Origin of the sequence: Pseudomonas sp. R1-18 (assembly GCF_051132095.1) — a bacterium.
Lineage (GTDB): Bacteria > Pseudomonadota > Gammaproteobacteria > Pseudomonadales > Pseudomonadaceae > Aquipseudomonas.
Genome location: NZ_CP071658.1, coordinates 229423 through 342070 on the forward strand (window position 1 = coordinate 229423; position 112648 = coordinate 342070).

Annotated in this window: 108 protein-coding genes (2 of these 108 running past the window's edge); 55 read left to right on the top strand and 53 right to left on the bottom strand. The window is 60.3% G+C overall.

Annotated features, from left to right (window positions below):
* The 4 genes in view from J3P77_RS01035 to J3P77_RS01050 are tightly spaced (at most 28 nt apart) and all read left to right on the top strand, a layout consistent with a single transcriptional unit that may run on beyond the window.
* Nucleotides 1-3 carry the 3' end of a sulfonate ABC transporter substrate-binding protein gene (locus J3P77_RS01035; protein WP_434679026.1) on the top strand. 963 nt of this gene lie to the left of the window's left edge, so only the last 3 of its 966 coding nucleotides appear in the window; its start codon lies off the left edge, out of view; it ends in the stop codon at nt 1-3.
* Nucleotides 4-31: 28 nt separating this feature from the next.
* Entirely contained in the window at nt 32-829 is a 798-nt protein-coding gene (gene ssuC, locus J3P77_RS01040; RefSeq protein WP_434679028.1) for an aliphatic sulfonate ABC transporter permease SsuC, read from the top strand.
* A complete protein-coding gene (ssuB, locus tag J3P77_RS01045) occupies nt 826-1638 on the top strand; it encodes an aliphatic sulfonates ABC transporter ATP-binding protein (RefSeq protein WP_434679029.1) in 813 nt (270 codons plus the stop codon). Before ssuC ends, ssuB begins: the two co-directional genes overlap by 4 nt.
* 25 nt (nt 1639-1663) lie before the next feature.
* Nucleotides 1664-1879: a TOBE domain-containing protein gene (locus tag J3P77_RS01050; RefSeq protein WP_056842174.1), complete on the top strand. Its 216-nt coding sequence runs from the start codon at nt 1664-1666 to the stop codon at nt 1877-1879.
* Between the two features lie 123 nt (nt 1880-2002).
* Here J3P77_RS01050 and J3P77_RS01055 read toward each other — a convergent pair whose 3' ends face one another.
* Entirely contained in the window at nt 2003-3379 is a 1377-nt protein-coding gene (locus tag J3P77_RS01055) for a glutamine synthetase family protein (protein WP_434679030.1), read from the bottom strand.
* 527 nt (nt 3380-3906) lie between these two features.
* Here J3P77_RS01055 and J3P77_RS01060 point away from each other — a divergent pair.
* The 7 genes from J3P77_RS01060 to J3P77_RS01090 all read left to right on the top strand — a co-directional run bounded on the left by J3P77_RS01060 (nt 3907) and on the right by J3P77_RS01090 (nt 12210).
* The gene (locus J3P77_RS01060) at nt 3907-5265 is read left to right on the top strand and encodes a glutamine synthetase family protein (protein WP_434679031.1); all 1359 of its coding nucleotides are present in this window, start codon (nt 3907-3909) and stop codon (nt 5263-5265) included.
* 68 nt (nt 5266-5333) lie between these two features.
* Nucleotides 5334-6698 (top strand): aspartate aminotransferase family protein, encoded by a 1365-nt coding sequence (locus tag J3P77_RS01065; protein ID WP_434679032.1) that lies wholly within the window; start codon nt 5334-5336, stop codon nt 6696-6698.
* 158 nt (nt 6699-6856) lie between these two features.
* Nucleotides 6857-7954, top strand: coding sequence for a polyamine ABC transporter substrate-binding protein (locus tag J3P77_RS01070; protein WP_434679033.1), 1098 nt, complete (start codon nt 6857-6859; stop codon nt 7952-7954).
* A 173-nt stretch (nt 7955-8127) separates the two neighbouring features.
* Nucleotides 8128-9222 carry a polyamine ABC transporter substrate-binding protein gene (locus J3P77_RS01075; protein ID WP_434679035.1) on the top strand — a complete coding sequence of 365 codons (1095 nt, stop codon included), beginning with the start codon at nt 8128-8130 and terminating at the stop codon, nt 9220-9222.
* A gap of 56 nt (nt 9223-9278) precedes the next feature.
* On the top strand, nt 9279-10421 hold the full coding sequence (gene potA, locus J3P77_RS01080) for a polyamine ABC transporter ATP-binding protein (protein ID WP_434679037.1): 1143 nt from the start codon (nt 9279-9281) through the stop codon (nt 10419-10421).
* Nucleotides 10418-11338, top strand: a complete 921-nt coding sequence (locus J3P77_RS01085) for an ABC transporter permease subunit (protein WP_434679038.1) — start codon at nt 10418-10420, stop codon at nt 11336-11338. Before potA ends, J3P77_RS01085 begins: the two co-directional genes overlap by 4 nt.
* Nucleotides 11335-12210, top strand: a complete 876-nt coding sequence (locus tag J3P77_RS01090; RefSeq protein WP_434679039.1) for an ABC transporter permease subunit — start codon at nt 11335-11337, stop codon at nt 12208-12210. Before J3P77_RS01085 ends, J3P77_RS01090 begins: the two co-directional genes overlap by 4 nt.
* Before the next feature lie 124 nt (nt 12211-12334).
* Here the strand turns inward: J3P77_RS01090 and J3P77_RS01095 are convergent, their stop codons facing one another.
* Complete coding sequence (locus J3P77_RS01095; protein ID WP_434679040.1) at nt 12335-14716, bottom strand: penicillin acylase family protein; 2382 nt, start codon at nt 14714-14716, stop codon at nt 12335-12337.
* A gap of 203 nt (nt 14717-14919) precedes the next feature.
* Here J3P77_RS01095 and J3P77_RS01100 point away from each other — a divergent pair, with 203 nt between their 5' ends.
* Complete coding sequence (locus tag J3P77_RS01100) at nt 14920-15861, top strand: alpha/beta hydrolase (RefSeq protein ID WP_434679041.1); 942 nt, start codon at nt 14920-14922, stop codon at nt 15859-15861.
* A 39-nt stretch (nt 15862-15900) separates the two neighbouring features.
* Here the strand turns inward: J3P77_RS01100 and J3P77_RS01105 are convergent, their stop codons facing one another.
* On the bottom strand, nt 15901-16653 hold the full coding sequence (locus J3P77_RS01105; protein WP_434679042.1) for a DUF2059 domain-containing protein: 753 nt from the start codon (nt 16651-16653) through the stop codon (nt 15901-15903).
* Nucleotides 16654-16795: 142 nt separating this feature from the next.
* On the opposite strand from J3P77_RS01105, the gene J3P77_RS01110 reads away from it, so the two are divergent.
* On the top strand, nt 16796-17431 hold the full coding sequence (locus J3P77_RS01110; protein ID WP_434681823.1) for a 2OG-Fe(II) oxygenase: 636 nt from the start codon (nt 16796-16798) through the stop codon (nt 17429-17431).
* Nucleotides 17432-17752: 321 nt separating this feature from the next.
* Here J3P77_RS01110 and serA read toward each other — a convergent pair whose 3' ends face one another.
* Nucleotides 17753-18982, bottom strand: coding sequence for a phosphoglycerate dehydrogenase (serA, locus tag J3P77_RS01115; RefSeq protein ID WP_434679043.1), 1230 nt, complete (start codon nt 18980-18982; stop codon nt 17753-17755).
* Nucleotides 18983-19139: 157 nt separating this feature from the next.
* Between serA and J3P77_RS01120 the strand changes: the two genes are divergently transcribed.
* The 4 genes from J3P77_RS01120 to J3P77_RS01135 all read left to right on the top strand — a co-directional run bounded on the left by J3P77_RS01120 (nt 19140) and on the right by J3P77_RS01135 (nt 23356).
* Nucleotides 19140-20534: an FAD-binding oxidoreductase gene (locus tag J3P77_RS01120; protein WP_434679045.1), complete on the top strand. Its 1395-nt coding sequence runs from the start codon at nt 19140-19142 to the stop codon at nt 20532-20534.
* 47 nt (nt 20535-20581) lie between these two features.
* The gene (locus J3P77_RS01125) at nt 20582-21247 is read left to right on the top strand and encodes a fumarylacetoacetate hydrolase family protein (protein ID WP_434679046.1); all 666 of its coding nucleotides are present in this window, start codon (nt 20582-20584) and stop codon (nt 21245-21247) included.
* A 174-nt stretch (nt 21248-21421) separates the two neighbouring features.
* Nucleotides 21422-22354, top strand: coding sequence for an SdiA-regulated domain-containing protein (locus J3P77_RS01130; protein ID WP_434679047.1), 933 nt, complete (start codon nt 21422-21424; stop codon nt 22352-22354).
* A gap of 96 nt (nt 22355-22450) precedes the next feature.
* Nucleotides 22451-23356, top strand: a complete 906-nt coding sequence (locus J3P77_RS01135; RefSeq protein ID WP_434679048.1) for an SdiA-regulated domain-containing protein — start codon at nt 22451-22453, stop codon at nt 23354-23356.
* Between the two features lie 383 nt (nt 23357-23739).
* On the opposite strand, the gene rpiA is transcribed toward J3P77_RS01135, so the two are convergent.
* Nucleotides 23740-24411, bottom strand: a complete 672-nt coding sequence (rpiA, locus tag J3P77_RS01140) for a ribose-5-phosphate isomerase RpiA (RefSeq protein ID WP_434679049.1) — start codon at nt 24409-24411, stop codon at nt 23740-23742.
* A gap of 222 nt (nt 24412-24633) precedes the next feature.
* On the opposite strand from rpiA, the gene ilvA reads away from it, so the two are divergent.
* A complete protein-coding gene (ilvA, locus tag J3P77_RS01145) occupies nt 24634-26148 on the top strand; it encodes a threonine ammonia-lyase, biosynthetic (protein WP_434679050.1) in 1515 nt (504 codons plus the stop codon).
* Nucleotides 26149-26361: 213 nt separating this feature from the next.
* Nucleotides 26362-26790 carry a DUF2269 family protein gene (locus tag J3P77_RS01150; protein WP_434679051.1) on the top strand — a complete coding sequence of 143 codons (429 nt, stop codon included), beginning with the start codon at nt 26362-26364 and terminating at the stop codon, nt 26788-26790.
* A gap of 7 nt (nt 26791-26797) precedes the next feature.
* On the opposite strand, the gene J3P77_RS01155 is transcribed toward J3P77_RS01150, so the two are convergent.
* On the bottom strand, nt 26798-27454 hold the full coding sequence (locus J3P77_RS01155; protein ID WP_434679052.1) for an HAD family hydrolase: 657 nt from the start codon (nt 27452-27454) through the stop codon (nt 26798-26800).
* 142 nt (nt 27455-27596) lie between these two features.
* Here J3P77_RS01155 and J3P77_RS01160 point away from each other — a divergent pair, with 142 nt between their 5' ends.
* Complete coding sequence (locus J3P77_RS01160) at nt 27597-28076, top strand: RNA pyrophosphohydrolase (protein ID WP_434679054.1); 480 nt, start codon at nt 27597-27599, stop codon at nt 28074-28076.
* A gap of 21 nt (nt 28077-28097) precedes the next feature.
* Nucleotides 28098-30377: a phosphoenolpyruvate--protein phosphotransferase gene (gene ptsP / locus J3P77_RS01165; protein WP_434679056.1), complete on the top strand. Its 2280-nt coding sequence runs from the start codon at nt 28098-28100 to the stop codon at nt 30375-30377.
* A gap of 9 nt (nt 30378-30386) precedes the next feature.
* On the opposite strand, the gene J3P77_RS01170 is transcribed toward ptsP, so the two are convergent.
* On the bottom strand, nt 30387-30911 hold the full coding sequence (locus tag J3P77_RS01170; protein ID WP_434679057.1) for a DUF962 domain-containing protein: 525 nt from the start codon (nt 30909-30911) through the stop codon (nt 30387-30389).
* A gap of 85 nt (nt 30912-30996) precedes the next feature.
* Between J3P77_RS01170 and J3P77_RS01175 the strand changes: the two genes are divergently transcribed.
* Entirely contained in the window at nt 30997-31725 is a 729-nt protein-coding gene (locus tag J3P77_RS01175) for a Crp/Fnr family transcriptional regulator (RefSeq protein ID WP_434679058.1), read from the top strand.
* Here the strand turns inward: J3P77_RS01175 and J3P77_RS01180 are convergent, their stop codons facing one another.
* Nucleotides 31726-32706: an AraC family transcriptional regulator gene (locus tag J3P77_RS01180; RefSeq protein ID WP_434679060.1), complete on the bottom strand. Its 981-nt coding sequence runs from the start codon at nt 32704-32706 to the stop codon at nt 31726-31728. It lies immediately after the preceding gene.
* A gap of 379 nt (nt 32707-33085) precedes the next feature.
* Here J3P77_RS01180 and J3P77_RS01185 point away from each other — a divergent pair, with 379 nt between their 5' ends.
* From J3P77_RS01185 to J3P77_RS01205, 5 genes are all read left to right on the top strand, one after another.
* Nucleotides 33086-33667 carry an alpha/beta hydrolase gene (locus J3P77_RS01185; RefSeq protein WP_434679062.1) on the top strand — a complete coding sequence of 194 codons (582 nt, stop codon included), beginning with the start codon at nt 33086-33088 and terminating at the stop codon, nt 33665-33667.
* Nucleotides 33668-33762: 95 nt separating this feature from the next.
* Nucleotides 33763-34701 (top strand): sigma 54-interacting transcriptional regulator, encoded by a 939-nt coding sequence (locus J3P77_RS01190; RefSeq protein WP_434679064.1) that lies wholly within the window; start codon nt 33763-33765, stop codon nt 34699-34701.
* A 176-nt stretch (nt 34702-34877) separates the two neighbouring features.
* Complete coding sequence (locus tag J3P77_RS01195; protein WP_434679065.1) at nt 34878-35660, top strand: MetQ/NlpA family ABC transporter substrate-binding protein; 783 nt, start codon at nt 34878-34880, stop codon at nt 35658-35660.
* A gap of 299 nt (nt 35661-35959) precedes the next feature.
* A complete protein-coding gene (locus tag J3P77_RS01200) occupies nt 35960-36856 on the top strand; it encodes a TauD/TfdA dioxygenase family protein (protein WP_434679066.1) in 897 nt (298 codons plus the stop codon).
* Nucleotides 36857-36871: 15 nt separating this feature from the next.
* Nucleotides 36872-37753: an ABC transporter ATP-binding protein gene (locus J3P77_RS01205; RefSeq protein WP_434679067.1), complete on the top strand. Its 882-nt coding sequence runs from the start codon at nt 36872-36874 to the stop codon at nt 37751-37753.
* Between the two features lie 31 nt (nt 37754-37784).
* Here the strand turns inward: J3P77_RS01205 and J3P77_RS01210 are convergent, their stop codons facing one another.
* Nucleotides 37785-38780, bottom strand: coding sequence for an IS110 family transposase (locus tag J3P77_RS01210; RefSeq protein WP_434677566.1), 996 nt, complete (start codon nt 38778-38780; stop codon nt 37785-37787).
* 383 nt (nt 38781-39163) lie between these two features.
* Here J3P77_RS01210 and J3P77_RS01215 point away from each other — a divergent pair, with 383 nt between their 5' ends.
* Complete coding sequence (locus tag J3P77_RS01215; RefSeq protein ID WP_434679068.1) at nt 39164-40030, top strand: ABC transporter permease; 867 nt, start codon at nt 39164-39166, stop codon at nt 40028-40030.
* Between the two features lie 47 nt (nt 40031-40077).
* Complete coding sequence (locus J3P77_RS01220; RefSeq protein WP_434679070.1) at nt 40078-41094, top strand: ABC transporter substrate-binding protein; 1017 nt, start codon at nt 40078-40080, stop codon at nt 41092-41094.
* Nucleotides 41095-41221: 127 nt separating this feature from the next.
* Here the strand turns inward: J3P77_RS01220 and J3P77_RS01225 are convergent, their stop codons facing one another.
* Nucleotides 41222-42382, bottom strand: a complete 1161-nt coding sequence (locus J3P77_RS01225; RefSeq protein ID WP_434679072.1) for an AAA family ATPase — start codon at nt 42380-42382, stop codon at nt 41222-41224.
* Nucleotides 42383-42522: 140 nt separating this feature from the next.
* On the opposite strand from J3P77_RS01225, the gene J3P77_RS01230 reads away from it, so the two are divergent.
* The 3 genes from J3P77_RS01230 to J3P77_RS01240 are packed head-to-tail and all read left to right on the top strand — an operon-like array spanning nt 42523 to nt 47821.
* Entirely contained in the window at nt 42523-43653 is a 1131-nt protein-coding gene (locus J3P77_RS01230) for an efflux RND transporter periplasmic adaptor subunit (protein ID WP_434679074.1), read from the top strand.
* Nucleotides 43650-44720 (top strand): efflux RND transporter periplasmic adaptor subunit, encoded by a 1071-nt coding sequence (locus tag J3P77_RS01235; protein ID WP_434679076.1) that lies wholly within the window; start codon nt 43650-43652, stop codon nt 44718-44720. Before J3P77_RS01230 ends, J3P77_RS01235 begins: the two co-directional genes overlap by 4 nt.
* A complete protein-coding gene (locus tag J3P77_RS01240) occupies nt 44717-47821 on the top strand; it encodes an efflux RND transporter permease subunit (protein WP_434679077.1) in 3105 nt (1034 codons plus the stop codon). Before J3P77_RS01235 ends, J3P77_RS01240 begins: the two co-directional genes overlap by 4 nt.
* A 20-nt stretch (nt 47822-47841) precedes the next feature.
* Here J3P77_RS01240 and J3P77_RS01245 read toward each other — a convergent pair whose 3' ends face one another.
* The 13 genes from J3P77_RS01245 to J3P77_RS01305 all read right to left on the bottom strand — a co-directional run bounded on the left by J3P77_RS01245 (nt 47842) and on the right by J3P77_RS01305 (nt 61302).
* Nucleotides 47842-48297, bottom strand: coding sequence for a hypothetical protein (locus J3P77_RS01245; RefSeq protein ID WP_434679079.1), 456 nt, complete (start codon nt 48295-48297; stop codon nt 47842-47844).
* Between the two features lie 716 nt (nt 48298-49013).
* Nucleotides 49014-49655, bottom strand: coding sequence for a class I SAM-dependent methyltransferase (locus J3P77_RS01250; protein WP_434679080.1), 642 nt, complete (start codon nt 49653-49655; stop codon nt 49014-49016).
* A gap of 56 nt (nt 49656-49711) precedes the next feature.
* Nucleotides 49712-50356: a methionine ABC transporter permease gene (locus J3P77_RS01255; RefSeq protein WP_434679082.1), complete on the bottom strand. Its 645-nt coding sequence runs from the start codon at nt 50354-50356 to the stop codon at nt 49712-49714.
* A complete protein-coding gene (locus tag J3P77_RS01260; RefSeq protein ID WP_434679083.1) occupies nt 50346-51476 on the bottom strand; it encodes a methionine ABC transporter ATP-binding protein in 1131 nt (376 codons plus the stop codon). Before J3P77_RS01260 ends, J3P77_RS01255 begins: the two co-directional genes overlap by 11 nt.
* Nucleotides 51473-52261, bottom strand: coding sequence for a MetQ/NlpA family ABC transporter substrate-binding protein (locus J3P77_RS01265; protein ID WP_434679084.1), 789 nt, complete (start codon nt 52259-52261; stop codon nt 51473-51475). Before J3P77_RS01265 ends, J3P77_RS01260 begins: the two co-directional genes overlap by 4 nt.
* Before the next feature lie 161 nt (nt 52262-52422).
* On the bottom strand, nt 52423-53787 hold the full coding sequence (locus J3P77_RS01270) for an LLM class flavin-dependent oxidoreductase (protein ID WP_434679085.1): 1365 nt from the start codon (nt 53785-53787) through the stop codon (nt 52423-52425).
* The gene (locus J3P77_RS01275) at nt 53787-54992 is read right to left on the bottom strand and encodes an SfnB family sulfur acquisition oxidoreductase (RefSeq protein ID WP_434679086.1); all 1206 of its coding nucleotides are present in this window, start codon (nt 54990-54992) and stop codon (nt 53787-53789) included. The genes J3P77_RS01270 and J3P77_RS01275 overlap by 1 nt, the downstream gene beginning before the upstream one ends.
* A 24-nt stretch (nt 54993-55016) precedes the next feature.
* Nucleotides 55017-56189: an SfnB family sulfur acquisition oxidoreductase gene (locus J3P77_RS01280; RefSeq protein ID WP_434681825.1), complete on the bottom strand. Its 1173-nt coding sequence runs from the start codon at nt 56187-56189 to the stop codon at nt 55017-55019.
* Between the two features lie 398 nt (nt 56190-56587).
* Nucleotides 56588-57316, bottom strand: a complete 729-nt coding sequence (locus J3P77_RS01285; protein ID WP_434679087.1) for a hypothetical protein — start codon at nt 57314-57316, stop codon at nt 56588-56590.
* Nucleotides 57317-57891: 575 nt separating this feature from the next.
* Nucleotides 57892-58635 (bottom strand): L-cystine ABC transporter ATP-binding protein TcyN, encoded by a 744-nt coding sequence (tcyN, locus tag J3P77_RS01290; RefSeq protein WP_434679088.1) that lies wholly within the window; start codon nt 58633-58635, stop codon nt 57892-57894.
* A gap of 3 nt (nt 58636-58638) precedes the next feature.
* Complete coding sequence (gene tcyL, locus J3P77_RS01295) at nt 58639-59307, bottom strand: cystine ABC transporter permease (RefSeq protein WP_434679089.1); 669 nt, start codon at nt 59305-59307, stop codon at nt 58639-58641.
* On the bottom strand, nt 59304-60101 hold the full coding sequence (gene tcyJ / locus J3P77_RS01300) for a cystine ABC transporter substrate-binding protein (RefSeq protein WP_434679091.1): 798 nt from the start codon (nt 60099-60101) through the stop codon (nt 59304-59306). Before tcyJ ends, tcyL begins: the two co-directional genes overlap by 4 nt.
* A gap of 202 nt (nt 60102-60303) precedes the next feature.
* Entirely contained in the window at nt 60304-61302 is a 999-nt protein-coding gene (locus J3P77_RS01305; RefSeq protein ID WP_434679092.1) for a D-cysteine desulfhydrase, read from the bottom strand.
* A gap of 198 nt (nt 61303-61500) precedes the next feature.
* Between J3P77_RS01305 and epsC the strand changes: the two genes are divergently transcribed.
* On the top strand, nt 61501-62454 hold the full coding sequence (gene epsC / locus J3P77_RS01310; RefSeq protein ID WP_434679093.1) for a serine O-acetyltransferase EpsC: 954 nt from the start codon (nt 61501-61503) through the stop codon (nt 62452-62454).
* Nucleotides 62455-63066: 612 nt separating this feature from the next.
* Nucleotides 63067-65022, top strand: a complete 1956-nt coding sequence (gene betT, locus J3P77_RS01315) for a choline transporter BetT (RefSeq protein WP_434681827.1) — start codon at nt 63067-63069, stop codon at nt 65020-65022.
* Nucleotides 65023-65099: 77 nt separating this feature from the next.
* Here betT and J3P77_RS01320 read toward each other — a convergent pair whose 3' ends face one another.
* Nucleotides 65100-65837, bottom strand: coding sequence for an SDR family oxidoreductase (locus J3P77_RS01320; protein WP_434679094.1), 738 nt, complete (start codon nt 65835-65837; stop codon nt 65100-65102).
* A 35-nt stretch (nt 65838-65872) separates the two neighbouring features.
* Between J3P77_RS01320 and J3P77_RS01325 the strand changes: the two genes are divergently transcribed.
* Together J3P77_RS01325 and mgrA are read left to right on the top strand one after the other, a co-directional pair.
* On the top strand, nt 65873-66109 hold the full coding sequence (locus J3P77_RS01325; protein WP_434679095.1) for a hypothetical protein: 237 nt from the start codon (nt 65873-65875) through the stop codon (nt 66107-66109).
* 54 nt (nt 66110-66163) lie between these two features.
* On the top strand, nt 66164-67201 hold the full coding sequence (gene mgrA / locus J3P77_RS01330; RefSeq protein WP_434679096.1) for an L-glyceraldehyde 3-phosphate reductase: 1038 nt from the start codon (nt 66164-66166) through the stop codon (nt 67199-67201).
* A gap of 212 nt (nt 67202-67413) precedes the next feature.
* Here mgrA and ntrC read toward each other — a convergent pair whose 3' ends face one another.
* The 6 genes from ntrC to glnA all read right to left on the bottom strand — a co-directional run bounded on the left by ntrC (nt 67414) and on the right by glnA (nt 73484).
* Entirely contained in the window at nt 67414-68850 is a 1437-nt protein-coding gene (gene ntrC, locus J3P77_RS01335; protein WP_434679097.1) for a nitrogen regulation protein NR(I), read from the bottom strand.
* Nucleotides 68847-69932 (bottom strand): nitrogen regulation protein NR(II), encoded by a 1086-nt coding sequence (gene glnL / locus J3P77_RS01340; protein WP_434679098.1) that lies wholly within the window; start codon nt 69930-69932, stop codon nt 68847-68849. The genes ntrC and glnL overlap by 4 nt, the downstream gene beginning before the upstream one ends.
* Before the next feature lie 308 nt (nt 69933-70240).
* Nucleotides 70241-70873, bottom strand: coding sequence for a DUF4124 domain-containing protein (locus tag J3P77_RS01345; RefSeq protein ID WP_434679099.1), 633 nt, complete (start codon nt 70871-70873; stop codon nt 70241-70243).
* Entirely contained in the window at nt 70857-71381 is a 525-nt protein-coding gene (locus J3P77_RS01350; protein ID WP_434679100.1) for a DUF4124 domain-containing protein, read from the bottom strand. Before J3P77_RS01350 ends, J3P77_RS01345 begins: the two co-directional genes overlap by 17 nt.
* Before the next feature lie 32 nt (nt 71382-71413).
* Complete coding sequence (locus tag J3P77_RS01355; protein ID WP_434679101.1) at nt 71414-71842, bottom strand: cupin domain-containing protein; 429 nt, start codon at nt 71840-71842, stop codon at nt 71414-71416.
* Between the two features lie 235 nt (nt 71843-72077).
* On the bottom strand, nt 72078-73484 hold the full coding sequence (glnA, locus tag J3P77_RS01360; protein WP_434679102.1) for a glutamate--ammonia ligase: 1407 nt from the start codon (nt 73482-73484) through the stop codon (nt 72078-72080).
* 331 nt (nt 73485-73815) lie between these two features.
* Between glnA and thiI the strand changes: the two genes are divergently transcribed.
* Together thiI and typA are read left to right on the top strand one after the other, a co-directional pair.
* Nucleotides 73816-75270, top strand: a complete 1455-nt coding sequence (thiI, locus tag J3P77_RS01365; protein ID WP_434679103.1) for a tRNA uracil 4-sulfurtransferase ThiI — start codon at nt 73816-73818, stop codon at nt 75268-75270.
* A 142-nt stretch (nt 75271-75412) separates the two neighbouring features.
* Nucleotides 75413-77233: a translational GTPase TypA gene (gene typA, locus J3P77_RS01370; protein WP_434679104.1), complete on the top strand. Its 1821-nt coding sequence runs from the start codon at nt 75413-75415 to the stop codon at nt 77231-77233.
* A gap of 176 nt (nt 77234-77409) precedes the next feature.
* Here the strand turns inward: typA and J3P77_RS01375 are convergent, their stop codons facing one another.
* The 3 genes from J3P77_RS01375 to J3P77_RS01385 all read right to left on the bottom strand — a co-directional run bounded on the left by J3P77_RS01375 (nt 77410) and on the right by J3P77_RS01385 (nt 80826).
* The gene (locus tag J3P77_RS01375) at nt 77410-77865 is read right to left on the bottom strand and encodes a YkgJ family cysteine cluster protein (RefSeq protein ID WP_434679105.1); all 456 of its coding nucleotides are present in this window, start codon (nt 77863-77865) and stop codon (nt 77410-77412) included.
* Nucleotides 77866-78065: 200 nt separating this feature from the next.
* Nucleotides 78066-79454, bottom strand: coding sequence for a GTPase/DUF3482 domain-containing protein (locus J3P77_RS01380; protein ID WP_434679107.1), 1389 nt, complete (start codon nt 79452-79454; stop codon nt 78066-78068).
* A complete protein-coding gene (locus J3P77_RS01385; protein WP_434679109.1) occupies nt 79447-80826 on the bottom strand; it encodes a DUF2868 domain-containing protein in 1380 nt (459 codons plus the stop codon). Before J3P77_RS01385 ends, J3P77_RS01380 begins: the two co-directional genes overlap by 8 nt.
* Before the next feature lie 111 nt (nt 80827-80937).
* On the opposite strand from J3P77_RS01385, the gene J3P77_RS01390 reads away from it, so the two are divergent.
* A complete protein-coding gene (locus tag J3P77_RS01390) occupies nt 80938-81453 on the top strand; it encodes a dihydrofolate reductase (protein ID WP_434679111.1) in 516 nt (171 codons plus the stop codon).
* Nucleotides 81454-81557: 104 nt separating this feature from the next.
* Here the strand turns inward: J3P77_RS01390 and ilvD are convergent, their stop codons facing one another.
* Entirely contained in the window at nt 81558-83405 is a 1848-nt protein-coding gene (ilvD, locus tag J3P77_RS01395) for a dihydroxy-acid dehydratase (protein ID WP_434679113.1), read from the bottom strand.
* Nucleotides 83406-83751: 346 nt separating this feature from the next.
* Between ilvD and J3P77_RS01400 the strand changes: the two genes are divergently transcribed.
* Nucleotides 83752-84228: an REP-associated tyrosine transposase gene (locus tag J3P77_RS01400; protein ID WP_434679115.1), complete on the top strand. Its 477-nt coding sequence runs from the start codon at nt 83752-83754 to the stop codon at nt 84226-84228.
* 35 nt (nt 84229-84263) lie between these two features.
* On the opposite strand, the gene J3P77_RS01405 is transcribed toward J3P77_RS01400, so the two are convergent.
* Both J3P77_RS01405 and J3P77_RS01410 read right to left on the bottom strand, forming a co-directional pair.
* Nucleotides 84264-85460 carry a class I SAM-dependent rRNA methyltransferase gene (locus tag J3P77_RS01405; RefSeq protein ID WP_434679117.1) on the bottom strand — a complete coding sequence of 399 codons (1197 nt, stop codon included), beginning with the start codon at nt 85458-85460 and terminating at the stop codon, nt 84264-84266.
* 85 nt (nt 85461-85545) lie between these two features.
* Nucleotides 85546-86085, bottom strand: a complete 540-nt coding sequence (locus tag J3P77_RS01410) for a type 1 glutamine amidotransferase domain-containing protein (protein WP_434679118.1) — start codon at nt 86083-86085, stop codon at nt 85546-85548.
* Between the two features lie 182 nt (nt 86086-86267).
* Here J3P77_RS01410 and J3P77_RS01415 point away from each other — a divergent pair, with 182 nt between their 5' ends.
* The 3 genes from J3P77_RS01415 to J3P77_RS01425 all read left to right on the top strand — a co-directional run bounded on the left by J3P77_RS01415 (nt 86268) and on the right by J3P77_RS01425 (nt 88428).
* On the top strand, nt 86268-87134 hold the full coding sequence (locus J3P77_RS01415) for an HDOD domain-containing protein (protein ID WP_434679119.1): 867 nt from the start codon (nt 86268-86270) through the stop codon (nt 87132-87134).
* 38 nt (nt 87135-87172) lie between these two features.
* A complete protein-coding gene (gene mutM, locus J3P77_RS01420; RefSeq protein WP_434679120.1) occupies nt 87173-87985 on the top strand; it encodes a bifunctional DNA-formamidopyrimidine glycosylase/DNA-(apurinic or apyrimidinic site) lyase in 813 nt (270 codons plus the stop codon).
* 104 nt (nt 87986-88089) lie between these two features.
* Nucleotides 88090-88428: a multidrug transporter gene (locus J3P77_RS01425; RefSeq protein ID WP_434679121.1), complete on the top strand. Its 339-nt coding sequence runs from the start codon at nt 88090-88092 to the stop codon at nt 88426-88428.
* A 14-nt stretch (nt 88429-88442) separates the two neighbouring features.
* On the opposite strand, the gene J3P77_RS01430 is transcribed toward J3P77_RS01425, so the two are convergent.
* Complete coding sequence (locus tag J3P77_RS01430; protein WP_434679123.1) at nt 88443-88694, bottom strand: YfhL family 4Fe-4S dicluster ferredoxin; 252 nt, start codon at nt 88692-88694, stop codon at nt 88443-88445.
* Between the two features lie 103 nt (nt 88695-88797).
* Nucleotides 88798-89277, bottom strand: a complete 480-nt coding sequence (gene coaD / locus J3P77_RS01435; RefSeq protein ID WP_434679125.1) for a pantetheine-phosphate adenylyltransferase — start codon at nt 89275-89277, stop codon at nt 88798-88800.
* A 253-nt stretch (nt 89278-89530) separates the two neighbouring features.
* Between coaD and J3P77_RS01440 the strand changes: the two genes are divergently transcribed.
* Both J3P77_RS01440 and J3P77_RS01445 read left to right on the top strand, forming a co-directional pair.
* Nucleotides 89531-90193, top strand: a complete 663-nt coding sequence (locus tag J3P77_RS01440) for a TetR/AcrR family transcriptional regulator (RefSeq protein WP_434679127.1) — start codon at nt 89531-89533, stop codon at nt 90191-90193.
* A gap of 70 nt (nt 90194-90263) precedes the next feature.
* Complete coding sequence (locus tag J3P77_RS01445; protein WP_434679129.1) at nt 90264-91118, top strand: sulfurtransferase; 855 nt, start codon at nt 90264-90266, stop codon at nt 91116-91118.
* Nucleotides 91119-91156: 38 nt separating this feature from the next.
* On the opposite strand, the gene J3P77_RS01450 is transcribed toward J3P77_RS01445, so the two are convergent.
* The 4 genes from J3P77_RS01450 to J3P77_RS01465 all read right to left on the bottom strand — a co-directional run bounded on the left by J3P77_RS01450 (nt 91157) and on the right by J3P77_RS01465 (nt 95831).
* Entirely contained in the window at nt 91157-92203 is a 1047-nt protein-coding gene (locus J3P77_RS01450) for a hydrolase (protein WP_434679131.1), read from the bottom strand.
* 135 nt (nt 92204-92338) lie between these two features.
* Nucleotides 92339-92923, bottom strand: coding sequence for a 16S rRNA (guanine(966)-N(2))-methyltransferase RsmD (rsmD, locus tag J3P77_RS01455; protein ID WP_434679132.1), 585 nt, complete (start codon nt 92921-92923; stop codon nt 92339-92341).
* Nucleotides 92923-94482 (bottom strand): M16 family metallopeptidase, encoded by a 1560-nt coding sequence (locus tag J3P77_RS01460; RefSeq protein WP_434679133.1) that lies wholly within the window; start codon nt 94480-94482, stop codon nt 92923-92925. The genes rsmD and J3P77_RS01460 overlap by 1 nt, the downstream gene beginning before the upstream one ends.
* Nucleotides 94479-95831, bottom strand: coding sequence for a M16 family metallopeptidase (locus J3P77_RS01465; RefSeq protein ID WP_434679134.1), 1353 nt, complete (start codon nt 95829-95831; stop codon nt 94479-94481). The genes J3P77_RS01460 and J3P77_RS01465 overlap by 4 nt, the downstream gene beginning before the upstream one ends.
* A 256-nt stretch (nt 95832-96087) precedes the next feature.
* Between J3P77_RS01465 and ftsY the strand changes: the two genes are divergently transcribed.
* The 4 genes from ftsY (at nt 96088) to rpoH (ending at nt 100251) form a co-directional block, all read left to right on the top strand.
* Nucleotides 96088-97593, top strand: coding sequence for a signal recognition particle-docking protein FtsY (gene ftsY, locus J3P77_RS01470; protein WP_434679135.1), 1506 nt, complete (start codon nt 96088-96090; stop codon nt 97591-97593).
* Nucleotides 97590-98261: a cell division ATP-binding protein FtsE gene (gene ftsE / locus J3P77_RS01475; protein ID WP_434679137.1), complete on the top strand. Its 672-nt coding sequence runs from the start codon at nt 97590-97592 to the stop codon at nt 98259-98261. Before ftsY ends, ftsE begins: the two co-directional genes overlap by 4 nt.
* Entirely contained in the window at nt 98258-99289 is a 1032-nt protein-coding gene (gene ftsX / locus J3P77_RS01480; RefSeq protein WP_434679139.1) for a permease-like cell division protein FtsX, read from the top strand. Before ftsE ends, ftsX begins: the two co-directional genes overlap by 4 nt.
* Before the next feature lie 107 nt (nt 99290-99396).
* Nucleotides 99397-100251, top strand: coding sequence for an RNA polymerase sigma factor RpoH (rpoH, locus tag J3P77_RS01485; protein ID WP_434679140.1), 855 nt, complete (start codon nt 99397-99399; stop codon nt 100249-100251).
* A gap of 173 nt (nt 100252-100424) precedes the next feature.
* Here rpoH and mtgA read toward each other — a convergent pair whose 3' ends face one another.
* Complete coding sequence (mtgA, locus tag J3P77_RS01490) at nt 100425-101135, bottom strand: monofunctional biosynthetic peptidoglycan transglycosylase (protein WP_434679142.1); 711 nt, start codon at nt 101133-101135, stop codon at nt 100425-100427.
* Nucleotides 101136-101216: 81 nt separating this feature from the next.
* On the opposite strand from mtgA, the gene J3P77_RS01495 reads away from it, so the two are divergent.
* From J3P77_RS01495 to trmB, 4 genes are all read left to right on the top strand, one after another.
* Nucleotides 101217-101600, top strand: a complete 384-nt coding sequence (locus tag J3P77_RS01495; protein WP_434679143.1) for a DUF423 domain-containing protein — start codon at nt 101217-101219, stop codon at nt 101598-101600.
* A gap of 99 nt (nt 101601-101699) precedes the next feature.
* Nucleotides 101700-101900, top strand: a complete 201-nt coding sequence (gene thiS, locus J3P77_RS01500; RefSeq protein WP_434679144.1) for a sulfur carrier protein ThiS — start codon at nt 101700-101702, stop codon at nt 101898-101900.
* Between the two features lie 49 nt (nt 101901-101949).
* Nucleotides 101950-102744, top strand: a complete 795-nt coding sequence (locus tag J3P77_RS01505) for a thiazole synthase (RefSeq protein WP_434679145.1) — start codon at nt 101950-101952, stop codon at nt 102742-102744.
* A 97-nt stretch (nt 102745-102841) separates the two neighbouring features.
* On the top strand, nt 102842-103489 hold the full coding sequence (gene trmB, locus J3P77_RS01510) for a tRNA (guanosine(46)-N7)-methyltransferase TrmB (protein ID WP_434681830.1): 648 nt from the start codon (nt 102842-102844) through the stop codon (nt 103487-103489).
* A 112-nt stretch (nt 103490-103601) separates the two neighbouring features.
* On the opposite strand, the gene J3P77_RS01515 is transcribed toward trmB, so the two are convergent.
* From J3P77_RS01515 to J3P77_RS01555, 9 genes are all read right to left on the bottom strand, one after another.
* Nucleotides 103602-103925 (bottom strand): DUF3392 domain-containing protein, encoded by a 324-nt coding sequence (locus J3P77_RS01515; RefSeq protein WP_434679146.1) that lies wholly within the window; start codon nt 103923-103925, stop codon nt 103602-103604.
* A gap of 9 nt (nt 103926-103934) precedes the next feature.
* Nucleotides 103935-105149 (bottom strand): radical SAM family heme chaperone HemW, encoded by a 1215-nt coding sequence (hemW, locus tag J3P77_RS01520; RefSeq protein ID WP_434679148.1) that lies wholly within the window; start codon nt 105147-105149, stop codon nt 103935-103937.
* Nucleotides 105146-105742: an RdgB/HAM1 family non-canonical purine NTP pyrophosphatase gene (rdgB, locus tag J3P77_RS01525; protein WP_434679149.1), complete on the bottom strand. Its 597-nt coding sequence runs from the start codon at nt 105740-105742 to the stop codon at nt 105146-105148. The genes hemW and rdgB overlap by 4 nt, the downstream gene beginning before the upstream one ends.
* Nucleotides 105739-106173 carry a DUF4426 domain-containing protein gene (locus J3P77_RS01530; protein ID WP_434679150.1) on the bottom strand — a complete coding sequence of 145 codons (435 nt, stop codon included), beginning with the start codon at nt 106171-106173 and terminating at the stop codon, nt 105739-105741. The genes rdgB and J3P77_RS01530 overlap by 4 nt, the downstream gene beginning before the upstream one ends.
* Before the next feature lie 25 nt (nt 106174-106198).
* A complete protein-coding gene (gene metW / locus J3P77_RS01535; protein WP_434679151.1) occupies nt 106199-106819 on the bottom strand; it encodes a methionine biosynthesis protein MetW in 621 nt (206 codons plus the stop codon).
* A gap of 7 nt (nt 106820-106826) precedes the next feature.
* Nucleotides 106827-107966 (bottom strand): homoserine O-succinyltransferase MetX, encoded by a 1140-nt coding sequence (metX, locus tag J3P77_RS01540; RefSeq protein ID WP_434679152.1) that lies wholly within the window; start codon nt 107964-107966, stop codon nt 106827-106829.
* Nucleotides 107967-108198: 232 nt separating this feature from the next.
* The gene (locus J3P77_RS01545; RefSeq protein WP_434679153.1) at nt 108199-108789 is read right to left on the bottom strand and encodes a YggT family protein; all 591 of its coding nucleotides are present in this window, start codon (nt 108787-108789) and stop codon (nt 108199-108201) included.
* Between the two features lie 28 nt (nt 108790-108817).
* Entirely contained in the window at nt 108818-109636 is an 819-nt protein-coding gene (proC, locus tag J3P77_RS01550; RefSeq protein ID WP_434679155.1) for a pyrroline-5-carboxylate reductase, read from the bottom strand.
* Nucleotides 109637-109660: 24 nt separating this feature from the next.
* Entirely contained in the window at nt 109661-110347 is a 687-nt protein-coding gene (locus J3P77_RS01555) for a YggS family pyridoxal phosphate-dependent enzyme (protein ID WP_434679156.1), read from the bottom strand.
* Nucleotides 110348-110402: 55 nt separating this feature from the next.
* Between J3P77_RS01555 and J3P77_RS01560 the strand changes: the two genes are divergently transcribed.
* Entirely contained in the window at nt 110403-111437 is a 1035-nt protein-coding gene (locus J3P77_RS01560; protein WP_434679157.1) for a type IV pilus twitching motility protein PilT, read from the top strand.
* A 96-nt stretch (nt 111438-111533) separates the two neighbouring features.
* On the opposite strand, the gene J3P77_RS01565 is transcribed toward J3P77_RS01560, so the two are convergent.
* Nucleotides 111534-112217 carry a C40 family peptidase gene (locus J3P77_RS01565; protein ID WP_434679158.1) on the bottom strand — a complete coding sequence of 228 codons (684 nt, stop codon included), beginning with the start codon at nt 112215-112217 and terminating at the stop codon, nt 111534-111536.
* 249 nt (nt 112218-112466) lie between these two features.
* On the opposite strand from J3P77_RS01565, the gene J3P77_RS01570 reads away from it, so the two are divergent.
* A protein-coding gene (locus J3P77_RS01570) for an NINE protein (RefSeq protein WP_434679159.1) crosses the window boundary here: on the top strand, nt 112467-112648 show its start. The gene runs 223 nt beyond the window's last position; 182 of the gene's 405 nt are visible here — the first part of the coding sequence; its start codon is at nt 112467-112469; its stop codon lies beyond the right edge, outside the window.

Consider the following 112648-nt stretch of genomic DNA (forward strand, 5'->3'; position numbering starts at 1 on the left):
TGATCGACCGGCCCCCGAAGGAGACAACTCCATGAGCCTCAGCGCTTCACAACGCGTCATTCACCGGCTGGCACCTTGGGCGCTTCCCGTCTTGCTGTTGGCGTTCTGGCAGCTGTCGGTCAGCGCAGGCTGGTTGTCGACACGTATTCTGCCGGCACCAAGCGCGGTCATAAGCGCAGGCGTCAACCTGGTTGCGAGTGGCGAAATATGGACCCACCTCGCGATCAGCGGCTGGCGGGCGGGAATCGGTTTTGCCGTCGGCGGCGGCATCGGGCTGGCGCTTGGGTTTATCACCGGGCTGACCCGCTGGGGCGAGCGCCTGCTCGACAGCTCGGTACAGATGATCCGTAACGTGCCGCATCTGGCGCTGATTCCACTGGTGATCCTGTGGTTCGGCATTGACGAAACGGCCAAGATATTTCTGGTCGCGCTGGGCACGCTGTTCCCGATTTACCTCAACACTTATCACGGCATCCGCAACATCGATCCAGCGCTGGTGGAAATGTCACGCAGCTACGGTTTGTCCGGCTTCAGCCTGTTCAGGCATGTGATCCTGCCCGGCGCCATGCCTTCGATCCTGGTCGGCGTGCGCTTCGCGCTGGGTTTCATGTGGCTGACGCTGATCGTCGCTGAAACCATTTCGGCGAGCTCCGGGATCGGTTACCTGGCCATGAATGCCCGCGAGTTTCTGCAAACCGATGTCGTCGTCCTGGCCATTCTGCTTTACGCGGTGCTCGGCAAGCTGGCGGATCTCGCCGCGCGAGCTCTGGAACGTGTGTGCCTGCGCTGGCATCCGGCCTATCAAGTGCACAAAGGCGGTGCCGCATGACGAGCCTGAAACAACAACCGCCGCATCTGCTGCGTGGCATTCCGCTGGCGGTTCGCAAGCTGAAGAAAGCATTTGGCAGCCGCGAAGTGCTCAAGAATATCGATCTGCATATTCCGGCCGGGCAGTTCGTGGCCGTGGTCGGGCGCAGTGGTTGCGGCAAAAGTACCTTGTTGCGCCTGCTGGCCGGTCTGGACAAGCCGACCCAGGGCCAGTTGCTGGCCGGTTCCGCGCCGCTGGCCGATGCCCGGGAAGACACCCGCCTGATGTTTCAGGAAGCGCGGCTGCTGCCGTGGAAAAAGGTCATCGACAACGTAGGCCTGGGGCTGACCGGCGACTGGCGTGCCCAGGCGCTTGAAGCGCTGGAAGCGGTGGGCCTTGCCGAGCGCGCCAACGAATGGCCGGCGGCTTTGTCCGGCGGACAGAAGCAGCGGGTGGCGCTGGCTCGCGCCCTAATCCACAGGCCTCGTCTGCTGTTGCTCGACGAGCCGCTGGGCGCGCTGGATGCGCTGACCCGGATCGAGATGCAACAGCTGATCGAAACGCTATGGCGCAAGCATGGTTTTACCGTGCTGCTGGTCACCCACGATGTAAGCGAAGCCGTCGCGGTCGCCGATCGGGTCATCCTGATCGAAGAAGGCCGAATTGGTCTGGACCTGGTTGTCGACCTGCCGCGCCCGCGCGCTCGGGGTTCACACCGCCTGGCGGCGCTGGAAACCGAAGTCCTCAATCGCATGTTGTCTTTCCCCGGTTCACCGCCGGAACCCGAACCCACTTCACCATTGCCCACGCAGCTGCGTTGGGCCAATTAATACGATCCCCAAAGGAAGCCATACCATGACAATCAAAGCCATCAACGTTCGTAACCAGTTCAAAGGCACCATCAAGGAAATCGTTCTGGGCGACGTACTGTCGGAAATCGACGTGCAGACCGCCTCGGGCATTGTCACCTCGGTCATCACCACCCGCTCGGTCAAAGAGCTGGAACTGGGGGTTGGCAGCGAAGTGATTGCGTTCGTGAAATCCACCGAAGTATCGATTGCCAAGCTGTGACCGCAGCGTTGTACAGAACCCCGGACGGTGGAAACCCTCCGGGGTTTTTTGCGACCGTCTTCTGCTTGAACGAAAACGCCGCAAGGCGTTAGCGCTTGCGGCGTTCAGGTTGCCCGGCGTGAATCACACCGTATGCAGATACCAGTTGTACTCAAGGTCGGAGATGGAGTGTTCGAACTCCTCCAGCTCACTTTCCTTGCAGGCCACGAAGATATCGATGTACTTCGGATCGATGTACCTGGCCATGACCTCGCTGTCGTCCAGCTCGCGCAGTGCATCGCGCAGGTTGTTCGGCAGGCTCTGTTCGTGCTGCTCGTAAGAGTTGCCCGAAACCGGCGCGCCAGGCTCGATCTTGTTGGTCAGGCCGTGGTGTACGCCCGCCAGGACCGAAGCCATCAGCAGATACGGGTTGGCATCGGCACCGGCAACGCGGTGTTCGATACGCACCGCATCGGCAGTGCCTGTAGGCACGCGAATGGCAACCGTGCGGTTGTCCAGGCCCCAGGTAGGCGAGTTGGGTACGTAGAACTGAGCACCGAACCGGCGATACGAGTTGACGTTCGGGCACAGGAACGCCATTTGCGCCGGCAGGGTCTCGAGCACACCGCCGATCGCATGACGTAATGCGGCGTTCTGCTCGGGATCCTCGCTGGTGAAGATGTTCTTGCCATCGCGGTCCAGGATCGAGATGTGGACGTGCAGACCATTTCCTGCCTGACCCGGATAGGGCTTGGCCATGAAAGTGGTGTCCATCTCGTGGTCGTAAGCGATGTTCTTGATCAGTCGCTTGAGCAGTACCGCGTAGTCGCACGCCTTGAGCGGGTCGGCAACGTGGTGCAGGTTGACTTCGAACTGCGCCGGGGCGCTTTCCTTGACGATGGCGTCGGCCGGAATGCCTTGCTCCTTCGCGCCTTCAAGGATGTCCTGCAGGCAATCGACATATTCGTCGAGGTCGTCGATCAGGTAGACCTGTGTCGAGTGCGGGCGCTTGCCGGAGATCGGCGAGCGTGGAGGTTGCGGGCGGCCATTCACGTTCTCCTGATCGATCAGGTAGAACTCCAGCTCGAAAGCCGCGCAGATAGTCAGGCCTAGGTCATCGAACTTGGAAACCACCTGACGCAGCACTTCACGCGGGTCGGCAAAGAACGGGGTGCCTTCCAGCTCGTGCATGGTCATCAGCAATTGCGCGGTCGGGCGCTTCTGCCAGGGTTCGTTGCACAGGGTGTCAGGGATTGGATAGCAGATTCGATCGGCGTCGCCGATGTCCAGGCCAAGACCGGTGCTTTCCACCGTCGAGCCATTGATATCCAGGGCAAACAGGGAGGCAGGCAGGTTGATGCCTTTCTCGTAAACCTTGTGGAGGCTGGTGCGCTCGATGCGCTTGCCGCGCACCACACCATTCATATCTGCAATCAGAAGGTCAACGTACAGAACCTCAGGATGTTCCTTAAGGAACGCGTTCGCTTCGTTAAGCTGAACGGCACGCGGGGGTACCGACATGATGCAACACCTTTGTTGTTAAAAATATCAATCATCGAGTATTACGGGTTTCAGTCAATCCGAAAGCCATGATGAAGTCAATAGAGCCACAGGTTGCCCCAAAATTGCCCCGTGACGCCGTTTTTGCCGCTATTTGGGGCGTGGTTTTGACACCGTGGGCTGTGCGGCATATGCGTGTCAGCGATCTGTCTAAAGCCTTTAACGGGAAGTTGTATAAAAAAATGAACAAGGCTAAGCTCGATTGCGACCCATAGAGCAATAATACCGGGGGTTCGATGCCTTGCCTTCCCATGATTGGCTTACGCTTCTGCGACGTGCAGAGCAGTCATCATGTCTGTCACATTAGCGTCCATAATGGCCTGCCGCTGAACGTCTCGACGTCCGGGGTACCATGCTGCCCATGAATTCACACACGCAGGTGCCACCTTACCGCGTATTCGCGCCTGCCGAAACGAGTTGTATACCCTGACGCCAATGCGTCTGGAAACGCCTGATTCCATCAGGACACGACAAACCCTGAGGTATTTATGAGTACCAACCTCGACCAGCTCACCGATTGGTTGAAAGAACACAAGATCACCGAAGTCGAATGCATGATGTCCGACCTCACCGGGATCACCCGCGGCAAGATCTCACCGACCAACAAGTTCATCGCTGAAAAGGGCATGCGTCTGCCCGAAAGCGTGCTGTTGCAAACGGTGACCGGCGACTATGTAGAAGACGAGATCTACTACGAACTGCTGGACCCCGCCGACATCGACATGATCTGTCGCCCTGACCAGAACGCGGTGTATCTGGTCCCTTGGGCCATAGAGCCCACTGCGCAGGTGATTCACGACACCTACGACAAGCAAGGCAACCCCATCGAGCTGTCCCCGCGCAACGTCTTGAAGAAAGTTCTCAAGCTGTACGCTGATCAGGGCTGGCAGCCGATAGTCGCACCGGAGATGGAGTTCTACCTGACCAAGCGCAGCGACGACCCGGATTATCCGTTGCAGCCTCCGGTCGGGCGTTCCGGTCGGCCGGAAACCGGACGTCAGTCGTTCTCCATCGAGGCGGCCAACGAATTCGACCCGCTGTTCGAAGATGTCTACGATTGGTGCGAGTTGCAGAATCTGGATCTGGACACGCTCATCCACGAAGACGGCACGGCGCAGATGGAGATCAACTTCCGTCATGGCGACGCACTGTCGCTGGCTGACCAGATCCTGGTGTTCAAGCGCACCATGCGCGAAGCCGCGCTCAAGCACGATGTGGCGGCGACCTTCATGGCCAAGCCCATGACCGGCGAGCCGGGCAGCGCCATGCACCTGCACCAGAGCATCATCGACATTCACACTGGCAAGAACATCTTCTCCAACGAAGACGGGACGATGAGCCAGCTGTTTCTGAATCACGTTGGTGGCCTGCAGAAATTCATTCCCGAGCTGCTGCCGCTGTTCGCGCCCAACGTCAATTCGTTCCGCCGCTTCCTGCCGGACACCTCCGCGCCGGTCAACGTCGAATGGGGCGAAGAGAACCGGACCGTGGGCCTGCGGGTCCCGGATGCCGTGCCGCAGAACCGCCGCGTGGAAAACCGCCTGCCTGGCGCCGATGCCAACCCCTATCTGGCAATTGCCGCGAGCCTGTTGTGTGGCTTCATCGGCATGGTCGAGGGCATCAACCCGAGTGCGCCGGTGGTTGGCCGGGGTTATGAGCGCCGCAACCTGCGCCTGCCGCTGACCATTGAAGATGCGCTGGAGCGTCTGGAAAACAGCAAGACCATCGAAAAGTATCTGGGCAAGAAATTCATCGTCGGCTACGTCGCGGTCAAGCGCGCCGAGCACGAGAACTTCAAGCGCGTGATCAGTTCCTGGGAGCGCGAATTCCTGCTTTTTGCCGTCTGACCGCTGAACAACGCCGCCGCGCCTGCGCAGGCGGCGTTCTTCAACCGAATTGATAAAGGATGTGCCGCATGACTGCCAAAAACCCGCAAACCCTCGAATGGCAAGCCTTGAGCAGCGAGCATCACCTGGCGCCATTCAGCGACTACAAGCAGCTGAAGGAAAAGGGACCGCGCATCGTCACCCGCGCCGAAGGCGTGTATTTGTGGGACAGCGAAGGCAACCAGATCCTCGACGGCATGTCCGGCCTTTGGTGCGTTGCCATCGGCTACGGTCGGGACGAACTGGCCGACGCTGCCAGCCGCCAGATGCGTGAGCTGCCTTATTACAATCTGTTCTTCCAGACCGCCCACCCGCCTGCGCTCGAACTCGCCAAGGCACTGTCGGAAATCACGCCTGCGGGCATGAACCATGTGTTCTTCACCGGCTCCGGTTCCGAAGGCAACGACACCATGTTGCGCATGGTTCGTCATTACTGGGCGCTCAAGGGCCAGCCGAACAAGAAAACCATCATCAGCCGCGTCAACGGTTACCACGGTTCCACCGTGGCCGGCGCGAGCCTGGGCGGCATGACGTATATGCACGAGCAGGGCGATCTGCCGATCCCCGGCATCGCCCATATTCCCCAGCCGTACTGGTTTGGCGAAGGCGGCGACATGTCTCCAGACGAATTCGGGGTATGGGCCGCCGAGCAGCTGGAGAAGAAGATTCTCGAACTGGGTGTCGACAACGTCGGTGCATTCCTCGCCGAGCCGATTCAGGGTGCCGGTGGCGTCATCGTGCCGCCCGACAGCTACTGGCCGAAGATCAAGGAAATCCTTGAGCGTTACGACATCCTGTTCGTGGCGGACGAAGTCATCTGTGGCTTTGGGCGTACCGGTGAGTGGTTTGGTAGCGATTTCTACGGCCTCAAACCGGACATGATGACCATCGCCAAAGGCCTGACCTCAGGCTATGTTCCAATGGGGGGGCTGGTAGTGCGGGACGACATCGTTGCCGTGCTCAACGAAGGCGGCGATTTCAACCACGGTTTCACGTATTCGGGCCATCCCGTGGCAGCAGCGGTCGCGTTGGAAAACATACGTATCCTGCGCGAAGAAAAGATCGTCGAACGGGTCAGGTCGGAAACGGCACCATACTTGCAAAAGCGTCTGCGTGAGCTGAGCGACCATCCCTTGGTGGGCGAAGTGCGTGGTGTCGGCCTGCTGGGCGCCATCGAACTGGTGAAAGACAAGGCTACGCGCGAGCGTTATAGCGGCAAGGGTGCCGGCATGATTTGCCGAACCTTCTGTTTCGAGAATGGCCTGATCATGCGCGCAGTTGGCGATACCATGATCATCGCGCCACCCTTGGTCATCAGTTTTGCGGAAATCGACGAACTGGTGGAGAAGGCCCGCAAGTGCCTCGACCTGACGCTGGAAGCACTGCAATTGTAGGAGCGAACCGGGCGGCGATCCGCTTGTCCGCGAAGGCGGTTGTGAATGTACCGGCCTCTTCGCGGCGCAATCCGCTCCCCACAGGGACCGGCGCTTCTGAAGGCGGTGGCTTGATACAGAATCCTAACGGTCAGTGATAAAAAACATTGGAGCTGTGCATGAAAACATTTGGCAAGACCCTTCTCGCGTTGTCCCTCATGGGTGTTGTGGCCGCAGCTGCGCAGGCCGATGACAAAGTGCTGCACGTCTACAACTGGTCCGATTACATCGCGCCGGACACCGTTGCCAAGTTCGAAAAAGAGTCGGGCATCAAAGTCGTCTACGACGTTTTCGACAGCAACGAGACGCTTGAAGCCAAACTGCTGGCCGGCAAATCCGGCTACGACATCGTCGTGCCGTCCAACAACTTCCTGGCCAAACAGATCAAGGCGGGCGTTTATCAGGAGCTGGACCGCTCCAAGCTGCCGAACTGGAAGAACCTGAACGAATCGCTGCTCAAGGCCGTTTCCGTCAGCGACCCGGATAACAAGCACGCCTTCCCGTACATGTGGGGCTCGATCGGCATCGGCTACAACGCCGACAAGGTCAAGGCAGCGCTGGGCGCCGATGCGCCGGTCAACTCCTGGGATCTGCTGTTCAAGCCCGAGAACGCTGCCAAGCTGAAAGCCTGCGGCATCAGCTTCCTCGATTCGCCGACCGAGATGCTGCCGATTGCCCTGCATTACCTGGGCTATCCAACCGATTCTCAAGACAAGAAGCAGCTGGCCGAAGCCGAAGCGCTGTTCATGAAAATCCGTCCTTCGATTGGCTATTTCCACTCGTCCAAGTACATCTCCGACCTGGCCAACGGCAACATCTGCGTTGCAGTCGGTTATTCGGGCGACATCTATCAGGCCAAGTCCCGCGCCGAAGAAGCCGGTGGCAAGGTCAAGGTGAGCTACAACATTCCAAAGGAAGGCGCCGGCAGCTTCTATGACATGGTCGCCATCCCCAAGGATGCTGAAAACGTCGAAGGTGCCTACAAGTTCATGACCTTCCTGATGAAGCCGGAAATCATGGCCGAAATCACTGACGCGGTGCGCTTCCCCAACGGCAACGCGGCAGCCACGCCATTGGTCAGCAAAGACATCACCAGCGATCCGGGCGTTTACCCGCCTGCCGATGTGCAGGCCAAACTCTATGCTATCGCTGATCTGCCGGCCGCCACCCAGCGCCTGCTAACCCGCAGCTGGACCAAGATCAAATCGGGTAAATAAACCTGTCATGAAACCTGTGGATGCTGCGTGGCCCTGGCCGCGCAGCATCCAACAGACAGGAATGTTGTCGAAAACTTTGCTGGATGGACCTTTAGAAGGTAAGTTGCGCGCCGGTTTCCGTTGTCCGGATGCGCTCCGGCTTCCAGGCTCCCCCTGTTAAAAGGACCCACTCTTTGTCTACTTCCCTGTTTTCCAAAGCCCTGCTGGCCGGCGTCGGGCTGACTATCGCAGTCAGTGCCCAGGCTGAGTCGACCGTGCACATTTACAACTGGTCCGATTACATCGGCAAAACCACGCTGACCGACTTCGAGAGCGCAACCGGCATCAAGCCGATGTACGACGTTTTCGACTCCAACGAGACGCTGGAAGCCAAACTGCTGGCCGGCCGTACCGGCTACGACGTGGTGGTGCCGTCCAACCATTTCCTGGGCAAGCAGATCAAGGCGGGCGCTTTCCAGAAGCTCGACAAGTCGCTGCTGCCCAATTACAAGAATCTCGACCCGGCGCTGCTCAAGCGTCTGGAAAAGAACGATCCGGGCAACCTGTACGCCGTGCCTTATCTGTGGGGCACCAACGGCATCGGTTACAACGTCGAGAAAGTGAAGGCCGTACTGGGCGTCGACAAGATCGATTCGTGGTCGGTGCTGTTCGAACCTGAAAACATCAAGAAGCTGTCGAGCTGCGGCGTCGCCTTCCTCGATTCCGCGGACGAGATGCTGCCGGCGATGCTCAACTACATGGGCCTGGACCCAAACAGCACCAAAGAGGCTGACTACAAGGCGGCCGAAGCCAAGCTGCTGAAGATTCGCCCGTACGTGACTTATTTCCACTCGTCCAAGTACATCACTGATCTTGCCAACGGCGACATCTGCGTTGCAGCCGGTTTCTCGGGCGACGTGTTCCAGGCCAAGGCGCGTGCCGAGGAAGCGGGCAAGGGCGTCAAGATCGCTTACAGCATCCCGAAAGAGGGCGGCAACCTGTGGTTCGACATGCTCGCGATCCCGGCGGACTCCAAAAACGTCAAGGCCGCAAGCGCGTTCATCAACTACATGCTTGACCCCAAAGTGATCGCTCAGGTCAGTGACGAAGTGGGCTATGCCAATGCCAACCCGGCAGCCGGTGAGTTCATGGACCAGGAGATCCGCACCGACGAAGCGGTTTATCCGCCGCAGGACGTGCAGGACCGGCTATACGTGAACAGTGAGTTGCCACCCAAGGTGCAACGCCTGATGACCCGCAGCTGGACCAAGGTCAAGTCGGGCAAATAAAAAATCCAGCGCCCGGCCGTACAGGTCGGGCTGCACTTGTGTTGGGAGTTTCACCCATGGCAGTTGCCTCCGGCGCCTACAAAAAATCCCTGGAAGGCGGTCAGCAACCTAAACAGGTGCTGGTCAAGATCGACCGGGTCACGAAAAAATTCGATGAAACGGTTGCCGTGGACGACGTGTCCCTGCAAATCCACAAGGGCGAAATCTTTGCTCTGTTGGGCGGTTCAGGCTCGGGAAAATCCACGCTGCTGCGCATGCTGGCCGGTTTCGAGCGTCCGACCGAGGGACGAATCTTCCTCGACGGCGTCGACATCACCGACATGCCGCCGTACGAACGCCCGATCAACATGATGTTCCAGTCTTACGCGCTGTTCCCGCACATGACCGTGGCGGACAACATCGCCTTCGGTCTCAAGCAGGACAAGCTGCCCAAGGCCGAGATCGATGCCCGCGTCGCGGAAATGCTCAAGCTGGTGCAGATGTCCCAGTACGCGAAGCGCAAACCGCACCAGTTGTCCGGTGGACAGCGTCAGCGGGTCGCCCTGGCGCGTTCGCTGGCCAAGAAACCCAAGCTGTTGCTGCTCGACGAGCCAATGGGTGCGCTGGACAAGAAACTGCGCTCGCAGATGCAGTTGGAGCTGGTCGAGATCATCGAGCGGGTTGGCGTGACTTGCGTCATGGTGACCCACGACCAGGAAGAGGCCATGACCATGGCCGAGCGCATCGCGATCATGCACCTGGGCTGGATCGCGCAGATCGGCAGCCCGATCGATATCTATGAAACGCCGACCAGCCGCCTGGTCTGCGAATTCATTGGCAGCGTCAACCTGTTCGAAGGCGAAGTGATCGAGGACATGGAAGGCCATGCGCTGATCCGCAGTCCCGAGCTTGAGCGCAATATCTTCGTTGGCCACGGCGTGAGTACCTCTGTGGAAGACAAGCACATCACCTATGCGCTGCGTCCCGAGAAGCTGCTTATCACCACCGAACAGCCTTCGTTCGAGTACAACTGGTCACGCGGCAAGGTTCACGATATCGCTTATCTGGGCGGCCATTCGGTGTTCTACGTTGCGCTGCCATGCGGCAAGCTGGTGCAGTCTTTTGTCGCCAATGCCGAGCGCCAGGGTGCGCGGCCAACATGGGGCGATGAAGTCTACGTCTGGTGGGAAGACGACAGCGGCGTGGTGCTGCGCTCATGAAAATCCGCAAGGTCAAACGCGCCCTTAACCGGATCACGCCCAATGGCCGGCAAGTGGTCATCGGCGTACCGTTCCTCTGGCTGTTCCTGTTCTTCGCGCTGCCGTTCCTGATCGTCGTCAAGATCAGCTTCGCGGAGGCCGATGTAGCGATCCCGCCTTACACCGAGATATTCAGCTACGCCGAGGAAAAGTTGCAGGTGATCCTGAACCTGGCCAACTACACCTTGCTCGGCGGCGATGAGCTGTACGTTTCGGCGTATCTGGGCTCTCTGAAGATGGCATTCATCAGCACGCTGTTGTGCCTGTTGATCGGCTATCCGATGGCCTACGGCATTGCCAACGCCCGCAAAGACATGCAGACAGTGCTGTTGCTGCTGATCATGATGCCAACCTGGACCGCGATCCTGATTCGCGTCTATGCGTGGATGGGCATCCTCAGCAACAACGGGCTGCTCAATGCGTTTCTGATGTGGCTGGGGCTGATTGATGAGCCTTTGCAGATCCTCAATACCAATCTGGCGGTCTACATCGGCGTGGTCTATTCGTACCTGCCGTTCATGATCCTGCCGCTCTACGCCAATCTGGTGAAACACGACCAGAGTCTGCTGGAAGCAGCGTCAGACCTGGGTTCGAGCACCTTCAACAGTTTCTGGAAGATCACCGTGCCGCTGTCCAAGAATGGCGTCATCGCAGGCTGCATGCTGGTGTTCATTCCGGTGGTGGGCGAGTTCGTGATCCCCGAGCTGCTGGGTGGCCCTGAAACCCTGATGATCGGCCGCGTGTTGTGGCAGGAATTCTTCAACAACCGTGACTGGCCGGTGGCGTCCGCCCTGGCAGTGATCATGCTGCTGGTGCTTATCGTGCCCATCATCCTGTTCAACCGCAGTCAGGCTAAAGAACTGGAGAGCAAGGCATGAAGAGCTTTCGATTCTCGAACCTGATGCTGGTCCTTGGCCTGGTGTTCATTTATGCGCCGATGGTCATCCTGGTGATCTACTCGTTCAACGCGTCGCAGCTGGTGACGGTGTGGGGTGGATGGTCGGTCAAGTGGTACGTCGGCCTGCTCGACAATGCCCAACTGATGGGATCGGTGATGCGTTCGCTGGAAATCGCCTGCTACACGGCGATTGCCGCAGTCGCCCTGGGGACCATGGCGGCGTTCGTCCTGACGCGCATCACGCGCTTCAAGGGCCGCACGTTCTTCGGTGGGCTGGTCACCGCGCCGCTGGTGATGCCGGAAGTGATCACCGGTCTGTCGCTGCTGTTGCTGTTCGTGGCGATGGCGCAATTGATCGGCTGGCCGCAGGAACGCGGCATCGTGACCATCTGGATCGCGCATACCACGTTCTGCGCGGCCTACGTGGCCGTGGTGGTGTCGGCGCGTCTGCGCGAGCTGGACCTGTCCATTGAAGAAGCGGCCATGGATCTGGGCGCGCGGCCGTGGAAGGTGTTCTTTCAGATAACCATCCCGATGATCGCGCCTTCGCTGGCAGCGGGCGGCATGATGTCGTTCGCGTTATCGCTGGACGATCTGGTGCTGGCCAGCTTCGTATCCGGGCCGGGTTCGACGACCTTGCCGATGGAAGTGTTCTCCGCCGTGCGTCTGGGCGTGAAACCGGAAATCAACGCAGTGGCGAGTCTGATCCTGCTGGCAGTGTCGTTGGCGACCTTCCTGGTGTGGTACTACACCCGCAGCGCCGAAGAGCGCCGCAAACGTGCCATCCAGCAAGCCATCGAAGAAGCCGCTGCCGATTCATGGAAACAACCGGATCCACGCCGGGCCGCGTAATTGCCAACCGATTTGGGTCTGCTTCGCAGCCCCTCGCCAGCAAGCTGGCTCCTACAGTTCGTGTTGTACCGCGATTCATGTGGGAGCCAGCTTGCTGGCGAGGAGGGCGCAGCCCATCGCAATCCTACGGCACCAACCTCAAAACCCCCTTGGTGTGCTCCGCCACATCCTTCTCGCTCAAGCGCTGCGGCATGTACTCGCCTTTGACAAATGCCTCGGCCTGATCGGCGTAATGCTTGTCGAACGGCACGCCGCTCTGGCCGACCGGGTTGATGCCAAGGCTGTGCGCCGGGTCTGCGAAGTCGATCAGGCGTCGAGTGGAGGGGCCGTAGGTGACCGGCCACGGGGCTCGTCTGAACTGTGCCGACAGATTGTTTGGCACTTCGTGGCTGCCCGGCGCGGCGAACGGGCCGACATTGAACAACCAGTCCAGCGGTTTTTGCGCGCCCAGCGGATGTTCGTGAGTCAGCGTGTGCGCCTTGCCCCAGTGCCATTGGGCCGGGTCTTGCCCATAAAGCGACGACAAGCGCTCCAGACTGTTGCGCCAAGCAGCTTTGAGAATGTCGGAGCGTGTCTCCACCTCAGGCGTAGCGCGGTCATCCCACCAAGGCGACTGCGCATTGGCCGCCAGACGGGGCACGGCGCTATCCAGAGCCCGCGTCGAGAGCAGCGTCCCGAACATTCCGTCGCCTAGTTCATCGTGGAAAGCTTTCTCGACCACGTCGAACAGCAACTGATTGAACAGCGTAGCGGCGACGGAATCGACCGGGTAATCACCTTGCCAGGCTGCCAGTCTCTCGACCAGCGCCTGCTCCATTGGCCCTTGTGCAACATTGCGCAGCTCCGGTAGCCATGAACGAAGGATGCCCGGCGCGTAATCGGTTCGCGTGCCCAACTGCAGCGCTGCGCTGGATTTGAGATCCCACTTGATGCCCGGCTCGCTCAGCTGCCGATCAAGCTGCTGACCCCGCTCGGCAGGGTTGTAGTAGCCGGGTATCGCCATGCCGGTCGGTGACAGAGGCTGGAAGTTGGCCGACACAATATAACCGCGGGCCGGATTCTCTTCCTGCGGGTTGGCGCTGAACGGGTAAAACCCCAGCTTGTCTGCCTGCGGCGTGCTGCCGTCCAGCAGGAAAGCCGGGTTGACCCCTTCCGGCCGGATCGGTAGTTGTGCCGCCGCCCACCAGCCGATATCGCCCTGGGCGTTCGCCCAGACCAGATTCAGGCCGGGCGACTGGATTTTCTGCGCTGCGCCGCGCATCTTCGCCAGAGAGTTTGCGCGGTTAAGATCGTAGAAGCCGTCAAGCACCGGATTCTGCGATTCCAGAAACGACCACCACATGGCGACCGGGGCCTGGCCGGCCAGCTTGCCCATCGCATCGTTGACGATCGGGCCGTGTGGCGATTGGCGAAGGGTGATCGTCACCGGCTCCTGCCCCTTGACCGCGATCTGCTGCTCGCTGCGCGTCATGTCCACCCACTGCCCGTGGTACCAGACTTGATTGGGGTTGTCCGGATTGGTCTTCTCCACCACCAGATCCACGTCATCGTTCTGGAACATGGTCAGGCTCCAGCCGAAATCCAGGTTATGACCGAGAAACGCGAAGGGGTTGAGCGCCTGGTGGTGGCCGTAAAGCTCGAAACCCGGCGCTGACAACCGGGCTTCGTACCACACCGACGGCACCGAAAACCGGATATGCGGGTCGCCCGCGAGGATCGGTTTGCCACTTGCTGTGCGGCTGCCGGCGATCGCCCAGGCGTTGCTGCCTTCAAACTGCGGCAGCCCGGCGTTGTGTAGCGCGCCCAGACTCAGCTCGGCCAGCTTGTCGAGGCTGTGCCAGTCGGCGTCGCTCAAGGTGGGACGGGCGTCGAGTACACCCTGCGGATGCCAGTCAAGGTCGAAAACCTTCAGATAGTCAGGCCCCAGTTCATCGCGCACGTAAGTAAGCAACGGCTCGGTGCGGAAGGCGGCTGCGAAACTGTAGGCGAGATAACCGCCAACGCTCACCGTGTCCTCGGCAGTGAACGGACGTTTGGGGATGCCCAGCGCGTCGAACTCCATCGGCCGTGGGCGGCTGTTCTGAAACTGGTTGATTCCGTCGAGGTAGGCTTGCAGCGCTTGCCACGTTGGCGTGCTCTTGTTCTGGCGCGCAACGTAAGCGGCTGCATGTTCGCGAATGCGCAGGCTGCGAAACAGCCTGTCGGTATCGATCAGTCTGGGGCCCATCACTTCGGCCAGCTCGCCTCGCGCCAGACGGCGCAACATCTCCATCTGAAACAGCCGATCCTGTGCATGCACGTAACCCAGTGCGCGGTACATGTCCGCTTCGTGCTCGGCACGGATGTGCGGCACGCCGCGCTCGTCGTAACGCACGCTGACCGGCGCCTGCAAATGACTGATGACGATTTGGCCATCGCGCACTGGCTGTTTGCTGTGGATGTACCAGCCGCCAACGGCACCCAGCAGGGCGACGACAACGGCGAGGATGATGAGGCTGCGCTTCATCGGACTTCCTTGTAAGACCTGGGACAAAGTGTCGAAGACCGAACAGCCGGCTGGCTGCGCTTGACCGGCATGATTGTGCGTGAGGCGGCGCAGATTTGATGTCGGACATTTCGGTTTCCGGCGGCGTAGCTTGCCATGCCTGCATAGACAGATGAATATCGACACACGTCTTTAGCCGCCCACGCCGTGATCTGGATCCCCTAATGTCTGTAACGTTCGACCCCGACAACCTACGCGCCAGCCTGCTTCCGCTGAATGCCCAAGACCCGCTGACTGAACCTGGCCAGGCTTATCAGCGTTTCTATGATCTGGCGAGCGTGGGCGGGGACAGGTTGATTTACAGTTGGCTGGGACGCCTGGATGTGGACGGCTATGAGATTGTCGGTCAGGTCTGGTTGCCCGAAAAACCCGTGGCGACGATGTTTCTGTTCCACGGTTTCTACGACCACATGGGCCTGTACCGCCATGTCATCGACTGGGCGCTTGCGCAAGGTTTTGCGGTGATTTCCTGCGACCTGCCCGGTCATGGGCTGTCCAGCGGCAGCCGCGCGAGCATCAATGATTTCGCCGAGTACCAGGCGGTGTTGCAGCGCCTCATGAACGAAGCCGAGGCGTTGAAACTGCCGCATCCGTGGCACCTGTGCGGGCAAAGCACCGGCGGCGCGATCGTTATCGATCATTTGCTTCATCGCGGCGCAGACAGCCCGGCACAAGGCAAGGTCATCCTGCTGTCGCCGCTGGTGCGACCACGGGCGTGGGGCTGGTCACGGCTGAGCTATTACGCGCTCAAACCATTCGTAAAAGGCATCGCCCGACGCTTCACGGAAAATTCCAACGCACCGGCTTTTTTGCCGTTCCTGCTCGCCGATCCGCTTCAGCCGCGCCGCCTGCCCACCGCCTGGGTAGGCGCGCTGGCCCAGTGGATCGTGCGCATAGAGCGCGCGCCAGCCTGTGCTCGCAGCCCGATCATCATCCAGGGCGATGCCGACATGACCGTCGACTGGCTGCACAACCTCACCATCCTCAAGGCCAAGTTCCGCGAGCCGGAGATCCTGATACTGGATCAGGCACGCCATCACCTGGCCAATGAATCGCCGGAGTTGCGGGCAAGGTACTTCGAGTTTCTGAGCGGCCGAATGAACTGAAACGCTCGGCCTTTTGATAGCAGCACAGGTGCCGTGGGCTTAGTTCGCCAGACTCGATGCGTTCTGACCAACCGCCAGGCCGGCGCGAATCGCGGCGAGGGCGGCCTGGTAATAGGCTTTGCCTTCGGGTGACTCGGCGAAGGTGGAGAATTCTTCGAGTTCGGGATCGGACAGATCGCGGTAGACGTAGAGCAGCGTGTTGTTGAGGTCGGCGCTGATCTGCGCCATCAGGCGTTCGCGCTGGCCTTCGAGCATGCCTTGCGCCTGTCCACCGCCCAGAAGGCCGGGAATCATCTGGCTCAGGCTGTCGGCGGCAACGCCTGCAATGGCAAGACTGACTTCGGCACCGGCCTGTTTGGCCGGCAGTGCCTGGGCCAGGTGGCCGATCAATAGTTGGCGCGTGGCGTCGGCCTGAATCACCGGCAGGCCTTGAGCGTGCTTGGCGAGCTGATCGGGTCGAGTGGCGGTGAGCTCGGCGTTGACGATCTTGCGCCCCAGCGGAGTCTGGAAAAATTGCAGCGCGGGGGCCGGGTCCTTCAGGGTTTCACGCAGCCGTTTTTCGGCGCGCTGATCCATGGCTTGCGGTGCGAAGCGCTGATTGCTGTTGCTTACCAGCGCCTGAAAAACTGCCGGCGGCAGATTGTTTTTGTAGCGCTGCTGCGCGGCTTTTACCGCCTCGCTGAAATGCGCGCGTTGCTCTGGCCAGCCGGCGGCCTTGTACAACAGATCGTAGCTGTCTGCCCAGGCAGGCAAAGCGCAGCACATCAACAGCAAAAAAAACAAACGACGCATTAGGGACTCCTGTCGGCAGGCCGCTATTCTCGGGGTGTTGCCGGGGCTTTGTCGAGTTATGACTGCCCCTGCCGAATGAAAACTCCTGCGCACCACAATGCTGTATGCACGCCTCTGTTGGAGCACGGGGCTTATGGATACTATGCACGCCATGCGCATACCTACCGATCACCCGCTGCTGCTCCAGATAGTCGACGACCTCGCCACTCGTGGCTGGTCCCAGCAGGATATTTTCCTGCCCGAAAGTCTGACCCGTGAACTGGCGCAAGAGTGCCGCAAACGTGCAGCCCAAGGCGAGCTTGAGCCTGCCGGGATCGGAAGAGGCGTGGCCCAGGAAGTGCGCGAGGGCATTCGCGGGGATCGCATTCAGTGGCTTGAGCCTGGACAGGCCGAGTGCTGCGACCACTACATGGAATTGATGGATAGCCTGCGGCTGGCGTTGAATCGCGGCCTGTTTCTGGGGCTTGAGGATTTCGAAAGCCACTTCGCCCAATACCCGCCGGGAGCCTTCTACCTGCGCCATGTCGACCGCTTTCGCGATGATGACAAGCGTATGGTTTCAGCGGTGCTGTACCTCAATGACGCCTGGCTGCCGGATCATGGCGGCCAGTTGCGCATGTACCTCAAGGATGACGTGGTGCGCGACGTGCAGCCGGTCGGGGGCAGTCTGGTGGTGTTTCTGTCGGGCGAGGTGCCGCATGAGGTGCTGCCGGCTACGCGGGATCGGCTGTCACTTACCGGCTGGTTCAGGCGACGGGGCAATGATTTGTTCGTGTGAAGTTCTGCCCGCGACTGCGATGCCACATCGGTGAGATTTTTTGTGGGAGGCAGCTTGCTGGCGACGGCGGAGTGTCAGTCACTACTGGGCAGGAAGGTATGTTGCAGTCGCGGGCAAGCGCGCTCCTACCATCGTTTCAGGAGAGCCAGGGCGGCGAGATTTTTTGTGGGAGGCAGCTTGCTGGCGACGGCGGGGTGTCAGTCACTACTGGGCAAGACGGTATATCGCCGTCGCGAGCAAGCTCCATCCCACGGATTCGGTGACCACCTTTAAGCGCAAAAGGAGACCCGAAGGTCTCCTTTTTTATGTGCGTCGAAAAAATCAGAACAGAACGCGGCTACGAATGGTGCCTTTGATCTGTTGCAGCTTCTCTTGCGCCAGGTCCGAGTACTCGGCATCGACGTCGATGACCACGTAGCCGACCTTCTCGTTGGTCTGCAGGAACTGACCGGAAATGTTGATGCCGTTTTCCGCAAAGACTTTGTTGATCTCGCTGAGCACGCCCGGGATGTTTTCGTGGATGTGCAGCAGGCGGTGCTTGCCGGGGTGAGCAGGCAGGGCAACTTCCGGGAAGTTGACCGACGACACCGAAGTACCGTTGTCGCTGTACTTGACCAGTTTCTCCGCGACTTCCAGACCAATGTTGGCCTGGGCTTCGGCAGTGGAGCCGCCGATGTGTGGAGTCAGGATCACGTTGTCCAGGCCACGCAGCGGGCTTTCGAAGATGTCGTCGTTGGAGCGCGGCTCGACCGGGAACACGTCAATGGCCGCGCCGATCAGGTGTTTGTCCTTGATCGCGTCCGCCAGAGCGTCGAGCTCGACCACAGTACCGCGCGCAGCGTTGATCAGGATGGCGCCTTTCTTCATGGCACGGATTTCCTTCTCGCCGATCATCCACTGGGTTTCCGAAGTTTCCGGAACGTGCAGAGTGACGATGTCGGACATGCCCAGCAGCTCGGTCAGGCTGGCCACCTGAGTGGCGTTGCCCAGCGGCAGCTTGGTCAGCGTGTCATAGAAGTAGACCTGCATGCCCAGACCTTCGGCCAGGACCGACAACTGGGTGCCGATCGAGCCGTAGCCGATGATGCCCAGCTTCTTGCCGCGGATTTCAAACGAGTTGGCCGCGCTCTTGATCCAGCCGCCACGGTGGCAGGACGCATTTTTCTCGGGGATGCCACGCAGCAGCAGGATGGCTTCGGCCAGAACCAGTTCGGCCACCGAGCGCGTGTTGGAATACGGCGCGTTGAACACCGCGATACCGCGCTCGCGCGCTGCGTTGAGGTCAACCTGGTTGGTGCCGATGCAGAAGCAGCCGACCGCGACCAGTTTCTTTGCGCAATCGAACAGCTCTTCGGTCAACTGAGTACGGGAGCGGATACCGATGAAGTGGGCGTCGGCAATCTTTTCCTTCAGCTCGGCTTCCGGCAGCGACTTGGTGTGGTATTCGATGCTGGTGTAACCGGCGGCCTTGAGGACGTCGACGGCGGATTGGTGGACGCCTTCGAGAAGAAGGAACTTGATCTTGCTCTTGTCGAGGGAAGTCTTGCTCATCTGCGTAAACCTGTGTCCCGGAGAAATTGGCAGGGGGCCGGATCGGCCATAGGCACGATTCACGGGGGTCGTATGCTAGCATAAGGACCCCGCGAAACCTCATTCCTGAACGTGAACCGTTCTCAGGATGCCCATGAATGGTTCGAGAGTTGAGTCGATGGACAATCCCGTTTTGATTGACGAGCTGAAGGCCCTTGTCGACCCCGGCAAGGTGCTGACCGATACCGCCTCGCTGGAGAACTATGGCAAGGACTGGACCAAACAGTTCGCGCCGGCCCCCAGCGCCATCGTATTTCCGAAGACCACCGAGCAAGTCCAGGCCATCGTGCGCTGGGCCAACGAGCGCCGTGTCGCCTTGGTGCCATCGGGCGGTCGCACCGGATTGTCTGCTGCCGCGGTGGCCGCCAACGGCGAAGTCGTGGTGTCCTTCGACTATATGAATCAGGTGCTCGATCTCAACCTCACAGACCGCACGGTCGTGTGCCAGCCAGGTGTCATCACCCGCCAGCTGCAGGCTCTGGCAGAGGAAAACGGCTTGTATTACCCGGTGGATTTCGCGTCATCGGGTTCCAGTCAGATCGGCGGCAACATTGGCACCAACGCCGGTGGGATCAAGGTGATTCGCTACGGCATGACCCGCAACTGGGTTGCGGGCCTCAAGGTTGTCACCGGCAAGGGCGACGTGCTGGAACTCAACAAAGACCTGATCAAGAACGCCACCGGCTACGACATGCGCCAGTTGTTCATCGGCTCCGAAGGTACGCTGGGTTTCGTGGTCGAGGCGACCATGCGTCTGGACCGGGCTCCGCGCAACCTGACCGCGATGGTGCTGGGCACGGCTGACTTCAACTCCATCATGCCGGTGCTGCACGCCTTCCACGGCAAGATCGACCTGACGGCTTTCGAGTTCTTTTCCGACAAGTCCTTCGCTCGCGTCATGGCGCGTGGCGACGTGCCGTCCCCGTTCGATACGCCGTGTCCGTTCTACGTCCTGCTTGAGTTTGAGGCCGCAACGCCTGAGCTGGCCGAGGACGCGCTGGCAACCTTCGAACACTGTGTCGAGCAGGGTTGGGTGCTTGACGGCGTTATGAGTCAGAGCGAACAGCAGCTACGCAACCTGTGGAAGCTGCGCGAATACATCTCCGAAACCATCTCCCACTTCACGCCCTACAAGAACGACATCTCGGTTACCGTCTCCAAAGTGCCCGAGTTTCTTGCCGAGATCGATGCGATTGTCAGCGAACACTATCCGGACTTCGAAGTGCTCTGGTATGGCCACATCGGCGACGGCAACCTGCACCTGAACATTCTCAAACCCCAGGACCTGGACAAGAACGAGTTCTTCGTCAAATGCGCCAGAGTCAATAAATGGGTGTTCGAAACCGTCGAGAAGTACAACGGGTCGATTTCCGCCGAACACGGTGTGGGGATGACCAAACGTGATTACCTGACGTACAGTCGCTCGCCGGTGGAAATCGAATATATGAAAGCCTTGAAGGCGGTCTTCGACCCCAACGGGATCATGAACCCCGGCAAGATTTTCCCGCTTTGATCTTAGTGTCCTAATAAAAACCATATCCAGAAGACCCAGGAGACGTCATGAGCTACCAGCACAAATATGTCGATGGAACGAGCATCCACTTCCCGCTGGGTAAAGTGGTCTGCATCGGTCGCAACTATGCCGAGCATGCCAAGGAGCTGGGCAATCCGGTGCCGACCGAGCCGCTGATCTTCATGAAGCCGGGGAGCTGCGTGGTGGCACTGGAAGGCGGTTTCAGCATTCCGGCCGACCGTGGTGTGGTGCATTACGAAGCCGAGATCGTCGTGCTGATCGGCAAGCCGCTGAGCAAGAAGCCCTCGGCCGAGGAAGTCATCGATGCCATCAGCGGTTTTGCGCCGGGCCTGGATCTGACCCTGCGTGACGTCCAGTCGCGTTTGCGCGAGAAAGGCCTGCCGTGGGAGCTGGCCAAGTGTTTTGACGGGGCTGCGGTGATCGCGCCGTTCGTGCCAGCTGAAACCTATCCGGATCTGACCGATATCGGCATACGCCTGACCATCAACGACAAGGTCGTGCAGGATGGCAACAGCAGCCTGATGCTCAACCCGATCGTGCCGATGATTCAGCACATGGCCGCCAACTTCTCGCTGCAGGCCGGCGACATCATCATGACCGGTACCCCGGCCGGTGTAGGGCCGTTCCAGGCCGGCGACCAGATCGTGCTGGAGCTGACCGGTCATAGCCGATACGAAACCGTCGTTCGCTAAGGCCTGCTTTCAGCGTCTGGAACTGCCTGAGGGAGTACCGTCAGGCGGTTTTTTTGCCTTTGCAAGGCGCATCCGACCAATTGGCGTTTTTTTCACAATCGATCTGGATAATCCTGCCAGCTCTCCGCTGGAGAGTTTCGTCGTAGTGACGTCAAACCCGCCTGGAAACAGTTAATGACTACTGCTAGCTCATCTCCGCCCGCTCGCCGGTCGAGGTTCGCTCGAATCCGGAATCTGCGCTGGTATTCCTGGGTATTTCTGGTTGTTGTGCTTGGCTATGCGCTGGCTTTCCTCATGCATTGGGATGATCGTGCAATGCTCTGGCTACAAGAAGGTTTCCAGACCAAAGCCGAGCGCAAGGCCAGCATCTGGCTACCTGACTACCATGTCGCGATAGACGCCAAGGTGCTGCCGGGCATGAAAGAGTACGAAGCCTCGGATCTGTCCTATAACCCTGCGACCAAGACTCTGTTTGCAGTGATGGGCAAGAAGCCGTTCCTTGTAGAGCTGAGCCTGACCGGCGATGTGCTGCGCGAAATTCCTTTATCGGGGTGGAGCAACCCTGAAGGTGTTGCCGTACTCAACGACGGGCTGATCGCAATCACTGATGAGCGTCAGCACCTGCTGACCATTTCCAGGGTAACCGCCGACACGACAGAGCTGGAAATCGCCGACGCCCAGAAGTACGACCTCGGTACTTCGGACAACCAGAACAAGGGTTTCGAGGGTGTGGCCTGGGACCCGGCACGGCAACAGTTACTGCTTGGCGAAGAGCGGCCGGCGGAGATCTTCACCTGGAAAAGTGATGGTGGTCGGATTCTCACCGGCAACAAACGCAGTGTGTCGAGCAATGAACTGGACGTGCGTAATCTGTCGTCGCTGAGCATCGACCCTCGCACCGGTCATACTCTGGTGCTCTCCGCTGATTCGCATCTGCTGCTGGAGCTGGATGAAGAGGGCAGACAGGTCAGTTTCATGACGTTGTTGGGCGGCATGAACGGCCTTGCCGACACGATACCGCGCGCGGAAGGCGTAGCCCTCGATGAAGAAGGGACGTTGTACATAGTCAGCGAACCGAACCTGTTCTATTCCTATCGCAAGCACTGACGTGCCCCAGCGTGCCGGACAAGGCATAAAGCCATTAAGCGTGGGTTCATTTTGGCATGCTATTCATGCTGGCTGATCAAACTGTGAGCTTATGTAATGCGTCGCCTCAACCGATATTCACTGCTCGTTCTCGTCCTGGCTGTTCTGATTGCGCTGCTGTTCGTTGTTGATCGCAGATACCGTTTCACAGAGCGTGCTGTGTTCAATTGGCAGATGTTCTGGCAATCGGAGTCCCGCGAAGTCATTGCTCTGGGCCAGTATCGCGCGGTCATTGAAGCGCAGCCCATCGAAGGGCTGGAAGATGACGTTTCGGCTCTGAGTTACGACCCGGACCGTAAAAGTCTTTTTACCGTCACCAACCAGCGCAATGCCATTGCGGAGTTGAGCCTGGACGGCCGTACTCTTCGCCGAATCCCCTTGATCGGTTTTGGCGACTCGGAAGCGATCGAGTACATCAGCCCCGGCGTCTACGTCATCAGCGATGAGCGCCGCCAGCGGTTGATCAAGGTGCAGATTGACGACGCCACACAATCGCTCGACGCTGCGACCGCCGAACAGTTGACGTTGGGTATCGATGCCGGCGGCAACAAAGGGTACGAGGGTCTTGCCTACGATTCCAAGGGCAAGCGGCTGTTCATCGCCAAAGAGCGCGAGCCGGTACAGATCATTGAAGTGAGGGGTTTTCCGAAGGTAGGGGGCGATGCGCCCGACATCGTAGAAGTGACGGCGGACCGCAAACGCAACGCGCGGCTGTTCGTCAGAGACCTGTCGAGCCTTCAGTTCGACGAGCGAAGCGGCCATCTGCTGGCGTTGTCGGACGAGTCGAAGCAGATCGTGGAACTGGACACCGAAGGGCATCCAGTAGGGAGCGGTTCACTGGCTGGCGGCAGTATGGGCCTGAGCAAAAGCGTGCCTCAGGCCGAAGGCATCGCCATGGATGACCAGGGCACCCTGTATCTGGTCAGCGAACCGAACCTGTTCTACGTGTTTCGCAAGCCCTGAACGTCGACACGCTCTGTGGGAGCTTGGTTGCCCGTGGGAGATTCTATGTTTGGGGGGTAGCCCTAAACCGCCCTCGGGCAGAAACTTCTGGTGCCCGCGATCCGCTTTTGATTCTGCCCGCAGGGCGTGGGAGTGAGCTGGCTCGCGATCTGGCGCGTAGCGGCAGTAATCCTGGCGACCTTGTTTATACCGCATGAACCATCTTGCTGCCGGTTCCCGGCAGATCGCAGGCAAGCCAGCTCCTACAGTTCGTGCAGCGCTGCGGTTCTTGTGGGAGCTTGCTGTGGGCGGCGATCCGACGATCTGCCGCGCAGCGGCAGCAGACCCTGCCCACCCGGACACGTCAGGCTGATAACGGTGCCGCACGTCCAGCAAGTAGCGTCTCAGCGAGTCAGTGTCTTCACACCTTCAGCAGTGCCAAGCAACAGCAGATCTGCCGGACGCGCCGCGAACAGGCCATTGGTCACCACGCCGACAATGGCATTGATCTGTGCCTCCAGTTCGACCGGATTGATGATGTTCATGTTATGCACATCAAGAATGATGTTGCCGTTATCGGTCAGAACACCTTCGCGATAAACCGGATCGCCACCCAGCTTTACCAACTGACGCGCCACGTGACTGCGGGCCATTGGAATGACTTCCACCGGTAACGGGAAAGCGCCCAGCACTGGAACCAGCTTGCTGCCGTCGGCGATGCAGATGAAGGTTTCGGCCACGGCGGCGACGATCTTCTCGCGCGTCAACGCCGCGCCGCCGCCCTTGATCAGGTGCAGGTGCTCGTCGCTTTCGTCGGCACCGTCGATGTAGAACTCCAGATTGCTGACTGTATTGAGCTCATAAACCGGAATGCCGTGGCCCTTCAGGCGCGCAGCGGTGGCCTCGGAGCTGGCGACCGCGCCATCGAATGCTGCCTTGTGCCTGGCCAGCGCGTCGATGAAGCAATTGGCAGTGGAGCCGGTGCCGACGCCGATGATGCTCTTGTCATCAAGCTTCGGAAGGATGAAATCGACAGCGGCTTGGGCGACTGCCTGTTTGAGCTGATCCTGGGTCATGCGGGCTCCGAGGTGCCTTGAGCGATTGTAAAAGCGCGCTTGCCCGCGACCGTCCGTACAGCGTTCGCAGATTTGCGAGCGCTTCGCACTCGGTCGCGGGCAAGCGCGCTCCTGCAGGGAGGTAGTTTGCGAAGGCCGGCATTATAACCAGGTTCGGTTGTGCCGCGACGGCAAGAAACCTAGACTTCGAACCCCGCCTCAGTTGCCAGCGATGACGCCCCGATGCTCGAACAGTACGTCAAGAAGATCCTCACCTCCCGCGTCTACGACGTCGCCGTCGAAACCCCGCTGCATGGCGCGCGTCAGCTGTCCGAGCGGCTTGGCAACCAGGTGCTGCTCAAGCGTGAAGACCTGCAGCCGGTGTTTTCCTTCAAGATCCGCGGGGCCTACAACAAGCTGGCGCAGCTCTCGCCTGAAGAACTGGCGCGGGGCGTGGTGACCGCCTCGGCGGGCAACCATGCGCAGGGGCTGGCGCTGGCTGCCCGGCAACTGGGCATTGCCGCCACCATCGTGATGCCCAAGACCACGCCCGAGATCAAGGTCGAAGGCGTGCGCTCGCGTGGCGCGCAGGTGCTGCTGCACGGGGATTCGTTTCCCGAGGCGCTGGCCCATTCGCTGAAGCTGGTCGATGAACAGGGCCTGGTGTACATCCACCCCTACGACGATCCCGACACCATTGCCGGACAGGGCACGGTGGCCATGGAAATCCTGCGCCAGCAGCCCGGCGCGCTGGACGCGATCTTCGTGCCGGTGGGCGGCGGCGGTCTGATTGCGGGCATTGCGGCGTACGTCAAATACCTGCGTCCGGAGATCCGCATCATCGGCGTCGAGCCGGACGACTCCAACTGCCTGCAGGCCGCCATGGCGGCGGGCGAGCGCGTGGTGCTCAGCCAGGTCGGGCTGTTTGCCGACGGCGTGGCGGTGGCGCAGATCGGCCATCACACGTTTGAAGTGTGCCGCCAGTATGTCGACGAGGTGATCACCGTGAGCACCGACGAGATCTGCGCGGCGATCAAGGACATCTACGACGACACCCGCTCGATCACCGAACCGGCCGGCGCGCTGGGCGTGGCCGGGATCAAGAAGTACGTCGAGCAGCGCGGCATCAGCGGCCAGACCCTGGTGGCCATCGACTCAGGCGCCAACGTCAACTTCGACCGCCTGCGCCACGTCGCCGAACGCGCCGAGCTGGGCGAAGGTCGCGAAGCCATCATCGCGGTGACCATTCCCGAGCAGCCGGGCAGCTTCAAGGCGTTCTGCCAGGCCATCGGCAAGCGGCAGATCACCGAATTCAACTACCGCTACCACACCGACCGCGAGGCGCACATCTTCGTCGGCGTGCAGACCCACCCGGTCACCGACCCAAAGCATGCGTTGATCGCCAGCCTCACCGGCCAGGGCTTTCCGGTGCTGGACCTGACCGACAACGAGCTGGCCAAGCTGCACATCCGCCACATGGTCGGCGGGCATGCCGAGCGGGTCAGCGATGAAGTGGTGCTGCGTTTCGAATTCCCCGAGCGGCCGGGGGCGCTGTTCAACTTCCTCAACCGGCTGGGCGGGCGCTGGACCATTTCGATGTTCCACTACCGCAACCACGGCGCCGCCGACGGCCGTGTGGTCGCCGGGCTGGTGGTGCCGGAAGACGAACGCCACCTGGTCGGTCAGGCGCTGGACGAGATCGGCTACCCGTATTGGGATGAAACCCATAATCCGGCGTATCGGTTGTTTTTGGGGTAATGCTCCCGCCCTAGACGCCGCAGTACCAGTGGGAGGGAGCTTGCTCGCGACGAGGCCGACACATTCACAACACAGGTACCGGTCGAAAATACGCCGTCGCGAGCAAGCTCCCTCCCACAGAGGACCGCGCGCATTCGCAGAGGCCAGGCTACCTGGATATCTCCGTCCTGCTGCTAAACTCTATCGGGCTCGATCTGGAAGGAGTGTTTTGCCATGGACCTGATCATTGCTCTGAAAACCCTGCATATAGCCGCCATCGCCACTGTGCTGCTCAGTGTTCTCGGGCTCGCCGGTGGGTTGGTCAAAATTCGCGCGGCGCACGACGCTGACGCGCACACCCGCTTTCTGCAACGCCCTCTGCTATTCGCCTGGATTCTGATGGCGGTGGCTCTGGCGATTCTGCCGTTTACTGGCTGGTGGCTGGTGCATCTGGTCGGAATGTCGCTGGGGCAGACGTGGATTCTCGCCAGCAGTCTGCTCTATACCCTGGCCATATTCAGCTGGGTATGGCTGGTCACACGGCTCAACCGTCTGCGGTTGGGTACCACCACGGATAATGCTCGCTTCACTTGGGCTCTGGCCGTCGTCTGCGCCGTGTGTTTCGTGGCGATTGCCGGCCTGATGGGGCTCAGGCCGGCCTGAACGACCGTTATTTGCGCAGGGTGATGACCGGCCAGCCGCGTTTCTCGGCTTCGGCACGCAGTTTAGGGTCCGGATCCACCGCGACCGGGTTGGCGACCTGTTCCAGCAGCGGCAGATCGTTCAGCGAGTCGCTGTAGAAATAACTGTCGTCCAGGCTCAACCCGCTTTCTTCAAGCCACATGTTCAGGCGCGTCACCTTGCCTTCGCGGAAGCATGGCACGCCGGTGGTCCGGCCTGTGTAGTGTCCGCCCGCCACCTCGCATTCGGTGGCCAGCAGCGTTTCGATGCCCAGACGCTCGACGATCGGACCGGTCACGAAACGATTGGTGGCCGTGATGACCACCAGTTTGTCGCCCGCCTCGCGGTGCCGGGCGATCAGCTCCAGCGCCTTGGGCAGAATGATCGGCTCGATGCAGTCGCGCATGAAATCGCGGTGCCATTCATCCAGTTGCGCCATTTCGGTACGGCCAAGGATTTCCAGGGTGAAGTTCAGGTAGTCGGTCAGGTTCAGCGTGCCGGCCAGATAGTCCTGGTAGAACTCGTCATTGCGGGTTTTGTAGGTGGCGGTATCAAGGATGCCGCGCTCGCACAGGTAATCTCCCCAGGCGTGGTCGCTGTCACCACCCAGAAGCGTGTTGTCGAGGTCGAATAGAGCCAGGCGCATGCGGTTACTCGCTGAAATTTCTGAAGAAAGAGGCCAAGAATACGAGGTTTTCACAAGTCTTCACATAAGGTGCTAAGCCTCGTTGCTGGTTTGATCGCCTTTGTGGAACAATGCGGCGACATGCGTTTGCGAGGTTGTTGCCGTGATCGACCCCGATGGTTTCCGTCCTAATGTCGGGATTATTCTGACAAACGATGCTGGTCAGGTCTTATGGGCTCGGCGTATTAACCAAGATGCCTGGCAGTTTCCGCAGGGTGGTATCAACCCGCAGGAGACGCCGGAAGACGCGCTCTACCGTGAGCTGAACGAAGAGGTCGGACTCGAACGACAGGATGTGGAAATCCTCGCCTGTACCCGAGGCTGGCTGCGCTATCGTCTGCCGCAACGACTGGTCCGTACTCATAGCCAACCGCTGTGCATCGGTCAAAAGCAAAAATGGTTTCTCCTGCGCCTGATCTCCAACGAGCAGCGGGTGCGGATGGATTTGACCGGGAAGCCGGAGTTCGATGGTTGGCGTTGGGTCAGCTATTGGTATCCGCTAGGCCAGGTGGTGACATTCAAGCGCGAGGTGTATCGACGCGCACTCAAAGAGCTTGCCCCGCGCCTTTTATCGCGCGACTGACACGGAGTTCGACCCAGAGCCATGCTCAATACGTTGCGCAAGATCGTCCAGGAAGTTAACTCCGCCAAGGATCTGAAGGCGGCGTTGGGCATTATTGTGCTACGGGTCAAGGAAGCCATGGGCAGCCAGGTCTGCTCGGTCTATCTGCTGGATCCCGAAACCAACCGTTTTGTGCTGATGGCGTCCGAAGGTCTGAACAAGCGCTCCATCGGCAAGGTCAGCATGGCGCCGAACGAAGGCCTGGTCGGCCTGGTCGGCACCCGCGAAGAACCCCTCAACCTCGAAAACGCCGCGGATCACCCGCGCTACCGCTACTTTGCCGAAACCGGCGAAGAGCGTTATGCATCTTTCCTGGGCGCGCCGATCATTCACCACCGCCGGGTCGTGGGCGTACTGGTAATCCAGCAGAAGGAACGTCGCCAGTTCGACGAAGGTGAAGAAGCCTTCCTGGTCACCATGAGTGCGCAGTTGGCCGGCGTTATTGCTCACGCCGAGGCGACCGGATCGATTCGCGGTCTGGGTCGTCAGGGCAAAGGCATTCAGGAAGCCAAATTCGTCGGCGTCCCCGGTTCGCCGGGCGCGGCGGTCGGTGTGGCGGTGGTGATGCTGCCGCCCGCCGATCTTGAAGTCGTCCCCGACAAGACGGTCACGGACATTGATGCCGAACTGGCGCTGTTCCAGAACGCGCTGGAAGGCGTACGCAGCGACATGCGCACCCTGTCCGCCAAGCTCGCCACGCAACTTCGCCCTGAAGAGCGTGCGTTATTCGATGTTTACCTGATGATGCTCGACGATGCCTCGCTGGGCAGTGAAGTCACCAACGTCATCAAGACCGGCCAGTGGGCACAAGGTGCGTTGCGCTCGGTGGTCAACGAACACGTCAAACGCTTCGAGCTGATGGATGATGCTTACCTGCGCGAGCGCGCCTCCGACGTCAAGGACCTCGGTCGCCGCCTGCTGGCTTATCTTCAGGAAGCGCGGCAGCAGGCGCTGGTCTACCCCGACAACACGATTCTGGTCAGCGAAGAACTGTCGCCGGCCATGCTGGGTGAAGTGCCGGAGGGTAAGCTGGTCGGCCTGGTTTCGGTCCAGGGCTCGGGCAACTCCCATGTCGCGATTCTCGCGCGGGCCATGGGCATTCCGACGGTTATGGGTCTGGTCGACTTTCCTTATTCCAAGGTCGACGGTATCGATCTGATTGTAGACGGGTATCACGGTGAAGTGTTCACCAACCCCAGCGACATCATGCGCAAGCAGTTCACCAAGGTGGTGGAGGAAGAGCGCCAGCTGTCCGAAGGGCTGGATGCCCTGCGTGAGCTGCCCTGCGTAACCCTTGATGGCCATCGCATGCCGCTCTGGGTCAACACCGGCCTGCTTGCCGACGTCGCGCGCGCTCAGCAGCGCGGTGCCGAAGGCGTCGGGCTGTACCGCACCGAAGTGCCGTTCATGATCAACCAGCGCTTTCCCAGCGAGAAAGAACAGCTGGCGATCTACCGCGAACAGCTGGTCGCTTTCCATCCGCTGCCGGTCACGATGCGTAGTCTGGATATCGGCGGCGACAAGGCTCTGTCCTACTTTCCGATCAAGGAAGAAAACCCGTTCCTGGGCTGGCGGGGCATTCGCGTCACCCTCGATCACCCGGAGATCTTTCTGGTCCAGACCCGCGCCATGCTCAAGGCCAGCGAGGGTCTGAACAACCTGCGCATCCTGCTGCCGATGATTTCCAGCACCCACGAAGTGGAAGAAGCGCTGCACCTCATCCATCGGGCATGGGGCGAAGTGCGCGACGAAGGCACCGACGTGCCGATGCCACCGGTCGGGGTGATGATCGAAGTGCCGGCGGCGGTCTACCAGACCCGAGATCTGGCGCGTCAGGTGGACTTCCTGTCAGTGGGCTCCAACGACCTCACGCAATATCTGCTGGCGGTCGACCGCAATAACCCGCGCGTCGCCGATCTGTACGACTATCTGCATCCCGCCGTGCTGCAAGCCCTGCAAAGCGTGGTGCGTGATGCCCATGCCGAAGGCAAGCCGATCAGCATCTGCGGCGAAATGGCGGGTGACCCCGCAGCCGCAGTGCTGTTGATGGCGATGGGGTTCGATAGTCTGTCTATGAACGCCACCAACCTGCCCAAAGTAAAGTGGATGCTGCGTCAGATCCATCTGAGCAAGGCCAAGGAGCTGTTGGCGCAATTGATGACCAACGACAATCCGCAGGTCATCAGCAGTTCGCTTCAGCTGGCCCTGAAGAATCTGGGCCTGTCGCGGATGATCAATCCCGGCTCAGTCAAAGGGCACTAGCCGCGCCGCTCAGACCGCCGCCTTGCGCGGGTTGCGTCCGACCGGGCCGACCCGCTGTTCGATGCTGTGCTGCAAGGGTTTGAGCATTCCCAACAGAAACGCCAATTCAGCCACCACGAACAGCGGGCCGATGATCAGCCCGGAAAGATCGTCGACGAAAGCCGGTTTCCGGCCTTCGTAGTAATGGCCGATGAACTGAATCACCCAGCCCACCACGAATAACCCCACGCCCGCACCGAGCCAGGACCATGTCGTCTGCTGCGCCAGCAGCGCGCCGGCCCACACGCACAGCGCCAGAAGGGCAGCCATGATCAGGCCCAGCGAACGATCCAGCCGCAGGTAAAAGATTGTCGAAGCCAGCGCCACCAGCGCCGCAGGGGAAAGCCACCAGCCGGCGATTTCCCAGCCGGGGCGCGACAGCAGCACGGCCACGGCAAGCACTATCATCGGGATGCCTACGAAGTGGGTCACGATATTGCGAGAGTCACGGTGATAAGAAGCGTATTGACTGAGATGATCGACAAGGTTTTTCATTATTATTCCTGCCTGCAACGATGATCGGTCTGCATGTACCGTATCTTGTTGGCACCAAGGACGCTTGTGGAAAAAGGGAGCAAACATGACAAATGGAGTGTTGTGGCGGTCACGATTGATGGCCGATCACTGGTTTTCTCATCTGCCTGCCGGTTTGCAGGATAGCCTGCTGGAGGCGGCCCGCCAGCGGCGCAAGACGCCTGGCAAACTGCTGTTCTGCAAAGGCGACGCGCCATGCGGGCTTTACGCTCTGGTGGAAGGCACAGTGCGAATGGGCAGCGCCCACGAGCAGCGTCTCGCTCCGCGACTGGAGGACGTCAGGATCCCTTACTGGTTTGGTGAAGTCTCGCTTTTTGACGGGATGCCGCGCCGGCTGGATGCCGTTTCGCTCGACCAGACCATCTTTTTGCATGTCCCGCAGAGCGCCTTGTTGGAAATCCTCGATAAGCACCCCGAATACTGGGGGCCGCTGGCTGCGCTGTTGAGCCGCAAGCTGGGCCTGCCGCTGCTGCGTCCGGAGAAAATCCGGCTGCTGCCCGCCAGAGCGCAAGTCGCGTGGCGTTTGCTGATGCTGTGCGAAGGCTACGGCGTGCTGAGCCACGCGAGACGCTTGATCCGGCTGGAAGAGATCGAAGCAGGCGCGACTTTGGCCCTGTCTGGAACCGAGTTGCTCGACGTCTTGAAGGATCTGCAGGAGCGCAAGATTGTGCGGATGATTGAAGGGCAGCTTGAAGTTTTTGACGTGGACAAGCTACGCAAAGTGGCGAATCTCTCCAAAGCACCAGCGCTCAGCTGCTCGACGAACAGCGCGTGATCAGCGCGTCATCTCGCGGCGGTATTGCTCCGGCGTCAGGCCGGTCCAGCGTTTGAAGGCGCGACTGAGGCTGTCGGTGTCCGCGAAACCGAGTAGCCCGGCGACTTCACTGAGCGAACTGTGCGGGTCACTCATATGCAGGAGCGCCAGGTTCTGCCGGCACTGGTTGAGCAACAGGTCATAACGACAGCCTTCGTCCGCCAGATGCCGTTGCAGGCTGCGCGTAGTCAGGCCCAGTGCTTCGGCGATGCTTTGCGCCGAAGGCTCGCCTTCGGGCAGCAGGTTTTCGATGGCACCTCGAACACGCCGCTCCCAGCCGATCGCAGGCGGCTGCTCGTCCTCGCCAGATGGCTGAGGGCTGTCGTCGAGGTGGCTTTCGAAGCCTGCGCTGGCGAACTCCAATCGGTTGTACTGCGATGAGAAATACAGCGGCGCACGGAACATTTCATGCCACGGCTGTGGATTCTTCGGCGCATCGCGCTGTAGATGCACCGCCAACGGTACATAACCTCTACCCAGGCGGTTGCGGCAGGTCCGCAAGTAAATCGCGGCAAACGCATCCATCACTTCGTTGGCGTGAGGGGCGCAGCCGGGCGGCGCGTGAAAGTCGAATTCATAACGATCGTCGGCGCGCTTGAGGTCCAGAGCCAACGAATCCTCGGCGGACGAGTGATAACGCACAATCCGTTCAAAGACTTCGCGCAGTGACCCACTGGCGACCAGCGTGTAGCCCAGCGCATGAAACGTGGCTGGGCTCACAAAGCGCGACACGCGCAGACCCAGCGCGGGATCGTTGCTGGCCTCGATTGCCAACCGCCAGAGCTGCAGCGTTGCGCTCAGAGGGAACGCGGTGTGCGAGTTGTCGGCCTGAGCGGGATCGATCCCCGCTGCCCGGCAAAGGGCGGCGCTGTCCAGGTCCAGCGCATCCAGTTGCTTGCACAACGCGCGCGTCCAGTTGGCGAGGCTGCTTGGCTCAGGCATCCGGGCAAACCTCCCTGTGGTCAATGGCTCTGATCGGCGCGCAGGTTGAGCACCGGTCATCGGAGAATGGAAGCTTTGATGACACTTGTGCAAGCGCTGACTGACTGAATGCACCGCTGGGCGCATAACTCGCCGTAAAACAGCACCGTTCGTCTGTCACTGAAAAAACACCGAGGCGTCGCATTTTTGTAACGCACCCCGATTAGTCTTTGCTCTGTAAGCGATTCTTATCAAGGGCCATTCCTTAAAGGCAGGGAATGGCCCTCTTTTTTGCCTTCGATATATTATTCGGGTATTAACAAATAGCTTCTTATTCCTTAGAGGATATAAGTTCCGTCCTTATACTTGCCTCCACTACGCGCATGCAGGAGGCGAACCCATGCATAACGAATCGATCCGGTACCTGATCGTGCCAGGCTGGCAGGGGTCGCCTGAAGATCATTGGCAAAGCCATTGGCAGAACAGTCTGCCCAACAGCGTTCGGGTGGAGCAGGCCGATTGGCTGAGACCTCGTCGTGAGGACTGGGTCGGCGAGTTGCAGCGCACGATTGCCGCCGATACCTCGCCGGTTATCCTTATCGCGCATAGCCTGGGCTGCGTTACCGTCGCCCATTGGGCGAGGCTGGCACCGCTGGAAACCCTGCGTCAGGTACAAGGCGCGTTGCTGGTGGCACCTGCTGATGTCGATCGACCGAACTGCCCGCCGGCTCTGCGCAATTTCGCGCCCGTTCCGGCAGAGCTGTTGCCGTTTCCTGCCCAGATCGTCAGTTCTGACAATGACCCTGCCGTCAGCACCCAGCGCGCGCTGGAAATGGCCCGCAACTGGGGCGCGGAAACCGGAATACTGAGTCAGGCGGGGCATATCAATGTGAAGTCCGGTCACAAGCGGTGGGAACAGGGGTTCGCCTACCTTTACCGCCTGCAGAACCGTCTGGAGCACCATGCACGCCGCCGCGCCTGAGCCCGGCGCTTTCGTTTGATCAGGCCCCGGGCCTGTCTGTTCAGTCTGTTTATTGTTGCGTCCGGACCTTTCCAGGGTTGGGGCGGGAGTGTGTCATGAGCCTGCACGAAGCCTTTGGTCAACCATTGCTGACCTTCCCCGATGCCGAAAAAAGCCCCCTGAGCATTCGCGCCAAGGCGCTTGTGTTCGTCGATCCTCGTTCGCGTCGACTACGGGCTGAAATGGAACAGTTGGCACCCCGCTCGCTGCCGGTGTTGATCCGCGGCGAATCGGGGACCGGCAAGGAACTGCTGGCGCGGCATATTCACCGCGGCAGCGACCGAACCGGGCTGTTCGTCTCGGTCAATTGCGGCGCTATCAGCCCGACTTACGCCGACGCCGAGCTGTTCGGGCATGCCGCCGGCGCTCACAGTGGTTCGGTCAGCAGCCGTGCCGGGTGGTTTGGCTCGGCCAATGGCGGAACGTTGTACCTCGATGAAATCGGCGATCTGCCGCTACCGATTCAGATCAAGCTGCTCGCCGCGCTGGAAACCCACGAGGTTACTCGGGTGGGCGCCCATCAGCCGAGTCCGGTGGATGTGCGCCTGGTCGCGGCCACCAGCATCGATCTGGCGCAGGCAGTGGCCGCCGGCAAATTTCATGACCGGCTTTTTCACTACCTCAGCGAAGGGCGGCTCGATCTTCCGGCCTTGCGCGAGCAGCCGGGCAATATTCTTCCATTGGCGGAATACTTCGTCGGCATTTACAGCCAGCGCCTGAGCCTGCCGGTGCAACTGATCAGCGAAGCGGCGCAGTCTGCGCTGGAAGCGCATGACTGGCCGGGCAATACGCGGGAGCTGGAAAACGTCATTCATTTCGCCCTGCTGGTCAGTAGTGGCGATGAAATATTGCCCGAGCACCTCAACCTGCCTGACTGCGCCAGTTCGCTGGCGAGCATCGAACGCCAGACCCGCCGACTGGTCGTCAATGCGGTGCCAGAGCAGTTGCTGGCGCTCCGGCGTTTGCTTGACGAGGTCTTGCCGCCCAGCGTTTGAGCACTTTAGGGCCATTTCGAACAAAAAAGCATAAGCATTTGCTTAAAAAGTCTTTTCTTGGAATAAAAAATACCGGTAATGTCCGCACCACGCCACCGCCCCGCACGGGCGGCGGCACACCCACTGATCAGGTGTCGCAACGAGTGACGCTTCAGGATTTTCGCTAAGGACATTAAATGAAAAAGACGTTGTTGATGACCGCTCTGGCGGCTGCGTTCTCCATTGGCCTGGCTCATGCCGGTGAAAAACTGGTCGTCGGCGCAACACCTGTTCCGCACGCAGAAATCCTTGAGCTGATCAAGCCGACGCTCGCCAAAGAGGGCGTGGACCTGGAAATCAAGGTCTTCACCGATTACGTGCAGCCGAACGTACAGCTGAACGAGAAGCGTCTGGACGCCAACTACTTCCAGACCAAGCCATATCTGGACGGCTTCAACAAGGGCAAAGGCGCCAACCTGGTGACTGGCGTCGGCGTTCACGTGGAGCCCTTCGGTGGCTACTCGAACAAGTTCAAAAAGCTTGCTGACTTGCCGGAAGGCGCAACCGTCGCCATTCCAAACGAAGGCAGCAACGCCGGTCGCGCACTGCTCCTGCTGCAGAAGGGTGGCCTGATTACTTTGAAGGACCCGACCAACGCGCTGGCGACTCCGAAGGACATCGCCACCAACCCCAAGAAGCTGAAATTCCGCGAGCTGGAATCAGCGGTATTGCCACGTGCTCTGGGTCAGGTTGACCTGGCCATGATCAATACCAACTACGCGCTGGAAGCCAAGCTCAACCCGAAAAAGGATGCGCTGATCATCGAAGGCGCTGATTCGCCTTACGTGAACTTCCTGGTGACCCGCGAAGACAACGCCAAGAGCGATGCCATCGAAAAACTCTCCAAGGCACTGACCAGCCCTGAAGTGAAAGACTTCATCAGCAAGAAGTACGACGGCGCGGTATTGCCAGCGTTCTGACTGCCGGTTGCAGACCGTTTCCAGGCAAACGCCAGGGCTGACAGCTCTGGCGTTTTTGTTTGCGTATGCGTTGCAGGAGCGCGCTTGCCCGCGACCGGCTGCGTAGCAGCCGTCGTTTGTACGAGCGCTGCGCACTCGATCGTCGTATGCCGCCCAGGCCAAGCGCGCTCCTACATTGTTGCGAGAAAGCCTAGGCCAATCAGCGCTATGTATATGCGTTAACGGTATTTAAATTTGGCTTCTTATACCTATAAAGTTCCTGCTCTCAGTCACTTTCAAGTTCTGGAGTCGGAGTTCTCATGCCAGCAGCCTCCCTCGTTTCATCATCGGTTCAAGCCAAAGGCCAGGATTTCGATGTGCGTCCATTCGGCGAAAAGGTGGGCGCCGAGATCGTCGGGCTGGATCTCTCCAGACCATTGAACGACGCCGACTTCGCTCGTGTGCATCAGGCGCATCTGGATTACCACCTTATCGTGTTCCGCGATCAGCACATCACGCCGCAGCAGCAGGTCGATTTCAGCCGCCGTTTCGGCGTCTTGCAGATCCATGTGCTCAAGCAGTTCCTGCTCGCCAACCACCCGGAAATCCTGATCGTTTCCAACATCGTCGAGAACGGTCAGCCGGTCGGCCTGGGTGACGCCGGCAAATACTGGCATTCGGATCTGTCTTACAAGGAGCTGCCAAGCCTGGGCTCGATGCTCTACGCCCAGGAATTGCCGAGCGAAGGCGGCGATACTCTGTTCGCCGACATGCACCTGGCCTGGGACACGTTGCCCAGACACCTGCGTGACGCTGTGGAAGGTCGCAAAGCGGTGCACAGCTACACCGCGCGCTACGCCGAAGGCCATAACGCCGCCAGCTGGCGCCCGACGCTGACGCCGGAGCAATTGGCGCAAGTGGTACAAGTCAGCCACCCGATTGTGCGCACACACCCCGAAAACGGTCGCAAGGCACTGTTTGTCAGCGAAGGTTTCACCACCCGTATTCTCGACCTGCCAGAAGACGAAAGCCGCCAGATTCTCAATGAGATCTACGCCCACAGCGTGCGCCCCGAACATATCTACCGGCACCAGTGGCAGCCCAACGACATGGTGTTCTGGGACAACCGTTCCCTGATCCACCTTGCCGCCGGTTGCCCGGCTCACCTGCGACGTCGACTGCATCGCACGACCATCCAGGGCACCGCGCCGTTCTGATCGGGAGAGTTGTCAATGAATGCTGTTGTGCAAAGCCACGCGGCTAGCCAGGGTACGAATCCGCCACAGGCCATTCAGCATGCCACTGAAGCCTTGTTGCAAGTTAAGGGCGTCAGCCTGGAGTACCGCACCCCCGAGCGGGTAGTGCGGGCGACCCATCAGGTCAGTTTCGAAATAGACCCGGCCGACCGCTTCGTGCTGCTCGGCCCATCCGGCTGTGGCAAGTCAACGTTGCTCAAGGCCGTGGCCGGGTTCATCCAGCCCAGCGAGGGACAGATCCGTCTGGCTGGCGCGCAGGTCAAGGAACCCGGCCCTGATCGCATCGTTGTGTTTCAAGAGTTCGATCAGCTGCCGCCGTGGAAAACCGTCATCGAAAACGTGATGTTTCCGCTGCTGGCTTCGCGGACCCTGAAGCGCCCCGAAGCTCTGGAACGAGCACGCTACTACCTGGAGAAAGTCGGCTTGAGCGCTTTCGCCGACGCCTATCCGCACACGTTGTCCGGCGGGATGAAAGCGCGCGTGGCGATTGCCCGTGCGCTGGCGATGCAGCCGAAAATCCTGCTGATGGACGAGCCGTTCGCCGCTCTGGACGCGCTGACCCGACGCAAGATGCAGGAAGAGTTGCTGGAACTGTGGGAAGAAGTGCGCTTTACGCTGCTGTTCGTGACGCACTCCATCGAAGAAGCGCTGGTAGTGGGCAACCGAATCTTGCTGTTGTCGCCGCATCCGGGGCGCGTTCGTGCCGAGATCAACAGCCACCAATATGACCTGCGAAGCCTTGGTGGCGTTGGCTTCCAGCACACCGCCCAACGTATTCATCGCCTGCTGTTCAATGAAGAAGAGGCCGGGCAGGGCGAGCAGGAGCTCAACTTCCAGGATATTCGTATCGCTTACTAGCACCTCATCTCTGTAGATACTCTGTTCCCGGTCAAGCTTTCAGCAGGTGCTTTTCGCTGAAAAGCTTGGCCGTGTCGAAATCTTCTCCTATGCGGATGCAAGCCCACAAGCCTGTCAGGTATTTGCGCATAACCGCGCAGATGGCCTGCATTTTCCGCTTCCCACGTGCGATCAACCCTTCGTAAAAAGCCTTCACATTCGAGTCGCAGCGAATCGCTGACATTGCCGGCATAAACATCGCCGAACGCAGGTAGGCATTGCCGGCCTTGCTCAGACGCCCCGGTTTGTCGATGCTCGTTCCGGACTGGTTCAGTCTCACGTCCAACCCCGCATAACGACTCACCTGCGGGGCTTTGAGTGTGACTGGCAGCGTCGCCAGTTCTGCCAGCACTGCAAAGGTCGAAACGTCGCCCATTCCCGGCGCAGCCACCATGTGATCGAACTGGCTCTGCAATATCGGACAACTGGCGATGATTGCTTGCCCGGCTTGCCTGAACCGCTCAATGCGCTTGCCAAACATCGCAATAGCCTCTTCCTCGTCCTCGATCAGCAGCGCTGAAGTGGTTCCAGTCGCCCGCAGGGCGTGCAGCTCATTCTTGGCCCGGGTGCAGTGGCCGTTCAACCGGTTGATGTGGCGTCCAATGGCGCGCAGCTCAAGCTGCGCGGGGCTTGGCGGGATCCACAGGCGAGGCGTCATGCGTTCGCCATACTCGGCTAGCAGTTGGGCATCGATGGCGTCCGTTTTACTGTGCTGAAGCATCAGCCTTGCAAAATTGCGAGAGCTTTTCGGGTTGATCACCGAGACCGGCAACCCAGCCGCGTTCAACTCCAGAGCCAGATCCAGGTAATAAATACCGGTGGCTTCCATAACGACAGACAGCGGTTTTAGCGCTATCAGCTTTTTCACCGCCGCTTTGCGGCCCTTGGGCGTTTGAGCGATATCCCACGGACCGGCTGCGCGGCCCTTGTCACGCCAAACCATCACAGTGCTACGAGAACCGACATCCAATCCGACGTGAACACTCATGCTTTCCACTCCGAAGAAACTGGGTGAAGATGGCTCCTGGTTCCCCTGACCTCGAACTTCATGCCGCTGCAACCTTGTAATGCGAAGTCCGACTTGTCGGCTTCTCGATACTCTTCGTGGTGGGCAATGAGGCGGGGGAGCCTCTCTACAGACAAGGTCAGGAGCAAATCCTGCCTTCAGGAGCAGTCGGCCTCCCCCAGAAACACATCTTTGGGACAACACCGATGAGCTTAGTTGCTCTCATTGGGTGTTTGGCCAACATACAAGGAGCGAACTTGTTCGCGAAGTGGCCGGTACTGACGCAGCGGATGTGCCCGTCTGAAAGCCGCCTTCGCAGACAAGTCCGCTCCTGCGGGACGGCGCCAAATTCGAGATTTGCACCCATGAGCCTTTCCCCACCGATCCGCGAAGAATACGAAGTCGCACTGGAGCCTTTCACTCAGGAAGACCTGGCCCGCGATATCCCGTTGGTGCAACGCATCTGGCAATTGGGCTGGGTACGCAAGAGCGTGATCATGATTGCGCTGGCCGTGCTCTGGGAAATAGCGGCGCGCATTCAGGGCAACGACTTGTTGCTGCCCAGTTTCCTGCAAACCGCCACGGCCTTCTATGACGGCCTGATCACCGGCGAACTGCCCGGCAAAGTCTGGATTTCCCTCACGGTGCTGATCCAGGGGTATCTGATCGGCATCGTGTTGGCGTTTGCGCTGACAACCCTCGCGGTATCGACGCAGCTGGGCCGCGACCTGCTTGGCACGCTGACTGCCATGTTCAACCCGCTGCCGGCCATCGCCTTGCTGCCGCTGGCCTTGCTCTGGTTTGGCCTGGGTCAGAACAGCCTGATTTTCGTGCTGGTGCATTCAGTCCTGTGGGCACTGGCACTCAACACCTATGCAGGCTTTCTTGGCGTTTCCGAAACCCAGCGCATGGCCGGTCGTAACTATGGGCTCAAGGGTCTGCGTTTCGTCTGGTACATCCTGATCCCGGCTGCACTGCCGTCGATTCTTGCTGGCCTGAAGATCGGCTGGGCTTTCGCCTGGCGCACGCTGATCGCCGCCGAGCTGGTGTTCGGTGCCTCGTCAGGCAAGGGCGGTCTTGGCTGGTACATATTCCAGAACCGTAACGAGCTGTACACCGACAAGGTTTTCGCCGGCCTCGCCGCCGTCATCCTGATCGGTCTGCTGGTGGAAAACCTGCTGTTTGCCAACATCGAACGCCTGACGGTCAAGCGCTGGGGGATGCAGCGCTGAGCCGGACAACCGCTGACCAACACAACAAACAACATAGTGAGGACTACATGGCCCAGATTTTCAAGCGTCCGGCGCTCACTGCGCTGGCAACCACTTTCCTGCTGGGCAGTCTGCTCAGTGGTGGTGCGCAAGCTGAAGGCAAAATCAGCATCGCTCAGCAGTTCGGTATCGGTTACCTGATCCTCGACGTAGTGCGTGATCAGAAATTGATCGAAAAGCATGGCAAGGCCCAAGGCCTGGATATCGAAGTGAACTGGAACAGCATCTCTGGCGCCACCGCGATGAACGAAGCGTTGCTGGCCGGAGCGCTGGATGTGGTTTCCGCCGGTGTGCCGCCGATGCTGACCATCTGGGATCGCACCAAGGGTAAACAGAACGTCAAGGCCATCGCCTCGCTAGGCTCGATGCCCAACTACTTGTTGACCAACAATCCCGACGTGAAAACCATCAAGGACTTCTCTGACAAAGATCGCATCGCTGTGCCGGCGGCAGGCGTGGGCTTCCAGTCGCGGACGCTGCAGATCGAAACCGCCAGGCTGTTTGGTAACGACAACTTCAAGAAATTCGACAACATCTCGGTCAGCCTCGCGCATCCTGATGCGACCTCGGCGCTGATCGCAGGCGGTTCGGAAATCAACTCGCACTTCTCCAGCCCGCCGTTCCAGTACCAGGCGCTGGAAAATCCGAATGTTCACAAGGTGCTCAGCTCTTACGACGTGCTTGGCGGCCAAGCCACGTTCAACGTGCTGTACACCACCGAAAAATTCCACGACCAGAACCCCAAGACCTATAAAGCGTTCTACGACGCGCTGGCCGAGGCGGAGAAAATCATCAAGGCCGACAAGCCTGCGGCTGCACAGACCTACATACGCGTCGAGCAGTCGAAGTTGCCATTGCCTCTGGTGGAAAAGATAGTGGCCGACCCGGAAATAGACTTCACCGTTACCCCGCAGCGCACCTACATCTACGCCGAGAAGCTGCATGAACTGGGTGTACTCAAGAACAAGGCAGCAAGCTGGAAAGACTACTTCTTCGAAGAGGCCCACGGTACGCCAGGAAGTTGATCCTGCTCCGCTTGTAGGAGCGGAACGCCGCCCGTTACGCATTTCTCCTGACACACCGCGTTATGCCGATCGCGGGCAAGCGCGCTCCTACCGGACCGATCCCCCGCAGCTCAGTCCGGTATGCAGCTCATTCGGGCCAGCTCCATGCCGGTTCGTCCAGCATTCCCTGATCGACGATGCCGGTTTGACCCAGCACTTTCTCCAGAATGACCGGATTGCATTCCGGCGCTCGCTCCAGCGCGGCGATCAGGCGGCTGGCATGGGACACCACCCACATCTGGCATTGCTCGGAGGCCTGCACGATCAGCCGCGCCAGTGCCGGAAGCAGATCGGGGTGCAGACTGGTTTCAGGTTCGTTGAGCACCATCATGGTCGGCGGGCGAGGTGTCAGCAGGGCAGCCATCAGCAACAGATAGCGCAACGTGCCGTCTGACAATTCAGCCGCCGATAACGGGCGCAACAGGCCTTCCTGATAGAACTCCAGCGCGAATTGCCCGCCCGGTATGGCGCTGATCTTCAACCGCGCGCCGGGAAAAGCATCACTGACCGCGGCGTGCAGCGCTTCGGGGTCACCTATTTCTAGAATGGTCTGCAACGCTGCCGCCAGATCGCGGCCATCGTGATGCAGCACTGGCGTGCGAGTGCCCAACTGCGGCTGGCGAGCAGGTGCCTGGGCATCGCTGCGGAAGTGATCGTAAAAACGCCAACCGCGAATCTGCTCGCGCAGCTGCAGTACTTCCGGCGAGGTACGCAGGCTGCCGACCTGATCGAACAGGCTGTCGAAGCTGGGCGTGTGTTGCGCCAGTACATCCCAGCTGCGACCGTCGCGGGCGCGAACCATGGGCCCGGCGCGGTCGACCAGCAGGCTGGCCGGGCGATACAGCGGCCCGGCCCAGATGCATTCGCGCTTGATTTCCGGGTCGAGAGAAAACGCCGAACTGCTGGGCTCGGGCAGCCCCAGCGAGATCGCGTAACTGAAGTCCTCGCTGGCGAAGCCCAGCCGCAAGCGCATCGCACCCCGGCGCGGACCGCCCTGCACCGGCACCTCGCGGTTCTGCATACGACGACTGATCTTTTCCGGCCCAGCCCAAAACGTGGATTCAAGCCCGCCTTCACGGGCCAGCGCATTGATGACCCCGCCCTGAGCGGTCTCTGCCAGCAGCCGCAACGCACGGTACAAGTTCGACTTGCCGCTGCCGTTGGGCCCGGTGACCAGATTCAGGCGGCCCAGCGGCACCACCAGTTGATTGATCGAGCGGTAATTGGCGACCGCGAGTGTCTTGAGCATCCAGGCTTCCTTGCTGTCTCGAATAGACCGACTGACGAGTTTATCCCCACAAGGAACCCTACCGCACCGACACAGTCGCATGTTCACGTTGTTCTTACGTGATATCACCGCAGCACCCGGCAGCCGCAAAAGGAGTCTGCATGCCTGCTCGTCCTCCACGACTCTTCTCGCTCGGCCCGATGGCCGTGTTGGTTGCCGCGCTGCTGGCGCTGGCCGGCTGTGGCGAGGAAAAGCCGGCCGCGCCCGATATGCCGCGGGTTTACGTGCAGGCGGTTAAAACCGCCGAGTTCGCCGCCGCCGTTGCGCTGACCGGTGACATTCAGGCTCGCGTGCAGACGCGCCTTTCGTTTCGCGTTAACGGCAAGATCATCCAGCGCAACGTGGACGTCGGTGATCGAGTAACAGCCAGACAGGTGCTGGCGCGTCTCGACCCGAGGGATCTGCAGATCAACGTGGATTCTGCCGTTGCTGCCGTTGCGGCCGAGCAGGCGCGGGTGACCCAGACGCGGGCCGCCTTCGTGCGTCAGCAAAAGCTGTTGCCAAAGGGCTACACCAGCCGCAGTGAATACGATTCCGCACAGGCCGCGTTACGTGGCAGCGAAAGCTCGCTGAAAGCCGCGCAGGCGCAATTGGCCAACGCCCGCGAGCAGCTGAGCTACACGGCTTTGATTGCCGACACGCCCGGCGTGATCACTTCGCGTCAGGCGGAGGTTGGTCAGGTTGTGCAGGCAACCATGCCGATTTTCGATCTGGCCCGCGACGGCGAGCGCGATGCGGTGTTCAACGTCTACGAATCGCTGTTCGTGCAGCCGCCGACCGACCAGGCCGTGCAGGTGTCGCTGCTCGATAACCCGGACATCAAGGTCAACGGCAGAGTGCGGGAGGTCACGCCCGCCGTATCCGCCGAGACCGGCACGCTGCAAGTAAAAGTCGCGCTCGACCCGTTGCCGCAGGGCATGGACCTTGGCTCGGTGGTAAGCGTCGCGCTCAGTCCGCCAGCCAATGCCAGTGTCGAGCTGCCCTGGTCGGCACTGACCAAGGATCTGGGCGAGCACCTTGGCAAGCCCGCGGTCTGGGTAGTCGACGAACAGGGCAAGGTCAGTCTTCGCAAAGTCAGCGTGACGCGTTACCTGACGTCCAGCGTGGTGATCGGTGATGGATTGAAAAACGGTGAAAAGGTCGTGGTCGCTGGCGGACAGCTGTTGCACCCTGACATGCAGGTGGAAATCGCCGAGCAGCCCCAACCTCAAGCCGCGCAGGTGAAGCCATGAAGCGCCTGTTGAGTATGCTGGCGGCCAGTTTCTTGCTGGCCGCTTGCGGCAGGGACGAACCGCCGCCCGAGCCGGTTCGGCCGGTGGTGTCGGTTGAAGTCCGCTCCGAGTCGGTACAGGAATTCGGTCGCTTCGCGGGCAGTATCCAGGCGCGCTATGAAAGCGTGCTGGGTTTCCGGGTGCCTGGCCGGATCGCTCGGCGTGAAGTCGACGTGGGCAGTGAGGTTCGCAAGGGCGCTTTGCTGGCAACGCTCGACCCGACCGACCAGCAGAACGCGGTTCGCGCACGCCAAGGTGATCTGGCTCAGGTCGAGGCGCAATGGATCAACGCGCAGGCCAACGCCCGACGTCAGCAGGAATTGTTCGACCGGGGTGTCGGTGCCCAGGCTCAACTGGACGTCGCACTGACAGACCTGAAAACCGCCACCTCGTCTCGCGAGCAGGCGCGCGCCGCTGTAGAGCAGGCTCAGGATCAGCTGAGCTACAGCGAATTGCGCAGCGACCACGACGCTGTCGTAACTGAATGGAAAGCCGAAGCCGGGCAGGTGGTGACTGCCGGGCAGGAAGTCGTGACTCTGGCGCGCCCCGATATCAAGGAAGCGGTCATCGACTTGCCGGCCTCGCTTGCCGACCAGTTACCGTCAGATGTGGTATTCACGGTTGCCAGCCAGCTCGAACCGTCCGTCAGCACCACGGCGACGCTGCGCGAGATAGAACCACAGCCGGACCGCTCGACCCGCACCCGCCGCGCTCGCCTGGCATTGGCCGAGACACCACCGGCGTTACGCCTGGGCACCGCCATCAGTGTCACCCTGAGCTCGGCGATAGCGCCTCGACTGCTGTTGCCGATCAACGCCCTGCAGGAAGTCGACGGCAAGCAGCAGATCTGGGTCATCGACGCACAAAGCCAAACCGTTAATCCCAGACCGGTAAGCGTGGTCAGCCGCGAGGGCGACAGTTTTGTGCTAAGCGCCGGCGTCAAGGCTGGCGAACGCGTGGTCAGCGCTGGCGTCAACAGCCTCAAGCCGGGGCAGAAAGTCAAAGTCGATGAGGAAAGCCCGCGATGAAAGGGAGCTTCAACCTGTCCGAGTGGGCGCTCAAACATCAGTCGTTCGTCTGGTACTTGATGTTCGTCGGCCTGCTGATGGGCGTGTTTTCCTACATGAACCTGGGTCGTGAAGAAGACCCGTCCTTCACTATCAAGACCATGGTGATCCAGACGCGCTGGCCTGGCGCAACGGTGGACGAAACCCTGGAGCAGGTCACCGACCGGATCGAGAAAAAGCTCGAAGAACTGGACTCGCTGGACTACGTGAAAAGTTATACCCGGCCCGGTGAGTCAACGATCATGGTGTTCCTGCGCGATACCACGGACGCGGCGGCGATTCCTGAGATCTGGTATCAGGTTCGCAAGAAGGTCGACGACATTCGCGGGCAGTTCCCCCAAGGTTTGCAGGGGCCGGCGTTCAACGATGAATTCGGCGACGTTTACGGCTCCATCTATGCGTTTACCGCGGATGGCTTTTCCATGCGCCAGCTGCGCGACTATGTCGAACAGGTCCGCGCCGAAATCCGCGAGGTGCCGGGGCTGGGCAAGGTCGAGATGATCGGCCAGCAGGACGAAGTCATCTATCTGAACTTCTCGACCCGCAAACTGGCGGCGCTTGGGCTGGACCAGCGCCAGGTAGTGCAGAGCCTGCAATCGCAGAACGCCGTCACGCCAGCGGGCGTTATCGAGGCCGGGCCTGAGCGCATTTCGGTGCGCACCTCCGGGCAATTCGCCTCGGAAAAAGACCTGGCGGCCGTCAACCTGCGCCTGAACGATCGCTTCTATCGCTTGAGCGATATAGCCGAGATCCAGCGCGGCTTCACCGATCCGCCTGCGCCGCTGTTCCGTTTCAACGGCAAGCCGGCCATCGGCCTGGCCATTGCCATGAAAGATGGCGGCAATATCCAGAGCTTCGGTAAAGCGTTGCATGACCGCATGGATGCTTCGACCGCGAACCTGCCGGTCGGCGTGGGTGTGCATAAGGTTTCCGACCAGGCCGAGGTGGTAGACAAGGCGGTTGGCGGTTTTACCAGTGCACTGTTCGAGGCGGTGATTATTGTGCTGGTGGTCAGCTTCGTCAGCCTCGGCGTGCGCGCCGGGCTGGTGGTCGCGTGTTCGATCCCGCTGGTGCTGGCCATGGTTTTTGTATTCATGGAGTACAGCGGCATCACGATGCAGCGGATCTCTCTGGGCGCGCTGATCATCGCGCTGGGTCTGCTGGTCGACGATGCAATGATCACCGTGGAAATGATGGTCACTCGGCTGGAACTGGGCGAGACCAAGGAGCAGGCCGCGACTTACGCTTACACCTCGACCGCGTTCCCGATGCTCACCGGTACGCTGGTCACCGTGGCGGGTTTTGTGCCGATCGGGCTCAATGCCAGCTCGGCGGGTGAGTACACCTTCACCCTGTTTGCGGTCATCGCCGTGGCGATGCTGGTTTCCTGGCTGGTGGCTGTGCTGTTCGCGCCGGTGATCGGTGTGCATATTCTGAGCAGCAACATCAAGAAGAAGTCCGAAAAGCCTGGCCGCATTGCCCGTGGTTTCAACGGCAGCATGCTCTGGGCAATGCGCCACCGCTGGCTGGCAATCGGTATCACGCTGTTGTTGTTTGCCGCCGCACTGTTTTCCATGCGCTTTGTGCAGAACCAGTTTTTCCCGGCGTCGGATCGGCCGGAAATTCTCGTCGACCTCAACCTGCCGCAGAACGCGTCGATTTACGAGACGCAAAAGGTGGTGGATCGTTTTGAGGCGAGCCTGAAGGACGATCCGGACATCGACCGCTGGAGTACCTACATCGGCCAGGGCGCGTTGCGTTTCTATCTGCCGCTGGATCAGCAATTGCAGAACCCGTTCTATGCGCAGCTGGTGATCGTTAGCAAGGGGCTGGAGTCCCGTGGCGCGTTGACCGAGCGCCTGCAGAAGCGCCTGCGCGATGATTTCGTCGGCATCGGTTCGTTCGTTCAGCCTCTGGAAATGGGGCCGCCGGTGGGACGCCCGATTCAGTATCGTATCAGCGGCGAAAATATCGACAAGGTTCGCCAGCACGCCATTGAGCTGGCGACTCTGCTGGACAACAATCCTCATGTTGGCGAGGTCATCTACGACTGGAACGAACCGGGCAAGGTGTTGCGCATCGACATCAATCAGGACAAGGCGCGGCAGCTGGGGCTTTCGTCCGAAGACGTCGCGCAACTGATGAACAGCGTGGTGAGCGGCTCGGCCGTGACCCAGGTCCGCGACGATATCTATCTGATCAATGTGGTGGGACGCGCCGAGGAAGCCGAGCGGGGCACGCCGGAAACCCTGCAGAACCTGCAGATCGTGACGCCGAGTGGCACTTCGATTCCGCTGCTGGCGTTTGCCAATGTGGGTTACGAACTGGAGCAGCCGCTGGTCTGGCGGCGTGACCGCAAGCCGACCATTACCGTGAAAGGTGCGGTGCGTGATGACATGCAGCCCACCGATCTGGTGGCCGAGCTGAAGCCGGAAATCGACAAATTCGCTTCCGGCCTGCCGACCGGCTACAAGGTTGCGACCGGCGGTACGGTGGAAGAGAGCGGCAAGGCGCAAGGACCTATCGCGCAGGTTCTGCCGTTGATGCTGTTTCTGATGGCGACCTTCCTGATGATTCAGCTGCACAGCGTGCAGAAGATGTTCCTGGTCGCCAGCGTCGCGCCGCTCGGGCTGATCGGCGTGGTGCTGGCGCTAATCCCGACCGGCACGCCTCTGGGATTCGTGGCAATCCTCGGGGTGCTGGCATTGATCGGCATCATCATCCGCAACTCGGTCATTCTGGTCACGCAGATCGATGCCTACGAGCGCGATGGTTACCTGCCGTGGGACGCGGTGGTTGAAGCCACCGAACACCGCCGCCGGCCGATTCTGCTGACGGCGGCGGCAGCGAGCCTCGGCATGATCCCCATTGCCCGTGAAGTATTCTGGGGACCGATGGCCTACGCGATGATCGGCGGCATCGTGATCGCCACGTTGCTGACCCTGCTGTTTCTGCCGGCACTGTATGTCACCTGGTACCGGATCAAGGAGCCATCGGATCAGCAACGCAAAGACGCCGAGTCGAAAGACAACGCGAGTTTCCACGCGCCGCCTGTTCGCTGAGCTTCAGGAGCCATCCCGGGTCAGGATGGCTGTTCTTCCGTCAGGCTGAAACCGCCGAACCTTACGGGCCCCAGCGTTGACGCCCGTTTTTTCTTTTTTTTGGCCGGGCTCGGGGTGGCGACGTTGATGAAACAGTTATTGAGCTGATCCTGGAAATACAGCCTGACTGACAGCCGCTGCCAGTCCTGGGGTGCCACGCCCAGGACCGGAGAAACCTGAGCCGTGCCATCGGCAGTGAAGCCACCGACACTGACGGCAAAACCGGGCTCGGTGACCCGTGGATCGGCACTCTTTACGTCAAACTCGATACGCAGTGTCTGGCCGGGCAGATCCGGCAGCGTTTGGCTGATCAGCGTATCTGTGAGTAGGCGTACGCTCTGGCCTTTGGGACGAGGCTCGAATGCCGGCTCGAAACCTTCCGGCGCTTGCCAGCTCTCGAGGCCGTTGATGAAATTTCCGTTCGTGATGTATTGCATGGCTTGATCGTCCTTTGATCGATTAGTGCTCCATTCAGCACAGGGCACACGAAATAGTGTAGCCAAGGCCGTGTCAAGGGCTGAGCGCACAGGCAGGCATCTGGTCGCATGGAGCATGCGCCCGCTGCGATAACTGTTGGAGCGACCTTGATCGCGAGGACGTCGGGGCAGCCGCCGCATGTGTATCGTTTGCTCCGCCGCCTTCGCCAGCAAGCTGGCTCCCACGCCCTTCGGGCAGAATCACAAGCGGCTTTGCGAGCACCCTGAGCTTCTGCCCGGAGGGCGTAGGAGCTGGCTTGCCTGCGATCTGGCGCGAAGCGGCAGTAAACCGGGCGACCTTGTTTTTTCAGGTACCGGGCGGGTCACTCCCACGCCCTTCGGGCAGAATCACAAGCGGCTTTGCAAGCACCCCGGGCTTCTGCCCGGAGGGCGTAGGAGCTGGCTTGCCTGCGATCTGGCGCGAAGCGGCAGTAAATCGGGCAACTTTGTTTTTCCAGGTACACCGCGTGAACCATCTTGCTCCCACGCTCTTCGGGCAGAATCACAAGCGGCTTTGCGAGCACCCTGAGCTTCTGCCCGGAGGGCGTTAGAGGGCTGCCCCCCAAACATAGAATCTCCCACGCTGACCGCGTTGCCTCGATCTTTGTGGAGCCAGCTTGCTGGCGAGGGGCGGCACATGAAGCCTGGGTACCAGCCCGTCGCGGGCAAGCGCGCTCCTACAGTTCAGCGGTTTCTGTGCGCCGCCAGACGCTTGCCAGCCATGGCTGTTGTTCCCTCGGCAACCCGGCGGGGCGGTAATAGTGCTCCAGTTCGACGAATCCGGCCTGGGTCAGCAGCTCCCGCCATGTTTCGAGGTCGTGATAGGCACCGTAGCGTTCGCCTTTCCAGCCTTCCTGATTCTGGCCACGTGGGTTGGAGCTGAACAGCACACCGTCCGGTTTGAGCGTGGCATGTAGCTGACGCAGGACGCGTGGCAGCTCCTGACGAGGGACATGAAACAGCACGGCATTGGCAAAGATGCCGTCGAAGCGCGCCGCAGGCAGATCCAGCTCCAGAAAATTCTGATGCAGCACCTCGCAACCTGAATCGGCGCGGGCCATTTGCGCGAATCGCTCGGAGCCATCCAGGCCTACCGCGACGTGACCCATTGCCGTAAAGGTCTTGAGGTCGCGGCCTGGCCCGCAGCCGAAGTCGAGGATCTGCAACGGCGCAGGCGCCTGGATGTGGCGCAACAACGCATCGATGTTCTGGCTGACATCATGGTCGCGCGTGCCTTCACGGAAATCCTCGGCGACCCGGTTGTAATGGTCGACTGTGGTGGTGGTGATCTGGGCGAGGGTTTGCGGGTCGAGTTTCATCAAAGGCGGTCCGGTCCGGGAATGCCGACAATATACCTCCGGACCGGTAGCGCCGCTCAGCGCTTGTTCAGGCTGCGCGCCAGACGATCGCCGCCCAGCTGCACGACGGCAACCACCACGACCAGCAACACGATCACCGTCAGCATGATCTGGGTGTCGAAACGCTGGTAACCGTAGCGATACGCGATGTCGCCCAGTCCACCGGCACCGATGGCGCCGGCCATGGCGGAAGAGTTGATCATCGTCACCAGCGTGATGGTGAAGCCACCCACTATTCCCGGCAGCGCCTCGGGCAACAATACATGCCAGATGATGTGCCAGCGCCGGCAGCCCATTGCCTGTGCGGCTTCGATCAGGCCGTGATCGACTTCGCGCAGGCTGACTTCGGCGATGCGCGCAAAAAACGGCGTGGCGGCGATGGTCAGTGGCACGACCGCAGCCCAGACACCATAAGTGGTACCGACGATCATTCGGGTGAAGGGAATCAGCGCCACCATCAGGATCAGAAACGGAATCGAACGGAACAGGTTCACAAAGCCGCCCAGCACCCGGTTGATCGCGGGCGCTTCGAAGATACCGCCCCTGGAACTGGTGACCAGAATCACCGCGAGCGGGATCCCCAGCAGCAGGGCGATCAACGACGACACACCCACCATCAGGAACGTATCGATAGTCCCTTGAATCAAGCGATCAAGCCACATAGCCCAATACCTCCACACGTGGCGCCTGAGTGCGGGCGCGCGCCAACAATTCATCCCGGCCATGAGGCGAGCCGGCCACCGACAGGATCAAGTGCCCGATGGCGCGATCCTGAATACGCTCCACTCCGCCTTGCAGCAGTTTCACCTTGCCGCCGAGCGCACTGAACAGCGCGGCAAGGTCGGGTTCTTCGGCGCTGGAACCGGTGAAATGCAGATCCAGCAGCAACGCCGCGTCGGGTTTGCCCGGCTGCGCAGTCAGACGCGCAGCCAGTTCGTCCGGCAAGCCGAGCTGCAACGGCGCGAGCAGGGTTTTGCTGACGTCGTGACGCGGGTCGCCAAACACTTGCCAGACCGGCCCTTGCTCGACGATCTGACCTTGCTCCAACACCACGACGCGATGGCAGATATCGCGGATCACTGCCATCTCATGGGTAATCAGCACGATGGTCAGGCCGAGTCGCTGGTTGATCTCGCGCAGCAGGCCGAGAATCGACTGCGTGGTCTCCGGGTCCAGCGCAGAAGTGGCTTCGTCGCACAGCAGAATCTCCGGGTCGTGGACCAGCGCGCGGGCGATGCCGACGCGCTGTTTCTGTCCGCCTGATAACTGCGCCGGATAGGCCTTGTGCTTGTCTTTCAAACCGACCAGTTCCAGCAGCTCGGTTACTTTGCGCTGGCGTTGCACCCTGGGAACACCAGCCACCTTGAGCGGCAGCTCGACGTTCTGCCAGACGGTCTTGGCCGACATCAGGTTGAAGTGCTGAAAGATCATGCCGATGCGCCTGCGCAGTTCGACCAGCTTGTCTTCGTTGAACTCGCCGATGTCGACCTGATCGATCAACACCCGGCCACTGGAGGGTTTCTCCAGGCGGTTGATGGTGCGAATCAGCGAGGACTTGCCCGCACCGCTGCGGCCAATAATGCCGAAGATCTCGCTGCGCTGGATCGCCAGGTCGATATTGGCCAGTGCCTGCACCGGACCTTGCCGGCCTTCATAGGTCTTGCCCAGGTTGATGAACCGTACATGAGCGTGATTCAGGTCTGGATGCAGCTCGGCCTGCTGCGCTTCAGCGCCTTTGCGGTACAGTTCTGGCGGCAGCTGCCGCTGGATCGACGCGTTCATTGTTTCCAGCCCACTTGATAGAGCGTGCCGTTGACCTTGTCGAGCGAAGCGCGGACCACTGGCGAGTGCTGATAGATGTCCACGAACCTGGCCAGGCGTGGGTCATCCTTTTTCTCGGGCTTGATCACGAACTGAATCACGTACTCGGGGTGGTCCAGACCGTCGAACAGGATCGCCGACTCGGCCGGAAAGGTCTTGGCCAAGCGGATATACGCCGGGTAGCCCTGCACCAGATCGGCATCGTCATAAGCGCGCACCAGCTGTACGGCTTCTACCTGAATCAGCTTGAGCTTTTTGGGGTTGGCGATGATGTCTTCTTCGGTGGCCTTGTAGCCCACGCCTTGCTTGAGCGTGATCAACCCAGCCTTGGCCAGCAGTTGCAGGCCGCGTCCGCTGTTGATCGGGTCGTTGGCGATAGCGACCGTCGCGCCGGTGGGCAGCTCGTCGAAGCTTTTGTACCTCCTGGAGTAGAGTCCGACGTTGTTAATGATGCCGGGCGCGTACGGGACCAGCCCGAATCCTGCCGCTTCATTGGCGTTGGTCAGGAACGGGATGTGCTGGAAGTAATTCACGTCGATATCACCGGCCGCGAGCGTGACGTTCGGCGCGATCCAGTCGGTGAACTCCACCAGCTCGACCTTCAGGCCTTGCTTGCCGGCTTCCTCGACCGCTGCTTCCAGCGGAATGGCAAAAGCTGCGGTGGTGCCGACTTTGAACGGCGCATCGGCGGCGTGGGAGGTAATGGTCAACAGGCCAAGGGCCAGGGCAACGAGTGATTTGGTCATGAAGGCTGTCCGTAATTGTCTGGATTGAACTGTGGGTCGCAGCTGTGAAGATCGTGGGAGGGAGCTTGCTCGCGACGACGGTGTTACGGACGACACATTTCTGTGCCTTGGCCGATCTTGTCGCGAGCAAGCTCCCTCCCACAGAGGAGTTGTGTGCCCGGTCATTGTTTTTGGTGCCGATAGGTTGAGCCGACATGCTGCGGTGGCAGGCGGTCTGTGCCTTCGGGGAAGAGCTTGCTGCGCAGCGTGCCTTCGTCGTAGGCGGTCTTGTAGGAACCGCGCCGTTGCAGCTCGGGAATCACCAGATCCACGAAGTCCTTGTAGCTTTCCGGCGTCACGATGCGGGTCAGGTTGAAGCCGTCCAGACCGGTTTCATCGATCCAGGACTCCAGCTCGTCGGCGACCTGCTCGGGCGAGCCGATGATCGTCACGTAGCGGCCGCCCAGCGTCTGCTGTTCAAGCAGTTTGCGGCGGGTCCAATCGTTGTTCTTCAGGTTGCGAGTGGCAGATTGGATCGCGTTGCTTTTCACATACTGAATCGGCTCATCCAGCTCGTATTCGGCGAAGTCGATTCCCGTCGACGCCGCGAAATGCGCCAGGCCGGCTTCCGGGCTGGCGTGGCGGCAGTAATCGGCAAACTTTTCTCTCGCCTGCGCTTCGGTGGCGGCAACCACCACGCTCAGGCCCATGAACACTTTGATGTCCTGCGGATTGCGGCCGGCCTGCACCGCGCTGGCGCGCACCTTGTCGACCTGCTCGCGGGTAGCGGCCTTGTTCTGACCGCTGATGAACACGCATTCGGCGTGGCGCCCGGCGAATTGCAGCCCGCGGTCCGAACTGCCGGCCTGAAACAGCACCGGAGTACGCTGTGGCGAAGGCTCGCAGAGGTGATAACCCTCGACTTTATAGAACTCGCCCTCGTGACGGACCTTGTGAACCTTTTCCGGTCGGGTATAGACCCGCTGCTCGCGGTCATTGATAACCGCGTCATCTTCCCAGCTGCCTTCCCAGAGTTTGTATAGCACCTCCAGATATTCATCGGCCTGGTCGTAACGGCGGTCGTGCTCGACCTGTTCGTTGAGGCCCATCGCCCGCGCGGCGCTGTCCAGATAACCGGTGACAATGTTCCAGCCAACCCGGCCACGGCTCAGGTGGTCGAGGGTCGACATGCGTCGGGCGAACAAATATGGCGCGTCATAGGTCAGGTTGGCGGTCAGGCCGAAGCCCAGATTGCGGGTTACGGCGGCCATGGCTGAAACCAGCAGCAGCGGATCGTTGACCGGCAACTGGATCGCTTCCTTGAGGGTGACGTCCACCGAGTTCTGGTAGATGTCGTACACGCCAACGATGTCTGCGATGAACAGCCCGTCGAACAGGCCGCGTTCCAGCAATCTGGCCAGATCGGTCCAGTATTCGAGGCTGTTGAACTGCGTGGAATTGTCCCGCGGGTGTGTCCACAGACCGTGGTTGATGTGGCCGATGCAGTTCATGTTGAACGCATTGAGGAGAATCTTTTTCCTGGCCATCAGATGGTTCCTCGCAACGGCGGCTTGGTGTCGTTGAGGTAGTAGTTGCCGATGGCGTGGAACTTCCAGCGCACCGGGTCATGCAGCGTATGAACCCGCGCGTTGCGCCAGTGGCGGTCCAGACCGTGCTCGGCAAGTGTCGACTGGCTGCCCGCCAGCTCGAACAGCGTGCTGCTCGCCGCAAGAGAGATTTCCGTGCTGATTGCCCGTGCTTCGGCGACTGCAATCGACGCGGCGGCGACCGTTTCGGCAGTGCTGTCGGCCTGCGCCAGATCCAGAAATTCGCCGGCCCGCTCCAGCAGCGCCTCTGCCGCATACAGCCGGGCGCTCAGCTTGCCGAAGCTGTTCAGGGTCAGCGGGTCATCTGCCGCCTTATCGACACCTGAGTCGATCCATGGACGGCTGCGAGTGCCCACGAATGTCAGGGCGTCCTCGAACGCTGCGCGGGCGATGCCGGTGTCGATGGCTGCGTGGAGAATCTGCGCCAGCGGGCCGACAGTGGTCGGGCGCTCGAAGACGCTCTGGAAGGGGATCACATCGGTAGCGCTGACATAAACGTCATCAAACACTACCGAACCGCTGCCCGTGGTGCGTTGACCGAATCCGCTCCAGTCGTCGATCACACTCAGCCCGTCGCTGTCCCGTGGCACGAATGCCAGGTGCTGGACGCCGTCGTCGTCGACCACCGAAGTCGGAATGCGCTGCGCATAGAGCGCGCCGGTAGCGTAGAACTTGCGGCCGTTGATGCGAAACCCATCGCCATCGCGGCTCAAACGGGTGGTGCGGTCGTGGGCGGTTCGGGTGCCCAGTTCCGCAAGTGCGTTACCGAAACGCTGACCCGCCAGAACCTCGGCATACAGCCGTGTCTGTTGCGTCGCGCTGCCGTTCACTCTCAGCACTTCGAGCGCGTAGAAATGGTTTTGTGGAATCTGCCCGAGTGAACCGTCGGCCTCGGCAATCAACTGCACGACCCTAGCGAGCGTGATGTTGGAAACACCCGCGCCGCCGTGCGCTTTCGGGACACTGATACCCCATAGCCCCGACTGGCTGAACAACTCCAGTTCGGCGTGCGGCAGGCGGCGTTCGCGGTCGCGCACCGCGCTGTCGGTTCTGAAGTGCCCGGCCAGCTCGCCCGCGACCTGCAAGGCCTGGGCGTCACTGGTAATGACGGCGGCGGTTGTCCGCGCCGCAAGATGAATACTCATGCAGTGTTTCTCCTGAGGGCCGGTTCAGATCCACGAATGACGGGCGGGCAGCGTGCCGTTGAGATGCCAGGCGCCAATAGCGTGGTATTTCCAGCGCACCGGGTCATGCAGCGTGTGCACCCGGGCATTGCGCCAGTGGCGGTCCAGATTGAATTCGGCAAGGGTGGCGCGGCTGCCGGCGAGCTCAAACAGCTTCTCGCTGGCCAACAGGGATATCTCGGTGGTGAGTACCTTGGCGCGGGCCACAGCGATGGACGCTCGCGCGGCGGAGGCTTCGTCGACAGGCCCGGCATTGACCTCATCCACCACCTGCGCCGCCTTGCGCAGCAGCGCTTCGGCCGCGTGCAGGTCGAGCTTCAGACGACCGATGTCAGCGATGACATAAGGATCGTCGCTGGCGCGCTCGACCTTGGCATCGATCCACGGGCGTGAGCGCTCACGAACAAAACTGATCGCGTCGTCAATGGCCGCGCGCGCGATGCCGGCGTCGATAGCGGCCTGAATCAGCTGCGATACCGCGCCCTGGATGTTGGGCGTCAAGGCCAGGCGCCAATTGGCGACCACATGTCTTGCCTCGACCGGCACGTTATCCAGCAGCACCGTGCCGCTGGCCGTCGTGCGCTGCCCGAAGCCCGACCAGTCATCGACAATCCGCAGGCCAGGCGTGCCGCGTTTGACGAAAGCCATTACTTGCCTGCCTTGGTCGTCAAGCGCCTTGACCGCTACCCAATGGGCGAAAAGTGCGCCTGTGGAATAAAACTTCTGGCCGCTGAGCAGGAACCTATCCGCGACCGAGACAAGGCGAGCCTTGAGTTCAAGGGTGTTACGCGTGCCGCGCTCGGGACCGGCGTTGCCGATCCGCCAGCCTTGCAGCACGCTCTGGAACAGCGCGACTTTCTGGGCTTCGTCGGCGCTGCCGAGGATCAGGTTCAGAATGCCAAAGTGGTTCTGGGGAATCTGCCCGAGCGCCGGATCGGCGGCGGAAATGATGCGGAAAACTTCTGCGACGGTGGCAAATGAAAGGCCTGGCCCGCCATAAGCCTTGGGTATCGAAATGCTGCCAAGGCCGCTGCGGGTGAACTGCTCGATTTCTGCCCAGGGCAACGAGCGCTGCTGGTCACGCCTGGCTGCATTTACCCGCGCCAGTGCAGCAAGTTCGTGCGCGGCGGCAATAGCCTGAGCGTCATTTTTCAGCACGGGCGCTGGCAGCAGTGGCGGGGCGACGTCCGTATGTTGTGGTGACTCGATCGGTGCGACTGCCGCTGCAACAGCAGACCCGTGCCGTTCACTGCCGCTGTGCAACGCCCTGGTGTTATCCACGGAGGTGGTTGTGTAGGAAACCATCGGAACCTCGAAACAATGGCCGCGCAAATAAGCGGCGTCGATCGGTAAGGTGTCCGGTGGTCCGGTTCATATACCCTAAACTTGTATAAATATTTTTTAAACGTGATTTTTGGAATAAGCATAGACGGCATTTGCCGGGCCGGGGTTGGTTAAGCCGACAGGTGCAGGGCGCGGTGTAAAAAAGGCCAGCATCGAAGACATGCAGTTTGTCCTGGAGCTGACCTCTCGCAATCGTGCTGACGTAGCTGTAGTCACTGGGGGGAGTCGCTTAGCGCCTGGACATTGATCTCACGAGGCGGCGCCCACAGCGAATTATTACCAACCCGGTCGATGACGCAGTAGGTGACTTCCAGGCGCTGCTCGTCACCAGCTTCGATGATCAGTGCCGGGGGCACTACCAGACTCACCGGAGCGCCGACGTCTTCGGCGGTCAGTGGCGGCAGATCCATGCGCAGATCGCCCCAACGCACCGTGATCTCGTCGTGAGGCGCCATGTTCAGATAGGGCTCGATGCTCATCGGCAGTCCGCCAATCATGTGTCTGGACGTCAAGCCACGACGCACCACCGATGGCGGGACAGTGAGCGGCGCGAGTCCCTGATTTTCCTCAACGCTTGGGCTGAGCAACTCGCCGCCGGGCGCGTTAAGTTTGACCCACAGTTTGCGGCAAGATGATGTTAAAGGGGCGCCCCCGACCTTCATGATCCGGTAGTAGGTTCGCGCTTTGCCGTTCTGTAGGAAACTTTCTGGTACGCGTAGGGCGATAGTTTTACCGACGTCAGACGACTTTAAAATTTTTGACGCGACGTAACAGTCGTCCCAGAAGAGTTCAATAAGGTCTCCGGTATCCATTTCAATGTAGGGCTCGATATGAATCATCAAGTGCGATGCCACCTTTAAGCCGATGCCGTGGCGAGTGGCCTGCGGGATTGTGGGGGCAGGCAGCCTTGGCGGATGGGGATTGAAGGGTGTCTGGCTCATGTTCGAATACTCATGGTTATCGAAATTGCAAGTAACGAGTGGTTATAAGTCGTTCACGGCAACTGCCGAATAACGCTTAATAAGCTCGGCTGATAAGTACCTTAAAGTTAAGAGTAGTGGCAAACATTACAAAGTGTAGAAATTGGGTGCTTGCGTATTAGCAAGTATTGGTTCTCGGTTACTTGGCGGGAGCTAATGGGCTTTGCAGTTTGCTGTCAATATGCGTTCGATGGGCTGGAGCGTTTTTTCAATAAATTAGATGTTTCCTACACGCTACGCTTGGAGCCCTTTACCTGCGGGAAACAAAAGTCCTACTCACGAGAGCCTGTAGAACAAGGCGTAGCAAAGCGCGGAAGGGAGTTGGACAGCAGACGATTCCGATTTCCGGTAGGGCGGTTGCGGGTTGTTGGGTTTTGCGGGAGGACCAAACTGCAAAAGCAACCTGAAAGTCGATGGGAAAACCGACACTTTCGCGTTCTATCAGCAAAGATTCTGATTAATCAATTTCTGTAGAAATGTAAGACAAAGACAAGCGACGTCGGCTGACGTCGCATTGTTTGAGAGGACATGTAGGATCAGGCTCTGCTGCGCTCCAGAAATTGCTTGGTCCGCTCGTGTTGCGGATTGGCAAACAGTGCCTTCGCTTCGCCCTGTTCCACGATTACACCCTTGTCGATGAATATCACCCGGTTGGCCACATCCCGAGCGAAACTCATCTCGTGGGTAACGATGACCATCGTCCGGTTTTCCTGCGCCAATGCACGGATGGTGCTCAGCACTTCACCAACCAGCTCCGGATCCAGCGCGGAGGTGGGCTCGTCGAACAGTATGACCTGCGGCTCCATCGCCAGCGCCCTGGCAATAGCCACCCGCTGCTGCTGACCGCCCGAAAGACGCCTTGGGTAGGCGTCCTCCTTGCCTGACAGACCGACCTTGGCCAACAGTTTGCGCCCCAGGGCCACAGCACTTTCACGCGCTATCTTCTTGACCACTACCGGGCCTTCGATAACGTTTTCCAGCGCGGTGCGGTGGGGAAACAGGTTGAAGTTCTGGAAGACAAAACCGACCTGCTGACGTAACTGGCGGATCAATCCTTGCTGCTGGCTGAGCGGACGTGTGCCATCGATCTCGATGTCGCCCACCTTGATCCGGCCGCTTGAAGGCTCTTCGAGCAAATTCAGGCAGCGCAGCAAGGTGGTCTTGCCCGAACCGCTGGGGCCGATGATCGCGACCACCTCGCCGGCGTCGATCCGCAGATCAATGCCCTTGAGCACTTCCTGCCCCTTGAACTGCTTGGTGAGTTTTTCGACCGTTATCATGCGTCAGGCCTCCCGATCATGGCGATTGACCCGGGCTTCCAGCCGGTTCTGGAAGTGCGAAAGCACAGTGGCCAGAACCCAGTAGATCACCGCGGCGGCCAGATACATGGTGAAGATCTCGAAGGTGCGGGCGGTGATCAGCTGCGCCTGGCGGAACAGTTCAGGCACCTGAATGGTGGCGGCCAGCGCAGTGTCTTTAACCAGCGAGATGAAGCTGTTGCCCAGCGGCGGCAGCGCGGTGCGAGCCGCTTGCGGCAGAATCGCCCGGCGCATGGTCTGCCAGCGGGTCATGCCGATACTGGCGGCTGCTTCCCATTGGCCACGGTCTACCGCACCGATTGCCGAGCGCAGAATTTCACACGCGTAGGCGCCCATGTTCAGAGAAAAGCCGATCAATGCGGCGGGCAGCGGGTCCAGCTCTATGCCCAGTTGCGGCAGGCCGTAATAGATCATGAACAGCTGGACCAGCAAAGGCGTCCCGCGGAAGAACGAAACGTAGATACGGGCAACCCAGCTCAGTAGCTTGAAGCGCGACAAACGCATCAGTGCCAGACCGAAGCCCAGCAACAATCCGAAGAACATCCCGCCCAGGCTGAGGATGACGGTGTAATACGCGCCCTTGAGCAGGAAGGGCGCGGAATCTATTGCGAGCTGAAGGCTCTCTTCGATCATTTGGTCACGTCAGCGTTGAAGTACTTTTGCGACAGCTTGGTGAGCGTACCGTCCGCTCGCAGCTTGGCGATGGCCTTGTTGATGGCTTCCAGCAGTTCCGGTTCGCCCTTGCGCAGCGTTACGCCCGACTCCTGACGCGAGAACGGTTCACCGGCGACGGCCAGGGTGTCCTTGGTCTTGGCGACCAGTTCCAGCGCTGCCAGACGGTCGACCAGGATGGCGTCGATGCGGCCTACGCGCAGGTCCTGGTATTTGGTCGGGTCGTCGTCATAGGTTTTGACGACCGCGCCCGGGACGTTTTCCTTGATCCATTGCTCGTAGTTGGTGCCCAGACCGACACCGACCTTCTTGCCGGTCAGATCCTGGGCCGTCTTGATGGTGTTCTCATTCTTCTTTTGAGTCAGCGCCTGGATGCCGGAGATGGTGTACGGCTCGGAAAAATCGTACTTCTTCTTGCGCTCTTCAGAGATGGTGACCTGGTTGACGACCACGTCCAGACGCTTGGACTCCAGGGCAGCGAGGATGCCGTCCCATTTGGTCGGCTGGATCTTGGCCTTTACGCCCAGCTCCTTGGCCAGCGCTTCGGAAAGCTCGACTTCAAAACCAGCGAGCTTGCCGTTTTCGTCGACGAAGCTGAACGGCGGGTACGTGCCCTCAAGCCCGACGCTCAGGCTGCCGCTGTCCTTGATTTTCTGTAGTTGCTCGCCCGCCATGGCTTGCCCGGCGACGCCAGAGCCGAGCACCAGGCCCAGAGCCGACACAAGAAACGTACGACGAATAGCGGAAATGTTCATGCGAGCCTCTTTTTATTTGAACGCCAGATGGCGAAATGCGGTTGTTGTGAAAGTCAGGCAAATTTCAGACCCAACCCGATGACATTGGTTGGGTCATTTTGCGGATCGAGACTATAAAGCCGATTCCTTATGAAGAAAAATAACTAAAAGCGACCCGCCTAGCTTTTTCGGAAATAACTAGAGCAACTGACCTCACACATTGTTATCCGGAAAATACGTCCGGGTAAGCGAACAGCGCCGGTGCGCCTCCGGTGTGCAGGAAAATCAGCGGGCCGTCGTTGAAGCGTTGGCGGCCGATGCCGTCGAGCAGGCCCGCCATGGCTTTGCCGCTGTAGACCGGATCAAGCAACACACCTTCATGGCTCGCGACCAGCTTGATGGCCGCGAGGGTGCCCGCGTTCGGTTCACCGTAGCGCGGGCCGTAGTATTCGTCCCAGAGCTCGACTTTGAAGGAGCTCGGCAATGACAGCTCAAGCAGTTCGGCAGTGCGCTCGGCCAGGCCTTGTACCTTCGGCAGCTGCGCTTCTTCGCTGCGCGAGACGGTAACGCCGATCACCGGCAGATCCGGTAGCGTGTGGCTCAGCGCCAGAGCCAGACCGCTGTGCGTGCCAGCGCTGCCGGATGCCAGCACCACAGCGGCAAAATCCAGTCTGGTCTGTCTGATCTGTTCCGCCAGTTCCAGCCCGGCCCGAACGTACCCTAGCGCACCGACGGCACTGGAGCCGCCGATCGGCACTGTGTAGGGCTTTTTACCGCTGGCGCGCAGGCGAGCGGCCAGGGCGTGCAACTGGTCGTCGGCGTTGTCGAGGTTCTCCACCATCTCGACGCGGGCATCGAACAGCTCAAGCAGCAGCCGGTTGCCATTGTGCAGATAGTTGGGATCTTCAGTGCCGATCGGGTTCTCCAGCAACGCGACGCAACCCAGCCCCAGACGAGCGGCCAGTGCGGCGGTCTGGCGGACATGGTTGGACTGAATCGCGCCTGCGGTGATTAGGGTATCGGCACCTTGCGCAAGAGCATCGGCCGCCAGGTATTCAAGCTTGCGCACCTTGTTGCCGCCCATCGCCAGAGTCGTGGTGTCGTCGCGTTTGATGTAGATATCGCGGCCTACCCAGGTCGACAGTCGTTCGAGCTTTTCCAGTGCGGTGGGCGCGCTGATCAGGTCCAGGCGATTGAAGCGGGCGAGCTGTTTATCGATCATGGTGGGAGATAAGCCAAATGGAGAATTCCCGGACTATAGGCAGACGAGTCCTACACGGCAACCTGCGCTTGTCTCCACATTGCGTCGCATCGCCTTATGCAAATTGTTATTTTTTCCGCGTGATTCTTTGCCGTAGAGTGGTGCGGCAATGGCCTTGCAGCGTCGGGCCGTCCTTTTCAGACACAAGGAGAGTCCAGCGTGAGCGATATTCCAGAAACTTCTGTTGAAGGTCGTTCCGGTCATTGGCAGTTGCAGCGCATCGTCAGCCAACTGCGCGATGCCCGTGATGATTGGCGCACAAGCAATCGGCGGGTGAGCGGCGAGCATGGCGGTCGGGAGCTGCCTTCCCGTGCGGCAATGGGTGAAATTCTCGAAGCGCTGAGTGGCGCGCTGTTTCCAATGCGCCTGGGGCCAGTGGATCTGCGTGAGGAAAGCGAGGACTTCTACGTCGGCCATACGCTGGACGTGGCGCTCAATGCGCTGCTGGTTCAGGCCCGGCTTGAACTGCGCTATGTCGCGCAACAGCAGGGGCAAGACCTCAAGAGCATCGACGAGCGTGCCCTGGCGCTGATCCAGGATTTCGCCATCGCGCTGCCGCAGATACGCCGGCTGCTGGACACCGACGTGCTGGCTGCGTATCACGGCGATCCGGCGGCCCGCAGTGTCGATGAGGTGCTGCTGTGCTACCCCGGCATCCTTGCGGTGATTCACCATCGCCTGGCCCATCATCTGTATCGGGCCGGCTTGCCGCTGCTGGCGCGCATCAGTTCGGAGATCGCTCATTCTGCCACGGGTATCGATATTCACCCAGGCGCGCAGATCGGCCCGAGCTTTTTCATCGACCATGGCACCGGCGTGGTGATTGGCGAGACGGCGATCATCGGCGAGCGGGTGAGGATTTATCAGGCCGTGACCCTGGGCGCCAAGCGCTTCCCCGCGGATGAGGACGGGCAGTTGCAGAAAGGCCACGCGCGCCACCCGATCGTCGAAGACGATGTGGTGATCTATGCCGGCGCGACCATTCTGGGCCGGATTACCATCGGCAAGGGCTCGACCATCGGCGGCAACGTCTGGCTGACCCGCAGCGTCCCGGCCGGCTGCAACCTGACCCAGGCCAACCTGCTGCAGCAGGACGACGGCACGCAGAAATAGGCGGCTGAAGCTCGCGGACCAGATTCCCTCCGCTTGCTGCCGCTGCGCGCCAGATCGTCGGAGTGCCGCCCACAGCAAGCTAGCTCCCACAAGTACGCTGCGCTCCTGTAAGAGCGACCTTGGTCGCGATCTGGCGCGCAGCGGCAGCAGGCGGGCCTGAGTCAGGTCGCCGGCTTGGTCGAGCTCTTGAACTACGCCGCCTTTACCTGCAAAACAAGCTCAGATATCCGGTGCACAGGTTTCGCTGCCGCTACGCGCCAGATCGCGACCAAGGTCGCTCCTACACCGACCGCATCGAGCACCAGACCACATTTGGCGCAGCCCCGTGGGAGCCTTGGTCTGGGCAGCAAACCCTTCCGACAAGCGGAACGAACCCCTGTAGACAAGCGTCATAGGCCGGGTCCGAGTGCGCGTCCGCTGGCCTGCGATTAGTCATGTCAGCCGTATCCATGTTTTAATTGAACGCTCGTTCAACTAAAACCGGTGGTTCGCTGCCCGCTTACAACAGGAGGCTGACCTTTTGCCATATCCGTTTTTTGCAGTGCCTTCCCCTATAACGCAGGTGCATCCGTCATGAGTGCATCCAGCTCACCATCCAGCGGCCTGGTCCGCATGAACGCGCCGGTTTTCTACTTCGCTGCCAGCTTTATCCTGATATTCGGCTGCACCGTTATTGCCTTCCCGAAGGTCAGCGGAGAGTGGTTGCTGGCTGCCCAGAACTGGGCGGCCAACACGGTTGGCTGGTACTACATGCTGGTCATGACGCTGTATCTGGTATTCGTGGTGGTCACCGCGCTATCTGGCTACGGCAAGATCAAGCTGGGTGCCGACCACGACGAGCCCGAATTCAGCTACCTGTCATGGGCGGGCATGCTGTTCGCTGCCGGGATCAGCATCACGCTGTTCTTCTTCTGCGTCTCCGAACCGCTGACCCATCTGCTGAGCCCACCCCAGGGCGAAGCGGGCACTGCCGCCGCCGCACGTCAGGGCATGCAACTGCTGTTTCTGCATTGGGGGCTGCACGGCTGGGGCGTTTTCGCGTTCGTGGGCATGGCGCTGGCGTATTTCGCGTACCGCCATAATCTGCCGCTGGCCCTGCGTTCCGCGCTGTATCCGCTAATCGGCAAGCGCATCAACGGGCCTATTGGGTACGCGGTGGATGGCTTCGGCATCATTGCCACCATCTTCGGTCTGGGTGCGGACATGGGCTTTGGCGTGCTGCACCTCAATTCCGGCCTCGATTACCTGTTCGGCGTTGCCCATACCCACTGGATTCAGGTCGGCCTGATAACCCTGATGATGGGTGCCGCAATCCTGGTGGCCGTCGCGGGTGTCGACAAGGGCGTGCGCGTCATGTCCGACATCAACATGCTGCTGGCCTGCGCGTTGCTGCTCTTTGTGCTGTTCGCCGGCCCCACGCAGCATCTGCTCAATACACTGGTGCAGAACATCGGCGATTATCTGGGTGCGTTGCCCACCAAAAGCTTCGATGTCTACGCCTACAACGAACCCAGTGACTGGCTGGGCGGCTGGACCGTGTTCTACTGGGCCTGGTGGATCGCATGGGCGCCGTTCGTTGGCTTGTTCATTGCCCGCATTTCGCGCGGCCGCACCATCCGGGAATTCGTATTCGGCGTGCTGCTGATCCCGCTGGGGTTCACCCTGGCCTGGATGTCGATTTTCGGCAACAGCGCCATCGACCAGGTCATCAACCATGGCATGACCGCGCTCGGCCAGTCGGCTATCGATGATCCGTCGATGACTTTGTATCTGCTGCTGGAAACCTATCCATGGAGCAAGACAGTCATTGCCGTGACGGTCTTCATCAGCTTCGTGTTCTTTGTCACGTCCGCAGACTCGGGTACGGTCGTGCTGTCGACCTTGTCTGCCAAAGGCGGCAATCCCGATGAAGACGGCCCGAAGTGGCTGCGGGTCTTTTGGGGCGTGGCCACCGCGCTGATCACCAGCGGCCTGCTGTTCTCCGGCAGCATCGATGCCCTGAAGTCCGCAGTGGTACTGACCTCGTTGCCGTTCTCGCTGATCCTGCTGCTGATGATGTGGGGCCTGCACAAGGCGTTCTTCCTTGAGTCGCAACGGCAGATTGCTCAGCTGTATTCGCTCGCCCCGGTTTCCGGATCGCGTCGCGGCGGCTGGCGTCAGCGTTTGAGCCAGGCCGTGCATTACCCGTCGCGCGACGAGGTGTACCGCTTCCTTGACCAGACAGTGCGGCCGGCTATCGAGGAGGTGACCGCTGTTTTTGTCGAGAAGGGTCTGAGCGTGGGTAGCTTGCCCGATTCGTCCAACGACTCGGTCAGCCTCGAAATCGGCCACGGTGAAGAACGGCCGTTCATTTATCAGGTGCAGATGAAAGGCTTCTTCACGCCGTCTTTCGCCCGTGGCGGCATGGGGTCCAAGCAACTGAACAACCGTCGCTACTACCGCGCCGAGGTTCACCTGAGCGAAGGCAGTCAGGATTACGATCTGGTCGGCTACACCAAAGAACAGGTCATCAACGACGTGCTCGACCAGTACGAGCGCCACATGCAGTTCCTGCATCTGGTGCGTTGAGGGTCACGCCGGCCTGAGGGTCGCGGGCAAGCGCTCCTGCACTGTGGGTGGGAGGCAGCTTGCTGGCGACAAGCCGGTCAGGCAATCCCGCCATTGGCCCGCAGGGTCTGGCCGTTGATCCATCCGGAGCCCGGGCCGGCCAGGAAAGAGACCACGTTGGCGATGTCCTCGGGTTCGCCGAGGCGTTGCAGTGGTGGCAGGCTGGCGAAGTGTCTGATCTGTCCTTCGGTTTTGCCGTTGAGGAACAGCTCGGTCGCGACCGGGCCAGGGGCGACGGCGTTGACCGTGATGTTACGGCCGCGCAGTTCTTTGGCGAAGACATGGGTCAAGGACTCCACCGCCGCTTTGCTGGCGTTGTAGATCGCATAGCCCGGTAACTTGAGCGCGAGTGCGGTGGTGGAGAAATTGATCACCCGACCGCCATCGTTCATGCGCTTGCTGGCTTCGCGCAGGGTATTGAAGGTGCCGCGAGTGTTGATGGCGAAGGTTCTTTCGAAGACTTCGTCGCTGGTCTCGGCCAATGGCATGGTAGTCATCACGCCGGCATTGTTGACCAGCACATCGACCTTGCCCAAGTGGTGCTCAGTGGCGTCGAACAGACGTCGCACATCGTCCGGGCTGGCTACATCGGCCTGAATCGCAGCGGCCACGCCGCCCGCTGCAACCAGTTGCTCGGCCAGGTTTTCCGCGTCGGTGGCACTGTTGGCGTAGTTGATGGCGACAGCGAAACCGTCCGCCACCAGGCGTCTTGCGATTTCAGCGCCGATACCGCGCGACGCGCCGGTGACGATGGCGACTTTACGAGGACTATTCATGGCCGACCTCCGTTGCAGGGAAAATACAAGGCTAAGTGCTTTCGCGTTCGATCAACTGGCAATCGAGCAGGTTCAACCGTTGGATCTCGCCTTCGACCGGCAGCACGGCTGCGGGAAACCGTGATTACGCGTTATACCGTCCGGCATCGCCAAGCCTGCCCATCACACCTGAAATCATTCAGGCACAACAGGCCACCGCCGATCTGTTCTATCAGAACCGATTGATTCCCAAGCGAGTCGATATCCAGCAGGCCGTCTGGCACAGGCCCTGAACACTTGCCCGGGCTAACCGTACAGCCCGCCGACCACTTACAAGAGAGGCTTCAATGACCTATATCGCCGCCGAAAACCGCTACAAAGAGATGCCTTATCGCCGCACCGGCCGCAGCGGACTGGTGCTCCCGGCGCTTTCTCTGGGGCTGTGGCATAACTTCGGCGACAGCACGCCTATCGACACCCAGCGCGCAATGCTGCGCACCGCGTTCGATCTGGGTATCAACCATTTCGATCTGGCCAATAACTATGGCCCGCCGTACGGCAGCGCCGAGATCAATTTTGGTCGTCTGTTGCGCGAAGATTTCAGCGCTTATCGCGATGAGCTGATCATCTCCAGCAAAGCCGGTTGGGACATGTGGCCGGGCCCGTACGGGCAGGGCGGCGGCTCGCGCAAGTACGTGCTCGCCAGCCTGGATCAGAGCCTGCAGCGCATGGGGCTGGATTACGTGGATATCTTCTATTCGCACCGCTTCGACCCCGACACTCCGCTTGAAGAAACCGCAGGCGCTCTGGCGACCACCGTGCAGCAGGGCAAGGCGCTGTACATCGGGATCTCGTCCTACTCAGGCGCCAAGACCCGTGAAATCGCCGCGCTGCTCAAGGAATGGAAAGTGCCGCTGCTGATCCATCAGCCGGCCTATAACATGCTCAACCGCTGGGTCGAGAAGGATCTGCTGGATACGACCGAGGAGCTGGGCGCTGGAGTTATCGCCTTCACGGCCCTGGCCCAGGGCTTGCTGTCCAACAAGTATCTGAACGGTGTGCCCGAAGATGCGCGGGTCAATCGTCCAGGCGGTGGTTCGCTGCAGGCTTCGCATCTGTCCGAGCAGAACATTGCTCATGTACGTGCGCTTAATGAAATCGCTCAGCGTCGTGGACAAAGCCTGGCGCAGATGGCGTTGGCCTGGACGCTGCGTGATCCGCGCGTAACTTCGGCCCTGATCGGCGCCAGCCGTCCGGAGCAGATCGTGGAAAACGTAGGAGCACTGCAGAACCTGACCTTCAGCAGCGAAGAACTGGCCGAAATCGACCGCTTCGCTGTGGAAGGCGGAATCAACCTGTGGGAAAAACCGTCGCTGGCCGAGTGACGTTCCCCTAGGTGGCATAGCCGACCTATGTCGGTACTTGTTGGCGAAGGCGGTTTTCCAGCTGGTACGACCGTTGCGGTTGTACCGGCCTTTTCGCCAGCAAGCTGGCTCCCACAGGATTGCAGCCCACTCTGTGAGAGCTGACCGCAGTCCTTGTGGGAGCCAGCTTGCTGGCGATGAGGCTGGTGCTGCCGTTATAAGACCTGCGCCGTCTAACTCTCGTCGGCCTCGTCCTCATCTCCGCCATCGACCTTCATGCCCAATTCCTTGATCTTGCGGGTCAAGGTGTTGCGGCCCCAGCCCAGAAGCACGGCGGCATCGCGGCGGCGGCCGGCGGTGTGCTTGAGGGCGGTTTCGATCATGATGCGCTCGAAGGTCGGCACCGCACTGTCCAGCAGACTGGACTGGCCGCGCGCCAGAGCCTGGTCGGCCCACTGACGCAGTGCCTGCTCCCAGTTGGTGACCGGCACGGAATCCTGCGGCAGGCTCAGCAGCTCGGGCGGCAGATCGCTGATATGCACTTCCCGACCCGACGCCATGACCGTGATCCAGCGGCAGGTATTCTCCAGCTGACGCACGTTACCCGGCCAGGGCAGATGCTTGAGGTATTCCTCGGTCTCGGCCTTGAGCAGTTTCGGTTCGACCGCCAACTCCTGCGCCGCACGGCTCAGGAAGTGCCTGGCAAGGGTCGGAATGTCTTCACGGCGATCCGACATGCGCGGAATGTGGATCCGGATGACGTTCAAACGGTGGAACAGGTCTTCCCGGAACTTGCCGGCCTGTACCAGGGTTTCCAGATTCTGGTGAGTCGCCGCGATGATGCGCACGTCAACCTTGACCGGCGTGTGGCCGCCGACCCGATAGAACTCGCCATCGGCCAGCACTCGCAGCAGACGGGTCTGGGTGTCGGCCGGCATGTCACCGATCTCGTCCAGAAACAGCGTGCCGCCATCAGCCTGTTCAAAGCGGCCACGGCGCAGGTTGGCCGCACCGGTGAACGCGCCTTTTTCGTGACCGAACAGCTCCGACTCCATCAGATCCTTGGGAATCGCTGCCATGTTCAGGGCAATGAAAGGCGACGCGGAGCGCGGACTGTGGCGATGCAGCGCGTGGGCCACAAGCTCTTTGCCGGTGCCCGACTCACCATTGATCAGCACCGTGATGTTGGAGTGGCTCAGGCGGCCGATGGCGCGAAATACTTCCTGCATCGCCGGCGCTTCGCCGATGATTTCAGGCGTGCGGGTCAGCGCCGGCGCTACGTCCAGGCCTTGCTGCTCCTGAGCGTGCTGATTGGCGCGTTTGACCAGCGAAACGGCTTCGTCGACATCGAACGGCTTGGGCAGGTATTCGAACGCACCGCCCTGATACGACGCCACGGCGCTGTCCAGATCCGAATGGGCGGTCATGATGATCACCGGCAGTCGCGGGTGCTGCTCGCGAATCCGCGCCAGCAGATCCAGACCGCTGGCCCCGGGCATGCGGATATCGGAAATGATCACATCCGGCTGCTGCCGGGCGAGGCGGCTCATGACTCCGTCGGCGCTGTCGAAGCTCTGCGTGGTCATGCCTTCCTGTTGCAGGGCTTTTTCCAGAACCCAACGGATGGAACGATCGTCATCTACGATCCAGACAGTTTCACTACGGCTCATGTCGAAGCTGCTCCTTGTTCCAGTGGCAGGAAGATCGAGAACGTGGTGTGGCCGGGATGGCTGTCACACTCGATCAGACCCTGGTGCTGGCTAATGATGTTCTGGGTGATGGCGAGTCCCAGCCCTGTTCCGTCCGGGCGTCCGCTGACCATTGGGTAGAAGATGGTTTCCTGAAGCTCGGCGGGAATACCGGGGCCGTTGTCGATGATTTCAATCTTGCTGACCAGACGATGGCGCACGTGGCCGATCGTGAACTGGCGCATTGCGCGGGTACGCAGGGTGATGCGGCCCAGGCGCAGCTCGTTCTGGCCACTGATGGCCTGCATGGCGTTGCGTACGATGTTGAGCACTGCCTGGATCATCTGCTCGCGGTCGATGAGCACGTCCGGAATGCTTGGGTCGTAGTCGCGAACGAGCGTTATGCAGCCCTGGCTTTCCGCCTCCACCAGGCTCGACACACGTTCCAGCACTTCGTGAACGTTGGTCATGGCCAGCGACGGCAGTTTGTTGGAACCGAGCATCCGGTCCACCAGGTTTCGCAGGCGGTCGGCTTCCTCGATGATGACGTTGGTGTAGTCCTTGAGGCTTTCTTCAGGCAGCTCACGAGACAGCAACTGGGCCGCGCCACGAATGCCGCCTAATGGATTCTTGATCTCGTGAGCCAGCCCGCGCACCAGCATTTTGGTGGTTTCCTGCTTGGAAAGCTGGGCTTCTTCTTTAGTGATGCGCAACAGCCGGTCACGCGGGTGGACTTCAAGCAGCAACAAGGTCTCGCCCTTGTTGAGGATCGGCGTCACGGCGTAGTCGACCGTCAGGGTCTGACCGGTCAGAGCGGTGAGCATCGCTTCGCGCTTGGTAAACGGATGCGCCTGTTCGACCGCCTGACGCAACGAACTCAAAGCTTCGGCGGACTCGGTGAACAGCTCGCTGATGAATTGGCCATGGCTGCGCTGGCCGCTGATGGCCAGAAGCATTTCCGCTGCCGGGTTCATGTACTCAAGCCGCAGGTCGGCGTTGAGCAGAATAGTGGCAGTGGTCAGGTTATCCAGTAACAGTCGGTGCAGCGCGTCGCTGATAGTCATGAATCGTGTCGACCTCTCTTGGCACATTGCAGTCGCGCAGTGCGGGCGCTGGCTGGTATCGCTGGCATGAGTAGGGCCGCTGATACGGCACGCAATGGTCATGCTGTGTCAGCAAGTTGCAAAAACCAAACCAAGGCTCCGAAAAGAAGCGTTTTATTCAGGGGAATGGATCTTTTTGTTCTCCGCTGCCCACTTTAAGCGCCGACGGCGGCTCGTTTGTGAACCATTCTGGGCTGTCGCTGTGCAGGGTTAAACGCATCATGCACCAATAAGGTGCTGATGATGAAGGCGGTGGCAAGCGGGCTGGATCAGAAGAAAGGCAGGATGCTGCTTTTCTCTTCGGGCTTGTCCTTGAGCGGGCACTCTGGCCGCACGCCGTACTCATCGGTCTTGCAGGGTCTTGTCGCCCGCTTTTGCGCGAGTGTGACGCGTTGCAGGTGAAAAGGCTGGTTGGGCGTCTTCTCCAGCACCCGGTCCAACTCGTCGAATATCTCAACCGAGACCTGATGGGTGCCTCGGTCGATGTTGTGCAACGGGAATACGGGGCTGCGCCCTGGCTCGCCGACGACCTGACCATCGAGCATCAGCCGATAACGATGGCCGGGCTGCAGCGGCGGTTCGCTGGTGACCGTGACGATCAGGTCGCCGCTCGGGCTGCTGATCGTGGCATCAGGTTCCGGTATCAGCACCCGCAGCAAATCATAGTGAAACATCGGGTAAACGACCGGCGCTTGGGGAGCAGCCTTGAGCGTTCGTGTGGGCGGAGCGCCGGTCATGCTGTTGCTGGGCGCGATCTCGACCCGCTTGGCATTCTTGCGCGGCTGATCGGTAAAGACCCGATTGCCGTTGGCATCGATGTAGGTATAGACATCCGCGACCGCCGACACACTCGACAATGAAAGCAGGCACACCAGCAGGCGGACTTCAAGGCCGATTGACATGGACTCTCTGCACCGTAAGCGTAAGCGTTGGGCTTTGTTGCAGGATGCCCTGCGCATCCTGCACGGCGACGGCGAAGCTGTGCTCGCCGCGGTCGATGTTTATCACCTGAAAGCGCGGGATGTTGGTCGGTTGCCCGTAGGGATTGCCATCGACCAACAGTTGCATCAGGTGCCCGGACCTGAGCCGCGGTTCAATCCTGACGCCGATGGTAAAGGTGCCGTTGTTGGCGCGTAGCGCTTCGTCCGTCGGCAGGTCGGTCAGTTCAAGCGTGCTGTAAGCGGCTTGCGGCTGCTCCGGTTCGGCAGTTGGAGCCGACTGAACAGATCCGGCGCGTGGCGCTGCAGGCTCTATGCTGTTCAAAGGCGGGAGCTCGACGGTCTCCGCCTTGATCCCGTCCGGCGGCTGATTGCTATAAGCCGTATTCCCGTTGGCATCGGTGTACTTATAAATCTGTGCTGCCACGGGCAGGCTGATCAACAGCAGCAGGCAGGCAAAGGATCGACGCATGGGGGCTCCGAATGCAGGGGCTGGATGCCGGTTCATTGCGACAGGGGCGTTCCGGGAGTGCCAGCATAGAACACAATCAGCTCGACCGGTTCACTGCCGGTCACGCCTCGATGCACGGTATCGACCATTTCCGCGAGTGTATCGCCGGCTTTGAGCAGGATGGTATGCGGAGTGTCCTTTGCCTGCACAGTGATCTGCCCTGAAACCACATAAGCCGCGTTGGGTATTGCATGCCGATGCCATTTGAGCGCGGTTTCGGCCGGGATGCTGATTTTCAGAATTGTCAGCTCCGGCTGGCCGTCCGGATAGCGAGTGTAGGGCGTGCCATCCCAGGAGGCGGTGCTTTTCAGCAGTACTTGCGAAGTGACTGGTGGCATTGCCGCAGACGGCGGTGCGTCTTCGGCGATCGCACTACCACTCAGCATCAGGATGACGGCGAAAAAAGAGGTTGCTCTGCTCATGATGAAAACTCACGGGTATGGCACAAGTCGCAACAATGCCTGTGAGTCGAGGGCGGATGGCGGTAAACATATACCGCACAGCTAACAGAGGTGAGCGTCGTTCAGCGAATCCCGGTCGCACGTGGATCAGCAGGCGCATGACCCTCGGCGCGCCGTTGGGCATGGTGTTTCTCCAGAAACGAAAAGACCTCCCGAAGGAGGTCTCCTCTACGCCGCCAGAGCAGGCGCGGCTGGATCAGCAGCTGTAGTACAGCTCGTATTCCAGTGGGTGTACGAAGGTGCGCACTTTGATTTCTTCTTCGCTTTTCAGCTCGATGTAGGCATCGATGAAGTCGTCGCTGAAAACGCCGCCTTTGGTCAGGAACGCACGACCTTTGTCCAGCTCTTCCAGCGCTTCTTTCAGGCTGCCGCAAACTTGTGGGATCTCTTTAGCCTCTTCAGGCGGCAGATCGTACAGGTTCTTGTCAGCTGCATCGCCAGGGTGAATCTTGTTCTGGATGCCGTCCAGGCCAGCCATCAGCAGAGCGGCGAACGCCAGGTACGGGTTGGCCGATGGATCCGGGAAGCGTGCTTCGATACGACGGCCACGTGGGCTGGAGACGTAAGGAATACGGATCGAAGCGGAACGGTTGCGAGCCGAGTAGGCCAGCATTACCGGAGCTTCAAAGCCTGGTACCAGACGCTTGTAGGAGTTGGTCGACGGGTTGGTGAAGCCGTTCAGCGCCTTGCCGTGCTTGATGATGCCGCCGATGAAGTACAGGGCGGTGTCGGACAGACCGGCATAGCCTTCGCCGGCGAATGTGTTCTTGCCATCTTTGGAGATGGACATGTGAACGTGCATACCCGAACCGTTATCGCCGTACAGAGGCTTTGGCATGAAGGTCGCGGTGCGGCCGTAGGCATCGGCAACGTTGTGTACGCAGTACTTGAGGGTCTGAACTTCGTCAGCCTTCTTGACCAGCGTGTTGAATTTCACGCCGATTTCGTTCTGGCCGGCAGTCGCCACTTCGTGGTGGTGAACTTCGACGACCTGGCCCATTTCTTCCAGGGCGTTGCACATTGCGGTGCGGATTTCGTGGTCGTGGTCGAATGGCGGAACCGGGAAGTAGCCGCCTTTGACGCCTGGACGGTGGCCCTTGTTGCCGCCTTCCACGTCCTGATCGGACATCCACGAGCCTTGCTCGGAGAAGATCTTGAACATGGAGCCGGAAATGTCGGACTTGAACTTCACTTCGTCGAAGATGAAGAACTCAGGCTCGGGACCGGCGAAGACGGTGTCACCGATACCGGTGGACTTGAGGTATTCCTCGGCGCGATGGGCGATGGCGCGTGGATCGCGATCGTAGCCCTGCATGGTCGAAGGCTCGATGATGTCGCAAACCAGGATCAGCGTCGGCTCTTCGGTGAACGGATCGAGAACAGCGGTTTCGTCGTCCGGCAGCAGGATCATGTCGGAGGCTTCGATGCCTTTCCAGCCGGAGATGGAAGAACCGTCGAACATTTTGCCGACTTCGAAGAAGTCGTCTTCCAGCGCGTCGCGAGCCGGCATGGTCACGTGGTGCTGAGTACCTTTGGTATCCGTGAAGCGCAGATCAATCCACTTAACGTCATGATCTTTGATGAGTTGAACCGACTTCGACATGGTGTCCTCCGGGTGGATAAGAGCCTGTTGTAGTTTTGGCCCTTTGAATTTGGTGATGCCGGCCCGAATACTCGACCAAGGCAACCTGCCTCACAAGGGAGCAATTTGCATGCCAGTGCCCCGTGTTGGGATTCGTGCCTCAAGCGCAGGCATTTCGGGCTTAAAACAGCGATCCACGGCAATTCTCCGCACCTTTATAGCGCTTGCCGTCACTGATACGACCCTTTTTGGTGCGCTGATGATTGGCAGTACGATAACTGGTTAAACCTTGAGCAATTTCCGCTATAATCCGCGCCCCCCTTTTTTGGCCGGCATCCTACGCACCGTTTCTATGAAACTAATCGTCAAAGTTTTCCCAGAAATCACCATCAAAAGCCCGCCGGTCCGCAAGAAATTCATTCGGCAGCTGGGCAAGAACATTCGTACCGTGCTCCGGGAACTGGACGCGGACATTGTTGTGGGTGGTGTGTGGGACAACCTTGAGGTGGAAACCCGGTCGACCGATCCCAGAGTCCTGCAGGGCATCACCGAGCGCCTGAGCTGCATGCCGGGCATCGCGAATTTCCTGCAGGTTGCCGAATATCCTCTGGGCGATATGGATGACATCGTTGCCAAGTGCAAAGAGCACTACGGCGACCTGCTGCCCGGCAAGATGTTTTCCGTGCGCTGCAAGCGGGCCGGCCGCCACGATTTCAGTTCGATGGACGTCGAGAAGTACGTCGGCAGCAAGCTGCGGATGCAGTGCGGCGCCGCCGGAATCGAGCTGAGGAAGCCGGACATCGTGGTGCGCATGGAAATTCGCGACCAACGGTTGTTCGTCATCCACGACCAGCACAAAGGGCTGGGCGGATACCCGCTCGGTGCGCTGGAACAGACGCTCGTGCTGATGTCCGGCGGCTTTGACTCCACTGTCGCGGCTTATCAGATCATGCGCCGCGGGCTCATGGCGCATTTCTGCTTCTTTAATCTGGGTGGGCGCGCCCACGAGCTGGGCGTGATGGAAGTCGCGCATTACATCTGGAAGAAGTACGGCAGCTCTCAGCGGGTGCTGTTCGTCAGTGTGCCGTTCGAGGAAGTTCTCGGAGAAATCCTGCAAAAAGTCGATAACAGTCATATGGGTGTAGTTTTGAAGCGTATGATGTTACGCGCTGCATCCGCGGTCGCCGACCGACTGGAGATCGACGTGCTGGTAACCGGCGAGGCGATTTCCCAGGTGTCCAGCCAGACGCTGCCGAACCTGTCGCTGATCGACTCGGCAACCGACAAGCTGGTCCTGCGGCCGCTGATCGCGAGCCACAAACAGGACATCGTCGACCAGGCGACTGAAATCGGCACCGCCGACTTCGCTCGGCACATGCCTGAGTATTGCGGGGTGATTTCGGTCAACCCCAAGACCAACGCCAAGCGCAACCGCGTTGAGTATGAAGAGCAACAATTCGACATGGCGATTCTCGAGCAAGCGCTCGAACGCGCCAGGCTGGTCCCGATCGACAAGGTGATCGAGGATCTGAGCCGCAGTGTCGAAATCGAAGAAGTCAGTCAGGCGCTCGCCGGCCAGGTCATCATCGACATCCGCCATCCGGATGCTCAGGAAGACGAGCCGTTGCAAGCGCCGGGCATCGAGATACAGACCGTGCCGTTCTATGCATTGAACAGCCGATTCAAGGAACTGGATAACACGCGCCAGTACCTGTTGTATTGCGACAAAGGCGTCATGAGCCGCCTGCATGCTCATCATTTGCTCAGTGAGGGGCATGCCAATGTGCGCGTATATCGACCGAGCTAAGTGCCCGGGGCTGTTTGCCTGTGGCTTGCGTCACCGGCCCCCCGACACCAGTCGCCAAGCCGTACCGGCTTTTGCCGACTCCTAACTGTAATGGCTGTCTGTTTTCAGTCAGCAGACCGAATCCTCTGATCGAGATACACAAGTGATCGAAAATCTACGCAACATCGCCATCATTGCTCACGTTGACCATGGCAAAACCACCCTGGTCGACAAACTCCTGCGTCAGTCCGGCACTCTTGAGCGCAACGAGCTCAACGACGAGCGCGTCATGGACTCCAACGACCAGGAAAAAGAGCGTGGCATTACCATTCTCGCGAAGAACACCGCGATCAACTGGAACGGCTACCACATCAACATCGTGGACACCCCGGGCCACGCCGACTTCGGTGGTGAAGTAGAGCGCGTGATGTCGATGGTCGACTCCGTTCTGCTGCTGGTCGACGCTCAAGACGGCCCTATGCCGCAAACCCGTTTCGTGACCAAGAAGGCTTTCGAAGCCGGCCTGCGTCCAATCGTGGTCATCAACAAGGTTGACCGTCCGGGCGCGCGTCCTGACTGGGTTCTGGACCAGATCTTCGACCTGTTCGACAACCTGGGCGCCACCGAAGAACAGCTGGACTTCAAAGTCGTCTACGCCTCGGCCCTGAACGGCATCGCCGGTCTGGACCACACCGAAATGGCTGAAGACATGACCCCGCTGTACCAGTCGATCGTCGACAACGTACCAGCGCCGGCTGTTGACCGTGAAGGTCCGTTCCAGATGCAGATCTCCGCTCTGGACTACAACAGCTTCCTGGGTGTTATCGGCGTCGGCCGTATTGCTCGTGGTCGCGTCAAGCCGAACACTCCGGTTGTCGCCATCGACGTTGACGGCAAGAAGCGTAACGGCCGTATCCTGAAGCTGATGGGTCACCACGGTCTGCACCGCATCGACGTTGAAGAAGCAGCTGCCGGCGACATCGTCTGCATCAGCGGTTTCGACGAGCTGTTCATCTCCGACACCCTGTGCGATCCAAACAACGTAGAAGCGATGAAGCCGCTGACCGTTGACGAGCCAACCGTTTCCATGACTTTTCAGGTAAACGACTCGCCGTTCTGCGGCAAGGAAGGCAAGTTCGTCACCAGCCGTAACATCAAGGAACGTCTGGACAAGGAGCTGCTGTACAACGTTGCTCTGCGCGTTGAAGAAGGCGACACCGCTGACAAGTTCAAGGTTTCGGGCCGTGGTGAGCTGCACCTCTCGGTTCTGATCGAAACCATGCGTCGCGAAGGCTTCGAAATGGCCGTAGGCCGTCCGGAAGTGATCATCCGTCGCGTTGGTGACGTGAAGCACGAACCGTACGAAAACGTGACCATCGACCTGCCTGAAGAAGCGCAGGGCGCGATCATGGAGCAGATGGGTCTGCGTAAAGGCGACCTGACCAACATGGTTCCGGATGGCAAAGGCCGCGTTCGCCTTGAGTACAACATCCCGGCTCGTGGCTTGATCGGTTTCCGTAACGAATTCCTGACCCTGACTTCCGGCGCAGGCATCCTGACCTCGATCTTCGACCGTTACGACGTGATGAAGTCGGGCGACATGTCCGGCCGTCAGAACGGCGTTCTGGTTTCGGTTGAAACCGGCAAGGCGTTGACCTACTCCCTGGAAACCCTGCAGGCTCGCGGCAAGCTGTTCGTTGAGCACGGTCAGGAAATCTACAACGGTCAGATCGTCGGCCTGAACAGCCGCGACAACGACCTGGGTGTAAACCCTACCAAGGGCAAGAAGCTCGACAACATGCGTGCTTCGGGTAAAGACGAAACCATCGCTCTGGTTCCGCCTGTCAAGTTCACTCTGGAACAGGCTCTGGAATTCATCCAGGACGACGAGCTGTGCGAAGTCACTCCTAAGTCCATCCGTCTTCGCAAGAAGATCCTGGACGAAAGCGAGCGTACCCGCGCTGCCAAGAAAGCCAAGGCTTGATTTAAGCCCGGCTGAATAAAACGCCCCCGGTCGAAAGGCCGGGGGCGTTTTTTTATGCCTGCTGCTTGGTCTGTTGTAGGAGCGCGCTTGCCCGCGACCGGCGTAGTGTCGGTGAATGCATCTACAACTGAGGGAATGCCGTCGCGGGCAAGCACGCTCCTACAGGGGAGCGTGGCTCAAAACTTCAGCGGCACCCGACCGGAATTGGAGTTGAGCGTACCGCTGCTCTGACGCTCGACAGCCTTCGGCTTGTAGGCGCAATAACCCGGACGTGGTCCGACCTTGGGGTGGTTGCGGCAGGTGTCCGGGCGTTTGTCGTAGATGGTGCACAGGCGGCTCTTGCGATCCAGATACAGACAATCGTTGTTGCTCATGCGCTGCAGGGTGAAGATCTCGGATTTTTGGTTGTAGCGCTCGACGATCCCTTCTTTCTGCAAACGCTTGGCGATGTTTTTCGCCGGTTCGCCACGCTCGAACTCATCCACGATCCCGATGCGGATCAGATCTTTGATCTTCACTTCAACCGGCAAGGTGCAGCAGCTGGAAATGCAACCTCCGCACATATGGCTGGAGTATTTGGCCCAGGTATCGATGCGATCGAGTTCTGCGGCGGCGATCAGGGTGGGTTTCATTTGAGTTCAAGCTTCCGGGTGAATCGGGCGCGCGATCATACAGCGTACGCACGCAATTGTCCGCGAACCGGACAGGCGGATTGCTACCAGCCGCCTGTCCGGTTCGTGCGCGTGTAGGAGCGCGCTTGCCCGCGACCGGGGGCGATGCGGTTTTGGCGTCCGATACACCCGCTTATGGATCAAAGCAATCCCTGTTCAGGTCAAGGCTGCAGGATCACATCCGCCAATTCATCAGTCGCTTCCTGCCGCTCAGTCTGACTCAACCGCGGATGCGGATTGAGCGAAGACCACTGCGGATGCGCACGGGCCTTGTTCAACGCATCAGGGAGCTTGCCCTGGCGCCAGGTCTTGTCATCGGGCGCGGCCAGTTCGATGGACTGAATCGCGGCGTGGCCCCGAGCCGCGAGAGCAAGCACGAGCTGTTTCTGGCGCAGCGCCAGCAAGCGCAGAACCGATTCATCCACGGTGAGTTCGCGGTGCCCCTTGATCTTGCCCAACAACCGACCGCCGTAGCTGCGTGCCGTTTGCAGCGCGCCTCCGGCAAGCGCGCCCACTAGCGCCGCCGCTCCAAGCGTGACCCCGCCGACCAACAGGTCAACGCCGGCACCGGCTGCTGCACCTGCGGCCACACCGCCGCCAACTCGCACACCCAGCTGTTTCAGGGTTTCCGGGTTGAACAAGTCATCGCCCCAGCGGCCGTCCATCAGCGGCAGATCGCTGGTCGTGACATCGTCCTTGCGAAACGCATAGAGCTTGAGCAGCGCCTCGACACATCGCTGTTCGCGTTGGCGTACGGCCTGGCGCAGCTCCTCGATCGCCTGCGCTTCCTTGTCAGCGGTCGTTGCGACGCTGCGGCGACAAGCGGCGCAATCGATCAGCATCTCGGCGATCAGGCGTGCGGCGCTGTGGCGCCGGGCCTCGCGCTGCGCCTGCTGATCCTGAATCAGTCGCTCCAGCTGCGGTCCCGCGCTTTCGAACAGCAGCGCCAGGCTTTCATACAATCGACGTCCGCCATCCTCGGGCGGTGCAACGCTGTCGAAACGCACCAGTGCATGCAGGCCAAGCCGCGATAAAGCGTCTCGCCAGTCCGCCTCGCGGTGCTCGCGGCTGCTGACGAAATTCAACACCGGTAACAGCGGCTTGCCGCAGCTGGCCAGTACCGCCAGCTCGTCACGGTATTTGGACAGCACCGGCTCGCGGGCATCGATGACGTACAGGCCTGCATCGGACTCCAGCAACTGGCGCAGCACTTTTGCTTCCTGCTCGAACCGTTGCCGGGCTTCGCTGCCTTCCAGAAAACGCTGCAACCGAGCCGGCCCGTCAAGACGCTCGCCAGGCCGATCCAGGCGTTCCAGATAATCGAGCAAAGCGATGGCATCTTCCAGGCCGGGCGTGTCGTAGAGCTCCAGAATTGGCTGGCCTTCCACCGAGAGCCGTGCGCCTTCCACGTGGCGGGTCGTGCTTGGGCGATGCGAGACCTCGCCAAAATGTACGTCCCCGGTCAGGGTGCGCAGCAGCGATGTCTTGCCCACGTTCGTGTGCCCGACGACGGCCAGCTTGATGGCGCCGGACTTGCCCGATTTAGTCATGGCCTGTCTCCAGCCATGTGAAGCGGGCATCGTCGGACCAGTCCAGTTCAAGCTTTTGCAGTGCGACCTGCCAGTCCTCGACGCGTTCGGGGTCCAGCGTCTGATCGGCAGGCGCGGGCAGTAACCAGATGCGCGTTGCGCCAGCGCATCGCGATAGTTCTGCGATCAGCGCGAGGCTGCCACGATCCGGGGAGCGGCGCGGATCACAGGCGATCAAGAGCCGTGCGGGTGGATAGAGCGTCAGCTGTTCCAGCAGGCGATGTCGGGATTCTCTGCTGTCGAGCACGCCTGCGTCCGCAACACCCGCAGGCAGCTGTGGTGGCCACGGATGCTGACCGTCCAGTTCGATGGCAACCAGCAACGCGCCGTCGCTTTTTGCCGAGCCGCCGAGGGGCTGGATCTGATGCAGGGTAGCCGGCGCGGCATCATTGATACCCAAACGCTCGCTGCTCGGCATCAGACGCTCACGCAACTCCTGATAACCGGGCGAGTCGACATCCAGCTTCAGATCCGCGCGGCCACGTTTCCAGCGCCACAGGCAGAACAAGGCAAGCAAAAGCCGCGGCACGATGCCGTAAACCAGCAAGACACCCACTAGCCACGCCGCCCAGGCCTGTCGCGCATTCTCGACGCCCAGCGCGCCATTACCGCTGGCGCGGATCATGGCTTCATCCGGAACGCTGAAACCCAGCAGAGCAGGGAGCGTGCCGAGCGCCTGGGTTAGCGCGACAAAGGTGTCGCTGCCCAGAATGGTGGTCTCCCAGACAAAACCATAGCGTCGAGTCGCCATCAACATCAGCAGCAACGCCATTGCACTCAGCAGAGCGACCAGCCAGAGGCCATGCACCAGCAGGCCCAGCACCCAGCGGTTCAAGCGGCGACGCTGCAGGAGCAGAATCAATGCGGGTGCGAGCTGCGCGGCCTGTGCATCGCGAGCGAGCTTTTCACTCAGCCACAGCCAGAGTTGGCCCAGACCCGCATTGCCGCGTCCGGCTGATACCAGGCCCAGCGCCCAACTCAATAGCAGGATCAGGTTCAACCCGAGGAGGCTGCCCACTGCCCAGAACACATTGACCGCCGCTTGCCCATCGCCCATTGCGGCGAATGCCAGACCGGCACCGCTGACCACCGCCAGCACGACCAGTGCGATCAGCGCCAGGCGCGCGCCCTGTTTCCAGCGCAGCAGCGCACCAACCATGCCGTCGCGTTCGGCCAGCGACAGGGCGCGATGGGTGATGCGAGCGGTCAGATCGCCCTCGGCAGCGCGGGCACGGCGGTTGGCTTCCTGGTCGTCCAGCGTGCCGGCTTGCTGTTCGCGCAGGCGCACGGCTTCGGTCAGCCACAGGGTGTCGAGTGGTGTCAGGGCAGTCACACAGCATCTCTTCGTCAAATTCAGCGGTGAGCATAACCGCTGTGATGGGACTGGGCATCGCGTATCACAGTTCAGTCTTATCCTTGCGCCGGCTCTGATATCCTCACGCCCATGAAAACTCATCTCCCCCTCAGCCTGATTGCCGCGCTTGGTGAAAACCGGGTGATCGGCGTCGACAATTCCATGCCCTGGCACCTGCCGGGGGACTTCAAATATTTCAAGGCCACGACCCTTGGCAAGCCGATCATCATGGGGCGCAAAACCTGGGATTCGCTAGGTCGCCCATTGCCCGGGCGGTTGAATCTGGTGGTCAGCCGTCAGGACGGTCTGCAACTGGAAGGCGCCGAGGTGTTCTCATCTCTGGAAGCCGCCCGAGAGCGCGCCGAGCAGTGGGCACGTGAGCAGAGCGTCGACGAGGTCATGTTGATTGGCGGCGCGCAGCTATATACCCAGGCCATGCCGCAGGCCGACCGGCTGTACCTGACCCGAGTCGCGCTCAGCCCTGAAGGCGATGCGTGGTTTCCGGAGTTTGATACGGCGCAGTGGAAGCTTATTTCGAGTCTGAAAAATCCGGCGGTCGAGGACAAGCCGGCTTATGCTTTCGAAGTGTGGGAACGTCAGGCGTAATCGGGGCTGCTGCTTTGCAGCCCGTCGCGGGCAAGCGCGCTCCTACGCAGCGATAACAGTAGGAGCGCGCTTGCCCGCGATGGACCGCAACGCGGTCCCGACAATTACGGAACCAGCTTGTCCAGCAGAGCCTTGTCGCGTACCGCGCCTTTATCGGCGCTGGTGGCGAGCAATGCGTAGGCCTTGAGCGCGGTGGTCACTTTGCGTGGACGCTGCTCGACCGGTTTCCAGCCTTTCTTGTCCTGCTCTGCGCGGCGCTCGGCCATTTCCGCGTCGTCGATCAACAGGTTGATCGAGCGGTTCGGAATGTCGATCAGCACTTTGTCGCCGTCGCGAACCAGGCCAATCGCACCACCGGCAGCCGCTTCCGGAGAAGCGTGGCCGATGGACAGCCCGGACGTACCGCCCGAGAACCGACCGTCGGTCAGCAGTGCGCAGGCTTTGCCCAGACCTTTGGATTTCAGATACGAAGTCGGGTAGAGCATTTCCTGCATGCCCGGACCGCCTTTCGGACCTTCGTAACGGATGATCACGATATCGCCTGCCTGAACTTCATCAGCCAGAATGCCGCGCACTGCGCTGTCCTGGCTTTCGAAGATCTTGGCGTTGCCTTCGAAGACGTGGATCGACTCATCCACGCCAGCGGTTTTCACTACGCAGCCGTCCAGAGCAATGTTGCCGTACAACACCGCCAGGCCACCTTCCTGCGAATACGCGTGCTCGACGCTGCGGATGCAACCGTTCTCGCGGTCGTCGTCCAGGCTCGGCCAGCGGGTCGACTGGCTGAACGCTGTCTGGGTCGGGATACCGGCAGGGCCCGCCTTGAAGAAGGTATGCACCGCTTCATCATCGGAGAGCGTGATGTCCCACTTGGCGATACCTTCGGCCATGGTCTTGCTGTGGACGGTCGGCAAATCGGTGTGCAGCAGGCCGCCACGGGCCAGTTCGCCCAGGATGCTGAAAATTCCGCCAGCGCGGTGCACGTCTTCCATGTGGTACTTCTGGATGTTCGGCGCCACCTTGCAGAGCTGTGGAACCTCTCGCGACAGCCGGTCGATGTCGCGAAGATCGAAATCGATTTCGGCCTCCTGGGCAGCGGCCAGCAGGTGCAGGATGGTGTTGGTCGAGCCGCCCATGGCGATGTCCAGCGTCATGGCGTTTTCGAAAGCCTTGAAGTTGGCGATGTTGCGCGGCAGAACCGACTCGTCGTTCTCGGTGTAGTAGCGCTTGCACAGCTCGACGATGGTGCGACCCGCCGTGAGGAACAATTGCTCACGGTCGCTGTGGGTTGCCAGGGTCGAGCCGTTGCCAGGCAATGCCAGGCCCAATGCTTCGGTCAGGCAGTTCATCGAGTTGGCGGTGAACATGCCGGAACAGGAACCACAGGTCGGGCAAGCGCTGCGCTCGTATTCAGCGACCTTTTCGTCGCTGGCGGTGCTGTCCGCGGCGATGACCATGGCGTCGACCAGATCGAGGCCGTGGCTGGCAAGTTTGGTCTTGCCCGCTTCCATCGGCCCGCCAGAGACGAAGATCACCGGGATGTTGAGGCGCAACGAGGCCATCAGCATGCCTGGGGTGATCTTGTCGCAGTTGGAAATGCACACAATGGCGTCAGCGCAGTGAGCATTGACCATGTACTCCACGGAGTCGGCGATGATCTCGCGGCTCGGCAGCGAGTACAGCATCCCGTCGTGGCCCATGGCGATGCCGTCATCGACCGCGATGGTATTGAATTCTTTCGCCACGCCACCGGCACGCTCCACTTCCCGGGCGACTAGTTGGCCCATGTCCTTGAGGTGGACGTGGCCTGGAACGAACTGGGTAAACGAGTTGGCGATGGCGATGATCGGTTTCTTGAAGTCTTCGTCCTTCATGCCCGTGGCGCGCCACAGGGCACGAGCGCCGGCCATGTTGCGACCGTGGGTGGACGTTTTCGAGCGGTAATCAGGCATTGGAGCACTCCGGCAAAAAAGGCTAATCGGTGAAGGGAGTGAGCTTCTATGGACGTCGCACGCAAGCGGCAGTGACCGCAAACAGCAACGAAACCGAACGCTACGGGATCACCGAGCACTCAGCCTGAGCTCATAAACCCGCCGGGGGTGACTGGCGATGAATAGAGCCGATTCTACACCTGTCGGCGGTCCGTGGTCAGCCTGTCGCGCACGAAGAAGGGGAGAGGGGCCGGTAGGAGCGCGCTTGCCCGCGACAAGGCTGTCAGTACACATCCTGCATATTGTTTATCTCCTTGGTGCTGCACTTCTCACTAGTCTTGATTCCAATAAATGAGGAGAGGCAAGGATGCCAAGAACACATCGCGGGTCCCAGCTACGCGTCGGCCGCTATTCGGAAGCTGGGCGAATTTATCTTTTGACTTCGGTAGTGCTTGGTCGCCAGCCGTTATTTTCGGACTGGCGGGTCGGGCGGCTTCTGGTCAACGAGTTTCGTACAGCGGAGAGGGAAAGACGTGCCCGATCCTTGGCATGGGTCATCATGCCGGACCATTTCCACTGGCTGATCGAACTGGAAACCGGCAGCCTCGGGATGTTGATGCGGCGGGTCAAGTCAGGTAGCTCGCGCGCCCTGGTAGCGGCTGGAGCGGGACCGTTGCGGGTTTGGCAGAAGGGTTATCACGACAGAGCAATCAGGCGTGAAGAGAATGTTCAAAGCGTGGCCCGCTACGTGGTAGCCAACCCACTCAGAGCGGGACTGGTGAGTCGAATAGGTGACTGCGGGCAAGCGCGCTCCTACGGTCAGGAGAGCGCGATGTTCCCGTAACCGTAGGAGCGCGCTTGCCCGCGACAATGGCGCTATCAGCTATTCGGCAACAACCGGCAAGTAATACTCTTGATGTAGCGCGTTTCGGCGATAGCCGGGTGAACCGGATGGTCCGGGCCCTGGCTGCCGCGTTCGAGCAGCTGGATGTTGCGGTCCAGGTGGCGGGCGCTGGTCAGGAGGATGTTTTGCAGGTCATCTTCCGGCAGGTGCATTGAGCACGACGCGCTGACCAGGATGCCGTCCTTGGTCAACAGGCGCATGGCTTGTTCGTTCAGGCGGCGGTAGGCGCCTTCACCGTTTTTCAGGTCTTTCTTGCGTTTAATGAACGCTGGCGGGTCGGCGACGATCACGTCGAAGCGCTCTTCGCCGGCTTTGAGTTCCTTCAGTGCCTCGAACACGTCACCTTCGATGCAGGTGAGTTTTTCCGCGAACCCGTTCAGCGCCGCGTTGCGCTCAACGCCGTCCAGAGCGAAGGACGAAGCGTCGACACAGGTGACATCGCTGGCACCGAAAGCCGCCGCCTGGATGCCCCAGCCGCCAATGTAGCTATACAGGTCCAGTACGCGCTTGCCTTTGACATAAGGTGCGAGGCGCGCGCGGTTCATGCGGTGGTCGTAGAACCAGCCGGTCTTCTGTCCGGCCATGACAGGTGCTTCGAACTTCACGCCGTTTTCTTCCAGCGCTACCCACTCAGGAACAACCCCGAACGCGGTTTCGACATAGCGGTTCAGGCCTTCGGCATCGCGTGCCGCGGAGTCATTCTTGAACAGAATGCCGCTTGGCTTGAGGACCTGTACCAGCGCGGCGACCACGTCTTCCTTGTGATTTTCCATGGTGGCGGAAGCCAGTTGCACCACGAGGATGTCACCGAAGCGATCCACGACCAGGCCCGGCAGCAGGTCCGAGTCGCCGTAGACCAGGCGATAGAAGGGTTTGTCGAACAGGCGGTCGCGCAGCGACAGTGCCACGTTCAGGCGATGCACCAGCAGCGATTTATCCAGCGGCAGCTTGATGTCGCGCGACAGCAGGCGCGCACAGATCAGGTTGTTGGGGCTCATGGCGACGATCCCCAACGGCTTGCCGCCGGCGGCTTCGAGCAGTGCTTGATCGCCCGCCGCAAAACCGTGCAATGGCGTGGCGGCTACGTCGATTTCGTTGCTGTAGACCCACAGATGACCGGCGCGCAGGCGACGGTCGGCGTTGGCTTTGAGGCGCAAGCTAGGCAGGGACATGACGTCGCTCCGGAAAAAAGAGCGGGATTATAACCCGTCATCCCGACCGCGGGCCGGGATGACGCAAATTAACTGCCGCGACCGGTCAGGCCGACAATGCCTGGATCAATTGGCGACTGAAGGCAGGAATGTCGTCCGGCTGGCGGCTGCTGATCCACTGGCCGTCGGTGACCACTTCCTGATCGACCCACTTGGCGCCTGCGTTGACCAGATCGTCCTTGAGCGTCTTGAAGCTGGTCATGGTCTTGCCTTTGACCAGCCCTGCGGACACCAGCAGCCAGCTGCCGTGGCAGATGACCGCCAATGGTTTGCCCGCTGCATCGAAAGCCTTGACGATGTTCTGCGCATCGACGTCGATACGGATGGTATCGGAGTTCTGCACGCCGCCCGGCAGCAAAACGCCGTCGTAGTCTTCGACGTTAGCGGCCTTGAATGTCAGATCGACCTTAAAATCGTCTGCGGGCTTGTCATGGTTCCAGCCTTTTACCTTGCCGTCCTGGCTGGAAAGGATATCCACCTTCGCACCTGCCTGTTCGAGTGCTTCTTTCGGGCCGGTGAGTTCTACCTGCTCGAAACCGTCAGTGACGAGGATCGCGATACGTTTGCCGTTCAGAACGTTGGACATGAAAACCTCCAGTCAAGGATCAGGGAAGGGCGCAAGGCGAGGATTGAAGGCTCTGCGCCGTGCGCCGGTGTCACATAGTCCGAAGCTTGAAGGCTGTCAAAGTTCAGGAAATGTCGGGTGATGAAGATGGACCGTCGGGTGTTAAGTGGGCAAAATCGAGGCCTGACCCTGAGTAGTGACTTATGTCCGAAGAGCTAACTTCCGAACAGATCCAACAGGCCCTGCAGGGCATCAGCGTTCCGCCACAGCCGCAGATCATGGTGGATCTGCAGATGGAACAGTACATGCCCGACCCCGATCTCGGGGTGATCGCACGCCTGATCGCTCAGGACCCTGGCTTGTCCGGCGCGCTGCTCAAGATCGTCAATTCGGCTCACTACGGGTTGTCGAACAAGATTGCTTCGATTCAGCGGGCGGTCAATCTGCTGGGTAGCCGCTCGATCATCAACCTGATCAACGCGCAGTCGATCAAGGGCGAGATGAGTGATGAAACCATCGTGACCCTCAACCGGTTCTGGGACACGGCTCAGGATGTGGCCATGACCAGCCTGACGCTGGCCAAGCGTATCGGTTCGCAGACGGCGGACGAATCCTACGCGTTGGGTCTGTTCCACGACTGTGGCGTCCCGTTGATGCTCAAGCGCTTCCCCGATTACATGACAGTGCTCGAAGATGCGTACGCCAAGGCCGGCCCAGACTGCCGCGTGGTGGACACTGAAAACCGGGCCTTCCACACCAACCATGCGGTGGTCGGCTATTACACCGCCAAGTCGTGGCGTCTGCCGGGCCATGTCAGCGAAGCAATTGCCAACCATCACAACGCCTTGGCTATTTTCCAGGACGACACGAGCCGCAATGCTGCGTTGAAGAATCTTCTGGCACCGCTGAAGATGGCCGAGCATATCTGCGAGTCGTACCGGGTGTTGGGCAATCAGGTCGATGACCATGAATGGGGTCTGGTCGGCCCGCTGGTGCTCGATTACGTAGGGTTGTCGGAATACGACTTCGAAAACCTCAAGGAAAGCATCCGCGAACTGGGCGCTCGTTGACCGGCGCTGCTGTCTGAACGTGTTTCACCGAGCGAACCATGCCTGAATTACCTGAAGTCGAAACCACCCGCCGGGGCATCGCGCCCCATCTGGAGGGGCAGCGCGTCAGCCGCGTGATTGTCCGCGACCGGCGCCTGCGCTGGCCTGTGCCTGAAGATCTGGACACTCGTCTGTCTGGACAACGCATCGTGGAAGTCGGGCGTCGCGCCAAGTACCTGTTGATCCAGGCCGAGGTGGGCACGCTCATCAGTCATCTCGGAATGTCCGGCAATCTGCGCCTGGTGGAGGCCGGTCTGCCGGCGCTCAAGCACGAGCATCTGGATATCGAGCTGGAGTCGGGTCTGGCGTTGCGTTATACCGATCCACGCCGTTTCGGTGCGATGCTCTGGAGCCTCGATCCGCATAACCACGAGTTGCTGATCCGGCTGGGCCCCGAGCCGCTGACCGATCTCTTCGACGGCGAGCGTCTGTACGAGCGGTCGCGAGGCAAATCCATAGCAGTAAAGCCCTTCATCATGGATAACGCGGTGGTGGTCGGTGTTGGCAATATCTACGCCACCGAAGCGCTGTTTGCCGCAGGTATTGACCCGCGTCGCGAAGCGAAAGGGATTTCCCGGCTGCGTTACCTGAAGCTGGCAATCGAGATCAAGCGCATCCTGGCTTACGCCATCGAACGCGGCGGCACGACATTACGTGACTTCATTGGTGGCGACGGCCAACCGGGATATTTCCAGCAGGAACTGTTCGTCTACGGTCGGGGCGGCCAACCGTGCAAGGTGTGTGGCACGACGTTACGCGAGGTCAAGCTGGGACAGCGCGCAAGCGTGTTCTGCCCCAAATGCCAGCGTTAAGCAGAGCGGCGCCTGCCAATACTTGCAATATCTGGTGCCTTGCTTAATGTCCGACGCTGTTTATAGTGAACAGAATTCACCCGCCACGCCCGAAGGACCAAGCCATGAGCCCGTTTCGTATTCTCGCTGCCGCCCTGGCCCTGTTCATCGGCCTGCAGGCTATGCCCGCGCTGGCCAACGATCTCCCCGCGGGCAGCGGTGATCCGGTCTATACCATGCAGAATCCGCCGGCGTTCGCCATGATCGGCGACCTGTTGATTGCCCGACCGTTGCTCATCGTTGCAACTGTGATCGGCACCGGGCTGTTCGTGGTGGCGGCACCTTTCGCGGCTGCCGGCGGCAACCTCAAGGCGACAGGCCAGGCCCTGGTAGTCGACCCTGGCAAGGCGGCATTCGTGCGCTGCCTGGGTTGCACCACATCCGGTTACGGCAAGAAAGACTGACTGGACGCGCGGCTTTACGCCTTGCTGGTGATGAGGCGGTACTTTTCCATCAGCTGTTCTTTGCTTTCGACGCGATTCTCATCCAGCGGGATGCAATCCACCGGACAGACCTGCTGACATTGCGGCTCGTCGTAATGGCCCACGCATTCGGTACACAGGTTCGGATTGATCACGTAGATCTCTTCACCTTGTGAAATCGCTTCGTTCGGGCACTCGGGTTCGCAGACGTCGCAGTTGATGCAATCGTCAGTGATGATAAGGGACATGAATCACTCCTGCCGCTGGTCTCGCCAGGGCACATGAAAACCAATGCGGCGAATTGTGCCGCATTAGGCCTCGGTATGCACCTGCACGTTCATGCAGAAATGTTTAGCGCTGGAAGCGTTCGGTAAGCGCCTGGGCGACAGCCGGGTGGACGAACTTGGTGATATCTCCGCCCAGTGCGGCGATTTCCCGGACCAGTGTCGAGGAAATGAACGAATAGCGCTCCGACGGAGTGAGAAACAGGCTCTCCACATCGGGCGCCAGCTGGCGGTTCATGTTCGCCAGCTGGAACTCGTACTCGAAGTCCGAAACTGCCCGCAGCCCGCGCAGGAACACATTAGCGTTCTGCTCCTTGGCAAAGTGGGCGAGGAGAGTGGAGAAGCCCACGACTTCGACGTTGGGCAGGTGTTTTGTGACCTCGCGGGCCAGCTCGACGCGTTGTTCCAGAGGGAACAGCGGGTTTTTCTTCGGGCTGGCGGCAACGGCAATGACCACTTGGTCGAACAGGCGCGAGGCGCGCTCGACCAGATCTCCATGGCCCTTGGTAATAGGGTCGAAGGTGCCTGGGTACAACACTCGGTTCATCGCGTCGTCCTGGTCGGAGTCCGTTGTGGGACTCGGATGGTATCGCAGCCTTCCCGATGGGCCAAGCCGGAACCGGTCAGGTAATGGTCGTATTGCGCCGATTATCGGCCATGTTTCATCTTTCCGCCGCCTGGCGGTTGGAATGGTTCTGGGGCGGTGGCGCAACAAAGTCGCTGAGCGGTCCGCTCGCCAATTCGTCCGCTTACGTTACTATCGACATACTCCCGCCAACTTACGAGCGACGCAGTCAAGCATGGCCCCACGCATCAAGACTCGAGAACGTATCGTGCAGACCAGCCTGGAGCTGTTCAACCAGCAGGGCGAGCGCAGCGTCAGCACCAACCATATCGCGGCCCACATGGAAATTTCGCCGGGCAACCTCTATTACCACTTCCCGAACAAGCAGGCGATCATCGCCGAGCTGTTTCAGGAGTACGAGACGCTGGTGGAGAATTTTCTCCAGGTTCCAGCGGGCCGGTCGCTGACTGTGGAAGACATGCGTGATTACCTGCTGGCGATCCTCGACGGCATGTGGCGCTACCGCTTTCTGCATCGCGATCTCGAACACCTGCTGGGTATGGATAGCGAACTTGCGACGCGATACAGGCGATTCTCCCGACGAGGCCTGACTCAGGCCATGGCTATCTACGGCGCTTTCAATGAAGCAGGCATCATTGATATCGACAAAGTGCAGATGGAGTCCCTGACCCTCAACACCTGGATCATCCTCACCTCCTGGGTCCGGTTTCTATGCACCACGCGAGAAGCGCCGTCGCATCTGGAGCAATGCGCGCTTCGCCGCGGCGTGTATCAGGTGCTCATCCTGGAGGCCGGTTACATTACCGAGCAGTCGCGTGCGGAATTCACTGCGCTGTGCGGGGAGTTCTTCGTACCGCTCGGCAAGGTGCTTGAGTAACAGAATGCGCAAGTCTGCGGCCGGCCGCCGACATGCGTGAATGATCGTTTTGATGCCACAGGAGTCTGTCATGCCCATCGCACAACTGATCAGCCCTCAGGACCTCGCTACGCGTCAACGGACGCCGGGCGTCGTGATCCTGGATTGCCGATTTGCCCTGGACGACCCCGATTACGGACAGCGCAGCTATGCCATGGGCCATATCGACGGCGCAGCGTTCGCGGATCTGGAGCGCGATCTCAGCGGGCCTGTGACCAAGGGCAAGACCGGTCGTCATCCGTTGCCTGACCCCAGGGTTCTGGGTCAGCGCCTTCAGGGCTGGGGTATCGACCAGGATAGCGAAGTGATTCTCTACGATGATGGCACGGGCGCCTATGCCGCTCGCGCCTGGTGGCTGCTGGCCTGGCTGGGTAAACGTGACGGCGTTTACCTGCTGGACGGCGGACTGAAGGCCTGGCATGCAGCAGGCTTGCCGCTGAGCCTTGACCCGCCCGACCACAAGCCAGGCACGTTCGCCGGCGAGCCGGACATGTCGCTGGTGCTCAGCACTGAGCGACTGCATGGCAGGCTGGGGAATGCCGACATGACTTTGCTTGATGCGCGCGCAGAGCCTCGCTTTCGTGGTGAAGTGGAACCGATCGATCCGGTCGCCGGCCATATCCCCGGCGCGCAGTGCGCGGTGTTTACCGACAATCTCGGCGCGGACGGTCGTTTTCTGCCGCCTGAGCAGCTCAGGCAGCGTTTCGACGAAAAGTTGCAAGGGCGCTCACCCGACAAGCTGGTCGCTTACTGTGGCTCGGGGGTGACTGCCTGCCATAACCTGTTCGCGTTGTGCCTGGCAGGTTATCCGTTGGGTGCGTTGTACGCCGGATCGTGGAGCGAATGGATCACCGATCCGAGCCGTGAAGTAGCAACCGGCGCCTGACTCGGCCGGTTTGTATGCATAGGTCGTGGGGTTCGGCGTCAGCTTCTGTAAGGATTGTCGTGTTCATGAGCGACGCCCAACCAAAGGGGGATGCGTCGCTCCAGGTAATAGCCAGGATTTTTCAGCGACCCTTCGACAAATCCGACATGGCCGCCCTGGGCATGCAGTTCAAACTCTATACAGGACGACAGCTCGGCAGGCTCCGGCAAACTGTGGCTGGATACGAAAGGATCGTCGGCCGCCTGGATGACCAGCGTTGGCGTCTGGATCTGGCCGAGGAAATAGCGGCTTGAAGCCCGACGATAGTAATCCTGGGCGTCGACGAAGCCGTGCAGCGGCGCGGTGACGCGCCCATCGAAGTCCCAGAAGGTACGCATGTTTTCCAGCGAGCCCAACGCCGCCAGCTCGGCCAGCCCCTCGCTCATCCCTTCGTGCTGAAAGCGGCGTTGTTTTTCACGGATGTAGGTGAGCATTTCGCGCATGAAATGCCGCTGATAGATCCGGGAAAATCCCTGGCCCATGCGGTTGGCGCTTTCGTCCAGGCGAAAAGGCACCGACACCGCCACCGCGCCGAGCAGTTCGCTGCCGGAGCCGGACTCGCCTAGATACTTGAGCAGCACATTGCCGCCCAGTGAATAACCCACAGCGTAAAGCGGTGCCAGCGGACGTAGCGCGCGCAAGTGAGCGATGACCTCTGCGAGGTCCTCGCTTGCGCCCGAATGGTAGCTGCGCGAGAGCAGATTGGGTTCGCCGGAGCAGCCTCGCCAGTTCAATGCGACACTCGCCCAGCCCTGGTCGGCCATCGCCTTTTGCAAGCCGGCAACGTAGGGCGAGTTCGAAGAGCCAGTCAGCCCGTGCAGGACTAGGACCAACGGCGCGTCAGCCTGATGCGGCCCGTGCCAGTCGAGATCGAGAAAGTCTCCGTCCTCCAGCCACATGCGCTCGCGGGTACGCGCCAACAGCGTGCGCTTGCGCCACAGCGGTCCCCATAACGTCTGCAAGTGTGGGTTGCTCAACCCACGTGCGGGGACGAACGGCGTCGTGAACGGGAAATGAGCGGGCGTTGTGGACACGGTCTTGATCATCGTGAATGCAGTGGCTGATATCAGCTAAGTTGCCACTAAGCGTGCCGGGATGTAAGGGGGGAAGCCCGAACGTGCGACTGAAGGTGTCTCGCGCCAGCCGCTACCTTCACTCGGATAATCAGGCTCCGAAGTGTTTCAGCCGCGCTGCCAGAGTGCGTAGTACACCTGACCGGCCTTTTTTTCACGATGCAGACGCCAGTCGCCGGGCAAGCCCGTGGTCGATGGGGCGGATTCGCTTTCGGTATAGATCCAGGCGCGATCTGCCAGCCACCCCCGGCTTTCCAGCAAGGCGCAGGCCGATGGCAGCAGGCCCTTGTGAAACGGCGGGTCAAGGAAAACCACATCGAAAGGCGTGGCCGCCGCGGTTTCCAGATGCCGCAGGGCATCGGCCTGCACCACCTGACCAGAAGTGCAATTGAGCGTATTCAGGTTCTGGCGCAGATTGGCGACAGCCGCCGGATTGCTGTCCAGCGCGAGACCCATGCTCGCACCTCGCGACAAGGCCTCGAAATACAAGGCTCCGCTGCCAGTGAAGACATCCAGAACGCGGGCGCCCGCGATATAAGGCGCCAGCCAGTTGAACAGGGTTTCACGGACGCGATCAGGCGTCGGGCGCAGGCCCGGCGCATCGGGGAAGGTCAGCTTGCGGCTGCCCCATTCCCCGCCAATGATGCGTAACTGGCCTTGGCCACCGTGATTCTTTGGACGTGGATTGGCCATCAGTGCTCCGGAACCGCAGCGGGGCGCTCGGCGGGTTTGTCGGTGGGTGGTGGCAGCTCTTTCTGCGGCACGTTCGGGCCGACGGTGACGACCACCATTTTGTCGGCACTGAGGTGTTTGCTCATGGCAGCCTTGACCTGTTCGACCGTGACGTTCTGTGCCTGGGTCATGTAGTCCTCCAGGTACGTCAGCGGCAGGTTATAGAAGCCGATGGCGCCCAGCTGGCCAACGATGGCTGAGTTGCTCGCCGCGCTCAGCGGGAAGCTACCGGTGAGTTCACGTTTGACGTCATCGACCTCCTTCTGGGTCGGACCGTTCGCCAGAAACTCTCGGACGATGTCCTGGACCAGTTTCAGCGTGTTCTGACTCATGTCCGCGCGAGTCTGCAGGCTGATCAGGAACGGGCCGGGCACCTGCATCGCGGTGAAGCCCGAGGAAACGCCGTAGGTCAGGCCGCGCTTCTCCCGCACTTCAGTCATCAGGCGGCTGCCGAAACCGCCGCCGCCCAGCACGGAGTTGCCGATGTTCAGCGCAACGTAGTCCGGATCATTACGGTCGATACCCAGCTGCGCGAGCATCAGGTGCGTCTGGTTGGAAGCAAACTCGATGTGCGTTGCTCCGGCCTTGGGTTCCACGGGCATCGGCACTTTAGGCAAGGCCGGGCCTTTGGGCAGTGCAGAGGAAACCTGTGCGGCAATGGCCTGGGCTTCTTCCCGAGACAGGTCGCCCACCAGCGCGATTACCGCGTTACCGGCAGCATAAGCTTTGGCGTGAAACGCCTTGAGCTGCGCAATATTGATCGCACCGATGCTATGCGCGTCGCCGTCGCTCGGATGCGCATAAGGATGATCGCCATAGACCTGCTTGAACAGTGCCTCACCGGCAATCGCGCCGGGGTTCTGTTTGCGGTATTCGAAGCTGGCCAGCAGCTGGTTCTTGATGCGGGTCAGCGAGTCTGCCGGGAATGTCGGCTTACCCACGACTTCACTGAACAGCTTCAAGGCGGGTTCACGCTTGTCCGCGGCGCTCAGGCTGCGCAGTGAAGCGACCGCCATGTCGCGGTACGAGCCGTTCTCGAACTCCGCGCCCAGCCCTTCGAAACCCTGGGCAATTGCCGTGACGTCCTTGCCGTGAATACCTTCATTGAGCATCGCGTTGGTCAGCGTCGCGATACCCGGTGTCTTGTGGTCCTGGCTGCTGCCAGCGGCAAACGTCAGGCGGATGTCGAACATCGGCAGCTCTCGCGACTCTACGAACAGCACCTTGGCGCCTTCAGTGGTGTTCCAGGTCTGGATGTTCAGCGCGCGGCGGGCCGGGGGCTTGCCGTCCAGTTCCTTGAGCGTTTGCAGATTGCCGCCCAGTTCCGTCGTGACCGGGGCGGCTGGAGCTGGAGCAGGAACTGGTGCCGGTGCCTGAGCGGTCTGTACGACCGGCGACTGCTGCGGGGTGTTACCGGCAGCCGCGGTTTCCGCCAGAGCAGGTTGGGCGAGCACGGTGCCCAGCGAGACTGCCAGGGCCATGCCGAGCAGCGCGTGACGTGAAGCGTTGCGCTTGATCATTTGGCTTTCTCCGCAGGCAGAACGTGCGCAACGCTGAGGCGCTCACGAGTGAAGTAGGTCTTGGCGGCTTTCTGAATATCTTCAGGGGTGACGCTTTGCAGCGCCTGGACTTCGTTATCCATCAGTCTCCACGAAAGGCCGACTGTTTCCAGTTCGCCAATCATGGTGGCCTGGCTGGTGATGGAATCGCGCTCGTAGACGACGCCTGCGATGACCTGCGCGCGCACGCGCTCCAGCTCTTCGGCCGATGGCGCATGGGTTTTCAGATCGTCGAGCAGACGCCAGATTCCGGCTTCGACATCGGCCAGCGTCTTCTTCTTTTGAACGTTGGGCGTGGCACTGATCATGAACAGGCTGTCGCCGCGGGCGAATGCGTCATAGTGCGATGCGGCACCGGACACCAGTTCTTCGCCACGTTCCAGCCGGGCTGGAATGCGAGCGCTGTAGCCACCGTCGAGGAGAGCGGCGATCAGGCGCAGGGCATTGACCGAACGCGGGTCTTCGACCGTTGCCATGCCGGGCACGTTGAAGCCATACATCAGGCTCGGCAATTGGGTCTGTACATGCAGGGTGATGCGACGTTCGCCCGCTTCGCCCAGTTCCAGCGGCTGTTTTGACGGCGGCACGTTGCGGCGCGGAATGGCTCCGAAGAAACGTTCGGCCAACGCTCTGACTTCGTCAGGCTTCACGTCACCGACTACTACCAGCGTGGCATTGTTGGGTGCGTACCAGGACTCATACCAGTGGCGCAGCTCTTCGACTTTCATGCGGTTGAGGTCCGCCATCCAGCCGATGGTCGGCGTGTGGTAGCCACTGGCAGGGTAGGCCATGGCCTTGAAGCGTTCGAACGCCTTGCTGGTGGGTTTGTCATCGGTGCGCAGGCGGCGCTCTTCCTTGATGACTTCGATCTCGCGGCTGAACTCGTCCGCCGGCAGTTTCAGCGTCGCCATGCGGTCGGCTTCAAGTTCCAGCGCAACGCTCAGGCGGTCGCGGGCCAGGACCTGGTAGTAAGCCGTGTAGTCGTCGCTGGTAAAGGCGTTCTCTTCAGCACCCAGATCACGCAGGATCAGAGAAGACTCCCCGGCGCCGGTCTTGCTGCTGCCCTTGAACATCATGTGTTCCAGTGCATGGGACAGGCCGGTCTGCCCGGGCGTTTCGTAGCTGGAGCCGACCTTGTACCAGATCTGGGAGACTACGACGGGAGCTCGATGGTCTTCGCGAACGATGACTTTCAGGCCGTTATCGAGCATGAATTCATGAGTAGGCTGCGGATCGGCGGCCAACGCTGTCAGTGGCAGACAGATTGTGCCGAGCAGCAGGCCTGCGGCGCGGCGGGCTAGAGCATTCATTCGTGGTTTGAACCTGTAGGACGGCCCGCTGAACTTAGCGTCGGTGGGCGCGGGGGTGTTAGGATACTGGTCCGTTTGCGACAGAAACAGCCTTCACCGGTTAAATCCAGATGAAACCTGTGCACAGGCGCGGCTGAACGGCACCCGCATAGTACGATGGGTCAGTGAACAAGCCGTGCTAAAAGCAGTCTGTTTTTCATGTCAGAATTTTCCGAGGCGCCTCTGGCGTTTCGCTACCTTGAGATAGCCGTCCTCCATGTTTGGTTCCAACGACGACAAGAAGAACCCAGCCGCGGCTGGCGAGAAGAAAGGCCTGTTCGGGTGGCTGCGCAAAAAGCCGCAGCAAGCCGAGCCGCAGCCGGAAGAACTCCCTGTAACCGAGCCGGAGCGCAGTGCAGATGCAGCGCCGCTGGTCGAGCCACAATCCGTTGCGCCGACAGCCGAACCGCCAGCCACGCCCGCGCTGGCCGAGGCCCATGCGGCAGTACCGCCTGGCGAACCGGCGGCCCAGCCCTGGCTGACCTTGCCGGTGGCTGATGAATCCGTTGCGCTGGTCGACGAGCTTGAACCGCAAACGCCGCCGCCGATTCCGGAGCACGGGCACGCTCGCTCGGTACCCGATCCGGTTGCCGCTCCCGAGCGTGCGGTCGAGCCCGAGCCGCCGCTGGATGTTATGCCACTCAACGTCCCGGAATCGGTGCTGGTCGCACCTGAGCCGGTCGCCGCGCCAGCCGCCGAAGCCCCGGTTGCAGTTGAAAAGCCGGCCATCGAGTCCGTTCCAGCCGCGTCGCCGGTTGCGGCACCCGCCGCGCCCGGGGCCGAAGCGGGCAAGGTCGGCTTCTTCGCCCGCCTGAAGCAGGGCCTGTCGAAGACCAGCGCCAGCATCGGCGAAGGGATGGCCAGCCTGTTCCTGGGCAAAAAAGCCATCGACGATGATCTGCTCGAAGAAATCGAGACCCGCCTGCTGACCGCCGACGTGGGTGTCGAAGCGACTTCGGTCATCATCCAGAGCCTCACCCAGAAGGTTGCACGCAAACAGCTGACCGACGCTCAGGCGCTGTACACGTCCCTGCAGGGCGAACTGGCAGCCATGCTAAAGCCGGTTGAGCAGCCGCTGGTCATCAAGGCCGAACACAAGCCATTCGTGATTCTGGTCGTGGGCGTCAACGGCGCCGGCAAGACCACAACCATCGGCAAGCTGGCGAAGAAGCTGCAACTCGAAGGCAAGAAAGTCATGCTGGCTGCGGGCGATACGTTCCGCGCCGCCGCGGTTGAGCAGTTGCAGGTCTGGGGCGAGCGCAATCAGATTCCAGTGATTGCTCAGCACACGGGCGCCGACTCGGCGTCGGTAATCTTCGATGCCGTCCAGGCCGCCAAGGCGCGTGGCGTGGATGTGTTGATCGCCGACACTGCGGGTCGCCTGCACACCAAAGACAATCTGATGGAAGAGTTGAAGAAGGTGCGTCGGGTGATCGGCAAGCTGGATCCCGAGGCGCCGCATGAGGTGTTGCTGGTACTCGATGCGGGCACCGGTCAGAACGCCATCAACCAGGCCAAACAATTCAACCAGACGGTCACCCTCACCGGGCTGGCCCTGACTAAACTGGACGGCACCGCCAAGGGCGGCGTGATCTTCGCGCTGGCCAAGCAGTTCGGGCTGCCGATCCGTTATATCGGTGTCGGCGAAGGCATCGACGACCTGCGCACCTTCGAGGCAGAGCCGTTTGTTCAGGCGCTGTTTGCGGAGCGGGAGCGTACATGATTCGGTTCGAGCAGGTCGGTAAGCGCTACCCCAACGGGCACGTCGGGCTGCACGAGCTGAGTTTTCGAGTGCGCCGCGGCGAGTTTCTGTTCGTCACCGGCCACTCCGGTGCAGGCAAAAGCACGCTGCTGCGCCTGCTACTGGCGATGGAGCGGCCAACCACCGGCAAGCTGATGTTGGCCGGTCAGGACCTGGGGCAGATCAGCAGCGCCCAGATTCCGTTTCTGCGTCGCCAGATCGGCGTGGTGTTCCAGAATCACCAGCTTCTGTTCGATCGCACGGTGTTCAATAACGTCGCGCTGCCTTTGCAGATCCTCGGGCTGTCCAAGCCTGAAATTCTCAAGCGCGTCGACTCTGCGCTTGAACGCGTGGCGCTGTCCGACAAGGCCGAGCTGTATCCAGGCGACCTGTCGACCGGGCAGCAGCAGCGGGTCGGTATCGCTCGCGCCATCGTCCATCGCCCAGCCTTGCTGCTGGCCGACGAGCCGACCGGTAACCTCGACCCGCGTCTGGCGGCGGAAATCATGGGTGTGTTCGAAGACATCAACCGACTGGGAACCAGCGTGCTTATCGCCAGCCACGATCTGGCGCTCATCGCCCGCATGCGCCACCGCATGCTGACCTTGCAACGCGGCCGCCTGATCGGCGACGGGGAGGCTGGAGCATGAGTGCGACACGCAGTCCAAAGGTGTCCGAACGCGTCGCGCCCAAAGCGGCCGACCCTGCACCGACCAGGAAAAAGCAGCAGCGTGATCACGACGATGACGGTCCTGATTTCAAGACCTTGCTGGCCGCGTGGCTGGAAAGCCATCGCTCCAGTCTCGTGGACAGCCTGCGGCGTCTGGGCAAACAGCCGATTGGCAGCTTCTTTACCTGTCTGGTGATGGCAATTGCGCTGAGTCTGCCGATGGGGCTCTCGTTGTTGCTGAACAATGTCGAGCGCCTCGGTGGTTCCTGGCAGCGTGCCGCGCAGATTTCGATCTACCTGAATCTGGACGCCAGCAGTGCCGACGGCACCCGCATGCGCGATGAGATCAAGGCCATGCCCGGTGTGGCGGAGGCCGAGTACATCAGCAGTCAACAGGCACTCGACGAGTTCCAGCAGCAGTCCGGCCTGGGCGAGGCATTGAAGGAGCTGCCGGAAAACCCGCTGCCGGGCGTAGTGCTGGTAACGCCAAACGAGGTCGACAAGCCCGCGCTTGAGGCCTTGCGTGCGCGGCTGGCCGAATTGCCAAAAGTGCAGCAGGCGCAGCTTGATCTGGTCTGGGTCGAACGTCTGGCGGCAATCCTCAAGCTGGGCGACCGTTTTGTCTTCGGCTTGACGGTTCTGCTGGTCTCGGCTTTGCTGTTGGTCATTGGCAATACCATTCGGTTGCATATCGAAAACCGGCGCACTGAAATTGAAGTTATCAAGCTCGTAGGCGGTACCGACAGCTACGTGCGCAGGCCTTTCCTTTATATGGGTGCGCTCTACGGTTTCGGCGCAGGCATCCTGTGCTGGGGCGTTCTGGCCTTCGGTCTCGACTGGCTCAACGACGCGGTAACAGGGCTGGCCGGACTTTACGGCAGCGACTTCGCGCTGGATGGCGTCCCCACGGGTGATGGATTTTCGCTCTTGCTTGGAGCGGTATTGTTAGGGTATATCGGTGCTTGGATTGCGGTCGCCCGCCATTTGCGAGAGCTGGCGCCACGGTAAGCTAAATTTTGTTTCAAAAATTGACTGATTCGGAACTTGTCTAGTGGTTCCCAGTCAATTTCGCAGTACTCAACTGCACAAGTCATGTGAGTCGGAGGTTTTTTCGTATGACCACTTCTTTGCAACCTGCCTATGCTTTGGTTCCGGGGGCTAACCTCGAAGCCTATGTGCATACGGTCAACAGCATTCCATTGCTGACGCCGGAGCAGGAGCGTGAACTGGCTGAGAGTCTCTACTATGAGCAGGATCTGGGGGCGGCTCGGCAGATGGTCCTCGCCCACCTGCGTTTTGTGGTGCACATCGCACGCAGTTATTCGGGTTACGGTCTGGCGCAAGCGGACCTGATCCAGGAAGGTAATGTCGGCCTGATGAAGGCTGTGAAGCGCTTTAACCCGGAAATGGGCGTGCGTCTGGTTTCGTTCGCTGTTCACTGGATCAAGGCCGAAATTCACGAGTTCATCCTGCGCAACTGGCGGATCGTCAAGGTCGCTACGACCAAAGCTCAGCGCAAGCTGTTCTTTAACCTGCGCAGCCAGAAAAAGCGTCTGGCCTGGCTGAACAACGACGAAGTACATCGCGTTGCTGAAAGCCTTGGCGTGGAGCCTCGCGAAGTGCGCGAGATGGAAAGCCGCCTGACCGGCCAGGACATGGCGTTCGACCCGGCTGCGGAAGCTGATGACGACAGCGCTTTCCAGTCGCCGTCCAATTATCTGGAAGACCATCGCTACGATCCGGCACGTCAGCTGGAAGATTCCGATTGGTCCGACAACTCCACGGCCAATCTGCATCAGGCCCTGGATGTGCTGGACGAGCGCAGCCGCGACATTCTCTACCAGCGCTGGCTGGCTGAAGAGAAAGCCACGCTGCACGACCTGGCACAGAAGTACAACGTCTCCGCTGAACGTATTCGTCAGCTGGAGAAGAGTGCGATGAACAAGCTGAAGACGTCGATAGCCGCCTAATGCAGCTCGCAAAACAAAACGCCCCGATTCGATCGGGGCGTTTTTGTTTGTGCGGTTTTCGCGTGTAGGAGCGGACTTGTCCGCGAAGAGGCCGGTACATTCGCTGCACCTGCAGCGGTTGGGGCATGGCCTTCGCGGACAAGCGCGCTCCTACGAAAGCGGGTTCTGCGCCATCAGAGCCTGCGGCTGTGATTCAGCCCTGCCAGATAACCCTCGCCACCTAATTGCCTCATCTGCTGCCGTATCCACCCTGCGCGACGTGCGACATAGCTTCCCGGGCGGCTGGCGCTCCACTGGCGGGGGTTGGGCAGGACGGCGGCCAGGTAGCTCGACTGCTGAGTGCTCAGCGCGCTGGCATCGACCCGAAAATGGTGCTGCGCCGCAGCCTGAGCGCCGAACACGCCTTCGTCCCACTCGACGCTGTTGAGGTACACCTCCAGAATCCGCTCCTTGGACCACAGCAGTTCGATCAGCAATGTGAACCAGGCCTCCAACGCCTTGCGCACATAACTGCGACCCGACCACAGGAACAGGTTCTTCGAGACTTGCTGGCTCAACGTACTGGCGCCGCGTATCGAGCCGCCGCGCTCGTTATGCAGGATCGCCGCCTGGATTGCATCGACGTCGAAACCCCAATGCTCGGCGAATTTCTGATCCTCACCTGCAACAACCGCGACCTTCAGACTGTCGGCGATCTGGTCCCAGGGTCGCCAGCTGCGCTGCAGATCGATGGGCTCCCCGTTGATCCATGATTCGATCTTGCGCTCCACCATTAACGCCGTGCCGGGCGGCTGAACCCAGCGCAGCGCCAGAACCAGCACAAAACTGCCCGCTGCAAACCACAGCAGGACCTTGAAGACGCGACGGAACAGAGACTGCAGCATAAGAGATGGCTTGGCCGAACCCGTTGAGCGGGCCATTATACAGACCATGCGCCTTCGGACGATTTTTCAAAGGAGTTCCTGATGCTTCGTAGCTTTCTGATGCTGGCCGCCTTTTTCGGCTTCACTGGCGTCGGCCTCGGTGCTTTCGCAGCACATGGCCTCAAAAGCCGCCTCACTGCGGAATATCTGGCGATCTTCCACACCGGTGTGCTCTACCAACTGATACATGCACTGGCGCTACTGGGCGTGGCCGTATTGGCAGCGCAGCTGCCGGGAAGACTCGTCACTTGGGCGGGCTTCTCGTTTGCTCTGGGCATCGTGCTGTTTTCGGGCAGCCTTTATGTGCTGACCCTGAGCGGTTTCAGCAAGCTGGGGATCATCACGCCGTTCGGTGGCTTGGCGTTCCTCGTTGGCTGGGCGCTGCTTGGCGTGGCGGCCTGGCGTCTGGGCAACGCCACGGTTTGAGGCTGGTACCGCGCCTGAGACGAATGGCGCGGCTTTGCCTTGGTCATCCCGACTGATCGGGCTAGAATGCGGGCCCCTAAAAATGATGGCTGCTCTCGCATGCGCATTCAGTTGAACGGTGAATCCTTTGAGTTGCCCGACGGAGAAACCGTCGCGGCGTTGCTGGCCCGCCTGGAACTCGTCGGGCGTCGGGTCGCGGTAGAACTGAATCTGGATATCGTGCCGCGCAGCCAGCATGAGTCCACAGTCCTGTCCGAAGGCGATCAGGTCGAAGTGGTTCATGCGATTGGCGGCGGTTAGAGCCCGCCCGGCATAGCAACGACTCCCATCTTGTAGAAGAGGATTTCCGATGAGCAATGCACGCAGCGACAAGCCATTCGTTCTGGCCGGTCGGACCTTCGAATCCCGCCTGCTGGTGGGTACCGGCAAATACGCTGATATGGAACAGACCCGTCTGGCCATCGAAGCTTCGGGCGCCGAGATCGTCACGGTTGCGGTGCGCCGCACCAACCTGGGTCAGAATCCGGGCGAACCGAATCTGCTGGATGTGCTGCCACCGGACCGCTACACCATTCTTCCCAACACCGCCGGTTGCTTCGACGCGGTCGAGGCTGTGCGCACCTGCCGTCTGTCCCGCGAGCTGCTGGACGGGCGCAACCTGGTGAAGCTCGAAGTGCTGGCGGACCAGAAGACCCTGTTCCCCAACGTGATCGAAACCCTCAAGGCCGCCGAAGTTCTGGTCAAGGACGGTTTTGACGTGATGGTCTACACCAGTGACGATCCGATCATCGCCCGTCAATTGGCCGAAATCGGCTGTATCGCGATCATGCCGCTGGCCGGCCTGATCGGCAGTGGCCTGGGAATCTGCAACCCGTACAACCTGCAGATCATCCTCGAAGAAGCCAAAGTGCCGGTGCTGGTGGATGCCGGCGTCGGTACCGCTTCAGACGCGACCATTGCCATGGAACTGGGCTGTGAAGCCGTATTGATGAATTCGGCCATCGCCCATGCCCAGCATCCGGTCATGATGGCCGAAGCCATGAAACACGCCGTAATTGCAGGACGTCTGGCGTACCTCGCCGGGCGCATGCCTCGAAAACTCTATGCCAGCGCTTCCTCGCCGCTGGATGGCCTGATCAAGTAAGAGCCCGTTGATGACTGATTCGCACGTTCCGCACCCAGAGTCGCCTGTTACCGAAGAAGGCGAAGAGCGCCAGCACCGCCGCATCAAGAGTTTCGTGATGCGTGCCGGTCGCATGACCGAAGGCCAGCAGCGCGGGCTGGACCAGGGCCGCCCGCAGTTCGGCCTGTCGTTGACGGACGCGCCGGTGAATTTCGATCAGGTGTTCGGTCGCTCCGCTCCGCGCACTCTGGAAATCGGCTTTGGCATGGGCCATTCACTGCTGGAAATGGCAGCCGCCGCGCCCGAGCAGGATTTCATTGGTGTCGAGGTGCATTACCCGGGCGTCGGTGCCCTGCTCAATGGGGTGCTGACCCAGGGCCTGACCAACGTGCGCGTCTACGATTGCGACGCCATCGAGGTGCTGAACCGCTGCATCGCGGATAACAGCCTGGATCGACTGATGCTGTTCTTCCCGGACCCTTGGCACAAGAGCCGTCATCACAAGCGCCGCATCGTGCAACCGGAGTTCGCGGCGCTGGTGCGCAGCAAACTGAAGGTCGGTGGCGTGTTTCACATGGCTACTGACTGGGGTCCGTACGCTGAATATATGCTGGAAGTGATGAGCGCCGCGCCGGGCTATCGCAACCAGGCTGAAGACGGTCAGTACATACCGCGCCCGACCGAACGCCCAATCACCAAGTTCGAACGCCGTGGCGAGCGTCTGGGGCACGGGGTGTGGGATCTGAAGTTCGAGAAGGTCGACTGACTTTCTCTGAAAGTAGGAGCGCGCTTGCCCGCGATAAACGATGACGCGGTTTGCCTGATCAAGCCGGGCCATTCCTGTCGCGGGCAAGCGCGCTCCTGCGGGCATCAGTCGCTCACTTCCTGTCCGCGATAACTCCGATCAGGATCAACACCACCAGCAACACCGGTGCAAGGCTGTAGTTGTTGAACTGGCTCAGTCCGCGGATGACCCAGGGCGTGGCGTAGATCAGCGCCAGGCCACTGCCTAGTGTGCAGAGCAGGGCCATGATCGGGATGCGCAACGCGCCGGCCATGCTGCCGATGCGCTGTTCCATCCATCCTTTGATATCCGATCCGAACAGCACCAGCAGGCAACCCACCAACGCCAGGGCAATTTCTGAAAGATTGCTGCGACTCCAGCGCGAAACAGTGGCAAGCAGGTCAAGTATGAGATCCATGCACGGTCCTTAGATCAGAAAATATTGCAGCAAATCGTTGAGAAACAGCTGGCCTTGCGGGGTGGCAACCAGTCTGGCGGGATCGGCTTTCAGCAACCCGCGTTGCTCGGCCTCACGCCGGGCGCTTGCCAGCGAGGCGAGACTTAGACCGGTGCGTTCCTGAAATAACGCAGCGTCCACTCCATCAGTCAGACGCAGCGCGTTCATCAGGAACTCGAACGGCAGCTCTTCCGTGGAGAGGCGCTTGTGTCCGGCCTGGAATGGTTTGTCCGGGTTGAGGTAGTCCTTGGGCAGGCGGGTTTTCCAGGTACGGATGATGCGCCCGTCCGGATGACTGAGCTTGCCGTGAGCGCCGGCGCCGATACCGATAAAATCACCGAACGCCCAATAGTTGAGATTGTGCCGCGCCGCCTTGCCCGGTTGGGCGTAGGCCGACACTTCGTATTGCGCGTAGCCGTTGTCGGCGAGCAGTTGCTGCCCGGTTTCCTGAATGTCCCACAGGATATCGTCTTCAGGCAGCACTGGCGGCTGGTTCCAGAACACCGTGTTGGGCTCCAGGGTCAACTGGTACCAGGACAGGTGCGTCGGCGCGAGGGCGATAGCCTGACGCAGATCATTCAATGCTTCTTCCTGAGACTGATCCGGCAGGCCGTGCATCAGGTCCAGATTGAAATTGTCGAAACCCGCCTGGCGAGCCATATCCGCGGCGCGGATCGCTTCGTCGCCGTTATGAATGCGCCCCAATGCCTTGAGCTTGGCTTCCTGGAAGCTCTGGATGCCAATCGAGAGCCGATTGATGCCTAAGCTGCGGTAGGCGCGGAATTTCTCCTGCTCGAAGGTGCCGGGGTTGGCTTCCAGGGTGATCTCGATGTCGCTGGCGAAGCGGATCCGCTGTTCGACACCGGTCAGTAAACGGCCCAGCGCCTGGGCGCTGAACAGGCTTGGCGTGCCGCCGCCAAAAAAGATCGAGCGCAGCTCGCGGCCATGCACATGAGGCAGGTCCAGATCCAGATCGGCCAGCAACGCGTCGACATATTCCTCTTCCGGCAATATCGGGCTGGCGGTATGCGAGTTGAAGTCGCAATAAGGGCATTTGCGCACGCACCACGGAATGTGGATGTACAGCGACAGCGGCGGCAGCTGCGGCAGCGCGATACCGGGGCTCGCGGACGAGAACCCCGTCTCGCCCGGAAACAGGGGTTGTGCAGGCGTGTCGTGGGTCATTGCAGGCCCAGACGCTGCCGCAGCAGGACCATGGCACGGGCTCGGTGGCTCAGCTGATTCTTTTCCGCGGGACTGAGTTCGGCGCTGGAGCAGTCACGCTCCGGCACCCAGAACAGCGGATCATAGCCAAAACCATGTTCGCCACTGGCAGCATGCAGTATCCGTCCGTGCCACAGGCCTTCGCACAGGATCGGCAAAGGGTCGTCAGCATGGCGCACCAGCGCCAGTACGCATACGAACTGTGCACCGCGTTGCTCGTCTGGCACATCCTTGAGTGCTTCCAGCAGTTTGGCGTTGTTCGCCGCATCCCCCTGGCCATCGGCATAGCGGGCCGAGTAGATGCCTGGCGCGCCGCCGAGAAAATCCACAGCCAGCCCCGAGTCGTCCGCCAGCGCTGGCAGCCCGGACAACCGGGAGGCGTTGCGAGCTTTCAGGATCGCGTTTTCGACGAAAGACAGGCCGGTCTCCTCTGGCTCCACCTGGCTGAATTCGCCTACCGAGCGCAGCTGCACGCTGTCACCGAGCATGGCCTGGAGTTCTTTGAGCTTGCCGCCGTTGTGGCTGGCCAATACTAGTTGGGTAAGGTTCATCATTGGCCTGGGAAGAGTTCCTGATTGAAGCTGAAGCGGTTGGTCTTGCCACCCGCCTGAACGGTGATTTCGAAAATTCGGGTTTCCTGCCGGGTTACCGGGTATTGCGCCAGGAATGACACCGCGCCGTGCTCGGTAACCTGTTTGAAGAGCAGTGCCTCCGGCTCGCCTGTCAGATCCCTGATGGTCCCGCTGACCTGCGCCGGATAGGGCTTTCCGGTCTTGAGCACCGAAACGTTGATCACACCTTGATGCTTGCTGCGGATCAGTTCGACGCCTTTGGCGATCTCCGGCTGCAGAAACGTCGAATTGAAGGTGTTGTAGTAAACGGTCACATCACCAAACACTGCCTGCCGGGTGCTGCTGATGGCGTCGGCGGCAAGGGCCGACGGGCCGAGGCAGGCGGCGAGCAGTAATATTGCCAGGCGGCCCATGTGGGTTCTCCTGATAGACACTGGGTTACACGGCGACCTGATGGTCCGTCAGGCCCGGGCTGCTGACCCGGTAAATGCCGATCTCACCCAACAGATTAGGCCAAAGCTTGCTTGCCCATCCATGCCGATGCTGCTGATCGACGGCGAGTCGGTCGATAACCTGCGCCTGACGCTCACGACACAGCTCTTCGAAATCCTCGAATGTGCAGAAGTGGATGTTGGGCGTGTTGTACCAGGTATACGGCAGGAATTCCGAAACCGGCATACGGCCTTTGCTCGCCAGATACCAGCGGCACCGCCAGTGGCCGAAGTTTGGGAAAGTGATGATGCACTGGCGACCGACGCGCAGCATTTCATCGAGGATCCGGTCGGGGTAGTGCACGGCCTGCAACGCCTGGGTCATGACCACGATGTCAAAGCTGTTGCTGGCAAAGTTGCCCAGGCCCTTGTCCAGGTCCTGCTCGATAACGTTGATGCCTTTGGCCACGCACTCGGCGATATTGTGCGGGTCGTTTTCAAGGCCGTAACCGGTGACTTGCTTGTTGTCACGCAGCCAGGTGAGCAGTTCACCATTACCGCAGCCCAGGTCGAGTACGCGGCTGCCGGCAGGAATCCACTCCTGGATGATTTCAAGATCGGCTCTCATGGCTTTCTCACAACGTAATTCGGTTCATGTAGTTACCGAAAGCCTGCAGGTAGCGCGGTATCGGGATCAGAAAGGCGTCATGGCCCTGAGGTGCGTCGATTTCCAGATAGCAGACGTCCTTGCGCGCGGCCATCAGTGCGTCCACCAGCTCCCGCGAACGGGCAGGCGAGAAGCGCCAGTCGGTGGTGAAAGACATCACGCAGAACTTTGCCGTGGCCGATGCGAAGGTTTTTGCCAGATCGTCGTCGAAATTGGCCGCAGGGTCGAAATAGTCCAGCGCCTTGGTCATCAGCAGATACGTGTTGGCGTCGAAGCGCCCGGAGAATTCTTCGCCCTGATAGCGGAGGTAGCTTTCGACCTGGAATTCCACGCTATGGAAGTCGTAGTTGAGCTTCTCGCTCTTGAGACCGCGGCCGAATTTCTCGCCCATCGAATCATCGGACAGATAGGTGATGTGCCCGACCATGCGCGCCAGCATCAGGCCGCGCTTCGGGATCACACCTTGCTCCTGGAAGGAGCCGCCATGGAATTCCGGATCGGTAAGGATCGCCTGGCGGGCAACTTCGTTGAATGCGATGTTCTGCGCTGACAGCTTGGGCGCCGAGGCGATGGCCAGGCAGTGCCGCACGCGGTCGGGGTAGCTGATGGTCCATTGCAGCGCCTGCATGCCGCCCAGGCTTCCGCCGACGACTGCCGCCCATTGGCTGATGCCCAGCAGATCGGCCAGACGTGCCTGGCTGTTGACCCAGTCCTCGACGGTGAGCACCGGGAAGTTGGCACCGAATGGTTTGCCGGTTTCCGGGTCGATGCTGCTCGGGCCGGTCGAACCGTTGCAACCGCCCAGGTTGTTCAGGCTTACGACAAAGAATCTGTTGGTATCGATCGGCTTGCCGGGGCCGATGCAGCTGTCCCACCAACCCGGTTTGCGGTCGTCGGTGCTGTGATAGCCGGCAGCATGGTGGTGGCCGGACAAGGCATGACAGATCAGCACGGCATTGCTGCGCGCAGCGTTCAGCTGGCCGTAGGTTTCATAGATCAGGTCATAGGCAGGCAACGAGCGGCCGCAGGCCAGGGCGAGTGGCTCGCTGAAATGCGCCAGTTGCGGAGTGACCAGACCGACAGAGTCGTGGGGAAAGACCGTGGGCATTGACCCTGCTCTCATTCAAATGAGGCGTAAGTCTAAAGATCGCATGGGGTAGCGGCAACAGAGGAATCTTCAACAGCGGATACAGAAATGCAGGAGCGAGCTTGCTCGCGATCTGGCGCTCAGCGGCAGCAAGACCCATTCGCCGAATAAGTCTTGCTGCCACAGTGCTGAATATCGGGACACTTCGCGGTCGAGCGGATCGCCAGCCGGTCCGCTCCCACAGCGTGTGATGTCAGATCAACATGCGCAGCACTTGCGGCATGCCGGTCATGGCGGCGAGGTTGTTGATGACCAGCATGTCCAGCAGTTTGAGGACCAGGAAGGCCAGGATCGGTGAGATATCCAGACCGCCCAGGTTCGGCAGGACGCGGCGCAGCGGCGCCAGCAAAGGCTCGCAGATCTGGTTGACCAGCTCTGCGCCAGGGTTGTGGCTGCCGGGTGCAACCCAGGAAAGGATCACGCTGACGATCAGGGCAAAGAAGAAGATCTTCAGGAACAGTGCGGTAACCCCGATGATCGCCCACAGCAGCAGCTGAAGCGGATCGCCGGTCGTGCCGTAGCTGAGCAGCAGCGTCAGGGCCATGAGGATCATCTGCACGATGATCGCCAGCACCAGCGACGACATGTCCAGCCCGAACAGGCTGGGGATGATCCGGCGCAGAGGCTTGAGCAGCGGCTGCGTGGCGCGCACCGCGAACTGACACAGCGGGTTATAGAAGTTGGCGCGTACCAGTTGCAGCACGAAGCGCAACAGGATGATCAGCAGGTACAGGCTGCCGAGGGTTTGCAAGATGTAGATTGCAGCGGTGTTCAGTCCGATCATCGATCTGCTCCGTTAAAGACCTGAAAAATTATTTGCCTGATTGTTCGGCCATTTCGGCCGAGCGATGCCGGGCGGCGTCGAGTGCGGTTTGCACCAGCGTTTCGAAGCCACCCTCTTGAAATGCCTTGATGGCCGCGGCGGTGGTCCCGCCGGGCGAGGTGACACGGCGGCGCAGTTCGCCGGCGTCCACGTCGCTGCCAGTCGCCATCAACGAAGCGCCCAATGCAGTTTGCAGGGTGAGTTTCCTGGCGATGTCTTCCGGCAGGCCCAGCTTCACGCCTGCCGCCGTCATGGCTTCGATCATCAGAAAGAAATACGCCGGGCCGCTGCCAGAAAGAGCAGTCACTGCGTCCATGTGCTGTTCCTGCTCGATCCAGACCGCAATGCCGACCGCCGAGAGCAGATGCTCGGCCTGTTCGCGCTGTTTGTGGTTGACCTTGCCGGTCGCGTAAAGGCCGCTCGCACCCTGACGCAGCAGTGAAGGGGTGTTGGGCATGCAGCGCACGACGGGCTGGTCTCCGAGCCAGCGCGCCAGGCTGTCGCAGGTAATGCCAGCCGCCACCGATACCACCAGCTGCTTGGGCTTGAGACTTGGTTTCAACGCTTCGCAGACGGCTTTCATCATCTGTGGCTTGACTGCCAGAACCACAACATCGGCACCTTCGATGGCTTCGGCGTTGTCGGCGAATACCCGGATGCCATGTTCGGTGGCAATGCGTTCGCGACTTTCAGCACCCGGCGCGCTGGCGCGGATCAGGGCTGCATCCACGCCTTGGGCACGCAGGCCACCGATCAGGCTGGCAGCCATGTTTCCTGCACCGACGAAGGCGATACGAGTCTTGCTCATGAGCTGGGTCCTTGAGTGGGAGGGTTAGGGCTGGCCGTAGTTGCGAGCGCCAAAAAGCGCAGTGCCGATCCGGACCCAGGTCGCGCCCTGGGCGATCGCGGCTTCCAGATCGTGGCTCATGCCCATGGACAGCGTGTCGAGTGGCAGATTCAGGTTGTCCCGTAGCGTGCGCACGGCGGCGAATGCAGCAGCCTGTGCGTTGACGTCTTCCGTGGGCTCGGGAATCGCCATCAGGCCGCGCAACTTCAGTCGTGGCAGCTCGCTGATGGCGGCCGCCAAAGCGGACAGATCTTCCGGCGTACAGCCCGATTTGCTGGCTTCCCCGCTGACGTTGACCTGAATACAGATATTGAGCGGTTCAAGACCTTCGGGGCGCTGCTCGGACAGGCGTTGTGCGATTTTCAGGCGATCCACGGAATGCACCCAGGCGAAGTTTTCGGCGATAGGGCGCGTCTTGTTCGACTGAATGGGGCCGATGAAATGCCAGCACAAGGGCAGGTCGGTCAATTCGGCCTGTTTGCCCAGCGCTTCCTGCAAGTAGTTTTCGCCAAAGTCGCGCAGGCCAGCCGCGTAAGCTTCGCGTATCGCGTCAGCCGGCTTGGTTTTGCTTACGGCCAGCAGGCCAATGGCGGCGGGATCGCGTTGCGCTGCGCGCGCCGCCGACAGAATTCGGGATTCGAGCGTTGATATGTTCGCTGCTATCGTGGACATTTAGGTCTGCCGGCAGGGCTGAAGTCTGCGGCATTCTATGTGATTGAGGAGCTGTATGGATATTACCGAGCTGCTGGCGTTCAGTGCCAAACAGGGCGCGTCGGACTTGCACCTCTCCGCAGGCCTGCCGCCGATGATCCGGGTTGATGGCGATGTGCGGCGAATCAACCTGCCGCCGCTGGATGCCAAGGAAGTAAAGGCGCTGATCTACGACATCATGAACGACAAGCAACGTCAGGATTTCGAGGAACATCTTGAAACTGATTTTTCGTTCGAGGTTCCGGGTGTCGCGCGTTTCCGGGTCAATGCATTCAACCAGAATCGCGGTGCCGGCGCGGTATTCCGGACCATTCCGTCGAAGATCCTGAGCATGGAAGACCTCGGCATGGGGAGCGTCTTCCGCAAGATCACCGACGTGCCGCGCGGCCTGATACTGGTGACCGGGCCGACCGGCTCAGGGAAATCGACCACGCTGGCGGCGATGATCGATTACCTCAACTGCAACAAGCATCACCATATCCTGACCATTGAAGATCCCATCGAATTCGTTCACGAGTCCAAAAAGTGTCTGGTCAATCAGCGTGAGGTCCATCGCGATACCCATGGCTTCGCCGAAGCATTGCGCTCGGCACTGCGCGAGGACCCGGATGTGATTCTGGTCGGCGAGCTGCGCGATCTTGAAACCATCCGGCTGGCGCTGACCGCCGCAGAGACCGGCCACCTGGTGTTCGGCACCTTGCACACCACCTCGGCGGCCAAGACCATTGACCGGGTCGTGGATGTGTTTCCTGCGCAGGAAAAATCCATGATTCGTTCGATGCTGTCCGAATCGCTCCACGCGGTAGTGTCGCAGTCGTTGCTCAAGAAAGTGGGCGGCGGCCGGGTCGCGGCCCACGAAATCATGATGGGCACGCCGGCTATCCGTAACCTGATTCGCGAAGACAAGGTCGCGCAGATGTATTCGGCCATTCAGACGGGAGGCTCGACAGGCATGCAGACGCTGGATATGTGTCTGGCCGATCTGGTGAAGAAAGGCCTGATCAGCCGCGAAAGCGCGCGTGAGAAAGCCAAGGTGCCGGACAACTTCTGAAGTTGATCTGACACTGACCCGGTGGGCGCGCGCCAGCCCGCGCCCTTGAACGAAAAGGCCTGCCAGGCGGCAGGCCTTTTAGCTCACACGGTACGGTCAGCGCTGTACGACGCGGATCTCGTTGCTCTGTTTTGGCAAGACGCGTTTGGCAACCTTGTAATGGCTGTTCCAGTACGGCTTCTTCAGCGTGTCGACAGACACCTTCTTGCCACGACGCGGTGCGTGGACAAAACGATCATTGCCCAGATAAATCGCAACGTGGTTGATCCTGCGACTCTTGATGTTAAAGAACAACAGATCGCCCGGCTTCAGGTCCTTGCGATCGACCTTCTGGCCCTGAGCCTGCGCCATGGCGCTGGACGTGCGCGGCAGGTCCAGTTCACCTACATCGGTGAACGCGTACTTGACCAGCCCGCTGCAGTCCAGGCCCTTGCCCGGCGTGGTGCCGCCCCAGCGATACGGCGTACCAACCGCTTGCAACGCACGCTTGACGACGGCATTGCCCTGCTTGGCATTGGTCAGGGCCGCGGCCTTGGCGCTGGCGGGCTTGACGGAATTCTTGCGCGAGAACGGCATCTGAGCATCGCGATCGGTGTTGATCTGCAATGGTAGAGTCGCCATGTTCACGGGCGTGATACGGTTCGCGACAGCCGGAGCGAAATGACCTTTCGCGGTAAAGCCGGTGAAGCTCGCAGGTAGTTGTTGCTCACGATTGGTGGCGTGGGCGGCCAGTGGCATCAACAGGCAAATGGTTAGCCATGTCTTGAAAAAAGGACGCATTGGATAAGCTCATGGTGATCAGCGCGCAACTTTATAACAGCTTTTTTGACGATCCCGACCCCATTTGTCGATTCCGTCACACTCGCACCATTGCATTTTATGCGACAGACTCTTTCTTTTTCCGATGTAATCCTTTTGGGAACAAGGGTTTGAGGCACCGGGCCGCGCCTGGATGCCGTACGTCGGAAGAGTTCAATGAAGTCACACGATCTTCATCTATTTTTTTCTATCGAGTGAATGAGGCAGCACATGAGCGACTATCGATCTGATACCCACAGCAAGGTGCTGGGGTATCTGTTGTGGATCTTCGGATTTCTGGGTGCGCACCGTTTCTATTACGGCAAGCCAGTGACAGGGACGATCTGGTTCTTCACCTTCGGCCTGTTCGGGATTGGCTGGCTGATCGACTTGTTCCTGATTCCGAGCATGGA

Excerpts from the sequence above, each read along its gene's own strand:
- ssuC (WP_434679028.1), top strand. The coding sequence starts at position 32 with ATGAGCCTCAGCGCTTCACAACGCGTCATTCACCGGCTGGCACCTTGG.
- ssuB (WP_434679029.1), top strand. The coding sequence starts at position 826 with ATGACGAGCCTGAAACAACAACCGCCGCATCTGCTGCGTGGCATTCCG.
- J3P77_RS01050 (WP_056842174.1), top strand. The coding sequence starts at position 1,664 with ATGACAATCAAAGCCATCAACGTTCGTAACCAGTTCAAAGGCACCATC.
- J3P77_RS01055 (WP_434679030.1), bottom strand. The coding sequence starts at position 3,379 with ATGTCGGTACCCCCGCGTGCCGTTCAGCTTAACGAAGCGAACGCGTTC.
- J3P77_RS01060 (WP_434679031.1), top strand. The coding sequence starts at position 3,907 with ATGAGTACCAACCTCGACCAGCTCACCGATTGGTTGAAAGAACACAAG.
- J3P77_RS01065 (WP_434679032.1), top strand. The coding sequence starts at position 5,334 with ATGACTGCCAAAAACCCGCAAACCCTCGAATGGCAAGCCTTGAGCAGC.
- J3P77_RS01070 (WP_434679033.1), top strand. The coding sequence starts at position 6,857 with ATGAAAACATTTGGCAAGACCCTTCTCGCGTTGTCCCTCATGGGTGTT.
- potA (WP_434679037.1), top strand. The coding sequence starts at position 9,279 with ATGGCAGTTGCCTCCGGCGCCTACAAAAAATCCCTGGAAGGCGGTCAG.
- J3P77_RS01085 (WP_434679038.1), top strand. The coding sequence starts at position 10,418 with ATGAAAATCCGCAAGGTCAAACGCGCCCTTAACCGGATCACGCCCAAT.
- J3P77_RS01090 (WP_434679039.1), top strand. The coding sequence starts at position 11,335 with ATGAAGAGCTTTCGATTCTCGAACCTGATGCTGGTCCTTGGCCTGGTG.
- J3P77_RS01095 (WP_434679040.1), bottom strand. The coding sequence starts at position 14,716 with ATGAAGCGCAGCCTCATCATCCTCGCCGTTGTCGTCGCCCTGCTGGGT.
- J3P77_RS01100 (WP_434679041.1), top strand. The coding sequence starts at position 14,920 with ATGTCTGTAACGTTCGACCCCGACAACCTACGCGCCAGCCTGCTTCCG.
- J3P77_RS01105 (WP_434679042.1), bottom strand. The coding sequence starts at position 16,653 with ATGCGTCGTTTGTTTTTTTTGCTGTTGATGTGCTGCGCTTTGCCTGCC.
- J3P77_RS01110 (WP_434681823.1), top strand. The coding sequence starts at position 16,796 with ATGCACGCCATGCGCATACCTACCGATCACCCGCTGCTGCTCCAGATA.
- serA (WP_434679043.1), bottom strand. The coding sequence starts at position 18,982 with ATGAGCAAGACTTCCCTCGACAAGAGCAAGATCAAGTTCCTTCTTCTC.
- J3P77_RS01120 (WP_434679045.1), top strand. The coding sequence starts at position 19,140 with ATGGACAATCCCGTTTTGATTGACGAGCTGAAGGCCCTTGTCGACCCC.
- J3P77_RS01125 (WP_434679046.1), top strand. The coding sequence starts at position 20,582 with ATGAGCTACCAGCACAAATATGTCGATGGAACGAGCATCCACTTCCCG.
- J3P77_RS01130 (WP_434679047.1), top strand. The coding sequence starts at position 21,422 with ATGACTACTGCTAGCTCATCTCCGCCCGCTCGCCGGTCGAGGTTCGCT.
- J3P77_RS01135 (WP_434679048.1), top strand. The coding sequence starts at position 22,451 with ATGCGTCGCCTCAACCGATATTCACTGCTCGTTCTCGTCCTGGCTGTT.
- rpiA (WP_434679049.1), bottom strand. The coding sequence starts at position 24,411 with ATGACCCAGGATCAGCTCAAACAGGCAGTCGCCCAAGCCGCTGTCGAT.
- ilvA (WP_434679050.1), top strand. The coding sequence starts at position 24,634 with ATGCTCGAACAGTACGTCAAGAAGATCCTCACCTCCCGCGTCTACGAC.
- J3P77_RS01150 (WP_434679051.1), top strand. The coding sequence starts at position 26,362 with ATGGACCTGATCATTGCTCTGAAAACCCTGCATATAGCCGCCATCGCC.
- J3P77_RS01155 (WP_434679052.1), bottom strand. The coding sequence starts at position 27,454 with ATGCGCCTGGCTCTATTCGACCTCGACAACACGCTTCTGGGTGGTGAC.
- ptsP (WP_434679056.1), top strand. The coding sequence starts at position 28,098 with ATGCTCAATACGTTGCGCAAGATCGTCCAGGAAGTTAACTCCGCCAAG.
- J3P77_RS01170 (WP_434679057.1), bottom strand. The coding sequence starts at position 30,911 with ATGAAAAACCTTGTCGATCATCTCAGTCAATACGCTTCTTATCACCGT.
- J3P77_RS01175 (WP_434679058.1), top strand. The coding sequence starts at position 30,997 with ATGACAAATGGAGTGTTGTGGCGGTCACGATTGATGGCCGATCACTGG.
- J3P77_RS01180 (WP_434679060.1), bottom strand. The coding sequence starts at position 32,706 with ATGCCTGAGCCAAGCAGCCTCGCCAACTGGACGCGCGCGTTGTGCAAG.
- J3P77_RS01185 (WP_434679062.1), top strand. The coding sequence starts at position 33,086 with ATGCATAACGAATCGATCCGGTACCTGATCGTGCCAGGCTGGCAGGGG.
- J3P77_RS01190 (WP_434679064.1), top strand. The coding sequence starts at position 33,763 with ATGAGCCTGCACGAAGCCTTTGGTCAACCATTGCTGACCTTCCCCGAT.
- J3P77_RS01195 (WP_434679065.1), top strand. The coding sequence starts at position 34,878 with ATGAAAAAGACGTTGTTGATGACCGCTCTGGCGGCTGCGTTCTCCATT.
- J3P77_RS01200 (WP_434679066.1), top strand. The coding sequence starts at position 35,960 with ATGCCAGCAGCCTCCCTCGTTTCATCATCGGTTCAAGCCAAAGGCCAG.
- J3P77_RS01205 (WP_434679067.1), top strand. The coding sequence starts at position 36,872 with ATGAATGCTGTTGTGCAAAGCCACGCGGCTAGCCAGGGTACGAATCCG.
- J3P77_RS01210 (WP_434677566.1), bottom strand. The coding sequence starts at position 38,780 with ATGAGTGTTCACGTCGGATTGGATGTCGGTTCTCGTAGCACTGTGATG.
- J3P77_RS01215 (WP_434679068.1), top strand. The coding sequence starts at position 39,164 with ATGAGCCTTTCCCCACCGATCCGCGAAGAATACGAAGTCGCACTGGAG.
- J3P77_RS01220 (WP_434679070.1), top strand. The coding sequence starts at position 40,078 with ATGGCCCAGATTTTCAAGCGTCCGGCGCTCACTGCGCTGGCAACCACT.
- J3P77_RS01225 (WP_434679072.1), bottom strand. The coding sequence starts at position 42,382 with ATGCTCAAGACACTCGCGGTCGCCAATTACCGCTCGATCAATCAACTG.
- J3P77_RS01230 (WP_434679074.1), top strand. The coding sequence starts at position 42,523 with ATGCCTGCTCGTCCTCCACGACTCTTCTCGCTCGGCCCGATGGCCGTG.
- J3P77_RS01235 (WP_434679076.1), top strand. The coding sequence starts at position 43,650 with ATGAAGCGCCTGTTGAGTATGCTGGCGGCCAGTTTCTTGCTGGCCGCT.
- J3P77_RS01240 (WP_434679077.1), top strand. The coding sequence starts at position 44,717 with ATGAAAGGGAGCTTCAACCTGTCCGAGTGGGCGCTCAAACATCAGTCG.
- J3P77_RS01245 (WP_434679079.1), bottom strand. The coding sequence starts at position 48,297 with ATGCAATACATCACGAACGGAAATTTCATCAACGGCCTCGAGAGCTGG.
- J3P77_RS01250 (WP_434679080.1), bottom strand. The coding sequence starts at position 49,655 with ATGAAACTCGACCCGCAAACCCTCGCCCAGATCACCACCACCACAGTC.
- J3P77_RS01255 (WP_434679082.1), bottom strand. The coding sequence starts at position 50,356 with ATGTGGCTTGATCGCTTGATTCAAGGGACTATCGATACGTTCCTGATG.
- J3P77_RS01260 (WP_434679083.1), bottom strand. The coding sequence starts at position 51,476 with ATGAACGCGTCGATCCAGCGGCAGCTGCCGCCAGAACTGTACCGCAAA.
- J3P77_RS01265 (WP_434679084.1), bottom strand. The coding sequence starts at position 52,261 with ATGACCAAATCACTCGTTGCCCTGGCCCTTGGCCTGTTGACCATTACC.
- J3P77_RS01270 (WP_434679085.1), bottom strand. The coding sequence starts at position 53,787 with ATGGCCAGGAAAAAGATTCTCCTCAATGCGTTCAACATGAACTGCATC.
- J3P77_RS01275 (WP_434679086.1), bottom strand. The coding sequence starts at position 54,992 with ATGAGTATTCATCTTGCGGCGCGGACAACCGCCGCCGTCATTACCAGT.
- J3P77_RS01285 (WP_434679087.1), bottom strand. The coding sequence starts at position 57,316 with ATGAGCCAGACACCCTTCAATCCCCATCCGCCAAGGCTGCCTGCCCCC.
- tcyN (WP_434679088.1), bottom strand. The coding sequence starts at position 58,635 with ATGATAACGGTCGAAAAACTCACCAAGCAGTTCAAGGGGCAGGAAGTG.
- tcyL (WP_434679089.1), bottom strand. The coding sequence starts at position 59,307 with ATGATCGAAGAGAGCCTTCAGCTCGCAATAGATTCCGCGCCCTTCCTG.
- tcyJ (WP_434679091.1), bottom strand. The coding sequence starts at position 60,101 with ATGAACATTTCCGCTATTCGTCGTACGTTTCTTGTGTCGGCTCTGGGC.
- J3P77_RS01305 (WP_434679092.1), bottom strand. The coding sequence starts at position 61,302 with ATGATCGATAAACAGCTCGCCCGCTTCAATCGCCTGGACCTGATCAGC.
- betT (WP_434681827.1), top strand. The coding sequence starts at position 63,067 with ATGAACGCGCCGGTTTTCTACTTCGCTGCCAGCTTTATCCTGATATTC.
- J3P77_RS01320 (WP_434679094.1), bottom strand. The coding sequence starts at position 65,837 with ATGAATAGTCCTCGTAAAGTCGCCATCGTCACCGGCGCGTCGCGCGGT.
- mgrA (WP_434679096.1), top strand. The coding sequence starts at position 66,164 with ATGACCTATATCGCCGCCGAAAACCGCTACAAAGAGATGCCTTATCGC.
- ntrC (WP_434679097.1), bottom strand. The coding sequence starts at position 68,850 with ATGAGCCGTAGTGAAACTGTCTGGATCGTAGATGACGATCGTTCCATC.
- glnL (WP_434679098.1), bottom strand. The coding sequence starts at position 69,932 with ATGACTATCAGCGACGCGCTGCACCGACTGTTACTGGATAACCTGACC.
- J3P77_RS01345 (WP_434679099.1), bottom strand. The coding sequence starts at position 70,873 with ATGTCAATCGGCCTTGAAGTCCGCCTGCTGGTGTGCCTGCTTTCATTG.
- J3P77_RS01350 (WP_434679100.1), bottom strand. The coding sequence starts at position 71,381 with ATGCGTCGATCCTTTGCCTGCCTGCTGCTGTTGATCAGCCTGCCCGTG.
- J3P77_RS01355 (WP_434679101.1), bottom strand. The coding sequence starts at position 71,842 with ATGAGCAGAGCAACCTCTTTTTTCGCCGTCATCCTGATGCTGAGTGGT.
- glnA (WP_434679102.1), bottom strand. The coding sequence starts at position 73,484 with ATGTCGAAGTCGGTTCAACTCATCAAAGATCATGACGTTAAGTGGATT.
- thiI (WP_434679103.1), top strand. The coding sequence starts at position 73,816 with ATGAAACTAATCGTCAAAGTTTTCCCAGAAATCACCATCAAAAGCCCG.
- J3P77_RS01375 (WP_434679105.1), bottom strand. The coding sequence starts at position 77,865 with ATGAAACCCACCCTGATCGCCGCCGCAGAACTCGATCGCATCGATACC.
- J3P77_RS01380 (WP_434679107.1), bottom strand. The coding sequence starts at position 79,454 with ATGACTAAATCGGGCAAGTCCGGCGCCATCAAGCTGGCCGTCGTCGGG.
- J3P77_RS01390 (WP_434679111.1), top strand. The coding sequence starts at position 80,938 with ATGAAAACTCATCTCCCCCTCAGCCTGATTGCCGCGCTTGGTGAAAAC.
- ilvD (WP_434679113.1), bottom strand. The coding sequence starts at position 83,405 with ATGCCTGATTACCGCTCGAAAACGTCCACCCACGGTCGCAACATGGCC.
- J3P77_RS01400 (WP_434679115.1), top strand. The coding sequence starts at position 83,752 with ATGCCAAGAACACATCGCGGGTCCCAGCTACGCGTCGGCCGCTATTCG.
- J3P77_RS01405 (WP_434679117.1), bottom strand. The coding sequence starts at position 85,460 with ATGTCCCTGCCTAGCTTGCGCCTCAAAGCCAACGCCGACCGTCGCCTG.
- J3P77_RS01410 (WP_434679118.1), bottom strand. The coding sequence starts at position 86,085 with ATGTCCAACGTTCTGAACGGCAAACGTATCGCGATCCTCGTCACTGAC.
- J3P77_RS01415 (WP_434679119.1), top strand. The coding sequence starts at position 86,268 with ATGTCCGAAGAGCTAACTTCCGAACAGATCCAACAGGCCCTGCAGGGC.
- mutM (WP_434679120.1), top strand. The coding sequence starts at position 87,173 with ATGCCTGAATTACCTGAAGTCGAAACCACCCGCCGGGGCATCGCGCCC.
- J3P77_RS01425 (WP_434679121.1), top strand. The coding sequence starts at position 88,090 with ATGAGCCCGTTTCGTATTCTCGCTGCCGCCCTGGCCCTGTTCATCGGC.
- J3P77_RS01430 (WP_434679123.1), bottom strand. The coding sequence starts at position 88,694 with ATGTCCCTTATCATCACTGACGATTGCATCAACTGCGACGTCTGCGAA.
- coaD (WP_434679125.1), bottom strand. The coding sequence starts at position 89,277 with ATGAACCGAGTGTTGTACCCAGGCACCTTCGACCCTATTACCAAGGGC.
- J3P77_RS01440 (WP_434679127.1), top strand. The coding sequence starts at position 89,531 with ATGGCCCCACGCATCAAGACTCGAGAACGTATCGTGCAGACCAGCCTG.
- J3P77_RS01445 (WP_434679129.1), top strand. The coding sequence starts at position 90,264 with ATGCCCATCGCACAACTGATCAGCCCTCAGGACCTCGCTACGCGTCAA.
- J3P77_RS01450 (WP_434679131.1), bottom strand. The coding sequence starts at position 92,203 with ATGATCAAGACCGTGTCCACAACGCCCGCTCATTTCCCGTTCACGACG.
- rsmD (WP_434679132.1), bottom strand. The coding sequence starts at position 92,923 with ATGGCCAATCCACGTCCAAAGAATCACGGTGGCCAAGGCCAGTTACGC.
- J3P77_RS01460 (WP_434679133.1), bottom strand. The coding sequence starts at position 94,482 with ATGATCAAGCGCAACGCTTCACGTCACGCGCTGCTCGGCATGGCCCTG.
- J3P77_RS01465 (WP_434679134.1), bottom strand. The coding sequence starts at position 95,831 with ATGAATGCTCTAGCCCGCCGCGCCGCAGGCCTGCTGCTCGGCACAATC.
- ftsY (WP_434679135.1), top strand. The coding sequence starts at position 96,088 with ATGTTTGGTTCCAACGACGACAAGAAGAACCCAGCCGCGGCTGGCGAG.
- ftsE (WP_434679137.1), top strand. The coding sequence starts at position 97,590 with ATGATTCGGTTCGAGCAGGTCGGTAAGCGCTACCCCAACGGGCACGTC.
- ftsX (WP_434679139.1), top strand. The coding sequence starts at position 98,258 with ATGAGTGCGACACGCAGTCCAAAGGTGTCCGAACGCGTCGCGCCCAAA.
- rpoH (WP_434679140.1), top strand. The coding sequence starts at position 99,397 with ATGACCACTTCTTTGCAACCTGCCTATGCTTTGGTTCCGGGGGCTAAC.
- mtgA (WP_434679142.1), bottom strand. The coding sequence starts at position 101,135 with ATGCTGCAGTCTCTGTTCCGTCGCGTCTTCAAGGTCCTGCTGTGGTTT.
- J3P77_RS01495 (WP_434679143.1), top strand. The coding sequence starts at position 101,217 with ATGCTTCGTAGCTTTCTGATGCTGGCCGCCTTTTTCGGCTTCACTGGC.
- thiS (WP_434679144.1), top strand. The coding sequence starts at position 101,700 with ATGCGCATTCAGTTGAACGGTGAATCCTTTGAGTTGCCCGACGGAGAA.
- J3P77_RS01505 (WP_434679145.1), top strand. The coding sequence starts at position 101,950 with ATGAGCAATGCACGCAGCGACAAGCCATTCGTTCTGGCCGGTCGGACC.
- trmB (WP_434681830.1), top strand. The coding sequence starts at position 102,842 with ATGCGTGCCGGTCGCATGACCGAAGGCCAGCAGCGCGGGCTGGACCAG.
- J3P77_RS01515 (WP_434679146.1), bottom strand. The coding sequence starts at position 103,925 with ATGGATCTCATACTTGACCTGCTTGCCACTGTTTCGCGCTGGAGTCGC.
- hemW (WP_434679148.1), bottom strand. The coding sequence starts at position 105,149 with ATGACCCACGACACGCCTGCACAACCCCTGTTTCCGGGCGAGACGGGG.
- rdgB (WP_434679149.1), bottom strand. The coding sequence starts at position 105,742 with ATGATGAACCTTACCCAACTAGTATTGGCCAGCCACAACGGCGGCAAG.
- J3P77_RS01530 (WP_434679150.1), bottom strand. The coding sequence starts at position 106,173 with ATGGGCCGCCTGGCAATATTACTGCTCGCCGCCTGCCTCGGCCCGTCG.
- metW (WP_434679151.1), bottom strand. The coding sequence starts at position 106,819 with ATGAGAGCCGATCTTGAAATCATCCAGGAGTGGATTCCTGCCGGCAGC.
- metX (WP_434679152.1), bottom strand. The coding sequence starts at position 107,966 with ATGCCCACGGTCTTTCCCCACGACTCTGTCGGTCTGGTCACTCCGCAA.
- J3P77_RS01545 (WP_434679153.1), bottom strand. The coding sequence starts at position 108,789 with ATGATCGGACTGAACACCGCTGCAATCTACATCTTGCAAACCCTCGGC.
- proC (WP_434679155.1), bottom strand. The coding sequence starts at position 109,636 with ATGAGCAAGACTCGTATCGCCTTCGTCGGTGCAGGAAACATGGCTGCC.
- J3P77_RS01555 (WP_434679156.1), bottom strand. The coding sequence starts at position 110,347 with ATGTCCACGATAGCAGCGAACATATCAACGCTCGAATCCCGAATTCTG.
- J3P77_RS01560 (WP_434679157.1), top strand. The coding sequence starts at position 110,403 with ATGGATATTACCGAGCTGCTGGCGTTCAGTGCCAAACAGGGCGCGTCG.
- J3P77_RS01565 (WP_434679158.1), bottom strand. The coding sequence starts at position 112,217 with ATGCGTCCTTTTTTCAAGACATGGCTAACCATTTGCCTGTTGATGCCA.